104 protein-coding genes and 3 tRNA genes (2 of these 107 running past the window's edge) are annotated in these 115343 nt (G+C 36.1%); 78 read left to right on the forward strand and 29 right to left on the reverse strand.

The genetic code is table 11. The annotated features are described in order from the left end of the window. A protein-coding gene (locus tag ACY0M5_RS01565; RefSeq protein ID WP_461630588.1) for a deoxyguanosinetriphosphate triphosphohydrolase crosses the window boundary here: on the reverse strand, positions 1–128 show its start. It extends 1219 nt beyond the left edge of the window; the window shows 128 of its 1347 coding nt (coding positions 1–128); its start codon is at positions 126–128; its stop codon lies beyond the left edge, outside the window. A gap of 417 nt (positions 129–545) precedes the next feature. On the opposite strand from ACY0M5_RS01565, the gene ACY0M5_RS01570 reads away from it, so the two are divergent. The 9 genes from ACY0M5_RS01570 (at position 546) to ACY0M5_RS01610 (ending at position 10245) form a co-directional block, all read left to right on the forward strand. Further along, positions 546–1262 carry an ABC transporter ATP-binding protein gene (locus ACY0M5_RS01570; protein ID WP_461630589.1) on the forward strand — a complete coding sequence of 239 codons (717 nt, stop codon included), beginning with the start codon at positions 546–548 and terminating at the stop codon, positions 1260–1262. Between the two features lie 36 nt (positions 1263–1298). Further along, positions 1299–2552: an ABC transporter permease gene (locus tag ACY0M5_RS01575; RefSeq protein ID WP_101310261.1), complete on the forward strand. Its 1254-nt coding sequence runs from the start codon at positions 1299–1301 to the stop codon at positions 2550–2552. 27 nt (positions 2553–2579) lie between these two features. Next, positions 2580–3830 carry an ABC transporter permease gene (locus ACY0M5_RS01580; protein WP_124993552.1) on the forward strand — a complete coding sequence of 417 codons (1251 nt, stop codon included), beginning with the start codon at positions 2580–2582 and terminating at the stop codon, positions 3828–3830. A gap of 34 nt (positions 3831–3864) precedes the next feature. After that, positions 3865–4983 carry an efflux RND transporter periplasmic adaptor subunit gene (locus tag ACY0M5_RS01585; protein ID WP_124993553.1) on the forward strand — a complete coding sequence of 373 codons (1119 nt, stop codon included), beginning with the start codon at positions 3865–3867 and terminating at the stop codon, positions 4981–4983. 108 nt (positions 4984–5091) lie between these two features. Continuing rightward, a complete protein-coding gene (locus tag ACY0M5_RS01590) occupies positions 5092–6453 on the forward strand; it encodes a TolC family protein (protein WP_124993554.1) in 1362 nt (453 codons plus the stop codon). Between the two features lie 228 nt (positions 6454–6681). After that, complete coding sequence (gene tsaB, locus ACY0M5_RS01595; RefSeq protein ID WP_124993555.1) at positions 6682–7395, forward strand: tRNA (adenosine(37)-N6)-threonylcarbamoyltransferase complex dimerization subunit type 1 TsaB; 714 nt, start codon at positions 6682–6684, stop codon at positions 7393–7395. Positions 7396–7413: 18 nt separating this feature from the next. Beyond that, positions 7414–8181, forward strand: a complete 768-nt coding sequence (locus ACY0M5_RS01600) for a DUF3108 domain-containing protein (RefSeq protein ID WP_156195464.1) — start codon at positions 7414–7416, stop codon at positions 8179–8181. 145 nt (positions 8182–8326) lie between these two features. Continuing rightward, on the forward strand, positions 8327–8896 hold the full coding sequence (gene efp / locus ACY0M5_RS01605; RefSeq protein ID WP_101310267.1) for an elongation factor P: 570 nt from the start codon (positions 8327–8329) through the stop codon (positions 8894–8896). 119 nt (positions 8897–9015) lie between these two features. Then, positions 9016–10245 (forward strand): PP2C family protein-serine/threonine phosphatase, encoded by a 1230-nt coding sequence (locus tag ACY0M5_RS01610; protein WP_461630590.1) that lies wholly within the window; start codon positions 9016–9018, stop codon positions 10243–10245. A gap of 47 nt (positions 10246–10292) precedes the next feature. On the opposite strand, the gene ACY0M5_RS01615 is transcribed toward ACY0M5_RS01610, so the two are convergent. From ACY0M5_RS01615 to ACY0M5_RS01630, 4 genes are all read right to left on the reverse strand, one after another. Next, on the reverse strand, positions 10293–10739 hold the full coding sequence (locus ACY0M5_RS01615; RefSeq protein ID WP_124993558.1) for a DUF4625 domain-containing protein: 447 nt from the start codon (positions 10737–10739) through the stop codon (positions 10293–10295). A 61-nt stretch (positions 10740–10800) separates the two neighbouring features. Then, entirely contained in the window at positions 10801–12093 is a 1293-nt protein-coding gene (gene tyrS / locus ACY0M5_RS01620; protein ID WP_124993559.1) for a tyrosine--tRNA ligase, read from the reverse strand. 99 nt (positions 12094–12192) lie between these two features. Further along, positions 12193–13221, reverse strand: coding sequence for a DUF3667 domain-containing protein (locus tag ACY0M5_RS01625; RefSeq protein ID WP_461630591.1), 1029 nt, complete (start codon positions 13219–13221; stop codon positions 12193–12195). After that, a complete protein-coding gene (locus ACY0M5_RS01630; protein ID WP_197092701.1) occupies positions 13221–13763 on the reverse strand; it encodes a CvpA family protein in 543 nt (180 codons plus the stop codon). Before ACY0M5_RS01630 ends, ACY0M5_RS01625 begins: the two co-directional genes overlap by 1 nt. 134 nt (positions 13764–13897) lie before the next feature. On the opposite strand from ACY0M5_RS01630, the gene ACY0M5_RS01635 reads away from it, so the two are divergent. From ACY0M5_RS01635 to ACY0M5_RS01650, 4 genes are all read left to right on the forward strand, one after another. Further along, positions 13898–15409, forward strand: coding sequence for a GH3 auxin-responsive promoter family protein (locus tag ACY0M5_RS01635; RefSeq protein ID WP_461630592.1), 1512 nt, complete (start codon positions 13898–13900; stop codon positions 15407–15409). Positions 15410–15415: 6 nt separating this feature from the next. Further along, positions 15416–16186 (forward strand): hypothetical protein, encoded by a 771-nt coding sequence (locus ACY0M5_RS01640; RefSeq protein WP_461630593.1) that lies wholly within the window; start codon positions 15416–15418, stop codon positions 16184–16186. 98 nt (positions 16187–16284) lie between these two features. Further along, on the forward strand, positions 16285–16899 hold the full coding sequence (locus ACY0M5_RS01645; RefSeq protein WP_320020100.1) for a deoxynucleoside kinase: 615 nt from the start codon (positions 16285–16287) through the stop codon (positions 16897–16899). A gap of 95 nt (positions 16900–16994) precedes the next feature. Continuing rightward, positions 16995–17609 (forward strand): deoxynucleoside kinase, encoded by a 615-nt coding sequence (locus ACY0M5_RS01650; protein WP_124993565.1) that lies wholly within the window; start codon positions 16995–16997, stop codon positions 17607–17609. On the opposite strand, the gene ACY0M5_RS01655 is transcribed toward ACY0M5_RS01650, so the two are convergent. Together ACY0M5_RS01655 and kbl are read right to left on the reverse strand one after the other, a co-directional pair. Beyond that, positions 17606–18235, reverse strand: a complete 630-nt coding sequence (locus ACY0M5_RS01655; protein WP_461630594.1) for an OmpW family outer membrane protein — start codon at positions 18233–18235, stop codon at positions 17606–17608. The genes ACY0M5_RS01650 and ACY0M5_RS01655 overlap by 4 nt on opposite strands. Positions 18236–18321: 86 nt before the next feature. Continuing rightward, complete coding sequence (gene kbl, locus ACY0M5_RS01660; RefSeq protein ID WP_124993567.1) at positions 18322–19512, reverse strand: glycine C-acetyltransferase; 1191 nt, start codon at positions 19510–19512, stop codon at positions 18322–18324. 371 nt (positions 19513–19883) lie between these two features. Here kbl and ACY0M5_RS01665 point away from each other — a divergent pair. From ACY0M5_RS01665 to ACY0M5_RS01695, 7 genes are all read left to right on the forward strand, one after another. Then, a tRNA-Asn gene (locus ACY0M5_RS01665) sits at positions 19884–19957 on the forward strand. Positions 19958–20004: 47 nt separating this feature from the next. Then, positions 20005–20078: transfer RNA gene (locus ACY0M5_RS01670), tRNA-Asn, on the forward strand. A gap of 47 nt (positions 20079–20125) precedes the next feature. After that, positions 20126–20199: transfer RNA gene (locus tag ACY0M5_RS01675), tRNA-Asn, on the forward strand. Between the two features lie 96 nt (positions 20200–20295). Continuing rightward, complete coding sequence (locus ACY0M5_RS01680) at positions 20296–20598, forward strand: GIY-YIG nuclease family protein (RefSeq protein WP_101310279.1); 303 nt, start codon at positions 20296–20298, stop codon at positions 20596–20598. A 140-nt stretch (positions 20599–20738) separates the two neighbouring features. Next, positions 20739–21482, forward strand: coding sequence for a phosphatase PAP2 family protein (locus ACY0M5_RS01685; RefSeq protein WP_461630595.1), 744 nt, complete (start codon positions 20739–20741; stop codon positions 21480–21482). A gap of 34 nt (positions 21483–21516) precedes the next feature. Further along, positions 21517–22950, forward strand: a complete 1434-nt coding sequence (locus tag ACY0M5_RS01690; protein ID WP_461630596.1) for an MFS transporter — start codon at positions 21517–21519, stop codon at positions 22948–22950. Positions 22951–23196: 246 nt separating this feature from the next. Beyond that, positions 23197–24942: an endonuclease gene (locus tag ACY0M5_RS01695; RefSeq protein WP_461630597.1), complete on the forward strand. Its 1746-nt coding sequence runs from the start codon at positions 23197–23199 to the stop codon at positions 24940–24942. A 285-nt stretch (positions 24943–25227) separates the two neighbouring features. On the opposite strand, the gene ACY0M5_RS01700 is transcribed toward ACY0M5_RS01695, so the two are convergent. The 3 genes from ACY0M5_RS01700 to ACY0M5_RS01710 form a co-directional block, all read right to left on the reverse strand. Continuing rightward, positions 25228–25578, reverse strand: a complete 351-nt coding sequence (locus ACY0M5_RS01700; protein WP_461631700.1) for a DUF4469 domain-containing protein — start codon at positions 25576–25578, stop codon at positions 25228–25230. 125 nt (positions 25579–25703) lie between these two features. Then, positions 25704–27104: a hypothetical protein gene (locus tag ACY0M5_RS01705; RefSeq protein WP_461630598.1), complete on the reverse strand. Its 1401-nt coding sequence runs from the start codon at positions 27102–27104 to the stop codon at positions 25704–25706. Between the two features lie 33 nt (positions 27105–27137). Further along, the gene (locus tag ACY0M5_RS01710; RefSeq protein WP_461630599.1) at positions 27138–29690 is read right to left on the reverse strand and encodes a TonB-dependent receptor; all 2553 of its coding nucleotides are present in this window, start codon (positions 29688–29690) and stop codon (positions 27138–27140) included. A 756-nt stretch (positions 29691–30446) separates the two neighbouring features. Here ACY0M5_RS01710 and typA point away from each other — a divergent pair. Then, entirely contained in the window at positions 30447–32243 is a 1797-nt protein-coding gene (gene typA, locus ACY0M5_RS01715; protein ID WP_461630600.1) for a translational GTPase TypA, read from the forward strand. 113 nt (positions 32244–32356) lie between these two features. On the opposite strand, the gene ACY0M5_RS01720 is transcribed toward typA, so the two are convergent. Then, positions 32357–32584, reverse strand: a complete 228-nt coding sequence (locus ACY0M5_RS01720; protein WP_461630601.1) for a ferredoxin — start codon at positions 32582–32584, stop codon at positions 32357–32359. A 216-nt stretch (positions 32585–32800) separates the two neighbouring features. On the opposite strand from ACY0M5_RS01720, the gene ACY0M5_RS01725 reads away from it, so the two are divergent. The 6 genes from ACY0M5_RS01725 (at position 32801) to ACY0M5_RS01750 (ending at position 37408) form a co-directional block, all read left to right on the forward strand. Further along, a complete protein-coding gene (locus ACY0M5_RS01725) occupies positions 32801–33214 on the forward strand; it encodes a hypothetical protein (RefSeq protein WP_461630602.1) in 414 nt (137 codons plus the stop codon). Positions 33215–33226: 12 nt separating this feature from the next. Then, on the forward strand, positions 33227–33550 hold the full coding sequence (locus tag ACY0M5_RS01730) for a PadR family transcriptional regulator (RefSeq protein WP_101310290.1): 324 nt from the start codon (positions 33227–33229) through the stop codon (positions 33548–33550). Between the two features lie 20 nt (positions 33551–33570). Continuing rightward, complete coding sequence (locus ACY0M5_RS01735; RefSeq protein ID WP_461630603.1) at positions 33571–35166, forward strand: PspC domain-containing protein; 1596 nt, start codon at positions 33571–33573, stop codon at positions 35164–35166. Between the two features lie 78 nt (positions 35167–35244). Next, on the forward strand, positions 35245–35748 hold the full coding sequence (locus ACY0M5_RS01740) for a DUF4252 domain-containing protein (RefSeq protein ID WP_461630604.1): 504 nt from the start codon (positions 35245–35247) through the stop codon (positions 35746–35748). Positions 35749–35844: 96 nt separating this feature from the next. Further along, positions 35845–36042: a PspC domain-containing protein gene (locus tag ACY0M5_RS01745; RefSeq protein ID WP_124993579.1), complete on the forward strand. Its 198-nt coding sequence runs from the start codon at positions 35845–35847 to the stop codon at positions 36040–36042. Between the two features lie 223 nt (positions 36043–36265). Beyond that, positions 36266–37408 carry a hypothetical protein gene (locus ACY0M5_RS01750; protein ID WP_461630605.1) on the forward strand — a complete coding sequence of 381 codons (1143 nt, stop codon included), beginning with the start codon at positions 36266–36268 and terminating at the stop codon, positions 37406–37408. Here the strand turns inward: ACY0M5_RS01750 and ACY0M5_RS01755 are convergent. Beyond that, positions 37405–37929, reverse strand: a complete 525-nt coding sequence (locus ACY0M5_RS01755) for a DNA-3-methyladenine glycosylase (protein ID WP_124993581.1) — start codon at positions 37927–37929, stop codon at positions 37405–37407. The genes ACY0M5_RS01750 and ACY0M5_RS01755 overlap by 4 nt on opposite strands. A gap of 404 nt (positions 37930–38333) precedes the next feature. Between ACY0M5_RS01755 and rplM the strand changes: the two genes are divergently transcribed. The 6 genes from rplM (at position 38334) to frr (ending at position 42520) form a co-directional block, all read left to right on the forward strand. Then, positions 38334–38789, forward strand: a complete 456-nt coding sequence (gene rplM / locus ACY0M5_RS01760) for a 50S ribosomal protein L13 (protein ID WP_124993582.1) — start codon at positions 38334–38336, stop codon at positions 38787–38789. Positions 38790–38795: 6 nt separating this feature from the next. Next, positions 38796–39182 (forward strand): 30S ribosomal protein S9, encoded by a 387-nt coding sequence (gene rpsI / locus ACY0M5_RS01765; protein WP_101261689.1) that lies wholly within the window; start codon positions 38796–38798, stop codon positions 39180–39182. A gap of 101 nt (positions 39183–39283) precedes the next feature. Continuing rightward, positions 39284–40162 carry a 30S ribosomal protein S2 gene (gene rpsB / locus ACY0M5_RS01770; protein WP_461630606.1) on the forward strand — a complete coding sequence of 293 codons (879 nt, stop codon included), beginning with the start codon at positions 39284–39286 and terminating at the stop codon, positions 40160–40162. 26 nt (positions 40163–40188) lie between these two features. After that, on the forward strand, positions 40189–41013 hold the full coding sequence (gene tsf / locus ACY0M5_RS01775; protein ID WP_124993584.1) for a translation elongation factor Ts: 825 nt from the start codon (positions 40189–40191) through the stop codon (positions 41011–41013). A gap of 99 nt (positions 41014–41112) precedes the next feature. Continuing rightward, a complete protein-coding gene (gene pyrH / locus ACY0M5_RS01780; RefSeq protein WP_156195422.1) occupies positions 41113–41823 on the forward strand; it encodes a UMP kinase in 711 nt (236 codons plus the stop codon). Positions 41824–41956: 133 nt separating this feature from the next. Beyond that, positions 41957–42520 (forward strand): ribosome recycling factor, encoded by a 564-nt coding sequence (gene frr, locus ACY0M5_RS01785; protein ID WP_124993586.1) that lies wholly within the window; start codon positions 41957–41959, stop codon positions 42518–42520. 44 nt (positions 42521–42564) lie between these two features. Here frr and ACY0M5_RS01790 read toward each other — a convergent pair whose 3' ends face one another. Together ACY0M5_RS01790 and ACY0M5_RS01795 are read right to left on the reverse strand one after the other, a co-directional pair. Beyond that, positions 42565–43353, reverse strand: coding sequence for a BtpA/SgcQ family protein (locus ACY0M5_RS01790; RefSeq protein WP_461630607.1), 789 nt, complete (start codon positions 43351–43353; stop codon positions 42565–42567). 53 nt (positions 43354–43406) lie between these two features. Continuing rightward, positions 43407–44291, reverse strand: coding sequence for an OmpA family protein (locus ACY0M5_RS01795; protein WP_461630608.1), 885 nt, complete (start codon positions 44289–44291; stop codon positions 43407–43409). Between the two features lie 351 nt (positions 44292–44642). On the opposite strand from ACY0M5_RS01795, the gene dxs reads away from it, so the two are divergent. Continuing rightward, positions 44643–46556 (forward strand): 1-deoxy-D-xylulose-5-phosphate synthase, encoded by a 1914-nt coding sequence (gene dxs, locus ACY0M5_RS01800; protein ID WP_461630609.1) that lies wholly within the window; start codon positions 44643–44645, stop codon positions 46554–46556. Here the strand turns inward: dxs and ACY0M5_RS01805 are convergent. Next, positions 46553–46819: a hypothetical protein gene (locus ACY0M5_RS01805; RefSeq protein WP_124993590.1), complete on the reverse strand. Its 267-nt coding sequence runs from the start codon at positions 46817–46819 to the stop codon at positions 46553–46555. The two genes, dxs and ACY0M5_RS01805, sit on opposite strands and share 4 nt — an antisense overlap. A gap of 344 nt (positions 46820–47163) precedes the next feature. On the opposite strand from ACY0M5_RS01805, the gene ACY0M5_RS01810 reads away from it, so the two are divergent. Continuing rightward, a complete protein-coding gene (locus ACY0M5_RS01810; protein WP_461630610.1) occupies positions 47164–48816 on the forward strand; it encodes a SulP family inorganic anion transporter in 1653 nt (550 codons plus the stop codon). Between the two features lie 132 nt (positions 48817–48948). Here the strand turns inward: ACY0M5_RS01810 and ACY0M5_RS01815 are convergent, their stop codons facing one another. Next, positions 48949–50145: a C1 family peptidase gene (locus ACY0M5_RS01815; protein WP_461630611.1), complete on the reverse strand. Its 1197-nt coding sequence runs from the start codon at positions 50143–50145 to the stop codon at positions 48949–48951. 178 nt (positions 50146–50323) lie between these two features. Between ACY0M5_RS01815 and ACY0M5_RS01820 the strand changes: the two genes are divergently transcribed. The 25 genes from ACY0M5_RS01820 to ACY0M5_RS01940 all read left to right on the forward strand — a co-directional run bounded on the left by ACY0M5_RS01820 (position 50324) and on the right by ACY0M5_RS01940 (position 83187). Beyond that, a complete protein-coding gene (locus tag ACY0M5_RS01820) occupies positions 50324–51964 on the forward strand; it encodes a dipeptidyl-peptidase 3 family protein (protein ID WP_461630612.1) in 1641 nt (546 codons plus the stop codon). 260 nt (positions 51965–52224) lie between these two features. Beyond that, positions 52225–52665: an RrF2 family transcriptional regulator gene (locus ACY0M5_RS01825; protein WP_461630613.1), complete on the forward strand. Its 441-nt coding sequence runs from the start codon at positions 52225–52227 to the stop codon at positions 52663–52665. A gap of 136 nt (positions 52666–52801) precedes the next feature. After that, a complete protein-coding gene (locus ACY0M5_RS01830) occupies positions 52802–55546 on the forward strand; it encodes a sensor histidine kinase (protein WP_461630614.1) in 2745 nt (914 codons plus the stop codon). Positions 55547–55556: 10 nt separating this feature from the next. Then, on the forward strand, positions 55557–56201 hold the full coding sequence (locus ACY0M5_RS01835; protein WP_461630615.1) for a response regulator: 645 nt from the start codon (positions 55557–55559) through the stop codon (positions 56199–56201). An 88-nt stretch (positions 56202–56289) separates the two neighbouring features. Beyond that, the gene (locus tag ACY0M5_RS01840) at positions 56290–58818 is read left to right on the forward strand and encodes a sensor histidine kinase (RefSeq protein WP_461630616.1); all 2529 of its coding nucleotides are present in this window, start codon (positions 56290–56292) and stop codon (positions 58816–58818) included. 10 nt (positions 58819–58828) lie between these two features. Beyond that, positions 58829–59470, forward strand: coding sequence for a response regulator transcription factor (locus ACY0M5_RS01845; protein ID WP_461630617.1), 642 nt, complete (start codon positions 58829–58831; stop codon positions 59468–59470). Positions 59471–59703: 233 nt separating this feature from the next. After that, complete coding sequence (locus ACY0M5_RS01850) at positions 59704–61146, forward strand: carbon starvation CstA family protein (protein WP_461630618.1); 1443 nt, start codon at positions 59704–59706, stop codon at positions 61144–61146. Positions 61147–61172: 26 nt separating this feature from the next. After that, the gene (locus ACY0M5_RS01855) at positions 61173–62408 is read left to right on the forward strand and encodes a hypothetical protein (protein WP_461630619.1); all 1236 of its coding nucleotides are present in this window, start codon (positions 61173–61175) and stop codon (positions 62406–62408) included. A 96-nt stretch (positions 62409–62504) separates the two neighbouring features. Next, positions 62505–62825 (forward strand): hypothetical protein, encoded by a 321-nt coding sequence (locus ACY0M5_RS01860; RefSeq protein ID WP_461630620.1) that lies wholly within the window; start codon positions 62505–62507, stop codon positions 62823–62825. A gap of 117 nt (positions 62826–62942) precedes the next feature. After that, complete coding sequence (locus tag ACY0M5_RS01865) at positions 62943–65420, forward strand: helix-turn-helix domain-containing protein (protein ID WP_461630621.1); 2478 nt, start codon at positions 62943–62945, stop codon at positions 65418–65420. 730 nt (positions 65421–66150) lie between these two features. After that, on the forward strand, positions 66151–66345 hold the full coding sequence (locus tag ACY0M5_RS01870; RefSeq protein WP_101310318.1) for a DUF1289 domain-containing protein: 195 nt from the start codon (positions 66151–66153) through the stop codon (positions 66343–66345). Positions 66346–66535: 190 nt separating this feature from the next. Then, positions 66536–66820: a hypothetical protein gene (locus tag ACY0M5_RS01875; protein ID WP_461630622.1), complete on the forward strand. Its 285-nt coding sequence runs from the start codon at positions 66536–66538 to the stop codon at positions 66818–66820. Between the two features lie 853 nt (positions 66821–67673). Then, positions 67674–68255, forward strand: a complete 582-nt coding sequence (locus ACY0M5_RS01880) for a hypothetical protein (RefSeq protein WP_461630623.1) — start codon at positions 67674–67676, stop codon at positions 68253–68255. 206 nt (positions 68256–68461) lie between these two features. Next, positions 68462–69115, forward strand: coding sequence for a hypothetical protein (locus ACY0M5_RS01885; protein WP_461630624.1), 654 nt, complete (start codon positions 68462–68464; stop codon positions 69113–69115). 337 nt (positions 69116–69452) lie between these two features. Further along, positions 69453–70460, forward strand: a complete 1008-nt coding sequence (locus ACY0M5_RS01890) for a hypothetical protein (RefSeq protein ID WP_461630625.1) — start codon at positions 69453–69455, stop codon at positions 70458–70460. Positions 70461–70630: 170 nt separating this feature from the next. Then, entirely contained in the window at positions 70631–72451 is a 1821-nt protein-coding gene (locus ACY0M5_RS01895) for a helix-turn-helix domain-containing protein (protein WP_461630626.1), read from the forward strand. Between the two features lie 88 nt (positions 72452–72539). Beyond that, a complete protein-coding gene (locus ACY0M5_RS01900) occupies positions 72540–73532 on the forward strand; it encodes an NAD(P)-dependent alcohol dehydrogenase (RefSeq protein ID WP_461630627.1) in 993 nt (330 codons plus the stop codon). Positions 73533–73581: 49 nt separating this feature from the next. After that, positions 73582–74220, forward strand: a complete 639-nt coding sequence (locus ACY0M5_RS01905) for a DUF4386 domain-containing protein (protein ID WP_461631701.1) — start codon at positions 73582–73584, stop codon at positions 74218–74220. Between the two features lie 12 nt (positions 74221–74232). Further along, positions 74233–75780: a serine hydrolase gene (locus ACY0M5_RS01910; protein ID WP_461630628.1), complete on the forward strand. Its 1548-nt coding sequence runs from the start codon at positions 74233–74235 to the stop codon at positions 75778–75780. Positions 75781–75812: 32 nt separating this feature from the next. After that, complete coding sequence (locus ACY0M5_RS01915; RefSeq protein WP_461630629.1) at positions 75813–76739, forward strand: DUF6624 domain-containing protein; 927 nt, start codon at positions 75813–75815, stop codon at positions 76737–76739. Positions 76740–76935: 196 nt separating this feature from the next. Continuing rightward, positions 76936–77136 (forward strand): hypothetical protein, encoded by a 201-nt coding sequence (locus ACY0M5_RS01920; RefSeq protein WP_461630630.1) that lies wholly within the window; start codon positions 76936–76938, stop codon positions 77134–77136. A 35-nt stretch (positions 77137–77171) separates the two neighbouring features. After that, the gene (locus ACY0M5_RS01925; protein WP_124994556.1) at positions 77172–78062 is read left to right on the forward strand and encodes a hypothetical protein; all 891 of its coding nucleotides are present in this window, start codon (positions 77172–77174) and stop codon (positions 78060–78062) included. 334 nt (positions 78063–78396) lie between these two features. Continuing rightward, positions 78397–80643, forward strand: coding sequence for a CocE/NonD family hydrolase (locus ACY0M5_RS01930; protein ID WP_461630631.1), 2247 nt, complete (start codon positions 78397–78399; stop codon positions 80641–80643). 63 nt (positions 80644–80706) lie between these two features. Continuing rightward, on the forward strand, positions 80707–81291 hold the full coding sequence (locus ACY0M5_RS01935) for a hypothetical protein (protein ID WP_461630632.1): 585 nt from the start codon (positions 80707–80709) through the stop codon (positions 81289–81291). A gap of 33 nt (positions 81292–81324) precedes the next feature. Then, positions 81325–83187: a serine hydrolase gene (locus ACY0M5_RS01940; RefSeq protein WP_461630633.1), complete on the forward strand. Its 1863-nt coding sequence runs from the start codon at positions 81325–81327 to the stop codon at positions 83185–83187. 339 nt (positions 83188–83526) lie between these two features. On the opposite strand, the gene ACY0M5_RS01945 is transcribed toward ACY0M5_RS01940, so the two are convergent. Continuing rightward, positions 83527–83829 (reverse strand): group II intron maturase-specific domain-containing protein, encoded by a 303-nt coding sequence (locus ACY0M5_RS01945; RefSeq protein ID WP_461630634.1) that lies wholly within the window; start codon positions 83827–83829, stop codon positions 83527–83529. A 150-nt stretch (positions 83830–83979) separates the two neighbouring features. On the opposite strand from ACY0M5_RS01945, the gene ACY0M5_RS01950 reads away from it, so the two are divergent. Then, on the forward strand, positions 83980–84303 hold the full coding sequence (locus tag ACY0M5_RS01950) for a hypothetical protein (RefSeq protein ID WP_461630635.1): 324 nt from the start codon (positions 83980–83982) through the stop codon (positions 84301–84303). On the opposite strand, the gene lhgO is transcribed toward ACY0M5_RS01950, so the two are convergent. Then, complete coding sequence (lhgO, locus tag ACY0M5_RS01955) at positions 84284–85483, reverse strand: L-2-hydroxyglutarate oxidase (RefSeq protein ID WP_461630636.1); 1200 nt, start codon at positions 85481–85483, stop codon at positions 84284–84286. The genes ACY0M5_RS01950 and lhgO overlap by 20 nt on opposite strands. A gap of 436 nt (positions 85484–85919) precedes the next feature. On the opposite strand from lhgO, the gene ACY0M5_RS01960 reads away from it, so the two are divergent. Beyond that, the gene (locus tag ACY0M5_RS01960; protein ID WP_461630637.1) at positions 85920–87188 is read left to right on the forward strand and encodes a retropepsin-like aspartic protease; all 1269 of its coding nucleotides are present in this window, start codon (positions 85920–85922) and stop codon (positions 87186–87188) included. A 394-nt stretch (positions 87189–87582) separates the two neighbouring features. After that, positions 87583–88290, forward strand: coding sequence for a DUF5715 family protein (locus ACY0M5_RS01965; protein ID WP_461630638.1), 708 nt, complete (start codon positions 87583–87585; stop codon positions 88288–88290). A gap of 59 nt (positions 88291–88349) precedes the next feature. On the opposite strand, the gene hemN is transcribed toward ACY0M5_RS01965, so the two are convergent. Further along, positions 88350–89714: an oxygen-independent coproporphyrinogen III oxidase gene (gene hemN / locus ACY0M5_RS01970; RefSeq protein ID WP_461630639.1), complete on the reverse strand. Its 1365-nt coding sequence runs from the start codon at positions 89712–89714 to the stop codon at positions 88350–88352. Positions 89715–89938: 224 nt separating this feature from the next. Between hemN and ACY0M5_RS01975 the strand changes: the two genes are divergently transcribed. The 3 genes from ACY0M5_RS01975 to ACY0M5_RS01985 all read left to right on the forward strand — a co-directional run bounded on the left by ACY0M5_RS01975 (position 89939) and on the right by ACY0M5_RS01985 (position 94792). Continuing rightward, positions 89939–90661 (forward strand): DUF169 domain-containing protein, encoded by a 723-nt coding sequence (locus ACY0M5_RS01975; RefSeq protein WP_461630640.1) that lies wholly within the window; start codon positions 89939–89941, stop codon positions 90659–90661. Positions 90662–90777: 116 nt separating this feature from the next. Next, complete coding sequence (buk, locus tag ACY0M5_RS01980; RefSeq protein WP_124994547.1) at positions 90778–91851, forward strand: butyrate kinase; 1074 nt, start codon at positions 90778–90780, stop codon at positions 91849–91851. A gap of 160 nt (positions 91852–92011) precedes the next feature. Then, positions 92012–94792 carry a PAS domain-containing sensor histidine kinase gene (locus ACY0M5_RS01985; protein ID WP_461630641.1) on the forward strand — a complete coding sequence of 927 codons (2781 nt, stop codon included), beginning with the start codon at positions 92012–92014 and terminating at the stop codon, positions 94790–94792. On the opposite strand, the gene ACY0M5_RS01990 is transcribed toward ACY0M5_RS01985, so the two are convergent. From ACY0M5_RS01990 to ACY0M5_RS02000, 3 genes are all read right to left on the reverse strand, one after another. Next, positions 94789–95541, reverse strand: a complete 753-nt coding sequence (locus ACY0M5_RS01990) for a lysophospholipid acyltransferase family protein (RefSeq protein ID WP_461630642.1) — start codon at positions 95539–95541, stop codon at positions 94789–94791. The two genes, ACY0M5_RS01985 and ACY0M5_RS01990, sit on opposite strands and share 4 nt — an antisense overlap. A 617-nt stretch (positions 95542–96158) precedes the next feature. Continuing rightward, positions 96159–97148 carry a tryptophan--tRNA ligase gene (gene trpS, locus ACY0M5_RS01995; protein ID WP_461630643.1) on the reverse strand — a complete coding sequence of 330 codons (990 nt, stop codon included), beginning with the start codon at positions 97146–97148 and terminating at the stop codon, positions 96159–96161. A 155-nt stretch (positions 97149–97303) separates the two neighbouring features. Beyond that, positions 97304–97750 carry a YqaA family protein gene (locus ACY0M5_RS02000; protein ID WP_124994543.1) on the reverse strand — a complete coding sequence of 149 codons (447 nt, stop codon included), beginning with the start codon at positions 97748–97750 and terminating at the stop codon, positions 97304–97306. Between the two features lie 166 nt (positions 97751–97916). Between ACY0M5_RS02000 and rbfA the strand changes: the two genes are divergently transcribed. The 4 genes from rbfA to ACY0M5_RS02020 all read left to right on the forward strand — a co-directional run bounded on the left by rbfA (position 97917) and on the right by ACY0M5_RS02020 (position 100946). Then, positions 97917–98252 carry a 30S ribosome-binding factor RbfA gene (rbfA, locus tag ACY0M5_RS02005; RefSeq protein ID WP_124994542.1) on the forward strand — a complete coding sequence of 112 codons (336 nt, stop codon included), beginning with the start codon at positions 97917–97919 and terminating at the stop codon, positions 98250–98252. Between the two features lie 121 nt (positions 98253–98373). Further along, positions 98374–99516, forward strand: coding sequence for an ABC transporter permease (locus ACY0M5_RS02010; protein WP_461630644.1), 1143 nt, complete (start codon positions 98374–98376; stop codon positions 99514–99516). A 98-nt stretch (positions 99517–99614) separates the two neighbouring features. Next, positions 99615–100289 carry a hypothetical protein gene (locus ACY0M5_RS02015; RefSeq protein ID WP_461630645.1) on the forward strand — a complete coding sequence of 225 codons (675 nt, stop codon included), beginning with the start codon at positions 99615–99617 and terminating at the stop codon, positions 100287–100289. Positions 100290–100298: 9 nt separating this feature from the next. Then, positions 100299–100946, forward strand: coding sequence for a hypothetical protein (locus ACY0M5_RS02020; protein WP_461630646.1), 648 nt, complete (start codon positions 100299–100301; stop codon positions 100944–100946). Between the two features lie 26 nt (positions 100947–100972). Here the strand turns inward: ACY0M5_RS02020 and dusB are convergent, their stop codons facing one another. Next, positions 100973–101968, reverse strand: a complete 996-nt coding sequence (dusB, locus tag ACY0M5_RS02025; protein WP_124994538.1) for a tRNA dihydrouridine synthase DusB — start codon at positions 101966–101968, stop codon at positions 100973–100975. A 183-nt stretch (positions 101969–102151) separates the two neighbouring features. Between dusB and ACY0M5_RS02030 the strand changes: the two genes are divergently transcribed. After that, on the forward strand, positions 102152–103078 hold the full coding sequence (locus ACY0M5_RS02030) for a lysostaphin resistance A-like protein (protein WP_461630647.1): 927 nt from the start codon (positions 102152–102154) through the stop codon (positions 103076–103078). Here the strand turns inward: ACY0M5_RS02030 and ACY0M5_RS02035 are convergent. Beyond that, on the reverse strand, positions 103037–103801 hold the full coding sequence (locus ACY0M5_RS02035; RefSeq protein WP_461630648.1) for a hypothetical protein: 765 nt from the start codon (positions 103799–103801) through the stop codon (positions 103037–103039). The genes ACY0M5_RS02030 and ACY0M5_RS02035 overlap by 42 nt on opposite strands. Positions 103802–104022: 221 nt before the next feature. Between ACY0M5_RS02035 and ACY0M5_RS02040 the strand changes: the two genes are divergently transcribed. Then, a complete protein-coding gene (locus ACY0M5_RS02040; protein WP_461630649.1) occupies positions 104023–104829 on the forward strand; it encodes an energy transducer TonB in 807 nt (268 codons plus the stop codon). Positions 104830–104868: 39 nt separating this feature from the next. Continuing rightward, the gene (locus ACY0M5_RS02045) at positions 104869–106338 is read left to right on the forward strand and encodes a hypothetical protein (RefSeq protein WP_461630650.1); all 1470 of its coding nucleotides are present in this window, start codon (positions 104869–104871) and stop codon (positions 106336–106338) included. A gap of 216 nt (positions 106339–106554) precedes the next feature. On the opposite strand, the gene ACY0M5_RS02050 is transcribed toward ACY0M5_RS02045, so the two are convergent. Further along, complete coding sequence (locus ACY0M5_RS02050; protein WP_461630651.1) at positions 106555–106806, reverse strand: hypothetical protein; 252 nt, start codon at positions 106804–106806, stop codon at positions 106555–106557. A 103-nt stretch (positions 106807–106909) separates the two neighbouring features. Between ACY0M5_RS02050 and ACY0M5_RS02055 the strand changes: the two genes are divergently transcribed. The 4 genes from ACY0M5_RS02055 to ACY0M5_RS02070 all read left to right on the forward strand — a co-directional run bounded on the left by ACY0M5_RS02055 (position 106910) and on the right by ACY0M5_RS02070 (position 110386). Next, complete coding sequence (locus ACY0M5_RS02055) at positions 106910–107650, forward strand: DUF6261 family protein (protein ID WP_461630652.1); 741 nt, start codon at positions 106910–106912, stop codon at positions 107648–107650. Between the two features lie 220 nt (positions 107651–107870). After that, positions 107871–108434 carry a uracil-DNA glycosylase gene (locus ACY0M5_RS02060; RefSeq protein WP_156194882.1) on the forward strand — a complete coding sequence of 188 codons (564 nt, stop codon included), beginning with the start codon at positions 107871–107873 and terminating at the stop codon, positions 108432–108434. A gap of 347 nt (positions 108435–108781) precedes the next feature. After that, on the forward strand, positions 108782–109897 hold the full coding sequence (locus ACY0M5_RS02065; RefSeq protein ID WP_124994530.1) for a hypothetical protein: 1116 nt from the start codon (positions 108782–108784) through the stop codon (positions 109895–109897). A 72-nt stretch (positions 109898–109969) separates the two neighbouring features. Then, positions 109970–110386 (forward strand): septal ring lytic transglycosylase RlpA family protein, encoded by a 417-nt coding sequence (locus ACY0M5_RS02070; RefSeq protein ID WP_461630653.1) that lies wholly within the window; start codon positions 109970–109972, stop codon positions 110384–110386. Between the two features lie 33 nt (positions 110387–110419). Here ACY0M5_RS02070 and ACY0M5_RS02075 read toward each other — a convergent pair whose 3' ends face one another. The 4 genes from ACY0M5_RS02075 to ACY0M5_RS02090 are packed head-to-tail and all read right to left on the reverse strand — an operon-like array spanning position 110420 to position 114261. Beyond that, positions 110420–111181 carry a succinate dehydrogenase/fumarate reductase iron-sulfur subunit gene (locus tag ACY0M5_RS02075; protein ID WP_101309702.1) on the reverse strand — a complete coding sequence of 254 codons (762 nt, stop codon included), beginning with the start codon at positions 111179–111181 and terminating at the stop codon, positions 110420–110422. Between the two features lie 54 nt (positions 111182–111235). After that, on the reverse strand, positions 111236–111592 hold the full coding sequence (locus ACY0M5_RS02080; protein ID WP_156194879.1) for a four helix bundle protein: 357 nt from the start codon (positions 111590–111592) through the stop codon (positions 111236–111238). A 49-nt stretch (positions 111593–111641) separates the two neighbouring features. After that, positions 111642–113582, reverse strand: a complete 1941-nt coding sequence (locus tag ACY0M5_RS02085; RefSeq protein WP_461630654.1) for a fumarate reductase/succinate dehydrogenase flavoprotein subunit — start codon at positions 113580–113582, stop codon at positions 111642–111644. Positions 113583–113604: 22 nt separating this feature from the next. After that, entirely contained in the window at positions 113605–114261 is a 657-nt protein-coding gene (locus ACY0M5_RS02090) for a succinate dehydrogenase cytochrome b subunit (protein WP_124993436.1), read from the reverse strand. Between the two features lie 447 nt (positions 114262–114708). On the opposite strand from ACY0M5_RS02090, the gene ACY0M5_RS02095 reads away from it, so the two are divergent. Then, positions 114709–115343: the 5' portion of an alpha/beta fold hydrolase gene (locus tag ACY0M5_RS02095; protein ID WP_124993435.1), read on the forward strand. The gene runs 157 nt beyond the window's last position; the window shows 635 of its 792 coding nt (coding positions 1–635); its start codon is at positions 114709–114711; the stop codon falls past the right edge of the window.

The raw sequence follows: 115343 nt of genomic DNA on the forward strand, positions 1-115343 counted from the left end.
AAAGGGGATGAAAATATTAATCGATCATAATCGCGCTGAAACTGAGATCTGATATCTTTCTGCTGAACAGAAGAAAATTGGTCTTCCTGACCAAACCTTTTTGCTGATAGTAAGCTATTCCACTTCATTTTTTCAATTTATAGAACCTAAAATTACACTAATATTTGGCTTTGCTCTTATCCCTTGGTATTTATTCACATTTATTAAGACAACTCACACTAAATTACTCACATAATACCAAAATTACCGTACATTATCGTACACTCAATGTAATATAAGTGGACACAAAACACAAATCTCCACAAACCATTTTACATGTAAAAATCTAAATATCAGCACAATTAACCCTATGGCACACCAATTGATAAACTAACAATAATTTGGGGTGAATATTTTCTTTGGTTATTTTATCGATTAAAACAAGACATTATCAGTTATAAATGCTGGTTTGTCGATAGGTAAACATGTTTGTCTAATTTTGTTTGCAATAAAATGTAATAACATTAATATTGTATACAGATTTATTTTTAATACCAACAGCTATTATGATTCGATTACAAAACATTCACAAATCGTATATTACCGGTACTAATAAACTTCACGTTTTAAAGGGGATTGATTTGCATATAAAAGAAGGCGAATTAGTTTCAATAATGGGATCGTCCGGGTCAGGTAAATCTACGCTTCTTAATATACTTGGTCTTTTAGACAATCATGATGAAGGAGTATACATTTTGAATAATCAAGAAATAAAATCCATGAGCGAAACAAAAGCTGCTAAGCTTCGAAACAATCTACTCGGTTTTGTATTCCAGTCCTTTAATCTGATCTCTTTTAAAAATGCCATGGAAAATGTGGCACTTCCATTGTATTACCAGAAGGTTGCCAGAAAAAAGAGGAATAAAACAGCTTTGGAATATCTGGATAAAATGGGACTAAAAGATTGGGCTGAACACATGCCAAATGAGCTTTCAGGTGGTCAGAAGCAAAGAGTTGCAATAGCCCGGTCAATAATCACACAACCAAAAATTATTTTAGCAGATGAACCAACTGGTGCATTAGATTCTGCAACCTCCGTTGAAGTGATGAATCTTTTAAAAGAAATTAATCAATCCGGAATCACAGTTATTATCGTAACACACGAAAATGATATCGCCCATATGACAGATCGGATTATTAATCTAAAAGATGGTAGAATCGAATCCATTATTGAGAATAATAAAATCAATAGTAAGGAAACTATCAGAATTCCTCAGGAATAACCAAACTATCTAAACCTAAACGCCTAGAATAAAGCTATGTTCGACAGAGATAAATGGCAAGAAATATTTAGTACCATTAGTAAAAATAAAACCAGAACCGTTCTGACCGGTTTTTCGGTAGCAACAGGAATTTTCATGTTGATTTTTCTTTTGGGTGCAGGACGAGGTCTTAGAAATGGAATGACTTCAGTTTTTGCACAAGATGCAACCAACAGCATGCAAATATATGGTGGCAGAACAACCAAAGCATACAAAGGAACTCCCGAAGGAAAACGAATTCAAATGGTTAATGAAGACTATCTTGGGTTTAAAAAATCAATTGAAAAATTGGATGTAATTTCTGCAATGTCTTACATTCCCGGAGCTGAAATAATATCCTATAAAAACAATTACGGAAATTTTAATGTGTCTCCTGTTCATGAAACTTATAAAGAGATTAAAAATTTCGAAATACTTGAAGGACGATTTTTAAATGAAAAGGATATTAAGGAAAACCGAAAAGTTGTTGCCATTCAGGATGTTGTTAAGGAGGTTCTCTTCCCTAAAGAAACGGCAATCAATAAATTAATTAATATCAACAACATCAAATTTAAGGTAGTTGGTGTTTTTAATCAGCCAAGTTTCGATGATAATTCCAGAGAAATTTACATCCCGATTACTGTTGCTCAAAATATTTTTAACAACAACGATCACCTTCAAAGAATATCTTTTACACTAAACGATATTTCTGTAGATGAGAGTAAAAAAGTTGAGCAATTTATTACTTACCAAATGGCTAAACGACATGAATTTAGTCCAGAAGATAAGAATGCTCTTTGGATACAGAACAACATCGAAAATTCTCAGCAATTTGCGGGTCTTTTTAGCGCAATTGAAATGTTTGTATGGATTATTGGAATTTTCACTATTGCATTAGGAGTAATTGGTGTTTTTAATATTATGATGATTGTTGTTAAGGAAAGAACCAAGGAAATCGGAATTCGAAAAGCAATTGGAGCCTCTCCAAGCTCCGTAGTTGGACTGATATTAATGGAGGCAATATTTATAACAGCAGCCTCGGGATATGTCGGACTAATTGCCGGGGTAGGCTTACTCGAAGTAATCACCAAATTTGATCTTATCAACAAAATATACCCACCTGCAGCAATTTACTTTTTAAATCCACAAGTTGATTTAGGAATAGCTATAGGTGCAACCATTGTTTTGGTTGTAACCGGTGCTCTTGCGGGTTTTTTCCCGGCAAGAAAAGCCGCTTCAATCAGACCCATTGAAGCTTTAAGAGACGAATAATAAACCAGACTAATAAACGATCAGCTAATGTTCGATTTGGATAAATGGCAGGAAATTACTGCCGCACTAAAAAAGAATAAACTACGGACCATACTTACCGGTCTCGGGGTAATGTTTGGAATCTTAATTCTGGTAACCTTACTGGGTATTGGAAGAGGTTTTCAAAATAATATACAATCCTCATTAGGTAATTTCGCAACAAATTCAACAGTTTTTTGGGTAGAAAAAACTACCAAAGCTTATAAAGGTTTGCCACGAAACAGATCGTATCAGTTTACCAATGATGATTTGGAAGTACTTAAAAGATCGATACCTGAGCTACAGGATATTGCCCCTGATATAAATGGATGGAGCGGAAATGCCACCAACAATACATTTCGGGAAGATAAAAAAGGAAATTTCAGAATCAAAGGGACTTCACCTGAAATGAACAATGTAAACCCGGTTGAAGTTACTGCCGGTCGTTTTATCAATCAGAATGATTTAAAAGAATTTCGAAAGGTAATTACGATTGGACCAAGAGTTCAGGAACTAATGTTCGAAAAAGATGAAGATCCAATTGGTCAGTACCTTAAAGTAAATGGAATTTATTTTAGAATTATTGGTACAATTAAACCATTAAGTCGAAATATGGGAATGCGCGATGACGTTCTTCAAATGCCATTTACCACCCTGCAGCAATTGTATAACCAAGGAGACAAATTCCGTGTATTCTTAGCAACGGCTAAGGTTGGAGAATCTGTTGCCGACTTGGAAGACAAAATATTTGAGATTCTGGCCAGAAGGCATTCCATTCATCCTGATGACAGACAAGCCATTGGTAATTTTAATATTGCTAAGATGTTCAACAAAATATTCGGCCTTTTTAACAGCATTGGATTCTTATTTTGGGTGATAGGCTTTGGAGTTCTTCTAACCGGTATTATTGGAGTTAGCAATATTATGCATGTAGTTGTAAAAGAAAGAACAAAAGAATTAGGAATTAAACGTGCCATTGGTGCACGTCCTCGTGAAGTTGTTGGTCAAATCATAAATGAAGCCGTTTTCCTCACCACCTTTGCGGGATTCTGGGGACTGGTTTTAGGTGTTTTAATTGTTGAAGGAATCGGTAAAATGACAGAAGGTGATCCTAACCCGCAGATTTTAAATCCTTATGTTGATATAAATGTTGCATTTATAGCACTCGGTGTTTTGGTTTTATTTGGTGTTTTGGCTGGGTTGCTTCCAGCACAAAGAGCCATCAGAATTAAACCCGTAGATGCATTGAGATACGAATAAAAAAATAATTCATAATCCGAAAATAATACTAGTCATGAAAAAAGTTTTTAGAATTGTATTGGTTGTATTTTTTATCTTCCTTTTTGTAGGAACCATTGTATTCCTATATCAAAAGTCGCAGGATAAACCTGTGGTTTACAACACAAAATCACCTGAAATAACAGATATTATTAAAAAGACGGTTGCAACCGGATCTGTTGTACCAAGGAAAGAAATCGCAATTAAACCTCAGGGAGTTTCCGGAATTATTGAAACTTTATATGTTGAGGCCGGGGATATGCTTAAAAAAGGTGATCCTATTGCTAAAATAAAGATCATTCCTGATATGATTAATTTGAATAGTGCTGAATCGAGAGTAAAAATTGCACAAATTAATTACGAGGATAAAGAAATTAACTATCAGCGGGATAAAGCTTTGTTTGAAAAGAAAGTAATATCAGAATCTGATTTCCAAAAAACACAATTGTCTTTCCGAAATTCTAAGGAAGAGTTACAATCAGCAAAAGATAATCTGCAGTTGATTAAAGAAGGTGTAACCAAAAGTTCTGCAAAAGCTACCAATACCATTATTCGTTCAACAATTGAAGGAATGATACTTGATATTCCGGTAAAAGAAGGAAATTCAGTAATTCAAAGCAATACTTTTAATGATGGAACCACAGTTGCTATTGTTGCTGACATGGGCGAAATGATTTTCCAAGGTAAAGTTGATGAAACAGAAGTTGGAAAAATTGTTCAGGGAATGAACCTTGAATTAACAATTGGTGCAATTGAAGATGTGAAGTTTGACGCTCATCTGGAATACATATCTCCAAAAGGTGTGGAAGAGAATGGTGCCATTCAATTCGAAATAAAAGCCTCTGTTAAGCTTAAAAAAGACTTCTTTATTCGCTCGGGATACAGTGCTAATGCTGAAATTGTACTTGATAAAAGAGAAAAAGTATTGGCTGTAAACGAAAGTCTTTTAGAGTTTAAAAATGATTCAACTTTTGTAGAGGTAGAAACTTCTGAGCAAAAGTTCGAAAAGAGATTTATTAAAACTGGTCTTTCGGATGGTATCAACATTGAAGTTTTAGAAGGCATTACAAAAGACGATAAGCTTAAAGGAGAAAAAAGGAAAAAAATTGAAGAAATAAAAGAGAAGAAAGACTAGGAAAAATTTCCATTGCGGTGGAAAGATTAAATAAGCATCTTTAATTTGTCATTATTAAATTAATGACGGAAGAACTAGTTTTGTCGGATCAAAAAAATACATACACACATGAAAAAAATATTATTACTTGTCCTTGCTTTTGCCTTTTCCTTTTCTGGTATTTATGCTCAGGAATTATGGAATCTGGAAAAATGCATAACACATGCAAAGGAACATAACATCAACCTTAAGTTACAAAAACTGGATGCTGACGTTCAGGCAAACAATACCAGACAATCAAAATTGGATCTTTTACCAGACTTAAATGGTAATACAGGATACAACTTTAACTATGGACGTTCGCTAAGCGCTGACAATACCTATGTAAACGAAAACAGTCAAACTGGTTCTCTTGGCCTTTCCTCCAGAGTTACTCTATTCAGTGGTTTTCAAAAATGGAATTCAGTTAAACAAAACGAATTGGATCTTAAAGCAAATTTGCAGGATGTTGAAAAAGCAAAAGAAGATTTAGCACTAAATATCACATCTTACTATTTGGATATTTTATTTAAAAAAGAACTTCTTCAAGTTGCCCAGGAACAACTAAAAGTTACTGAGCTTCAGATTAAAAGAACAGAAGTTTTGGTAGAAGCAGGAACTTTACCAAAAGGAACTTTGATGGAACAAAAAGCTCAGGCTGCACGCGAAGATCTTGCTGTAGTTAACGCACAAAATTCTCTTGATATCGCTTTGCTCGATTTGGCTCAGTTATTGGACTTAGAAGACACGAAAAATTTTGATATCCAGACACCTGAACTACCTGTTTTAAATGCAACCAAATCAATGGTTGATCCTGAATCAGTTTTTATTAATGCATTAACCTTCCGTCCGGAAATGAAAGCGGCACAATACCGTTTGGAAAGCTCTGAGAAAGGTTTGATTATTGCTAAAGGTCAACGTACTCCAACTTTATCAATGTCAGGATCATGGAATTCGGGTTATCGCAGAAATCAACCTGAATATGGATTCGCCACAGACGGAAGCCCTATTATTATCAGAAAAGAAATGAAATTGAACGATCAATTAAGATTGTTTGAATCTAAAAGCTTTGGTTTCAATTTAAGCATTCCAATTTTTAACGGAGGTAGTGTTAATCGAAACATTAGCAACGCAAAAGTAAATATCGACCGTTCTAAATTGAATATGGAGAACTCTAAAAACGCACTGAGAAAGGATATTCAACAAGCACATGCCAATGCAAAGGCTGCCATGAAAAAGTTTTTCTCTAGTGAAACAGCAGTTTCTTCAACCGAAGAAGCCTTCCGTTATACTGAAGAGAAATTCAACTTAGGTTTGGTAAATTCAGTTGATTACAATCAGGAAAAAAACAATCTTTTCAAATCTAAATCGGATTTACTGCAAGCGAAATACGAATACATATTCCGCACCAAAATTCTTGATTTCTATAATGGAATCGAAATAAATTTATAATCAAGTTTCAAATTCAAAAAAACTCTCAGCCCATTTTGGGTTGAGAGTTTTTTTTATCAAGTAAGTGTTTCCTTCTAGTTATTTGTCTTAGTAATAGAACTGTTTTAAAACCATATCATTTCCCCATTTTAATAAATTTGGATAGTGCATTGGTCATATTATTTGAACTGTTATCGTTCACAATTAGTATTTTATCCTTTATTTTGCATTGATTTTAAATTTTATCAAATGGCATTACTATTACATATAGAAACATCAACAGCGGTTTGTTCTGTTGCATTAGGGAAAGATGGTGATTTACTGGCTCTTAAAGAAACGAAAGAAGGAATGAAACACGCAACTCACCTAACCGTTTTTATTCAAAACATTTTAAAGGAGAATAATTTAACTCCAACCGATTTAGACGGTGTTGTTATTAGTATGGGCCCTGGATCGTATACTGGCTTACGTATTGGTGTATCAACAGCCAAAGGGATTTGTTACGGAGCTAACCTGCCTCTAATCTCAATAAATACTTTGCAGGCAATGACAAAGCCATTACTTGAGAATAAAGAAATTACGTCTCTATTGACTAATCCTGAAAAAGCCTATTACTGTCCGATGATTGATGCAAGAAGAATGGAAGTTTACACTGCCTTTTTCAATTGCAAAAATGAATTGGCCGGAGATATTTCTGCTGATATTATTGATGAAAACTCCTACTCGAAAGAACTTTCGGAAAGAGAAATTATTTTCTTTGGTGATGGCTCTTCAAAGTGCAAAGAAGTAATCAAAAGTAAAAATGGCATCTTTCTTGATAATGTAACACCATCGGCAGTAGGAATGATAGAACTGGCTGAAATAAAATTTCAGAATCAGGAATTTGAAGATGTAGCTTATTTTGAACCCTTTTATCTGAAAGATTTTGTTGCAACTACTCCTAAAAAGAATATCTTTAATTAAGAATCAACAATAATCCATATGTATAAATTATCTCTTAGCATTCTTCTAATTTTTCTAAGCCATACACTTTTACTGGCCGATTCACCTATTAAGAATACCGAAAAGGGGGAAAATCTAAGATATGTTATACATTATGGAATTATTCGAGGAGGAAAAGCAAGCCTAAAAATCAGACGTGAAAAAATAGATGGCAAAGATCTGTATCATGCAACTCTAACTGGGAAAACCATCGGATTATTCAATTCGCTGTATAAAGTAAAAGATACATACGAGAGTTTTATTAATACAGAAACCCTGTTGCCGGTAAAAGCAATTAGAGATATTCGCGAAGGAAATTACAAAAGATATACTGAAATTGTTTTTAACCGGGAAAAGAATGAAGTGAACTCAACACGTTCCGGAATTCATAAAGTACCAGCAGGAACACATGATATTTTATCGGCTTTTTACTTTGCAAGAGCCAATCATTTCAATTCAAATTTAAAAGTTGGAGAAGTAGTCAAGATTCAAACTCACTTCTCTGATGAATTGTTTCTTCTTCAATTCCGATTCATGGGATATGAAACAATTAACAGCAAAATTGGAGATGTGAACTGTTATAAGTTCATACCAATTGTTGCAACAGGCAGAGCATTTAAAGATGAAGATGATATGACTATCTGGATATCTGCTGATGCAAACCGGATTCCGGTCCGCGTACAATTCGATCTTTTTATTGGTTCATTGCGTTGCGATTTGATGAATTTTTCAGATTTCTCCTATGACTCACTATTGGATAACGACTAATTTTTTGCCATTTCCAAGGTATCTATTTCAAACAAAGCCTTATAATATTTCAGAATATTAATTGTTTACCCTATTTTTGCAAAACTCAAAAGAAAACGAAACTTTTCTTTTCTTAGAAATGATTATTAAAATTTAATATTATATCATGGCATCTACTACAGATTTTAAAAATGGAATGTGTATCCACTATAAAGGAGATTTATATACCATTGTTCAATTCCAACACGTAAAACCAGGTAAAGGTCCTGCCTTTGTTAGAACAAAACTTAAAAATGTTAAAACAGGTAAAGTTATTGACAATACTTTTAACTCTGGTGTGAAAATTGACATAGCCCGTATTGAAAGACGCCCTCATCAATTCCTTTATAAAGATGATATGGGATATAATTTGATGCATACAGAAACATACGAACAAATTGTTTTACCTGAAGAATTGTTTAACGCAGCTGACCTTTTAAAAGAAGGTGAAATGGTTGAGGCGGTTTTCCACGCCGACACAGAAACGCCATTGTATGTTGATCTTCCTGCTCATGTTGTTATGGAAGTTACTTACACAGAACCTGGTTTAAGAGGCGATAGTTCATCGACCTCATCGCTAAAAGCAGCAACTGTAGAAAGTGGTGCTACCATAATGGTACCTTTATTTATCAACACAGGCGATTTAATTAAAATTGACACGCGCGATCACTCTTATTCAGAGCGTGTAAAAGCATAATTCCTATAAACTCATCATCAAAAAAGGATTCTTTATGGAATCCTTTTTTTTTTTCATATTTCCGATTGGCTGATGATTTGATATTTATTAAATTAGCATGGAACATAAACCCCCCTATCGTGATCAAGCAACAATCTGTTAACAGCAAATTTAAGCTAAACCTAATCCTTAAAATTACTCAGGCAATTAATGAAAACTTATCAATTGATGAGCTTTTGCAGCAGTATAAGAATATTTTATTTAATGATCTTAAGATTGGGAAAATTGCGGTTTATATATTTAGTTCTCACTGGGAAAAATTATTGATATCCGGTATTTCAAAAGAATGCATTGATAAGATCAAAATTGGAAAACACTTAAGCAGTATTTCTGAAATCACATATATCTCGCGTGATTTACCCGAAGTACTCTGGTCTTTTGATTTTATTATTCCGGTTATCCACAAAAATTCGGTTCTTGCATACATCCTAATTGGTGATATTGATGAAGAAATGGAAGGGATGAGCCCGGCAATCAAACACCTTAGCTTTATACAAACCATTTCCAATATTATTATTGTGGCAATGGAGAACAAACGCCTGTACAAACAATTATTGATTCAGGAAGCTTTTAAGAAGGAAATGGAATTGGCTTCAAAAATCCAAAGCCTTCTAATACCCAATCAAAGCTCTTTACCTCAAAATCAATATATTTCTACCTGCGGATATTATCAGCCACACTTTGAAATTGGCGGCGATTATTATGATTTTATCAACTTTAACGATCAGGAATTGGGATTTTGCATTGGCGATGTTTCAGGAAAAGGAATCCCGGCAGCCCTAATCATGTCTAATTTTCAAGCTACATTGCGGGCGCTTTTCCGGCCTGAAACACCGCTGGATGAACTCATGATTCAATTGAACCAAAAAGTATGCGACAACTCAAGCAGTGAGAAATTCCTGACCTTTTTTGTTGGGATTTACAATTACACCACAAGAAAATTAAAATATGTGAATGCCAGTCATCACCCTCCTCTTCTTTATAATTTTGAAAATGGAGAAACTACCTCACTAAAAAAAGGATGTATTGGTTTGGGTATGCTTAATGAAATTCCAGCCATATCAATTGGAGAAATTACAATTAATGAGCATTCAAAGCTGCTTTGCTATACCGATGGATTAATAGAACTGGAAAGAGATGATCAAATGGAAGTAGGCGTTCAGTTCCTAACCAAAACGTTCGCAACACAAAAAAATATTTCAGATACCTTTGCAGATCTGATACATCACATTGACATCGGAAAAAAGAATAAGGCCGTAATAGATGATATCTCATTGTTCGGCATTGAATTCAAAACAACACAAATGTAAAAAGGACCGGCATTAGCCGGTCCTTTTTACATTTAAATAAGATTTCCTTATTGTATTTCGAAAGCGATATCTTTTGAGACTGATTTTCCAGCAGTATCTTTAACTGTTACAGAAAACTTATAAGCTCCAGGCTTAGCATTATCAGGAGTTGCTATATTAAAACTAATTACTTTTGATACTCCGGAAATAGCAGGTACTGCATTGCCAGCAGCATCAGTATCTGAAAGGCTATTAAAACTAAACTCTTCAACAGTTTTTGCAGACTTAACTCCAGTATACGATACAGTTACAGTATAAGATGCTAATGCAACATTATCCGTGGCAGTAAAGTTGACACTTAAATTTGAACCTGCTGTAACTACTGTGCTTGTTGTTGGGCTAGCAATTGTAACTGTAGGATCAACAGTATCTTCTTTGTCATCACCACCACTACTGCCACAACTCATCATACCTATTGAGAAAAGAACGATAAGGGCATACTTTAAGAATTTCATATAATCTGATTTTAGTTTGTGATTTAGTTTTATCTAATAAAAATAGTTGATAGCTAGCAAACTAGCAAGCAACTACAAGGAAATAATTCTTTTTACCTTTTTGAACCAAAAAATATTTATCTGCAATTAAATGTTCTTTTGTAATTAACATCTCCGGATTATCAACTTTTTCCTTATTAATACTGATTGCATTGCCTTTAAAAAGTCTTCTTAATTCTCCTTTCGATGGAAATACATCTGTTTTAACAGCCAATAATTCCAAAACATCAATGCCATTGTCAAATTCAGACTTACTAACAGAAAATTGAGGTACTCCTTCAAAAACTGATAAGAATGTCTCTTCATCCAATTTTTTCAAAACATCAGCTGTGGCTTTTCCAAATAAAATTTGAGATGCTTCAACTGCTGTATTGTAATCTTCTTCGGAGTGAATCATGATAGTTACCTCTTTAGCCAACCTCTGTTGCAATTTTCTCATATGAGGAGCTTCCTGATGTTCTTCTATCAGAGCAAAAATTTCTTCTTTCGGAAGAAGTGTGAATATTTTAAGGTATTTCGCGGCATCTTCATCAGAGGTATTCAACCAAAACTGGTAGAATTTATAAGGCGAAGTACGTTTAGGATCTAACCAAATATTTCCTGATTCTGTTTTTCCGAACTTTCCACCATCTGCTTTAGTAATCAGCGGACAAGTTATCGCAAAAGCAGTACCACTTTCTTTTCGGCGAATTAATTCTGTTCCGGTAGTAATGTTTCCCCACTGATCGGAACCACCCATTTGCAATTTGCAGTTCTTAGTTCGGTAAAGTTCCAAAAAGTCGGTTCCCTGCACTAATTGGTAAGTAAATTCGGTAAAAGACATTCCTGCTTTAGAATCAGCACTTAATCTTTTCTTTACAGAATCCTTACTCATCATATAGTTCACAGTAAGGTGTTTGCCAATATCACGAATAAAATCAAGAAAGGTAAAGTCCTTCATCCAATCGTAATTGTTCACCATTTCGGCAGCATTTGCGGCATCTGAATCAAAATCCATGAACTTGGAAAGCTGCGCACGCAAACATTCCTGATTGTGACGAAGAGTTTTTTCATCCAGTAGATTTCTTTCCTGAGATTTCCCTGAAGGATCTCCGATCATGCCGGTTGCTCCACCTACCAATACAATTGGCTTGTGCCCTGATACCTGAAAATGTTTTAACATCATTACACCAACAAGGTGTCCGATGTGCAGTGAATCTGCCGTAGGATCAATTCCTACATAAGCTGATGTTAGTTCTTTTGCAAGTTGTTCTTCTATTCCAGGCATCATATCGTGAATCATGCCCCGCCACTGGAGTTCCTCTATAAAATTCATTTGTTCTGTATTTAATTTCCTGATAGGAATCTAATTATCAATTTTCTATTTGAATGGCAAAGATAAGAATTTTACCATTTTATTATGCTGTAATTTTTTCTATTCAACAACCAGTGAAATCAAGCTGTATAAAATCCCCGATATCAGTAAAATATTATAGATAAAAGAAAGCATAAAGAATTTCACAATTGTTTTTATCCATGATTGCCGATAATAAAATTTCAAGGCCAGAAAAAGCTGTACGGGAATCAATAAATAAAGATAAAAAGCAAACGACTGAAAAAACTCTAACTTAGTCATTATCAACAGCTCACTAACAATCACAATCACAAAAATAAAAGAATGGAAATTAAGTGATATTAATAAATGTTCTAACAAATAATGCTTCCTTCGGATGTAAAACAGTGCCAAAAACAAAGCAAATACCGGAAGTATAATCAGCAAGGTTTGTGATAATTTTTTATAGACATTATCCATCATCAAGGTCGGATTTAACTTCCACATGTCAATCACACGTTTTATATCAGAATTTCCGAACTTGTTATTCTTCCCTCCCTTTCCGCCAAAAGTAATTGATTGCGCCGTTTGTGCAGTATCCTGACTAATATTTAAGTTAAACAATCCTTTTTTTAGTTCTGAATTGGTCAAAGAATCTGACTCCAAGCTATCTATCTGGTTTTTATTTTCATCAACCATATCCTCGAAATAGGATAACACATCAACATCTTTTCCTTCCCCTGTTGTAAAAGTAAAGTTTTTTTCTGCCTGGGTTTCGGGCATGTGGTTGTGGGAAAGCAGTAAAAATGCAAAAAAAGTAAGAAATAGATACAGTCGAAAAGGTGGCGTATATCTGGCTCTTTTTCCTTTCATAAATTCTTTGGTAAGATAACCCGGACGAACAAATAGCGGGACTATCGTATGAAGAAATTTATTATCAAGCGATAGAGCATCACCAAGCGATTCGGACAAAACACTAAAAAAAGGTCTGTGAAAATCTTTTACCGACTGACCACAATTGGAACAAAAACTTCCATTAACCGAATGTTCACAATTAGCACAAAACCCCTCAAAATGAAAAACTTTCCTTTTGGGAAGTTTTTGGATGTATTTCTTAATTATTTCTTTCATTAGACTTCAAGAGGGAGTTCTTTTTTCACTTTTTCCTTAATCTTTTCTTTCGTATCACTAAAATCTGAATTAAACAATTCAAACATCTTTTCCGAAACAGTTGTCATTGGACTATATAAGTAGCTTTCATCCTTTTTTTCATCTGAAATAAATTCAAATTTCCGATCTAAATAATCAACAAAATAGACAATAATACCGATTATAATAATCCCCTTCATTAAACCAAATACCATTCCCAAAATTCGGTTAAACATCCCTAAAGCAACAGCTTCAACAAGTGAATTGAGAAGCTTGCCAATGATATGAACAATAATTACAATGACAATAAATGTGATTCCAAATGAAATGTATCCCATATATTCGGAGTCGTAATTAAAACGATCCCTTATGAATTGCGCCGTAAAATCGGAGAAATGAATGGCACCATAGATCCCTAATACTAAAGCAATCAAGGTAGCAATCTCAAAGATGAAACCATTCTTAAAACCTTTAACCATTACCCAAAGCAATGGAATACCTATCAATATATCGATAATATTCATTTGTAATGCGTTTCTAATTTGACAATGATCACCAAATATAAGTAAAAACCAACATAACCTGAGCATAATATTTAGATAAGAAACAAGACCTCAATTAAAATTTCTTTATATTTAAATCAGTAAACTATTCAAATATGGCTTTAATAAACTCTCTTGTTAGTTGGCTGAATACGAAAAGACTCTCTCAGATCGATTTTTTTAAAAATCATCCGATTGAAACTCAGAAAGAAACCCTTACGCAATTAATCGAACAAGCTTCGAATACTGAATGGGGAAAAAAGTATGACTTTAAAAGTATTCGCACACTTTCTGAATTTAAAGATAGATTGCCGGTTCAAACCTATGAAGATATTGAACCTTACATTAACAGACTTAGGAATGGTGAGCAAAATATTTTTTGGCCTTCCGAAATAAAATGGTTTGCCAAATCGTCAGGCACCACCAATTCGAAAAGCAAATTTATTCCGGTGAGTAAAGAAGCTTTGGAAGACTGTCACTTTCGAGGAGGAAAAGACATTTTAGCCATCTATACTTCTCTGTTCCCCGAAACTGGGATTTTTAGAGGGAAAGGATTAACACTTGGTGGAAGTCATCAGATTAACAACATCAAAAATGATTCTTACTATGGCGATTTGTCGGCTATTCTAATTCAAAATTTACCTTTTTGGGCTGATTTTATAAGAACACCTGATACGTCTATTGTATTGATGGATGAATGGGAAGAAAAACTGAATAAAATGACAGAAGCAACACTGAATGAGAATGTAACCAGTTTATCTGGTGTGCCTTCCTGGTTTCTGGTTCTGTTAAAACATATTTTAAATGCTTCAGGCAAAAACAACATTCACGAAATATGGCCTAATCTTGAACTTTTTGTTCACGGCGGTGTTAGTTTCGACCCTTACCGTGAACAATTTAAAGAATTATTGCCATCGCAGAATATGAACTATCTGGAGACTTATAATGCCTCCGAAGGTTTTTTCGGAATTCAGGACAATCCTTTGGATGATTCACTTCTTTTAATGTTGGATTACGGAATTTATTATGAATTTATTCCTGTCGGATGTTTGGCCAATGATCATCCAAAAGCCATCAGTTTAGAAGAGGTAAAACTTCATACAAACTACGCAATCGTTATTACAACCAATGGAGGATTGTGGCGTTATCAAATTGGAGACACCATCCGATTTACGTCAAAAGCCCCGTTTAAATTTAAGATTTCGGGCAGAACCAAACTATTCATCAATGCCTTTGGTGAGGAATTAATTATTGACAATGCCGAAAAGGCAATTCAAACAGCGTGTGCCAAAACCAATTCAATCATTAAAGAGTATACAGCTGCTCCTGTGTTTATGGCATCGAATCAAAAAGGGGCTCACCAATGGTTAATTGAATTTGAAAAAGCACCCGGCAACATTGACGAATTCAATTTCATATTAGACAATGCCCTAATGAGTGCAAACTCTGATTATGAGGCAAAAAGATACAAAAACATTACTCTTGAGAAACCACACATTACCATCGCTAAACCTGGTTTATTTTATCAGTGGCTGAAAGAAAAAGGGAAACTGGGCGGTCAGAATAAAGTGCCCCGACTTTCAAATAATCGTGATTTAATTGAGGAACTACTACAAAAAAACAACTAATTACTTATGCTGCAATTCCTTCTTTGGATATCTCTTTTGTTTCCATCTCAAAATAATGTTCAGATCAATCAGGTTCACGATTTTATTTCAGTTGATCACCTAGGCAATATATTTGTCGTGAATAAGTCCGAATTAATGGAATTCAATTCGAAGGGAGAGAAATTGGCCGTTTTTTCGAATTCCATGCTGGGTTCTATCTGTCATATTGATGTCTCGAACCCACTTCGAATACTAATTTTTTACAATGATTTTAATCAAATATTATTTCTGGACCGTAATCTGGCAGAAATTGGTGGCGAAATTGATTTATTTGAATTTTCGGATAACGAAACCGAATTGGTTTGCACTTCTGCAAATGGTGGGTTTTGGATTTATAATTCAAATGACAATCAGGCAATTCATATTTCGGACATTGGCAAAATAATAAATCAAAGCAGCTTACTGAACTCCTTTTTTCAGGATTGTATTCCTGATAAAATGCTGGAATACAACAACGATTTGTACCTCCTTTATCCGGAAATGGGAATTCTGAATCTGGATCGGAACGGCCAATTCAAGAAAAAAATTTCACTGCCGGGCATCAAAAACTTCCAAATATCCAAAAACACACTTCTATACACAACTGAATCAGGAATTTATTCCTTTCAGCCAATGTCCAAAGAAGACAAATTAATTTTCAATTTAAAAGATTCAAAAGATGCTCAACTTACCATCCAAAACAACAATTTGTATGTCTCCAATAAAAAGTCAATATCAATTAAAGCACTAACACTCTGATTAAAAATAACCTGCAATTTGTTGGTGTTTTTTCCAATTGAATTCCTGAAAAATATTCTTAATTTTAGTTGCCTTTTTCACACAAAGTAAACATAAATATGCACATTGCTGTTGCCGGAAATATTGGAGCTGGTAAAACTACACTAGCCGGATTATTAGCTAAACACTACGGATGGGAAGCTCATTTCGAAGATGTTGATGAAAATCCATATTTAAATGATTTTTACGATGATATGAAGCGATGGTCGTTCGCTCTTCAGATTCATTTTTTAAATAGTCGTTTCAATCAGGTTTTGGCCTTACGCAAATCCGGGAAAGACATCATTCAGGACAGAACCATCTACGAGGATGCCTATATTTTTGCTCCCAATCTGGAATCGATGAGTTTAATGCCTAGAAGAGATTTTGACAACTATCTGTCTCTTTTCAATATCATGAGTTCATTAATTCAGCCACCGGATCTGCTTATTTATTTACGCGCAAGCATTCCAACGCTGGTAAGTCATATTCAGGAGCGTGGACGTAATTATGAGGAAACCATTCGTTTAGATTATCTGAAGCGTTTAAATGAACGCTATGAAGCATGGATATCGGGCTATGCAAATGGTAAACTGCTGATTATTGATGTGGATAACATTAATTTCCTGAAAAACCCTAAAGACTTAAGTGAAGTAATCAACAAAATTGATGCTCAGCTAAACGGACTCTTTTAAAAAGAAGCTGTGAATTGATGATTACAGGTTAAGACTGTCCGGCTTGTAAATCCAATTCCGAATTTATAATTCAAAACTGATAATTCTTTCAAATTATGCATATCGCAATAGCTGGAAACATTGGCTCTGGTAAAACTACCCTTACCGAACTGCTTGCAAAACAATATGGATGGGAGGCTCATTACGAGGACGTTGACGAGAACCCCTATTTAAATGATTTTTACGACGACATGAAACGATGGTCGTTCAATCTTCAAATTTACTTTCTAAAAAGTCGGTTCAACCAAATTATGGAAATCCGTAAGGCGGGAAAAAATGTAATTCAGGATCGTACCATTTATGAAGATGCCATGATTTTTGCTCCGAATTTATTTGATATGGGTTTGATGTCGCAACGCGATTTTAAAAATTACAACAACCTGTTCGAATTAATGGGATCAATGGTTCAAGCTCCCGATTTGCTAATCTATTTGCGATCGTCTGTTCCTACATTGGTCAATCAAATTCAGAAAAGAGGCCGCAATTACGAAGAAACCATCCGTCTGGATTACTTAAAAAACCTGAATGCCAGATACGAAACATGGATTCAGAATTACAATCGTGGCAAACTATTGATTGTAGATGCCGACAATATTGATTTTCTGGATAATCCTGAAGATTTAAACAATATTATGGATAAGGTAGAGGCTCAAATTCACGGATTGTTTTAAAAACGGTAAAACAATCCGATTGATAATTCAGGAAGAGAGATCTTATCTAGACCAGAATATGCAGTTATTGAATCTGAGAGATTAGGAATATAAATATATCGCAAATTCATATCAAAGCTCCATTCATCGGAAAGATGATACAAAAAGCCAATGTTTGGAGCTAATCCTACTTTATTATCAGTCATATCAACTTTTATATTTTCCATTCCAGCTGATATAGCTGTAAAATCAACTTTATTTCTATAGTAGAAATAGCCAAAGGCTAGAGAAGCATAAGGTCTAAAATCACGATCCCAACTATCGAAATAGTAAGACGCTCTTAACAGAGCTGAACCAATATTATAATCTACGTTGTAACTTCCACGATGATCTGCATTCCAAAAATCATCTTGTCCTAAAATACTATAGCCAAGCTCAACACCAACTCCTATCTTCTTATTAAGCATCATTTGTCCAGTTAATCTAATCGAAGGTCCTCCTTTCGCCTGATCTCCTAAATCTCCAAAAGGATGCTGGTAACCAACAGAAGCACCAACTAAAAACTTTTCATCTTTATAATACTGAGCTTTTCCTACAGAACAAATACAGATTGCCAACAGGAAAAATATAGTAGATTTAAACCTCATCGATTCTATTTTTTAAATTTATCAGCCACTAAAATACAAAAAAATGGGAACCAAATTGGCTCCCATTTCCTTATCTTAAATTGAATTTACTCAATTACTTTTAATTCTTTTCCAATTTTAATGAAAGCAGCCAAAGCTTTATCCAAATGCTCTTTTGTGTGCGCAGCAGAAAGTTGAATTCTTATTCTTGCTTGTCCTTTCGCTACAACCGGATAATAAAATCCGATCACATAAATACCTTCTTCCAATAATTTAGCTGCAAATTGTTGTGATAGTACTGCATCGTACAACATCAAAGCATTAATAGCCGACTCGGATGGTTTTACATCAAAACCTGCGGCCAATAATCTTTCTCTGAAATATTTAGAATTTGAAATTACCTTATCGCGTAATTCTGTAGATTCGGTCAACATTTCGAACACCGCTAATGAAGCTCCTACAATTACTGGAGAAAGCGAGTTTGAGAATAAATACGGACGGGATCTTTGACGCAACATATCGATAATTTCTGCTTTACCAGTTGTAAATCCGCCTAAAGCTCCACCCAATGCTTTTCCTAACGTACTTGTGATAATATCAACACGATCCATACAATTATGGTATTCGTGAGTTCCCCGGCCGGTATCACCAATAAAACCGGAAGCATGACTATCATCAACCATAACTAATGCATTGTACTTATCAGCCAAATCACAAATTTCATTCAGTTTCGCAATATCTCCATCCATTGAGAAAACTCCGTCGGTAACAATTATACGAAAACGCTGTGCCTGAGAGATCTTTAACTGGGCCTCCAAGTCTTCCATATCAGCATGTTTGTAACGATATCTGGCCGCTTTACACAAACGAACCCCGTCAATAATCGAAGCATGATTCAACTCATCAGAAATAATCGCATCTTCCTTGTCGAATAATGGTTCAAAAACGCCGCCGTTTGCATCAAAAGCTGCTGCGTACAATATAGTATCTTCAGTTCCGAAGAAAGTCGCAATCTTTTCTTCCAATTCTTTATGAATATCGGTTGTACCACAAATAAAACGAACAGACGACATTCCATATCCATGCGACTTTAAAGCTTTTGAAGCTCCCTCCATAACCCGAGGATTGGAAGACAAACCCAGATAGTTATTCGCACAAAAATTTAATACTGTTTTACCAGTATTTACTTTAATTTCTGCACCTTGTGGAGTTGTTATAACTCTTTCGTTTTTATACAAGCCGGCATCTTTAATAGACTGAATTTCCTCTGCCAAATAATCTTTGAATTTTCCGTACATGAGTGTTTGTTGTTTATATGTGTTAGGTGTTTAATATGTTTCTAAATTCCAAGCCAAAATTACAATAAAATTTCGCTTCTGAGTTTTTCAAAAACTGTTTTTTTGTTGTTGATTATTATCAAATTCCGTTTTTAAACAAATAATTTTCCTTTCGGACCAACTCATCCTGCAAAACTCAATCCTTGAAAAACAATCATATAGCCATTACGTACAGATAGCAACAAGTCAAATTCAGATTAAAAAATCATTTTTTTGAAAAAATATTCCGGCAGATGTTGTATTATTGAACAAATCCTATTAGTTTTGCATCGCAATTTTCCTCCAGAATGTACGTCATTCGTGCAACTCAGAAGAAAATTTGGAAGTTATACTCCTTCTTAGCTCAGTTGGTTAGAGCATCTGACTGTTAATCAGAGGGTCCTAGGTTCAAGTCCTAGAGAGGGAGCAAAAAAAAGCAAGCTAAATGCTTTCAAAACAATTTTAGCAGAGTATTCCTTCTTAGCTCAGTTGGTTAGAGCATCTGACTGTTAATCAGAGGGTCCTAGGTTCAAGTCCTAGAGAGGGAGCAAAAAAAAGCAAGCTAAATGCTTTCAAAACAATTTTAGCAGAGTATTCCTTCTTAGCTCAGTTGGTTAGAGCATCTGACTGTTAATCAGAGGGTCCTAGGTTCAAGTCCTAGAGAGGGAGCCGAAAGCCATCCATTGCGGGTGGCTTTTTTCGTATCCTTAATTTTTCTTCCCTGCAAAAGTGACTCCAGATCCAAAATTTCCTTAATTTAGTTATATGTTTTTCATATATATTTTATACTCTCCTTCATCAGACAAATACTATCTAGGATATACCGAAGATGTTTCCAAGCGGATTTTCATGCATAACAACCCCATACGAACAAGTTACACTTCTAAACACAGACCATGGATTCTTAAAAAAGCATTTAAAGTTGGTAACAACAAAACTCTTGCTTTAAAAATTGAACGAAAAATTAAGAAAATGAAAAGCCGAAAATATCTTGAACAATTACTGGATCCACAGATAGGCGAACAAATGTTTGGTGATCTTTTAATATCATCAACACCTGACTGTTAATCAGTCCCGACGAGTCGGGATAGGTTCAAGTCCTAGAGAGGGAGCAGAAAGCCATCCATTGCGGGTGGCTTTTTCTTTTTTTAGGTACTCCGATCCAAAATTTTCATCTATTTTTGTTGGAATTGAAAAAATTCTACGCTTTGAAACACTATTCATTACCCATATGTCTTTTTTTGATCCTGCTTTTAAGTATCCCAACTCATGGATATGCTCAGGTAAAAATTGATACAACAGTTACATTTCCTAAAACCCGGCTAAATCCTGGATTAGGCAAAAGGGTTTTTAATAAAGAAAATCTATTGGTGTTTGGTGGATTATTAGGCACTTCATTTCTACTCGACGAATGGTCGAACAAACGCCTGAAATTAAATCAAAATTCCTTTTTAGATTCCTACACCAATATCTTTAATGAATTTGGTGAGAAAAAATACATTGCTCCTGCCACATTTGCGACCTGGATTATTGGCACAGCAATTAAGGATGAAAGGCTTTCAACTACTGCGCTCAACTCAGGAAAAGCTTTAATCACTGCCGCAATCTTAACCGAAGGCACAAAAATAATAGCCGGTCGCTCCAGACCATCCTTAAACAGAGGAAATATGCATTTTAATGCTTTTGGAGGAACCAGCAACGAAACAAAATCATTCCCTTCCGGACACGCTTTTGTATCCTGGGCAGTATTCACTCCTTTTGCCGAAGAATACAGCAAGTGGATCTACGTGATTCCAGCCTCTGTGAGCTTTGCAAGAATGTACCGAAACAAACATTGGTTTTCCGATGTTGTTTTAGGAGGAGGAATTGGCTATTTTGCAGGCCTTTATTTTCACAAAAGAAAAAACCAATCTGTCATTTTCGATGGAAATGGAATTGTAATCAAATTTTAACCAAACAAATTCATACAACCCAAAACCCAATATTATGAGCTTAACAAGTGTCTTTAAAAAATTCCCGAAAACCTTTTGGGTTGCAAACTCCATAGAACTATTCGAAAGATGGGCATGGTATGGTTTTTTCATGCTTTTTGCAAATTACCTTACCGGATCTTCAGATGCCGGAGGTCTTGAATTTACTCAAGTCCAAAAGGGTATGATCATGGGAATCGGTACTGGAATCCTATACTTCCTCCCAATATTAACAGGATCGATTGCAGACAAATACGGATATAAAAAAGTATTATTCTTAGCATTTATCATCTACACTTCTGCTTTTATTCTGTTGCCAATGTTCGATACTTTTACCGGAGTTTTTATCATGTATCTTTATTTGGCATTAGGAGCAGCACTTTTTAAACCTATCATATCGGCAACAATCGCTAAAACTACCACCGATGAGACTGCCTCAATCGGATTTGGTATTTTCTACATGATGGTGAATATTGGCGCTTTCTTTGGCCCAATGGTTACACTACTATTCAAGAATTCCTCATACAACCTGGTCTTTTACATCTCCGCAGGTATTGTGGCACTCAACTTTATATTGCTGCTATTCTATAAAGAACCCAATCGTAAACCTAATAACGATACTTTGGGTGTTTCAATCGCTAATGTTTTTAAAAACATAGGTCTGGTAGTGGTCGATTTAAAATTTATGCTTTTTTTACTGATTATTGCAGGTTTCTGGACGATGTACAATCAATTATTTTTTACTCTTCCTGTTTTTATTGCTCAATGGGTTGATACATCAGTTGTTTTTAATTTCTTTCATAATACAATACCTTTCTTCAGTGAAAATTACGGTACTCATAACGGACAAATGGAAGCGGAGTTCATTACAAATTTTGATGCCCTATTCATCATCATTTTTCAACTCATTGTATCAACCATTGTTATGAAATGGCAACCACTTAAAACAATGATGACTGGATTTTTGGTTTGTGCAATTGGAATGTCACTTACTCTTTTCACCCAAAATGTACTATTTACTTTTGCCGCAATCTACATCTTTGCAATTGGTGAAATGGCCGGATCTCCAAAAATTACCGAATACATCGGACGAATTGCTCCTGCTGATAAAAAAGCTCTTTACATGGGGTATTCATTCATTCCAGTATTCCTTGGAAATGTATTTGCCGGTTTTATTTCAGGTAACGTTTATCAGGATATGTCAGACAAAACCTTATTTGTAAAGCAAGAAGTAGCTAAAAGAGGTCTTGAAATTTCTGAAAGTCTCTCACAAAACGAATATTTCAATCGTGCGGCAGAATCAATGAGCATGACCCCAAACGAATTAACAAACTATTTGTGGTCTTCATATAATCCATCGAAAATATGGTATGTGATTTTAGCGATTGGCCTTTTCGCAGTTCTGGCTCTCTATTTTTACGATAGATTGCTACTGAACAAGAAAGCATAACAGATCACAATTAAAGTCATCATATTGCTGATTACAAAACAGCGAATCCCACTCCGGTGGGATTTTTTTTGTCTTCTTCATCAAAACTATTGAGATTGGCAAGGACTTCTGCATTATATTTTTTAATTTGCAGACGAAATAAATCAACAAACAAAGTCACTTTTTGCTGATTTATTCGTACTAAAAAAAACACTCAACCATTTTTATGCTACCCAACCAAATTAATAACATGTTAAGGCATATTATATGATAAGAACTCTACACGTAAAAATTTTATTTTTCCTCTCTGTTTTTGTTGCATTTGCACTTTCGGCAACAGCTCAGACCTCTATTGAAGAATACTACCAAAATGCTGCCGGAAAAACAGGTGATGAATTGAAGACTGCATTGCATTCGATTATTAGAAATCATACCGAACTGCCTTACACAACTAAGGATGCCGGTGACCAATACAATGTTTGGGAAGCTCTTAAAATAACGGATGAAGATCCAACTAATACAGACAATATTCTTCTAATTTATACTGGAAGAAGTGAAGTGAAAACAAGACAAGATGATGGAGTAAGTAATGATCCTGATTCATGGAACAGAGAACACATCTGGGCTAAATCGCATGGCGATTTTGGAACGGAGCGTGGGGCTGGAACCGACATTCACCACCTTAGGGCCTGCGACCGAAGTGTAAATACTGATCGAAGCAATAAATTTTTTGACAATGGCGGAACGACTCATTCTGAAGCTACAGAATGCAAGTTTGACGGAGACTCCTGGGAACCCCGCGATGCAGTGAAGGGGGACATTGCCCGAATGATATTATACATGGCCGTATGTTACGAGGGTGAAAATGGTGATCCCGATCTGGAAATGACCAATGACATGACTTACAGCATGGATAATTACTCTGCTCCTTTCTTTGGTAAACTATCCACTCTATTAATTTGGAATACACAGGATCCGGTTGACGAGACCGAAAAAACAAGAAACGAAAAAGTTTATACGATTCAAGGCAATAGAAACCCGTTTATTGATTATCCCGAATGGGCTGACGAAATTTGGACCACTGCCATTGATACCGAGAGTCCTGCTATTACCGAATTTTCTCCTGTTAATGAATCTTCTGGAGTTTCTTTAACAGCAAATCTCATTATCAAATTTAATGAAGATATAAAAGAAGGAACAGGCAGTGTTACCATCAAAAGATACAATGACGAAACAACTTTTGAAACACTAACAATTCCAAGCGCCAGATTAACTTATTCAGGCAATCAGCTATTAATAAACTCCGAAGCCAAATACGAAGAAGGAGTTAGATACTATGTCGTTATTGATAACGGCGTAGTAACCGATGCTTCCTCGAATGCTTTTGATGGGATTTCAGACAAAACGATATGGAATTTTACTGCAACCTACACTCCTCCTGTAATTACCGAATTCACACCAGCTGATAAGAGTGAAAATATTCCAATAAGCACCAATTTAAAAATTACATTTGATAAAGAGGTACAAGCTGGAAATGGTTCAATTCGCATCCTTACCAATGGAAGTGAAACAGCAATTGCAGCTTCCGACGCTTTGGTAACCTATAACGGCACACAAGTTAGTATTGATTTATCAGATGATCTGGAAACAGGAACCGAATACTACATTAACATTGATAATAATGCATTTGTAAGTGCTCAGGGTATAGCTTTTGCTGGCATTAGCACCCCTACAGACTGGTCTTTCACTACCGAAAACCCTACTGGAATTGATGATTTACGTACCGATGGAATTCCATCATTCTACCCGAACCCAGCTGTGAATGAAATCCGACTGAAAAATATGAATGATGTAGAATCGATGTATATCTCGAACTTAACCGGGCGAAATATCATGGAAATAAAATCACCTGATACACGAATCTCCATTAGTAAATTGCCAAAAGGGATGTATTTTGTGACCTTTATTTCATCAGATGGCAATCGGATAACAAAGAAACTGATGAAGCGCTAAAACTTCATGTAAACAAATACAAATGGCTGTTTCCTTTTCGGATGCGGCCATTTTTGTTCTTGCGTATTCCGGTGTCAGGCAAAAGGTTTGAAACAGAGGATCACGATGCGTACACATTAGGAGCTGGTCATACCTACACATGAAGGGGGTATCATATGGACACACCAGCAGGTAGTCATGTGCATACAGGGAATACTTTCGCCACCAAAATTTACATATTGAGATCAAAAAAAATCCAGATAGAATACCATCTAACCGGATTAAAATACAGAAAATCCCATCGATTTAATCAACAATCAAAATCTGCTCAAATTGTATTTCACGAGGCTCTTTAAGCAATAGGCTGTTCGCAGAAAATTGTGTAACAATCTCCAAAGTATAATCACCAACCGCCAGCGCGGGCAACATCACCAGCAGCTGCCTAGGTTCATTGGTAATAATTTGTGCACACTTATGGTGGCTGTCATCATTCTGATTGATTAGATACACACCTACAATATCATCATCGCCTGCTATTTTTAGTCTGTTCCCCTGTATCGAGATCACATTACCCGGGGTAATGGTGCTATCTTCGGCCTTTATTAGGCTATCGATTACTTTTCCTATTACGGGTTCGGTAGTGGCGGTACCAACAATATCAACCTGTGTTTATGTCAATTCACCAATCAAAACACCTCATTTGAATACAGCTTAAACAATAGAAATAAAAAAGCCCGAATCCAATGGATTCGGGCTTTTCATATATATATAAGATTTAAATACTATAAACCTTCAATGTAAGTAAATTCAGGATTAGGTCCTGCTTTAGTACACTGGAATTTTAATGTATAGAATCCATCGGTTAAATCTTCTTTGTAAGCTTTAACATCTACCAAGTAGAAAACATCAATTCCACTAACTTGAGTAACTGCATTTGGATATTTCACAGTTAATAAAGCAGCAACACCTTCTTTCATTCTCTCCATTGTTAATGCGATAGCAGCTTCAGTACTTAAATCCGCAAACTCTGGCATAGGGAAATCAACGGTGTTTCTATTTTTCAATCTTAAATCGAAATTAGAATATTTTCCACTTGCTCCATAGTAATATTCAGAATCACTATACTTGGATGTTTTACCATGTGCAGAAATAGAATAATCAACAATCATCTGATAATCATCTGAAGTCATAGTGAAAGCAGTAGTAGGATCAAATACCCAACCATCTTTAACATTCAAATATTGACCTGTTACATCGATAGTAGACTCATATTCATTCCACACAGTACCATCAAATGTAAACTCTCTAAGCTCAGTTACAGTAACATACTTCCCATCAATTTTTCCTTTGAAAAAACGATATTGCGTAGCAATTTTATCACCTTCTACAGCATATGCAAACTTAATATTCATGAATTTTGGAAGATACACTGCAGGATCATCCGATGCTGAGAAATTATCATGACTTCCTGGCGCTCCCATCGAATCATAATCATCAGCAGTTAGCTCATACAAAGTAACCCCCTCAGGAAGCTCTGGAGCATCTTTCTCAGCCCAAACTGATCCATCAAAAATCCAAACTTCTGTAATCGTTGTTGTTGTCCCTGAATCATAATATTTATAACTAATTGCTTGTTCATCGTCCTCAACTGCATCCGGATATTTTACCAATAAGAAATCTGGTAAGTAATCAGCGGGATCAATTGAAGAGGAAAAATTATTGTATTTTCCTGGCTCATCATCGCCCGTACCCATAGAATCATAATCAGCTGTAGATAAGTAATAATCATCCATTTCAGCAATTCCATCAATATAATCAGCGTAATCTCTCAAATAATATAAACTACCTTGATAGTACTTGTAAGTTACCTTAGCTGAAGAATTCAACTCCAAAGTTGCATATTCTGATTCCAAAAACAGAGGAATATAATTTGCAGCAGGAAGATATTTACTAAAATTCTTATACTTCCCAATAGATTCTGCATCATCCTTTTCATCATCAGTTTTAGCAACTTCCAAAGCTAATTCTCCAAGTGTCACGTAATCTGCATCTGCAAATGTGAATTCAATATCTTGCTTATAAGGCTCTCTTAAATTATCTAATTCATCATACGTATCTTCCATTGGATCACAAGAAGTGAATATCAATGCAAGAAATGATACCATATATAATATTTTTTTCATTTGTCTTAATTTTTAGATTTAAACAACTTAATCTTAGAACTTAATTTTCAAACCAGTTGACCAGTTTCTACCAAATCCATAATAAACTAATGCATCACTAGACATATGCTCTGTACCATCCTGCGCTTTAGAAATATATTCAGTATCTAATACGTTATTTACATTACCATAAATAGATGCATTTAAACCAGCAATTTTAAATCTGTAGTTAAATCCAAGATCCACAAGACCAACTTCTGGCATCTTGTACGAATCACCAATAAAGCTAGCGTTATTTCTTTTTGTAGCATCAAAATCAGCATAGTGATTTCCATAATACAAATAGTCAGCACTAACTCTTAACTTAGGTAAAACTTCATAGCTAACAGAAAGAGCTCCACTAAATTGTGCTGAGTTACCAACGTGTACATCCTTAAGATAAGCATTGAACTCATCAGTTACCTCACGAGTTTCTTCATCAATAATCTTAGCATTTACATCATCAGTATATGTCCAATCTCCAATAGAAAGCATACCTTTTACAGTTAATTTCTTAGAAGGCTTGTATTCTGCTTCCACCTCTATACCTTGGTGTAGCTGATTCAATCCAGAAATATTAGCAACCTCGTCACCATAAGATTTTACTAAACCACGATCTTTCCAATCTGTTCTGTAAAGAGTAACAGCAGCATTAAAGTTTGGTGCGTTATACTTATATCCTAATTCAGCAGTAATAATTTTTTCATACTTCACATCATCATTAACTGTGTTACCATAGTTAATAAATACATTAGTGAAATAAGGGGTTCTTTGAACGTAACCACCATTAGCAAAAACAGTATGGATAGAGTTAATTTTATAACTAATTCCACCTTTTACGTTCCAAGGAAAGAAATGCTCCCAGTCAGTTTCCTGATTTCCCGGTGCATATTGGAAATAATCAACACGCTTGTATGATTTTCTTGATACTGCAACTGATACAAAACCAGTAAAATTATCACCTACGTATTCTGACTGACCAAACAATCCAGTGTACAATACTTTACCATCATTGTAGTAAGAATACTTATCGCCTTTCTTCAACTTTGCATTTTCATCACGATTCATATTCGTATCGTCCAAAAAGAATGCACCGCCTAATAAATCATCAACTTCTCTATAGTGTTCTCCCACATAGTAACGAGCATCGATACCTCCGGTAAAAGTGAATTCTTTATATTGGCGAGTCAAGTTAGACAATAAGCCATACCAAGAGTGATTATTTACAGAATTCCCAATAATTGCCTGAGAACCTTCTGTTACATAAGTTGCATTTGCGGCTGCAACAGCATCATAGTCTAATAAACCGTCTGCTGTTCTCATGATATCATCCTTATCTAAACCAGTCTTATTATCAACTCCTAACCACGAATCTTTATTTCCTGATACACGACGACCACCACCTGTACCTACAGAAGCATAAAGAGATGTAGTCAAAGAAGTTTTCTCATCCATTTTCCAATAGTGATTCAACTGTGCTTGAGGTTTGTGGTAATAGTTGTAACCATATCCACCACCGTAAATTTTTCCTTCACGTATACCATAATCAGAATTGAATTTAAACTCATCTTTGTGATTACGATACTGCTCGATTGTATGCTTATTTCCTCTTTGATTGTGCCATTGAGGAGCTCCAGTAATCATAAATGACATTGTGTGTTTGTCATTAATCTTTTTCGAAACATTTGCGTAGTATGACCAAGCATCAAAATCAGTACCTTTTACGTACCCATTACCATAAGTATGAGAACCTAACAAAGTAACAGCCCATCCATTATCCATCATACCTGTTGATACTGAAAACAATTGTTTTCTATATCCATCGTTCGCAACAGAAGATTTAACAACACCACCTTTTTTAGCATCAGTAGATCTCGTTAGGATATTAATTGTTCCCCCAACAGAAGACAAGCCTAATTTAGATGCACCTAGACCTCTTTGAACCTGCATTGTTCTAGAAACATCAGAAAGACCAGCCCAGTTAGACCAATACACTTTACCAGATTCCATATCGTTAACAGGGATACCATTAATTAATACTCCAACATTATTCGAGTCAAATCCACGAACATAAACAGAAGCATCACCAAATCCTCCACCTTCTTTCGAAGTATAAATTGAAGGAGTAGATTTTAAAATTTCAGGATATTCCTGAGCTCCTAATTTATTTTCAATTAGTTCTGCACTAATCGTTGATACAGAAATAGGAGTTTGGCGATCAGTAACAACTGAAGCCATAATGCTTACTTCCTTTAAACCAATAGCATCAGATTCCAACTTAATAGTTCCTAAATCCTGAGCACCTTTTAAGGTAATTTCTTTGTCAAGAAATCCCACGAAACTTACAACAAGCTTTGTAGCTCCTTTTGGCAATTCAAAAGCAAACGAGCCATCAAAACCTGAAACGGTACCGGAAGTTGTTCCGGCAACAACAATAGAAGCACCCGGCAAACTTTCGTTGGTACTACCATCTACGACTACACCTTTTACAGTGGTTTGAGCAATAGCTGCAATGGACAACATCATAATTGCTGCCATTGTCAAAATACTTCTCATAGCATTTTTCATAAAACAATTTGTTAGGTTAGTAATTGTGTGGCAATGTCGCCACAAAATCATCTCACATTTCCTGGAGAAAAGGATTACAAAAATGGTTGCTTTTTAACTATTTAACAAAAATTCGACGGACTAATAATAACCGTTCGTCTTCCTCTTTTAGCTCTTCATCGAAAAAGTTCATTTCAAACCTGAAACAGGGACAGTTTTTCAACAATCACAAAAAAAAAGAACAAAAGTTTTAACCAAATAGGTCTGTCAAAAAATGGATACGGAAGATAATATTTTTCTTTCGAAATCCATAATCGCAAAATTAACCAAAAACTTAGTTTAAAACTTATTTTAACATCTCAATAAAAAAGTTATTATTTACAATTTAGAATATATAAGGACTGTAAAGTTTTTACTCTGATGCCATAACTTGCTACTTATTTCAATTCTAAATTAGATAATCACTAAATATCGTTGACATCACAAAGAAACAATTTCATCAGCAACGATTTGTTAATTTAACATTAAATTAAAGGAAAGAATTAAATTAATATCTAAAACAAAATTAAATCTACATGAAAAGAATATTTTCAAAAATAAAGCGTACTTTTGCAGCCGCATTTTGAGCGGCGCAATCGATTCACTCACAACAATTTCAACGAATGTGATGATTAGATGAATGTTCAATTTGACTAGTACAATAAAAAGAAAGAGAACACAATATCCCATTTCATTAGCTTTTAGAGGATATTTTTTCTCAAATTAATAAAATACAAGATGAGGAAATTGAGAAACATTGCGATTATCGCCCACGTTGACCATGGAAAAACCACTTTGGTTGACAAAATGATAATGCATAGTAACATTTTTAGAAAAAATGAGAACCCAGGTGATTTAATCCTTGATAATAACGACCTGGAAAGAGAGAGAGGAATCACCATCTTGTCGAAGAACGTTTCTCTTGAATACAATGGTGTAAAGATTAATATCATAGACACTCCCGGTCACTCGGATTTTGGTGGAGAAGTTGAGCGTGTTTTGAATATGGCTGATGGGGTATTACTGCTTGTAGATGCTTTTGAAGGAACTATGCCTCAAACTCGTTTTGTACTGCAAAAAGCTTTAGCTTTAGGTCTTAAACCTGTTGTGGTTGTTAACAAAGTTGACAAACCAAACTGCAGACCGGAAGAAGTTCAGGAGCAGGTTTTCGAATTGATGTTTAATTTAGAGGCTACTGAAGAGCAATTGGATTTCCCAACCATCTACGGCTCGGCCAAACAAGGTTGGATGTCGAAAGACTGGCAAAAGCCGACGACCGATATTACAGCAATTTTAGATGCGGTAATCGAGTTCATCCCTGAGCCAAAAACCATTAACGGTACGCCGCAAATGCTTATCACATCTCTTGACTACTCAGCTTATGTTGGACGTATCGCCGTAGGGCGAGTTCACCGGGGAGAGATTCGTGAAGGAATGGATGTTTGTTTGGTTAAACCTGATGGAAGCATCAAAAAACAACGAATTAAAGAACTACATATCTTTACGGGACTGGGCAAAGAAAGAGTTCAATCTGTTGCTTCCGGAGAAATATGCGCATTAGTAGGTATTGAAGGTTTTGATATTGGAGATTCTATTTGCAGCGTTGAAAACCCGGAACCTCTAAAACCAATCGCCATTGATGAACCTACAATGAGTATGTTATTTACGATCAACAATTCTCCTTTTTATGGAAAAGATGGTAAATTCGTTACTTCCCGTCACTTAATTGACCGACTAAATAAAGAACTGGAAAAGAATTTAGCTCTTAGAGTTGAAAAAACTGATTCTGCAGATTCATATATTGTATTCGGACGTGGTGTTCTTCATTTGTCTGTACTAATCGAAACCATGCGTCGTGAAGGATACGAAATTCAAGTTGGACAACCACAGGTTATCATCAAAGAAATTGGTGGTGAAAAATGTGAGCCAGTTGAGTTCCTATTCATCGATCTTCCGGAAGATGTTTCAGGAAAAGCAATTGAGATCGTAACTCAACGTAAAGGAGAAATGCTGACTATGGAACGTAAGGCGGATCGTATTCACCTTGAATTCCATATCCCATCAAGAGGTATTATTGGTTTAAGAAATCAGATGTTGACTGCTACTGCCGGCGAAGCTGTAATATCTCATCGTTTTCTTGAATACCAACCGCACAAAGGCCCAATTCCAGGCCGTGTTAACGGATCGTTAATTGCTATGGAAACCGGATTAACTTTTGCTTATGCTTTAAATAAACTACAAGACCGAGGTACATTTTTCGTTGCCCCAACGGTTGAAATTTATGAAGGTCAGGTAATTGGAGAAAACAATCGTGCCGGCGACTTGGTTATTAACGTAACTAAAACAAAAAAACTAACCAACATGCGTACTTCAGGTACTGATGATAAGGTGAGATTATCACCTCCGATCACTCACTCTCTTGAAGAAGCATTGGAATACATCCAAGGTGACGAGTATGTTGAGGTTACTCCTAACTCAATCCGTTTAAGAAAAATACTTCTTAAAGAAACCGATCGTAAAAGATCAGGCAAATAATTTTTTAATTTCAACTGAAATTTAAAAACGCAATATTTTAAAAGAGCGATTTCCTTGTTGTGAAATCGCTCTTTTTACATTCTAAAATACCAGGTTTTCCCCTGCTAATTCCATTAATTGGTTTCCACCCGAATACATTTGCCTGGACAAATATCGGCTGCTTTCCTATTTTTCTGAACCTCATCATTAAAAATTTCTAATTCGTAACAATCTCTCTTCCTTATCGAGCCAATCAGGTCACATCTGCCATCTTCAGTACACATCTCCCAAAATTCAGGTGCTACTCCCACACAATAAGCACAACCTATACACCTATCTCTAAAATGCTTTATTCTTGTCATTTTTTTAATAACACCCCTGCTTAATATTGATTTTTTTATAATCTTCAAATATAAGATAATTTTAAATTAAACTTAAATTGCTGTTTTACAGACATTTAAATATTTAATTGAAATATTTTTAGTACTATGCTTTGCATATTACCTTTTTTTGTACGTATATTTGTATAACAAGCTTACGTGCTTGCAACAGTAGTATATGATATAAATACAATCACCATGAACAAGAGAAACAATACACTATGCAAACTCAGCCTGATTCTAATTGTTCTATTTTCGTGGACAACAGAATCCAATGCTCAATTTGTTTCTACTGCGAAACAATCGAAAATACTATCTCCTATTGTGAAAATTATATCTGATGCAATTTTAGGATGTGAATCAAAAATCGACAGAGAAAAAAGCTATTTCAACTCAAGCCTTTTCTTTTTTGAAGAAAATATACAAGTATGTAAAGATATTTTAGCCGGCAATAATGACAACACTGATACTGTAAATATTTCATCTCAAACGAGGGAACAGATCCTAATTGAAAAAGATACTGTTCTAACAAAGGAGGAAACTAAGGTAGTTGAGAAGAAAAAACACAAAAGCATCTGGAACAATCCGGGAAATACAAAATCAAGAATTTAATTTATTCCAACCATGAAGATCGAAAATACTAAAGCCCAAATGCGAAAAGGAGTGCTGGAATATTGTATTCTATCCATTTTATCAAGAAATGATGCTTACGCTTCAGATATAATCAAGGAGCTAAAAGAGGCAAAAATGATTGTTGTGGAAGGAACATTATATCCACTTCTAACCCGATTAAAAAACGACGGACTGCTAAGCTACCGTTGGGAGGAATCAACTCAAGGTCCACCTCGGAAATACTATACGATTGCCGAACTTGGAAGTGGATTTCTTAAAGAATTGGATCAATCCTGGCAAGATTTAGTTGATGCTGTAAATACAATTAAAAAGTAAGACCCCTAAACCGACATACAATGAAAAAGACATTAACAATTAATATAAGCGGAAGCATTTTCCATATCGACGAGGATGCTTTTGAAAAACTACAGGCTTACTTACGCACCATCAATTCTCACTATGGTCCGAGCGAAGAAGGCCGGGAAATCATGTCTGATATTGAAGCTCGAATTTCAGAAATTTTTCATGAAAAACTGAGTACAAAAGATCAGGTAGTAAATGTTGATATGATCGAAGAAACCATATCGATTATGGGGAAACCTGAAGAAATATTTGCTATTGACGAGGAAAGTATTGAAGACGAGTCGACTCAGGAAACTGACACAAAACAAACTTCCGAAAAGAAAAAGCGCAGATTATTCCGCGATCCTGACCATAGAGTTTTGGGTGGTGTCGCAAGTGGTTTAGCTGCTTACTTTGGAATTGATGTAGTTGTAATCCGTCTCCTTTTTGCACTTTTCTTTTTCTTGGGATATGGATTTTCATTTCTTCTTTACGTGATTTTATGGATTGCTGTTCCTAAAGCAATCACCACAACCCAAAAATTGGAAATGAAGGGGAAAAAAGTCAATATTTCGAATATCGAAGAAACCATTAAAGATGAATACAAGGAAGTTAAAGAAAGCTTCGAGAAAATAAGAGATAAAAACGGACCACAAGTTCGGGATGGTTTCGACAGAGTTATTGATTTTCTGGGCACAGCGCTTCGACTCATCCTTAAAGTGATTATTATTTTGCTTGGTATTGGATTCGTATTTGCAGGATTTGTTACCCTTATCAGCTTTATTGGTTCAATGATTTTTGTGAATAGCTTTTTTGGTCCATTTTCTGATTTCCATTTTCCCGGCACTGTACTCCCACACATGTTTCTTGACGGAAGCAGTATCACTCTATTCACAATTGGCGTAATTGTGGTGATTGGAATCCCATTACTCCTTCTGATTTTTGCAGGATTAAAACTCTTGTTTAATTTCAAAACCAACAATAAAATAATAGGATTCTCAGCACTTGCATTTTGGATACTGGGAATTATCCTTTTGGTTAGTCTAAGTTTTTCTCAAATAAAGGGATACATGCAAAGCAGCACCCGTTATTCAGAAAACATTGAAATACAGCCTACCCAAACAGATACACTATATTTAAAATCAACTGACAATATCGATTTTAACTGGCATGATGGACACATCGGTCTGGACAATATAAAAATAATAGTTAAAGATGATAAAGAAATTATAGTTGGAGAACCTACTCTTGATATTGAAAAGAGCAACAGTGGCAAGTTTGAAATTAAATTGAAAAAGAAATCACGTGGAAGATCCAATGAACAGGCAAACGAAAATGCTGAAAACATTGAATACAAATGGAAACAAACTGATTCCCTAATTGTCTTCAATCAATTTTTCACACTACCTACAGATAGTAAATGGAGAAATCAAAAACTACACATCACAATTAAGGTGCCCGAAGGAAAAGTGATTTATCTGGACAAGTCGATGCGAAAAATCATTCACGACATTGATAATGTAGATAATACATGGGACTACGACATGCTTGATAAGATGTGGATCATGAAAAAAGAAGGCCTAAGCAAATTAAAATATCACGACAAATAAACCCATGCTTTACACCGGCTCCTTTTTCAACACACGCTTTTGCCGGTGTAAACGTGGTAAACTAAAAAATAAAATATCATGAAGAAATTAGTAGTAATAATTGCCGCAATAGTATTTCCAATCCTGATGCAAGCTCAAACCAAAGGTGAGCAAATACATGCTAAATATTCAAATTTAGATGGTTTTAGCAGTTTTAGTTTTGCCGGTAGCTTCCTAAAAAACCTCGACTTTGATGTTGATGAAGACGAATTGGAGAAAAATATCACCGGAGAATGTGAAAACATCAAATTCCTAACGTTTAAACATGTAAACGGAGACGAAACCAAATTCAAAAAGATTGTCTCTTCAAAATTATCAAAAGGAGATTCTTATAAGGAAGTATTAACTGACAGAGATGATAAAAATTCTGATGATGTTCATTTCTTCGCAAAAGGGAACGGAAAAAAATTCAGTGAATTCCATGTCTTACACCATAATGAAAACAGAACTTCATTAGTTTCCTTTTTTGGTGATTTTCGTGTTGACGAATTAAAAACTTTGTCCCACTTCACTTTTGACGATGAAGACGAAGATCAGGAATAACAACATTAAAAACTTAGGAAATATGAAACGTCCATGATTAAATAATTATTTACTCAAGGTAAGTTCCACCTGACAAAAACTTAAAATTATAGACAGATGAAACGCTTAATAAGATCAAAGGAGAAAAAAATAGCTGGTGTTTGCGGAGGTATTTCTCAATACATAAATCCGGAACTCGACCCAATAATTATAAGAACTGCGTGGCTGATATTAACTTTATTCAATCCACTAATGCTTCTTGCATACTTTATACTGGCATTGGTTTTGCCTGATTCTTCATACGAAACAGCATAAAACAGTACATAAAAATATAGTCTGATTTGAATGCAATATTTATCCCAAATTTGGTTCTAAAGGTATTTAGTCTTTTTCACCGAAACACAACCAAAGCATTCATTAAATTAGGGTTTCTCTTCAATCAGAGAAACCCTTTTTCTAAATAAAAAATAATTATTTACCCCTTTCTTTTAAAATATTTCTTCAGATAATTGTACATTGGCTACCGTAAAATCAAAATATGGCTAGACTCTTTACACAGGTATTCATCATATTATTATGGCTGTTGACAAGTCAATATTCATTATTGGCCCAAGATTTTAATACGCCTTTTTTACATTACAAAGAATTTCAAAAAGCAGACAGTAATAAATTATTTTTACGATTTGAAAATCTTAATTTTGTGAAAAACAATGAGTACTCAGGTACTTTCGCAAATGGGACAACCTGGATCGGCTACTCAGCAACACCAAAATTGGTTTATTATCCATCTTCTAAAATTCGAATTGAAGCTGGAGTGCGGTTTCAGCAATATTCAGGACGAACAAACTTTAATGAAACACAAGCAATATTCTCTGTAAACTATCAAGCCTCAAGTAAAGTCAATTTAATTTTAGGAGGCTTAAACCAAAACAACAACCATATGCTTTCAGAGCCCATGTTCGAGCCGGAAAAGTTTTTTACGGATAAAGCAGAAAGTGGAATTCAACTTTTGTATCATACAAAACGATTAAAACTTGACACATGGATTAATTGGGAACAATTCATATTAAAAGGGGATCCCTTTCAGGAAAAATTCACTTTCGGGATTTCAAGCAGCTACCAATTGAATAATACATCCTCCCAAAACAGATTGTCCATTCCTATTCAAATTCTTTTCACACACAGAGGTGGTGAAATTGACTCTTCCGACGAATCCGTTCAAACCATTGGTAACTTTTCATCCGGCCTTGATTTTTTAAGAAAAGTTGAAAATTCCAGATTTACTTCATGGTATATCAGAGCTTTAGCTTATTACGTCAGCGACAACTCCTCTGTTAGAGAATTCCTTTTTAATAAAGGACATGCTTTTTACCCGCAGATTGGCATTAACACGAAACATTCTCAATTTAGACTAGGATATTGGTATGCATATCATTTCATTGCCTCAAGAGGTTCAGAATTATTTCAATCAATATCCTATAGCAAACCCGGTTCATATCAAAACAGAAGAGAACTGGTTACCTTTAAGTATTTCTATGAGCGGAAGATAAGTAAAGGCATCCATTTGGGAGGAAAAATTGATTTATATTATAATCCAGTCAATTCAAATGCGAATTACGCCACAGCAATCTATCTAAGAATCAATGGAGATTTCTTTCTGAAAAAAATTAGCTGGAATTAAAGCTTTGCTTTCTCAATCTTATAACGATACAACTTGTTTTTCCAAATATCACCCGCATATTCCACATTAATTCTGGGATGAAGGGTATAATTGCATAACATGCCATCATCTTCCACCCAAATTCGATTCGAGTTCTCCAGATTCTCTCCATAAAAACTCTTATTCAACTTCAATTGCTGTCCGATTTTACCAGGACCATCAATTCCTTCAACACCACGAATTAATATTGCCTGAGCTTGATTCTTTTTCCCGGTTACAATATTCAGCATCCAATACATCCCGTAAATTAGATAAACATAGACACAACCACCGCAAGAATACATAACCTCTGTTCTTTTAGTACGCCCTTTTGATGCGTGAGAGGCCAAATCCACCTCCCCCACGTACATTTCAATTTCTGTTATTCTAAACCGCTCTTCTTTCATTGTATCAAATTTTCTCACAATAATTTTTCCGACCAGATGATGGGCAACAATATGGATATCCTTCAGAAAAAAATCTCTTTTTAATCGAACACTCATTCGTTTCAATATTTTTAATTGCCAAATGTAAAACTCCTTAGTTCCTGCATATCAAATCTTCCAATTGCAATTCTTTCCAAAAAAATACTAAAAAGAGACTTCAAAAATAAATTTATTTCATACTTTTGCAGAGAAATTGTAACGATGGGCTTACTTACTATGACTCCCTACCCCAACAACTTGATTCTACTACCCTTAGCAAGTAAAGGATTCATTATTGGGAAATATATCAATTTGATTTTTTGACAGACTTAACTCCTCCACATTACCCGATTATCCACATCAGGTTAAGTTCTTCATCAATAAATCGTTAAAAAAATTGGTGTATTTATAGGATTCTTGTACTTTTGCAAGCCAAATTGGAATAATTGTATTAAAAGTATTATTTATTAAAAGTTTTTAACGTGGATACATTAAGTTACAAAACAGTTTCTGCAAACAAAGCAACTGCTACTAAAGAGTGGATTGTTATTGATGCAGCAGATCAGGTGTTAGGTAGACTTAGCTCTAAAGTAGCAAAGCTGATTAGAGGTAAATACAAACCTAATTACACTCCTCATGTTGACTGTGGAGACAACGTGATTATTATCAATGCTGAGAAAGTACGTATGACTGGAAATAAAATGACAGACAGAAAGTATTTTTCTTACACCGGACACCCAGGTGGACAAAGAATTAAAACTCCAGCTGATCTTTTGGCGAAACACCCAGAAAGATTAATTGAGAAGGCTGTTAAAGGTATGCTTCCAAAAAATCGTTTAGGAAGAACTCTTTACACAAACCTATATGTAGTTGTAGGTCCTGAGCACAAACACGAAGCTCAGCAGCCAAAAAAATTAGATTTAAACACAATTAAATAAGTAGGTATGGAAGTTATTAATGCTATTGGACGTAGAAAAGCAGCTGTTGCCCGTGTATACGTAAGCGAAGGTAAAGGTCAGATTACCATCAACAAAAAAGAGCTTAAAGAGTACTTTACTACCGGAACTCTACAGTATATCGTAAAGCAACCTTTAAACCTTTTAGAGGTAGCTGAAAAATACGACATCAAAGTAAATCTTGATGGTGGTGGAGTTACAGGTCAAGCAGAAGCTCTTCGTTTGGCAATCTCCAGAGCACTTGTTAAAATTGATGCAGAATCAAAATCAGCACTAAGAACTGCAGGTTTCATGACTCGCGATCCTCGTGAGGTTGAACGTAAAAAACCAGGTCAACCTAAAGCGCGTAAGAAATTTCAATTTAGCAAGCGTTAAAATTTTTGTGGCAAGTTTAGTATCTAAATTGGTAAGACTTCGATTTTCGAACTACTTAGCAATTGCCATAAAATGAATGTAAACGATTAAAAAAAACAAAAATGTCAAATACAACATTTGAAGAATTATTAGAAGCAGGTTGCCACTTTGGTCACTTGACTAGAAAATGGAATCCAAAAATGGCTCCTTATATTTTCATGGAGCGCAATGGAATTCACATTATCGACTTGCACAAAACAGCTGTAAAGCTGGATGATGCCGCCGCAGCATTGAAACAAATCGCTAAATCAGGAAGAAAAATTCTTTTTGTTGCTACTAAAAAGCAAGCAAAATCAATCGTTTCTGAAAAAGTAGCAGCCGTAAATATGCCATATGTAACTGAGCGTTGGCCAGGTGGTATGTTAACTAACTTCCCTACTATCAGAAAGGCTGTTAAGAAAATGTCTACCATTGACAAAATGGAAGGTGACGGAACTCTTAACCACCTGTCTAAAAGAGAAAGACTACAAGTATCTCGTCAAAGAGCTAAGTTGGAAAAAAACTTAGGTAGTATTGTTGATCTGACCAGATTACCGGCAGCTCTATTTGTAGTTGATGTAATGAAAGAATATATCGCTGTTAAAGAAGCAAACCGTTTGGGTATTCCTGTTTTCGCAATGGTTGATACAAACTCAAGCCCAGATGGTATTGATTTCGTAGTTCCTTGTAATGATGACGCTTCCAGCTCTGTTTCTATCATTCTTGACATTGTAACCGCTTCTATTAAAGAAGGTTTATCGGAAAGAAAAGTAGAAAAAGATAGTGAATCAACTGAAAAGAAAGCTTCTAAGCCTAAAAAAGCTAAGAAAGCAGATGCTCCTGCTAAAGAAGCACCAGTTGCTGAAGTTGCACCAGCTGTAGAAGTTGCACCAGAAGCTCCAGTTGCAGAAACGACTCCAGAAGCTCCGGCTACTGAAGAAGAAAAGAATGATAAGGAATAATTAACTAACAAAAAATTAGATATATCATGTCTATTAAAGCAGCAGACGTAGCCAAATTGCGTAAAGCAACTGGCGCAGGAATGATGGATTGTAAAAATGCTCTTACTGAAGCTGAAGGGGATTTTGACGCAGCGGTAAGCATTATTCGTAAAAAAGGAATGGCGATTGCTAATAAACGTGCCGACAGAGAAGCAACTGAAGGTGTTGTATTAGCAAAAGTTTCTGAAGATAAAAAAAGTGGTGTAATGATCACTCTAAACTGTGAAACTGACTTCGTTGCGAAGAATGATAGTTTCGTAGAATTTGCAACTAAAATTCTTGATTTAGCTTTGGCAAACATGCCTGCAGATCTTGAAGCTTTGAAAGCTTTAGAGCTTGAAGGAAGAAAAGTTGAAGAACACGTTACTGAGCAAACCGGTGTTATCGGTGAGAAAATCGATTTGAGTTTCTTTGGTAAAATGGAAGCAGAATATTCTGTTGCCTATATTCATGCAGGAAACAAATTATCTACTATGATTGGTTTTAACAAATCAATGGATGAGCAAATGGCCCGAGACGTTGCTATGCAAGCTGCAGCTATGGCTCCAATTAGTATTGATAAGGATGATGTTGCTGCTGATGTAGTTGCAAAAGAACTTGAAATCGCAAAAGAAAAAGCTCGTTTAGAAGGAAAACCTGAGGCTATGCTTGATAAAATTGCACAAGGCCGATTGGTTAAATTCTTTAAAGAATCAACATTATTGAACCAGGACTTTGTTAAAAACAACAAGCAAACTGTTAAGCAGTATCTTGCTGAATCTGACAAAGATTTAACTGTGACGAAAATGATGCGTTTCACATTAAATGCTTAATACAATTATTATTACATATAAAAAGAGTTCCTTTCCGGAACTCTTTTTTTTTATCTTATCGTAGAATTTTCTCAACTTTGGGTATAAAAATCTGAAAGAATGGTTAAATACAAACGTATACTGCTAAAATTAAGCGGCGAATCATTAATGGGTGATCAACAATATGGAATTGATTCACAACGATTAAGTGACTATGCCGAACAAATTAAAGAAATAACTGATCTAGGTGTTCAAGTTGGAATCGTAATTGGCGGCGGTAATATTTTTCGCGGGCTAAGCGGTGCAGCTAAAGGTTTCGACCGTGTAAAAGGCGATTCGATGGGAATGCTGGCTACAGTAATTAACAGCCTTGCTCTTAACTCCGCATTGGAAGCCATTCAATGCAAATCAAGGGTTTTAACAGCCATTCGAATGGAACCAATTGGTGAATTCTATTCAAAGCAAAAAGCGGTAGACTACCTTTCAGAAGGTTGTGTTACGATCTTCTCTGCCGGAACAGGTAATCCATATTTCACAACAGATACTGGCTCTTCGCTTCGAGGAATTGAAATAGAAGCTGACGTAATGCTTAAAGGAACCCGCGTTGACGGCATTTATACTGCTGATCCTGAAAAAGACAGTAGTGCTACAAAATTTGAAACCATTACCTTCGATGAAATCTACCACAAAGATTTGAGAGTTATGGATTTAACTGCAACAACAATGTGTAAAGAAAACAATTTACCAATAATTGTTTTTGATATGGATACAAAAGGAAATTTAAAGCAAGTGATTGAAGGTGAAAATATTGGAACATTAGTTCACAATTAACAGTCAAAAGCTCTTTGCTACTGATACATTTTAGTTTTAGTAAAAAAGGACTATCTTTATTTCATCATAGATTTTTGCTATTTTTGTAAGCACTATACATTGATCAATAAAAACATATAAAAATCTTTCTCCGATGAATGAAGAAGTTCAAATGTATCTGGATGATACGCAGGAAAGGATGGAAGCGGCTGTTGACCATCTTGAAAAAGAATTAGTGAAAATTCGTGCTGGAAGAGCAAATCCAAGCATGTTGAATGGTGTAATGGTGGATTACTACGGAAGCTTGACTCCTCTTGCTCAGGTTGCCAACCTAAGTGTACCTGATCCTAGAACAATTGCTATTCAGCCTTGGGAAAAACCAATGATTGTACAAATCGAAAAAGCGATTATGAATTCAAATTTGGGATTTAATCCGGATAATAACGGAGAATTAATCAGAATTCATATTCCTCCTTTGACCGAAGAACGCAGAAACGACTTGGTAAAACAGGCTAAAGCTGAATGTGAACACGCCAAAGTTAGCGTCCGAAATGCCAGAAGAGATACCAATGTTGAATTAAAAAAACTGGTGAAAGATGGTTTGTCGGAAGATATTGAAAAAGATGCAGAAGCTTTTGTTCAAAAGCTTACCGACACATTCAGCAAGAAAATTGATGACTTGCTGGTTGAAAAAGAGAAAGATATCATGACCATATAATAATTGAAAAAAGCTGCCCCAAAAGGCAGCTTTTTTTACAATTATTAGTTTCTTAATTTCTTAACTATCTGCATAAATATTTTCAATCGCTCATCAGAAATGTCATTCTCCCAATATCCATCTTCCTTAAAATGCGAACCGACAATAAAAGCAGAAGCATAATCCCAATACTCCGAAAGATTCTCAGCAGTAATACCTGATCCAATTAATACAGGAATATGAATTTTATCCTTCAGGCTTTTTAATTCGTGCAAATAAACAGTTTTCCCTGTTGAAGAGCCTGTAATAATAACTCCATCACTTAAGAAAAATTCGGCAGCCTCCGCTGTTTCTGCAATATCAACATCCGCAGTAATGGCATGTGAGCTGTGCTTCTTTTTAATATCAGTGAAAACGAAAACATCTTCTGCCCCAACTGCTTTTCGGTAACGCATCAGCTCCCCGGCACAAGAATCAATATACCCCTCGTCGGCAACATGTCCAAATACAAAACCTTCGGCACGGATAAATTGAAAATTAGCCGCTTTTGCCACTGCCAGAGCTTCTTTATTCGCTCCTGCCAATATTTGAATTCCTAAAGGTAATTTTACCGCATCACGCACTGCTTTTGCAACAACCGCCATAGCTGCTGTTATTTCCGGCCCCACCGAACCTTTTAGGTAAGGAACGTCGTGCATATTCTCAATCATGACTGCATCCAAACCGGCTGTTTCATACTGCCTGGCTTCTTTTACAGCAAGTTCACAAATCTTTGCCAAGGAATATTTATTCTTCGGCGTTCCAGGCAATGCCTGAACATGTACCATTCCGATGATCGACTTATTAAGCTTCATATTTTAAGGATTTGAGATATCAAAATTAAGATATGAGATCATTAAAACACTATTTAGTTACTTTCAAGAATCTTAAACAACTCATCCAATTTTGGGGTGAGAATGATCTCAGTTCTACGATTTTTACTACGACCTTCGGCGGTTGCATTAGTACCAATCGGCACGTATTTACTACGACCCGCAACGGTAAGTCTTTCAGCATCAATTCCAGCATTTAAAATCAGTATCCTAACAATCGATGTTGCTCTTTTCACACTTAAATCCCAATTGTCTTTTAGTTCACCACTGCCCTTGTAAGGAACATTGTCGGTATGACCTTCAATCATTACATTAATATCTTTGTTTTGGGACAATACACCTGCCAAATGCCCTAATGCTTCCACTCCTCTTTGATCCACCTGATAACTTCCCGATTTAAAAAGGAGTTTTTCATCCATAGAGACATAAACCTTTCCATTTTTAGTAGTGATAGACAAACCATTGCCTTCAAATCCGGTAAGGGCATTCATTACCTTTTGTTTTAAAGCCTTTACGGCCTCATCTTTTCTATTTAAAGCCGATTCCAACTCCTGCAATCGCTTATCTCTCCGGTTCAATTCAGCCTGTAAAGTATCAAGGGTTCGTTTGCGGGCATCCATTTCTTTTTCCAATGAAAGAACCTCGTCTTCGCGCAATCTCAATTCATTTTGAGCTTTTTTAATCTGACCTAATAAAGCTTTGGTTTCTTTCGCATTTCCGGCCTGCATTCCTGCCAATTGATTTAGTAAATCCTGATTACTCTTTTCAATTCTACTTAATCGTTCCCGTGCAGACTGAAGACGCCTTGATATCAGCAATGTATCGGCAAGAATATTTTTATATTTTCCATCTAAAACCTCAAGTTTTCCACTCAATTCATTATTCAATTCGCTTAGCGTGAGATTTTTTTCCTTTTCCATCTCCAATTCGTCCTGGCAGTTTTGCTGCTTAGATTGGAGTTCTTGAAATTGTCTTGTAGGAACACAAGAAAAGCATAGAAAAACTGATGCTAAAATAAATACCAGCTGACTCGTTTTTTTGAACATGTTTAAATTGTACTTTTGTTAGTAATGAAACTTGCAATTACACAAGCAAATATAAGAATCTGACATGGTATCGTCATCACCAGACAGAAGAATACTTTAGTTTTTATTATTATCTTCGTCAATATTTTTCTTCCAGAATAATCTGTTTATCCACTATCAGTTGAAAAAAATGATTGGGAAACAAATTCTTATTTCTGTTAAACGATTAAAAAGGGGATTTCGTACATGGCTAAGTCTGAAAAAGAATTTTTAGATAAAATCAATTTTCCATCCGATCTGAAAAAGGTATCTGAAGACGACCTTATTCAGGTTTGCGAAGAATTGCGCCAGGAAATTATTGAAGAAGTTTCGTGTAATCCAGGGCATTTTGGTGCCAGTTTGGGTGTGGTAGAACTTACCGTTGCACTTCACTACGTACTAAATACTCCCTACGACAACCTGATTTGGGATGTGGGTCATCAGGCATACGGACATAAAATTCTTACCGGAAGAAAAGATGTTTTTCATACGAACAGAAAATACAAAGGAATAAGTGGTTTCCCTAACAGGAACGAAAGTGAATACGATACTTTTACTGTTGGACACTCCTCTACTTCGATTTCTGCCGCATTAGGAATGGCTACTGCTGCCCATTTAAACGGAGAGACCGATCGAAAAACAGTTGCTGTAATTGGTGATGGATCGATGACTGCCGGTTTGGCTTTTGAGGGATTAAACAATGCGGCCAACAATAATGCTGATTTACTGGTTATCCTAAACGATAACAATATGGCTATCGATCCTAATGTTGGAGGCTTAAACAACTATTTGCTGGATATCACCACTTCTCAAACCTATAATAAAGTAAAGAATGATGTTTGGCGGTTTCTTGGGAAATTAAACCGGTTAAATCCAAATACTCAAAAATTATTTCAGAAAGTAGAACAAGGAATCAAAACCATTCTGCTAAAACAAAGTAATATTTTTGAGGCTTTTAACTTTAGATATTTTGGACCTGTTGATGGTCATGATGTGAATCACTTGGTGAAAATTTTGAGTGATTTACAAAAAATTCCCGGACCAAAACTTTTGCACGTTATTACAAAAAAAGGAAAAGGGTTTAAACTGGCAGAGCAGAATCAGACTTACTGGCATGCCCCAGGAATGTTCGACAAGGTAACAGGTGAAATTTTACAACCTGAATCAACGAGTCCGCAAGCACCAAAATTTCAAGAAATTTTTGGCAATACTTTGGTTGAACTGGCCGAAATGAATAATAAAATTGTTGGAATTACACCAGCAATGCCAACGGGCAGTTCATTAAATATTATGATGGAAAAAATGCCCGATCGTGCATTTGATGTTGGGATTGCAGAACAGCACGCCGTTACTTTCTCGGGAGGATTGGCTGCAAAAGGAAAATTACCATTCTGTGCCATTTACTCATCATTTATGCAAAGAGCTTACGATCAGGTGATTCATGATGTAGCTCTGCAAAATGTAAATGTTGTTTTCTGTCTGGATCGCGGTGGTATTGTTGGTGCCGATGGTGCAACTCATCACGGCGTTTACGATCTTGCATTTTTCAGATGCATTCCAAATATGACAATTGCTTCTCCTCTTGATGCTATTGAGTTGAGAAATTTAATGTTTACTGCCCAACAAGAAAATATGGGTCCTTTTTCTATTCGTTACCCCCGCGGTAAAGGTCGTATTCTTGACTGGCAAAAACCTTTCGAGATTCTTCCTGTTGGCAAAGGCCAAAAGCTTAAAGACGGAAAAGATCTTGCAATTTTATCGATTGGTGCCATTGGTGTGGAAGCTGTGGATGCCATTGAAGAACTGGAAAAAGACGGCTACTCGATTGCCCATTACGACATGAGATATCTGAAACCTATTGATACCGGATTATTGCATGAGGTTCTTGGAAAGCACAATCAAATTATCACTCTTGAAGATGGGTGTATTATTGGCGGATTAGGTTCTGCAGTCATCGAGTTTGCGAATGATAATCATTATCAGGTAAGGGTAAAACGATTGGGTGTACCCGATAAGTGGGTAGAACAAGGTACTCAGCAGGAATTGTATCGTGAATGTGGATACGACAAATTGGGAATCATAGAATCAGCAACCGAAATTTTAGCCGAAACTGAGGGTTAATGATTATCTCTATATCCATCAGAATAAGGATCAAGCCCTTCGAAATCTCCTGTAAAAGAATCAATTCGGGCCTGAAGTTCCTGATTCATTTTAATTAGATAGATTGTGTCTTCGGTACGCAACTCCACAACATTTATTTTATCACCATTTGGTTTGGTAATACTGATCAAGTCATCTTCATAAATTCCATCGGGAAAGGTTTTTATCAGACGTTGAATCAACTCAATACCAATACTTTTAAAGTCCTTAATTACTCTTTTCATCACACACTGATTAATAATCGCTATCAATCTTTTTTCACATTCCCCTAAAACTGTTCAGGGCAGATAAGAGTTTCAAACAGAATCATTCCTTCTTTTATTACTGATCTCAATTTAAGGAATTTAAGAGAATGAAAAAAAATATTCTCCGGAAGTAAGTCTATTTATATTTCCAATTTAATGGTACAAAATTGAAAATGAGAACGAAATCAAGCTTCCCGAAACATCTTAGGCAGCACATAAATCGTTTTCGCTCAAATAAAAGAGAATTCTATACCTCAATACCAGCATTCCTAAATATTAAAAGCCTAGTTTTGCCGACTTATTCAAAATTTTGATGATAACATATGGTAGATTTTTTTAGAAAGAAAGCAGCAAATTCAAAAGATGATATATTATCCGGATTAACCGTAGCTCTTGCGTTGGTACCAGAAGCGGTTGCCTTTGCCTTTGTGGCTGGTGTTGATCCTTTAGTTGGACTTTACGCTGCCTTTATGGTTGGTTTAATTACTTCTGTTTTTGGTGGTCGCCCGGGAATGATATCCGGAGCTACCGGAGCCATGGCTGTTGTTTTGGTCAGCCTTGTAAAGGAAGGAAATGATCTGGGAATGACAATGGCTAATCCTGTTCAGGATATGGGTTTGAACTATTTGTTCGCAACAATAATTCTGGCAGGTGTTCTTCAATTTTTAGCCGGTGTTTTCAAGTTTGGTAAATTCGTCAGACTCATTCCCCACCCTGTTATGATGGGGTTTGTAAATGGTTTGGCAATTGTTATTTTCATATCGCAGCTTGGGATGTTTCCACAGGTAATTAATTGGGATGCCATTTCTTTCTCAGACTACACCCTACATATAAACCGTGAAACTTTTTGGGCAGCAGATAAAGTTCTATATACGATGGTTGGTTTGGTAATTCTCACCATGAGTATCATGTATCTTCTTCCTAAAATTACAAGTAAAATACCTGCAGCTCTTGTTGCAATTTTAACTGTATCGGCCATTGTAATATTTGGGAATCTTGATGTCAGTACTGTTGGATCATTTATTAGAGATGGCGGCGGTACTGGTCTTAAAGGTGGTTTGCCTTCTTTCCAGAGTCAATTGTTTGTAATGGTTCCTTTCAACTGGACTACCGTTGCATTTATTCTTCCTTATGCGGTAATTTTAGCTGCCATTGGTCTTATTGAGTCGCTAATGACTTTGAATTTACTGGATGAAATTACCAACAGCCGTGGAAACGGAAACCGCGAATGTATGGCTCAGGGAGCTGCAAATATCGTTACCGGATTTTTCGGTGGAATGGGTGGATGTGCCATGATTGGTCAATCGCTGATTAATGTAAAATCGGGCGGACGAGGAAGACTATCGGGTATTATTGCTGCATCTACCTTATTGGTATTTATTCTTTTTGCCTCTCCTTATATCGAAATGGTGCCAATCGCTGCACTTGTGGGAGTAATGTTTATGGTGGTTATCGGAACATTTGCCTGGTCAACCTTTAATGTATTACTTAAAATACCAAAAGCCGATGCCTTTGTATTGGTTCTTGTATCCGGCCTAACCGTTATCTTCGATCTTGCCATTGCAGTACTGGTTGGTGTTATCGTAAGTGCTCTTGCTTTTTCCTGGGAAAATGCCCGTAGAATCCGTGCAAGAAGATCGTTTCGGGAAGATGGTACTAAAATATATGAAATCTGGGGACCTCTGTTTTTTGGTTCCATAACCACTTTCAATAACAAATTTGATGTCGAAAATGATCCTGAATCGGTAGAAATTGATTTTATCGAATCGCGTGTAGCCGACCATTCGGGAATTGAAGCAATCAGCAATTTGGTTCAGAAGTATGAAAATGCCGGAAAAACCATTAAATTGAAACACTTAAGTGAAGACTGTATTACTTTACTGCAACGTGCCGATGATCACTTTAGAACTGTTATTTTGAGAGATATTGATGATCCGAGATACTATGTAGTGACCGATAAAGCGAAAATTGGATAAGCTCAAAAGATATTTGTGATGGAAATTCGTTTCCATTGCTTTTTTTTCACCTCCTTCCCACGTGGGAGGAGGTGTTTTGTATAAAAAAGGGCTTGAATTTTCATCCAAGCCCACTTCATTAGTATTTGGATTTTATTTCAATCCCAGTTTCTTGGCAATCTCGGCAGGAATCGCATCTTTATGCAATAGCAAACCAACGGTTTTGTACTGTACAAATGCCTTCGATGCATAAAAATATCCATCGTAAGGATTGTTGTCGGTTCCCCACGAGTTTTTGATCAGGTAATACCTGTTGCCATTTTGATCTTTCGCAGTACCCACCATGTGCATCAAATGATCTTCAGTCGATTCGTAATTATCAAACGCAGTTTGACGCATTTCCTGTGTTATTTCTTTTTCTTTCACAGGATATTCTGTTCCGTATGCCGCTTTCTGATCCTTGCTCATTTTCTCCCATTTCGAAATTTCCGCATTATCCATGCTTTTTTCTTCGGTTTCGGGAACTACAGCCACACCTTTACGATATGCAAATCCATCTTCACTAACATCGCTTCCCCAGGCAAGACTGTATCCATTCTCAATGGCATTATCAACAACCTGCATCATTTCATCCATTGGTAAATTGTACACCTTACCCAACGACCAGTTATCCGGTCCTTCGAAAATAAAGCTTTCGTAAAACGGATGATGTGTATAGGAAGTAATTGTTACGTAATCGTCCATATTAAGGCCTTGTTCCTCTGCGAAAGACTTTGGTGTGTATTCTTTAGTATTGTATGTAAAAGTCTCTGGAATCTCCCCCAAATAAGCATCTAAAATTCCATCAAAACCTTTCATCCAAACCGGAGTAATTTTTTTGTTCTTGTTTTTCACCACAGCATCAACATAGGCTTTCAAAACCTCATCCATTTCGCCGTGCACCGGCATTGTTTCACCAAATGTATTTCCTGAGTAAGCCGATTGCGGAATCAGACCATATTTCTTCACCACATTTAAAGCATCCCAGCCTTCAGCTCCGGCAGAAAAACTTTTCATCCCGTGAAAACGGACATAATCCTTGGCACGTAAATGATAGTTACGGTTCACAATAAACATCTCCGAAAGATCCAATCCTCCTTTTCCCAACCGAATAATTTCCGATTCCAAAAATGAAATGCTTGCAAAAGACCAACAAGTTCCGGATCGGTACTGATTTTTCACCGGCGTTGCTTTCAATTGCTTTTCGATAGTAAACTGATAACTTTTCTTTTCCTCTTCCTTTTTTTTAGCAGAAGATGTTTGAAACAGGCCAAATACAAGAATGGCCGCAATTAAATATTTATTCTTCATTTTTATAATTGTTAGCTTGTTTAAGTTAATTATTATCAGGTAAATCTTGATAAAACAATTCTTTGCTGTATTTTTGATTATTAACAAAAAGATCATGCAATGTAAAAATAATTCAACAATTTTATTGTTGGAAAAATCAAAACCAAACAACATTTTCTAACTTAAATATCACACAAAAATGAAAAAAATCGCTTCAATTACACTGTTGCTGGCTATGAGTATAGGCTTTGTAGCTTGTAATGAGAAACCAGCCAAAAAAACTGAGGTTTCTCCAATACAAAAATTAGTAGATCAGTACGCTGAATTTGAACTTACAACAGACATCAGTAAACTGACCAAAAACGAAAAACAGATGCTTCCTATTTTAATGGAAGTTGCTGATATTATGGAAGAGTTATTCTGGAAAGATGCAATTGGAGACAAAGCGGAATTTTTAGGAGCACTTACTGATCCTGCTGCTGTTGCTTATTCAAAAATAAATTACGGACCTTGGGATCGTCTGAACGACAACCTGCCTTTTATAGACGGATTTGGGGCAAAACCTAAAGGTGCTAACTTCTATCCAGGCGACATGACTCAAGAAGAATTTGATGCCATTCCGGACGAAATGAAAACCGATTGGTATACAAAAATTGAACGTGACGAGAACGGAGAACTGAAAGTGGTTCCTTATCATGTTGTTTACAAAGAACAAATTAAAAAAGCTGCTGATTTGTTACTAAAAGCCTCAGAATTAGCTGAAGATGCTGGTCTGAAAAAATATCTTGAGCTACGTTCTACGGCTCTTCTTACTGATGATTATCTGGCTTCTGATTTGGCTTGGATGGATATGAAAACCAACACGCTTGATTTCGTAGTTGGTCCTATCGAAACATACGAAGATGCTCTTTACGGATACAAAGCTTCTCATTCGGGTCAGATTTTGGTAAAAGACAAAGTTTGGAGCAAAAAATTATCAAAATTTGCTTCATTACTGCCACGCCTGCAGGAAGGTCTTCCTGTTCCTGCCAAATACAAAGCAGAAAAAGCGAACGCTAATGCAGATATGAATGTTTACGATGTGATTTACTATGCCGGCGATTGCAACGCGGGCAGCAAGAACATTGCTATTAACCTGCCAAACGATCCTCGTGTTCACGCTCAAAAAGGATCAAGAAAATTGCAGTTAAAAAATGCAATGAAGGCTAAATTCGATAAGATTTTAGTTCCTATTTCTGATTTACTGATGGACGAAAGTCAACGCAATAACGTAACTTTTGATGCTTTCTTCGAGAATGTAATGTTTCACGAAGTAGCTCACGGTTTGGGTATTAAATACACTTTAAAAGATCATGAAAGCGTTCGCAAAGCATTGAAGGATACTTATACTTCTATTGAAGAAGGAAAAGCAGATATTCTTGGTTTGTACATGATTACACAAATGGCTGAATGGGGCGAACTCGATGCTGACAAGCTGATGGATAACTATGTTACTTTTATGGCAGGTATTTTCCGTTCGGTACGTTTTGGTGCTGCCAGTGCTCACGGAAAAGCAAATATGATTCGTTTCTATTTCTTCGAAGAGCAAGGTGCCTTTACAAGAAATGCAGAAACAGGAACTTACAAAGTTGATTTCGGGAAAATGAAAGCTGCTATGAATGAATTGGGAAAACAAATTCTAATTGTTCAGGGTGATGGTGACTATGAAGCGGCAAAACAAATGATTGCCGACAGAGGTTTTATTCGTGAAGATCTTCAGAAAGATTTAGATCGTATTAACAGTGCCGGTATTCCAAAAGATGTTGTATTTAAACAGGGAATGAACGTATTGGGATTGTAAATAAATTAGTATCAGCAGTTAGCGCTGAGACTATTTCGAGCTGAAAATAGAAAAATGAGGCAGAATCAAAATTGATTCTGCCTCATTTGTTCCCGCTCAAAACACCTTATGTAATCCCACTCCCCTTATTTCTTCACTTTTGTAATTGTTAAAATATTAATCTAATTTAGCGATTAAAAGACCTATTTGTCTTTTTTCTGGATTTTAATTTCTGTTATAATAAGTCAAAATTAAATAAGTACTAGCAATTCATAATATTTATGCTCTCAAAAACTGCCGAATATGCAATTCGTGCACTGGTTTATGTCCAGTTGCAAAACTGGGAAGAAAAACGTCCGGGATTTAAGGAAATAGCCAAAAATATAGAATCACCAGAACATTTCACTGCAAAAATATTGCAGGTACTAACACGCTTCGATCTAATAAAAAGCTTGAAAGGAAGAAATGGCGGGTTTTTCTTTGATAAAGAGCATGAAGATCTTCAACTCTATAAAATTATTACAGCAATTGATGGAGAAAAATCTTTTATCAGCTGTAGTTTTGGCTTTAAGAATTGCGATCATAAAAACAAATGCCCTTTGCATGATGATTTTTCAGAATTAAGAAAAAATTATACTGTTCTTGTAAAAAAACGAACCATACAAAGTCTTGCAAAAAAAATCCTAAGCGGAGAAGCTGTTCTAACACAGAACATTAAATAGATATATTTCAGGCAATAAATCTGAAAATCCGAAACCATAAAGGTGCCCAAATTGGGTATTTTACAACATAGCATATCATATTTAGCCTTTGTATCTTACCCTTCCTTTGAAACTGACCCGATATAACCATTTTATGATGGAGAAGTATAAACTGAATATGAGTAATAGAAGTAACATTCGTTGGAAGACTCTCCTTCTGATTTTTTTCGTTTTCCTTTTTGCATTTCAGGCTTCTGCAAGAAAACAAAAAGTACTTGTTTTGCATTCTTACCATCAGGGATTGAATTGGACCGATAATGTAAGTGCCGGAATACAGTCTGTTTTGGGCCATGAAGACAATGTTGAGCTGATGTTTGAATACATGGACACAAAACGGAATTCAAACCCAGAATATCTGAAAGAATTCGCGAATCTTTATGGCCTCAAGCATCTAAAAAATAAATTTGATGCCATCATTGTTTCTGACAACAATGCCTTGGATTTTGTAAGAGATTATTATACCGATTTCTTTAAAAACACACCAATAATTTTCTGTTCTATTAATCAATTCTCCGATCAGCTGGTGAAAGGGATCGAACACATTTCAGGTGTTACCGAAGAAATTGACTCCAGAAAAACAATTGAAGTTGCCTTGCGCTTGCATCCAAAAGCAACAAAATTAGTTGTGATTAACGACAATCAGACTCAGTCGGCAATCTTAAACAGAAATAACATTAAATCTTTTTGGCCCGACTTACATACCGATGTTGAACTTGTTTTTTTGGAGAATTTACTCATTGATGAACTGGTTGATCAGATTAAACACCTTGACCCCAACAGCATTATTTACCTCCTGAATTTTAGCCGCGATAAAGAAGGCAATTTTATCTCCTATCAGGAAAATATTGAAATTATACGAGAGGCAACAAAACTACCAATCTATAGCAGTTGGGAATTCTATTTTAACGAGGGTATTGTTGGAGGAATGCTCACAAGCGGATATAAAGAAGGGGAATTAGCAGCTAAAATTGCTCTTCAGGTATTGCAAGGGAAAGAGATCAATAAAATTCCAATTGTACAATCAGGATACAACAATTTCAAATTCGATTTTGAACAAATGAAACATTTTGGAATTCTCCCTAAACAACTTCCAAAAGGCAGTATCATCAGCAATCAACCACCTCCTATTGTTCCCCAGTACCAAACATCACTATTTGTAATAATTATATTCGGCTTAATCATTGCAATCATTTTAAGATACTCGAAATTGAAAAGGGAGCAAAATGAGAAAAAACTGATTCAGCAAAATGAAGAATTGGACCGAAGAGTAGCCGACAGAACAAAAGAGGTTGTGTTTGCGAACGAAAAACTGGAGCTGCAAACCGAACAAATTATCAAACAAAATCAGGAGCTGGAGGATCACCGTCACAATCTTTTGGAACTTGTTAAAGTGCGAACCGAAAATTTAGAAGAAGCAAATCTGGAACTTAAAAGCAGCCGGGACAGGCTTCTTCGAATGTTGGATGCAAATTCGGATGGTGTTTGGGAGCATAATTTCGCAAACGATCAAACCTACATTAGTAAGATCATCTGGGATAAACTGGGCTATAAATCTGTCACCATTTCAAACACCAAAGATCTTCTCTGCAAAATTATTCATCCGGAGGATTTAATCATCATCAAACAAAAACACCGGCAAAACAAATTGGGCTATAGTGCATTGTTTATTGTCGAATTCAGAATTTTCACAACCACTAAAGACTGGATGTGGTTCAAAGCAAAAGGACAAATTCTTGATTATGACCAAAATGGAAAACCTTTAAACATTGTTGGCACACTTATTAATATCACCCAACGAAAAGAAGCCGAAGAAACAATAAAAAGCGAAGAACGAAAGTTGAGAGTATCGGAAAAAAGATGGCGTTCCTTAATTGAGCAGGCATCAGATGGAATATTAATTTACAATACTGACGGCAATATTCTGGATGCCAACTCAGCAGCATGCAATTGGCTGGGCTATTCTGCTGATGAAATTCTGACACTGAATTACAGCGAAATAGATTCCAGACACAGCAGTTCGGAACTTCATTCTTATTGGAGAAAATTAAATGCTTCCTACCCTTCTCTTTCTTTTGAGTCGATGCAAAAAAGAAAAGACGGATCAAGCTTTCCTGTTGAAATTCACCTTAGCCTGATAGAATTGCAGGACAGTAAACTCATTTTGTCTTTGGTAAATGATATTAGTGAACGCCAGAAAACCGAGCGCAAAATTCTAAATGCAGTAATTAACACAGAAGAAAGTGAACGAAAACGGTTCGCTACCGATTTGCATGATTCTATTGGTCCTCTTCTTTCCAGCATCAACTTGTATCTGTCATCCATAAATAAATTTGAATCGGAAGCAGAGAAAAAGAACATTATAAAAGCTTCTGTTGAAGCGGTAAATGAAGCGTTGGTAAGCATCAAAGAAATTTCGAACAACCTGAGCCCGCATATTTTGAACGATTTCGGATTGGAAAAAGCCATTCGTTCTTTCACCAACAAAATCAATTTATCGCAGGCCATCAGCATTAGTTTTTATGCTGAAAATATGAAAGAGCGAATCAACCATCAGGTTGAAGTCGTTATTTTTAGGGTAGTAAGCGAATTAATTAACAATACAATTAAACACGCTAAGGCAACAAATATTGAAATAAACTTGTCAAGAGAAGAAAATTTAGTTTCTCTTATCTATATTGACGACGGAATTGGTTTTGATGCCAAGGAGATTAATGCCGGAACATCAACGGGAATGGGATTGTATAATGTATTTAGCAGGATTAAGTCGTTAAATGGTTCGCACAAAATAAAAAGCCACCCAAAACGTGGCGGCATGATGGCAGTAGTAGAAATTAATCTGTAAATTAAAAAGCATGAGTGAGTACAGGGTAATGATTGTAGACGACCACAAAATGTTTAGAAGTGGGTTGCGGTTTCTTTTAAATAGCGTTCCTAACATCAACATCGTAGGGGAAGCTTCGAACGGAAAAGAATTTCTCGAAATGGCAGATACTATTCCGATCGATATTGCCTTAATGGACATTAACATGCCTGAAATGAATGGAATTGAAGCCACCCGAAAAGCTCTCGAGAAATTTCCTGACATGAAAATAATTGTTCTGTCCATGCATGGAGAAGAGGAATATTACGATCAGATGTTAGATGCCGGGGTTAAAGGTTTTCTGCTTAAAAACTCCGATGCGGATGAATTGATAGCAGCACTTGAGGCAGTAATGGCCGGAAAAAGTTACTTCTCTCAAGAACTTTTAGTTGATATTCTTGATCAGAAAAGACTGCATAAATTAAGAACTGAAACCGTAAAATTATCCCAACGGGAATTGGAAGTTTTAAAACTAATTTGTGATGGCTACAGCAATGCTGAAATTGCAGAGGAATTATTTATCAGCCAAAGAACGGTTGACCGCCACCGGTCTAATTTACTAAGCAAAACGGCTTGTAAAAATTCAACTTCCTTGGTAATGTACGCAGTAAAAAACAGAATTATTGAAATTGAGTAAGGTACAGACTGTCTTGTTATTCTACTTATTAATTTGCATTTTGTACTTAATCGAAGACAAATATTTTATTGCAGAATAACCAATTAGAATGAAATTACACCTCAAAATATACAAGTGCATTTTCTTAGTTCTGGCTATCTTACTGGCTCTCTCGTTGGATGTTTCAGCCCGAAGACAAAAAGTACTGATTCTCCATTCCTACCATCAAGGGTTGAATTGGACAGACAACATCACAAAAGGAATTCTATCTGTTCTGAATCAACACGAAAATATCGAAATTCAGTTTGAGTACATGGATACCAAACGAAGGTATGATGAAGAATACCTTGATGAGTTTGTAAAATTATACCGCCTAAAACATCAGGAAATCCCCTACTCTGCAGTTATTGCTTCAGACAATAACGCTCTTTACTTTACCCGCGACTATCAAAAAGAATTTTTTAAGGACATTCCCATCATTTTCTGTTCGATCGATCAATTTGACAACAGTCTGATTGAAGGAATGACTAATGTTACAGGAGTCACCGAATACATCGATTTTAAGCAAACTATTGAGCAGGCTCTTAAACTGCATCCAAAAGCCAAAAATTTAGTTGTAATCAACGATAATATCACCACATCGGCTGTGATCAACCGAAATCACATCATCTCATTTTGGCCCGAATTAAAAACAGATGTCAAACTAGTATTTCTGGAGAATCTTTCCATTAAAGATTTGGTAGAGAAGGTGAAAAATCTTGATGACTCCAATATTATTCTCCTTATTAATTTTAGCCGGGATAAGGAGGGGAACTATATTTCTTATCAGGAAAACATAGAAATAATCCGTGAAGCCACCCAGCTGCCCATTTATAGCTCATGGGAATTTTATTTTAATGAAGGAATTGTTGGCGGTATGCTGACAAGTGGTTTTAAACAAGGGAAATTGGCCGCTGAACTGGCTGTTAAAATTATCGATGGTGTTGATGTAAATTCGATTCCAATTGTAACTGAAGGATACAATAGTTTTCAATTCGATTTCAATCAAATGAAACGGTTCGGGATTGAGGCAAAACAGCTTCCAAAAAGCAGTTTAATCATTAATCAGCCTCCCTCATTTTTATCGAAACACAAATTTAGCCTCATCATTCTAATTACATTTATCATTCTGTTACTGCTTATTATTACCTATGCAAAAATTAAACGGCAACGAAACGAAAGTCGGTTACTAGCCAAAAATAAAGAGTTGAAAAGCAGCAGAAACAGGCTATTGAGAATGCTTGATGCCAATTCTGATGGTGTTTGGGAACACAATTTCACGATGAAAACGACCTACATCAGCAAGAATATATGGGAAAAACTAGGCTATAATTCTGATTTGATTCAAAACACGCCCGAATTTGTCGAAAGACTAATTCACCCGGATGATTTAAAAATATTTCTTTCGGAAAGGAAAAAACTGGAAAGTGGCCAAAGTGATCTTTTTGTTGTGGAATTTCGGATTCAGGCAAAGAACAAAACCTGGATGTGGCTGAAGGCGAAAGCAAAAATTATGAATTTCGAATCGCAAAAGCAAGCCATTAATCTGGTTGGAACTTTAATTGATATCACACAAAGAAAGGAAGCCGAAAAAAAAATTAAAGCTTCGGAAAAGAGATGGAGATCTTTAATAGAACAAGCCGCCGATGAAATAATCATCCTTAATTTCGATGGACAAATTATGGATGTTAATCTGGCGGCAACTACCATGCTGGGGTATACACGCGATGAAATTATTGGTTCCAATGTGACTCTTTTAGATCACAAATTCGAATTGGATCAGTTGCATTCCTACTGGCAAAAGCTAAATCCTAAAAACCCATCTTTAAAACTGGAATCGGTTCAGCAAAGAAAAGATAAAACAACTTTCCCGGTTGAGATTCACTTCAGCTTAATTGATTTGCCAGACAGCAGATTAATCTTGGCAGTAATTAGTGACATCAGCGTTAGACAAGAAACAGAACGCAAAGTATTAAACGCCGTTATTGAAACAGAGGAGAACGAGAGAAAGAGATTTGCTACCGATCTTCACGATTCTATTGGTCCATTGCTGTCCAGTATTAACTTGTATCTTTCCGCCCTTGCAAAATCAAAATTAAGCGATCGAAATGAGAAAATAATTACGGCTTCCCGGGAAATAGTAAACGAAACCCTGGTCAATATCAAAGAAATATCAAACAATTTAAGCCCCCATGTTTTAAACGATTTTGGACTGGTAAATGCCATTCACTCGTTTATCAACCAAATAAACTTATCCAAATCAATCAACATTACATTGGATTCGAAAAATTTGGAAGGCAGATTAAACCAGCAGGTGGAAGTGGTGATATACAGAGTTGTTACAGAACTAATCAACAATACCATCAAACATGCCGGGGCCAGTAACATTCAAATTACACTTTCAAAAGAGAATAATTCTCTAAATCTTATTTATATTGACGATGGGAAAGGTTTCAATCCACAAGAGATTAGTATCGAAACATCAGGAATGGGCTTGTACAATATTCTAAGCCGAATTCGCTCCTTAAATGGAACACACAATATCCAAAGTACGCCTGAAACCGGTGGTATGATGGCAGTTGTTACCGTAAACCTTTAAAACTTCGGATATGGAAGAACAAAAAATTATCATTGTTGATGATCACAAAATATTTAGGAAAGGCCTGCGTTTTCTTCTGGAAGATATGGAAGGCATTAATGTTATTGCTGAAGCCGAAGATGGTAAGGAGTTTTTGAATTTATTGGAAATTAGTACTCCCGATATTGTTTTATTGGACATTAACATGCCAAAAATGAATGGTATTGAGGCTGCAATTGAAGCCATGAGATTTCATCCAAAGCTCAAAATAATTGTACTTTCTATGCATGGGGAAGAACAGTATTACGACAAAATGGTGGAAGCCGGGGTGAAAGGTTTTCTATTAAAAAATTCAGATGTTGATGAACTGTCTGCAGCTCTGCAAACTGTCGTTTTAGGCGGATCTTACTTTTCGCAGGAACTGCTTGTTGGAATTCTAAACAAACGCAAAGAACAAAAAAAACCCTCAGAAATTGTCAATTTCACTGATCGTGAACTTGAAGTACTGCAATTAATCTGTAAAGGCTTCAACAACAATAAAATTGCCGACACGCTGTTTATAAGTATCCGAACCGTCGAACGTCATCGGGCAAACCTGCTAAGCAAAACAAATTGCACCAACTCAATTGCAATGGTAATGTTTGCAGTTAAACACAACATTATCGAAATATAATCTGAAAAAGAGGCACTTATCACGCTTTAATTGTACCTGTTCCAAATAAGAGGCTAATTCCTTATCCACAAGCAGTATACAAGCCAAATATACGTAATAATACTCACAGGCATGTGAGCGTATTTTTCATTGATTTGCGCAAAACTACCCTTTTGCAGTGCAAACGATTCCACTTGTTTTGTATCAATAAATTATCTAATCGATAAATCATTATTCATTCAAAACAATTTACTATGATAACCTTTTTTATATGTATTGTGGCTTTGATTTTGGGTTACGTTGTGTACGGAAAATTTGTTGAAAACAAATTTGGTGCCGACCCGGAAAAAACAACCCCTGCCATTGCGCAGGAAGATGGTGTTGACTTTGTACCAATGGGTTGGAAGAAAATTTTTCTAATACAGTTTTTAAATATTGCAGGATTAGGTCCTATCTTTGGAGCTATTGCAGGTGCTCTTTGGGGACCTGTTGCATTCATTTGGATAGTATTTGGATGTATTTTTGCCGGAGCAGTTCACGATTACTTCTCAGGAATGCTGTCCGTACGTCATGGTGGTGCAAGTATTCCCGAAGTAGTAGGAAAATACTTAGGACCAGCCTTCAAAAATTTCATGAGAGTGTTCTCTGTAATTCTATTGGTGCTGGTTGGAGTGGTATTTATTAAAGGCCCTGCAAGTATCTTAAATGGATTAACAGGATTCAATATTTCCATTTTAATTGGCGCTATTTTCTTGTATTATCTAATCGCAACACTAGTACCCATCGACAAACTAATTGGAAAAGTATATCCATTTTTTGGCCTTTGCTTACTAATTATGGCCTTTGGAATCGCTGGAGCTCTTATTTTTGGAGGATTCCATATTCCTGAACTAATTCCTGCCAATATTGGTAATTTACATTCAAGTCCTGATAAATATCCAACCTACCCCTTACTGTTTATCACCATTGCATGCGGAGCAATTTCGGGTTTTCATGCAACACAGTCTCCCTTAATGGCTCGTTGTATAACTAATGAAAAACAAGGAAGAAAGATATTTTACGGTACTATGATTGCCGAAGGTGTTGTTGCTATGATTTGGGCTGCTGCCGCTATGACCTTTTTTGGTGGCGTTAGAGAACTGGGAGAAACAATGGCACAACAAGGACACAATGCGGCATGGGTAGTAAACGAAATCTGCAATAGTCTGCTGGGAAAAATTGGTGGATTTCTTGCCATTTTTGGAGTTGTAGCTGCACCAATAACCTCTGGTGATACAGCATTTAGAAGCGCTCGCCTAACAATCGCCGATTCTCTTAATTTCTCTCAAAAATCAATCACAAAACGTTTAATTGTTACCATTCCTCTTTTTGTTGTTGGATTTTTATTGACACAAGTAAATTTTGCAATCATCTGGAGATATTTCGGTTGGGCCAACCAAACTTTAGCAACAGTTGTTCTTTGGACTGCGGCAATGTATATGGTTACCAAGGCAAGAAGTCACTGGTTTATTTCTTTGCCGGCAACCTTTATGACTGCAGTTGTGGTGACCTATATCTTAATTGCTCCTGAAGGATTTAGTTTATCGCAGGAAATCGCTTATCCTCTTGGCATTGTAACTGCATTATCAAGCTTGGCGGTTTTCCTTTATGTAGCTTATAAAAAAGCTTCTCCAAAACTTACACTGCAAGAGCAGTAATCACCAACTTCCAAATCAAAACTAAAATGAAAACAATAAAAACATTATTCCTCTCAGTCCTTGTTTTATCGGGGATTGCAACGAAAGCACAAGAAAAACCAGTTGTTAGTATACACGGGTTTGTGGCCGCCGAAAGCTATTTCGATACCAGAAAAACGGTGAATGCGCGCGAAGGAGCAATTCTTTTATTCCCTGCTGCAAAATCTTTAGACACAGAAGGCAATGATCTAAACGACCGCTCCGAATTTATGATGACATCCATTCAGTCGAGATTAAATGTTACCCTTACCGGATTCGAAGCTTTCGGAGCAAAAGGTACTGCTGTGGTAGAAGGAGACTTTGTGGGAACGACTAACGATCAAACAGGTTTGCTGCGTTTGCGTCATGCCTTTATCAAATTAGATTGGGAAAAAGATCAGTTGTTAGCTGGTAAATACTGGCACCCGATTTTTATTGAATCAGCATTCCCAAGAGTATTGCATTGGGGTGCAGGCATTCCTGTTGGAGTTTTAAATCGTGCACCACAATTACGATATACCCGAAAACTCAAAAACAGTAAGTTGAGTCTGGCTTTGCTTTCTCAAATGGATTTTAAAAGTAAAGGGCCTGAAGGCAATAGTGTGAAATACGCACAACAATCGGCCATTCCTGAATTCAATGCCCGATTCGAGACTCAACTTTCAAAGGTTATTTCAACGGGGATTACTGTTGGTTACAAAACCTTAATGCCCCTAACAGTAAATTCTCTTGGCCTTAAAACCGATGAGAAAATCGGAAGCAGCTATACAAATTTGTGGTTGAGTATTACCGGAAAAAAATTCAAATGGAACATTCAAAACATTTATGGCCAAAACATGTGTGATTTCTTTATGCTTGGTGGATATGGGGTTAAGAATGTTAAAACCAACGGCGATTACGAATACACCAATATCAAAACCTGGAATCTGGTTTCTGATGTCTTCACAACAGCTGGAAATGTTAGATATGGTTTGAACGCCGGTTACAGCAAAAACCTGGGTGCCGACGATGAGCTGGCCAAAAACAATGGCAGTTTTGTTGGTTTGTACAGCCTTGGATCCAATATCGATTACCTGTATCAGATAGCTCCAAGAATTGAGTTTTTAGCTGGTAAAATGAAAATTGGCGGCGAAATTATTTATACTGCGGCGGCTTATGGAACTACTCAGATTGACGGAACCGTTGCCAACTCAGAGATAGAAAGCAGTACCCGTTTCTTATTGCATTTTAACTATGCTTTTTAGTTCTTTTGCCTTTTAGGCGAATGGGAAAAAAATAATTATTTAAATACAGATCCGGATTTTTTACAATCCGGATTTGTTCTTTAAAATCCTGATACAATGAATGAATTCAAGATCTTTTCTGAAGCTCTAAAACTTAAAGCTCCCTGGTTGGTAAAGGATATTAAATTTATTGAAGCCACTCTTTCAGAAAAAGTGCTTCACATCGATTTGGAATATTTTTTCAAGGAACATTACCTTCATCAGGATGGTTCCAAATATCCAATCACTGAATACCTGAAAGTAACACACCGGTATTACAATTTCCTGAACTGCACTTGTTATCTGCACATTAGTCTGCCATGCTTTTTGAATTCCCGGCATGAAAAAGAACAGGCTCCTCTTCCTGTAAATAAAAAAACTTTGCTTTCGGGATATTAGCTTTTGGGCTAAACAGCCAATTACATATCCTTACTCCAATTAATCTTACATAAATTTCCATCCGTATCCCATTAACATTTCGTATTTTTAGTTTCTCAAAAAACAGATGTTTACAAAATGGAAAGTAATTCGCAACTGGATCTGGCTCACAAGTTTGTACGATTCACAAACACCACAATTTTTTTAACGGGTAAAGCCGGTACCGGAAAAACTACCTTTTTGCGCCAGCTAAAAGAGGAACTGCCCAAACGAATGGTAGTTGTTGCCCCCACCGGTGTGGCGGCCATTAATGCTGGTGGTGTAACCATTCATTCCTTTTTTCAGCTGCCTTTTGGCCCCATAATGCCAGGGCAAATCTTAAACGAAGATAAAAACCCCAAAACCGAATCCAATTCTCCCATCCGGAAATACCGAAAAGAAAAAATCGATATTATAAAATCTCTCGACCTGCTGATTATTGATGAAATTAGTATGGTTCGCGCCGATTTACTGGATGGTATAGATGAAGTGCTTCGCAAATTTAAAAACAGAAACCTGCCTTTTGGTGGTGTTCAGGTACTGATGATTGGCGATTTGCAGCAATTGCCTCCTGTGGTGAAAAATGAAGAATGGAGTTTGCTTCGGAATCATTACGAAACCCCTTTCTTTTTTAGCAGTCGTGCATTTCTGCAATCGCAGCACATAAGTATCGAACTTACACATGTTTACCGCCAAAAAGACGAAAGCTTCATTAAAATTCTGAATGAAATCAGGAACAACCAACTCTCGCAGGAATCCTATACCGAATTGGAAAAAAGATATTTGCCCGATTTTAAACCAACCGATAAGGATGGTTACATCACTTTAACAACACACAATGCCCGGGCTCAGAAGATAAATGAAGAAAAACTAAAGCAATTAAAGGGAAAATCGCAGCAATTTAAGGCGAACATTACAGGCATCTTTCCCGAATACTCCTTTCCTACCGAAGAGCAGCTGCAATTAAAAACAGGGGCACAGGTGATGTTTGTAAAAAACGACAGCTCGCCTGAGAAGCTCTATTTTAACGGCAAAATAGGGACGGTTACCGGTTTTGGCGATGATGTAATTCATGTAAAATGCGAGACAGACAATTTCGAAATTGATGTGTATCCTGAAGACTGGCACAACATCAATTACAGCATCAACCCGGAAAGCAAAGAAATTGAAGAAACAATTTCGGGCGGTTTTTCGCAGTTCCCATTGAAACTGGCCTGGGCAATTACCATTCATAAAAGTCAGGGATTGACTTTCGAAAGAGCAGTAATTGATGCCAATGCGGCTTTTGCTCACGGACAGGTTTACGTAGCCTTGAGCCGATGCAAGTCGCTGGAAGGATTGGTTCTTAAATCAACGCTAAGTAAATCGGGAATCATCTGCGACAACGCCGTATCTAAATTCACTCAAAATATTGAAGCCAATCCTCCGGGGGAAGAAAATCTGGAGAATTCCATTCGTAAATATCAGTTTCAGCTTCTCGAAGAACTGTTTTCTTTTCATGATATCTACCGAATCTGCAATTACTGCAACAAGCATTTGCAGGAAAACAGAAACAGTATTCAGGGCAATTTAGCTGATAAAATGAATGCTGCCTTTCCATTTCTTGGACCTGAAATTCTGGTGGTTGGCGAAAAATTTATTCCATCGGTAAAACGATATTGTGCCGATAATCAGAACTTGCATGAAAACAAAGAGGCGCAGGAAAGGATCAGCAAAGCTTCGGCCTATTTCGTGGGGAAACTGGAGGAACACCTGCAACCCATTCTGAAAGATTTTAGTTTCGATACCGATAATCAAAATATAAAGAAAGTAATTGAGGGTCATTTAAAACAGTTGAATGAAAAGCTAAGCGTTAAACTTGTTAGTTTAAAATCGTGTTTGAAAAAATTCGATACTGCCAATTACCAAACTGTGCGCGCCAAAGCTCATTTCGAGAAACAAAGTTTTCGTTTAAAGAGTCCTAAAGAGGTGGTTGATGAAAACGTAAAACATCCCAATTTATTCCGGACACTAAAAAAATGGAGGAAGAATCTGGCCGATAAAATAAATGCTCCGGTTTATTACATCGCCTCGCAGCAAAGTCTGGTTGATATTGCCAACAATCTGCCCTACACAACCGATCAATTAAAAGCTGTGAAAGGCTTTGGAAAGAAAAAAATTGAACACTACGGCGCAGATGTAATCAAAATGGTTACGGAATATCGCCAGGGGCAAAATCTGGGTCTGTTGAATTTCACATCGGCCGAACCAAAAAAAATAATAAAACCCGGTAACAAACAAGATACGAAAGAGATAAGTCTGGAATTGTATAAAGATGGCCGGACAGTGCGTGAAATTTCCGCATTCAGAGATCTTACCGTTACAACAATAGATAAACATCTGGCGCATTACGTAGGTCTGGGAATGCTGCCTCTCGATAAATTTGTGGAGAAAAAAAAGATCAAAAAAATTAAAAAACAGCTTGAAAAAGAGGGTGTTGAAAGCCTGAATGAATGCAAACAAGAACTTGGTTCAGATTACTCTTACTCTGAAATACGATATGTTCAGGCCTATTTAAAAAATGCAAATGCAAAATAAATTGATAACTTTTTAAGTTTCATTAACTTTAATTCAATCCTTTTAGCATTTCTATGCCCTACATTTGTAGTGTACAAAACAGAAAATGTTTTTTCATATAGATTAGATTTAGGTTAGAGAAAATCCCGGACTTCGCGGTTCGGGATTTTTCTGTTATACCAATTTATAAGGAAGAAGCTTGCAAAATCTTCTTCTAATTTTAGCTTCTTTTTTTTTAAAGGGCACTGAATGCCTGAAAAATGAAAATGCAAAATAAACCAATAACATTTTAAGCTTCATTAACTTTAATTCAATCCTTTTAGCATTTCCATACCCTATATTTGTAATGTAGAAACAGATAAGTTTTTTTTTCATAGATTAGATTTAGGTTAGTAATTAGGGTTAGAGAAAATCCCGGACTTAGCAGTTCGGGATTTTTCATTTGATAAGATTTAATCTAAAATTTCACAAACTCCCAACAAGTAAAATCATCTGCAGAGATCATAAAAAATCACAATCATCTGCGTCTCCATTTTGAAAAACAGATAACTTTATCTTTATTTGTATTCAATTTAAATAGCATGTGCGATTTTTACTTTCTTTTTGGATGAATCGCATTCCAAATTTATATTTCCTGCTGTTTTAAATAGCTTTTAGCCAAGGGCTATTAGCTAAAAACTTCTAATTTTTGGTATGGAAGTTTATTAAACAAGTAATAGTTATTAAATAACAATAAATTGATTTAACGAATATGGAAGATATACAATCACCATGCATTAGCATTTGCCGGCAAGACAGCAACGGCGTATGCTTTGGATGCAGAAGAACAACAGAAGAAATAGGCAACTGGTCGCTGTACACCAACCAAGAAAAAGAAGAGGTAATTAAAAAAGCTGCCGACCGTCGAAATGCTCCCGACACAGCTACAGGAACTTTTTTTAGATAAAAACATTACAACCAAAATTGGAATAACAATTCAACAAACAAGAAAAATATCGGAAATATCCCGGGCAGAAGCCTGGGATTTTTTTACAAACACCCCATAAAAGCAATAAAAGACGCTGGATTTAACAAATCTGATATTTTCAGAAAACCACAGCTGGTTTCAAGTAAAACCACAGCTGTATTCTGAAAGCGTGAAGAAAGATTTGGCTTCGCCCAGTAAATTGAAGAAAGAGAGCATCACAGAAATCAACGATAACTTAGTGAGCTATATGAATACCATGGCAAAGGTAGATCCAACTACCTACGAAGCTACCGCCAAAACCATGGCCGAATTAATCGATAAAAACAATGAGTTGGTAAAACGCCGCAAAAAACAAAGGTGGCAGACGGCGAATTGGTTTAAAGCTAAGGCTAAGGGTTTCACACTATGTGAAGCCCTTTGTTTTTTAATGATACCCTTGCAAGCAAGAGATTGAAGAAGTAAGATGATGCTAAAGCCAAACACTAAGAATATTTTAATTCCAGTTGGCTAAAGCCGAACTGCAATAGATAAAAAACACAAAGCATTTACTGATGTAAATAGAAAACCAGACTGTTTATCGCTCTTATTTTTTAGGCAATAGAAAATATAAATGATTGAGAAAGTGAAATGAAACTAATGCAAAACATCTATTGCAGTTGCTTTTAAGCAACTGATAACATGAAGTGAATAGATAGGCTTTAGCCACATAAAATAAATAACATCGATTAGTAGTTGATTTTATAATAGCAAGATGCTAAAACAGCACAACGCAAATAGAAAAAATGGCTCTCCCTTGGCCCTTTTCCAAAATAGAAAAGCTTTTTTTGTGCAATTACTCACATCCCTAAAAGTTGGCAGGTTTGACGGCTTGAATCTTTATTTCGATTTAGTACTTTAGACCAAATTGACTATAGTTTGAGCTATAAAGCCAAATGGTATAAGCTCGCGAATCTGTTTTTGGTTTGAATACTGAAGAACAATCAGTTTAATTTTTATTCAACACATAATTATTTCGAAACAGCACAAAAGTATTGATTATAATTTGCTAAGTTTGGGATTGTAAAATTGAAAAAGGTGCACAATACACCCCAATACGGCATGTATTGTGCACCTTTTTATCTGATATAGCAGAAATAAGTGCACCTATGGTGCACAATTTAAGAAGTTAGCACAAATACTGAATAAAGGAGAAAATGAGCACTTTTAAAAAATATATCATCATAATACTTCTAAACTTTATTTTCATTGAAAGTTATTGTCAGATGAGCTTGTCAACTCATTCTCCGATTAATATCAAATCTATTACGTTGGATACAATAGAAGTAGGAAAGAAGTCTATAAGCATTAATGTTTTATGGTTAAATGACACTATAAGAGTAAGTGTTTTAAATCAAGAAAGAATAGACACTCTTTCTGACAATATCAATCACGCGGGCTATTTTGCTTCAAAAGGTTATTTTCTCTCAAATGAAACAGCCATACAAAATTGCTATTCATATGCACTGGAAAAGTATTTTGAAAACAGTAAGACATATAGTCAAAATATTTTTAGAAAAACAACAAATACAGATAGAGTATCATTAGAAAAAATTTTGAATAATTCTTTTACAAAAATTACTGAATTTAGCACAAAACCCAGAAAAAATCTAAAAATAACTATTCCGAATGATGTAATACTTGCTTTTGTCAACGATTTTGGCTGGACTATTCACACTGTATATTACCGTGATGAAATATTTTATACAAAAAATGGGATGTTTAAACCTGATATATTTAAATCATTAAATAAGTTTATAAAGAAGAATTACTGGGATACAAAAGAAATTATTGTCTATAAAATTGATGAAAATAAAATAAAAAATACTTGTGCTAACACTTTGTATAAGTAATGGCAGGTAAAGTGCTAAATATCAAGACTTGTAGCCTACTCAAACTGCGTAGCGGTTTGACAGGAAACTACCACGCAATCTGCCACTACTCATCATACAATTTACCGTTAGGTGCAAGCATAAAAAATAGAATAACCGTAAATTTCAGATATATGATTAAAAAGATATTTTTTCCCACGATAACAATTGGATTAATTGCTTTTCTTATGACATCGTGTTCTAGTGAAAAGAATGACACTTCAATTGTTTTGAGTAAAAACTTAATTGAATTAATTGCTGGAGCTAAAGATACTGTTGCAATTTTATCAGTCAACGGTGAATATACTGTGGCAACAGACAATGAAAATGTTGCATCTGCAATCATCGAAGGGAAAAACATAATCATCACCACTTCCGAAATGGGAAAAGCAATCCTAACTATAAAAGACAAGTTTAATGACTTTTCCAAAATCACTGTTTCAGCAACAGGACCGAGAATTGGAGGATGGCAGGAATACTTCCCAATTGGTATTGAATTCATTTTTGTAGAGTCCGCAAATAAAGATATCTCAGAACTAATAAAGACCGAACTAGTAACAAATGCAGAAAAAAGAGTGAATTCAAAATATAATTTTAGCTATCCAGATGGTTTTTCTTATCAGTCTCAGGACGGATCGGCTACTGAAAATGGCAACTATAAAGTAAAAGATTTAATTCTTAAGCTAAGTTATGGTGGTAGAAATGAATCATATGAAATTGTAGGCGGAGGAAATATGATGACATTAAAGCAAGATTTAACGACCTACTATATGAAACAATATCCAAATGCTGAAATAACAAAAGTGGAAGAATATCGAAGATTAAAATACATAACCTACTGAAATGCCAGCACCTAGTCGAGTAAGCTAGGGGAATTTGACTTCGTCGATTTTCAATTCACCCCTAACTTCTCACAAAACCATTTGTATATTTAACATTTTCAATGACCTTTCGGTGGGTGTGGTCATGCTCATGCAGGGCTCACACATCATGTATAAAACATTGGGGGCTAAGTGGTTAATTGGAGCTTTCTACCCCGCATCAGCTTTTGTGTCGGCAGACAGTGACGAAGCCCGCAATCCCCAACGATTTCATACATGTGCTCGTTGTATGTAATGCTGATTAAACCTTAAGTTGTTTTTGAACTCTAAAACTAAACAACTAATTTAAACACGAAACATGTGTAAATACAACTTAACTTTTCTTATAATATTATTTTTATTTTCTTGTAATTCAGATGATAATAACTCTATTCTTGAAAATTCAAATATTACTGCAGAAATTACAAAGCCTAAAGGACTTTATACTAGTTCTTTTGGAAATAAAACTGCTTTAGATAATAACCAAGTTAATGGTTCGTTAATTCGAGTAAAATGGAGCGAAATAGAACCAACTAAAGGGATTTATGACTTTTCAAGCATAGAGCAATTTCGTGAAATTATTAAAGGGCGAAATTTAAAGTGGAGTCTTGGTATTCTGGCTGGTGGAGATAGTCCTTTATGGTTGACAGAATCTATTAGAGCTGATTATTTTGAAATAATGGGAATCAATAATACAGTAAAACGAATCCCTAAAATTTGGGACACTAGAGTTAATGAAAGACTAACACTACTTGCGGAAGCACTTTCGAATGAATATAATGAAGATGAAGATTTGGTTTTAGTATATGTTCCACAAATGACGGCAAATGGTATAGAAGGTCATTTTAATGGTGTAACAACAGATGAACTTTTAGATGCTGGACTAACTTCAGATAATTGGGTTAATGGTGTAAAAGAAACAGCCAGAATATTTGCAGATGCTTTTACAAAAAAGGCAATAGCTGTTGAAGTCCACGACATAATGGAAGATACCTCAATTCCTAATCGAATAATGACAGACTTGTGGAATGAGCCTTCTTTAAATCATAGAGTTGGTGCTGCAATGTGGTGGATTTCTGGAAAAAACATATATCAGCCTAATTTAGTAAATGCTTTAATTGATTTCCCCGGAGATATTTATTCACAAGCAATCGGGAGATCAGACCAACCTTCAAGATTTGAAAATAACGACTACACAACTATTTTTGAACAAGCACAAACAATAGGTATTAGATATATGGAGCTTTGGGAATATGAATTTGTCAACAATACTTTCCCAAAGGAATTTGAGAGTTTCAATGATTATGCAAATACTAATTTTGAGTAAATACATTACACACAGTCGAGTAAGCTAGGGGAATTTCACCCCTAACTTCTCACAGAACCATTTGTATATTTAACATTTTCAATGACCTTTCGGTGGGTGTGGTCATGCTCATGCAGGGGCACACACACGCGGTAAAAAACATATATGTCTCCTACTAAAATATTGAGTCTATGAAGGAAACAAACCTAAAAGATAAAACCATAGCAGTACTTCCATTTATAAATATTAGTGCAAACGTTGAGAATGAATATTTTTGTGATGGAATTACTGAAGAAATTATCAATGCACTAGCCAAAATCGAACAATTAAAAGTCATTTCCCGAACATCTTCATTCTATTTTAAGAACAAAGAGTATACGCTAAAGCAAATTGCAGATCAACTAAATGCTGAAGTCATTCTTGAGGGAAGCGTTCGTATTGCAGGTAATAAAGTGAGAATAACGGCTCAGTTGATTCTGGCTGCAAATGATTTTCATTTTTGGTCGGAATCATGGAACAGAAAGCTGGAAAATATCCTGGAAATTCAGGATGAAATCAGCCTTATAATTGCGGACAAGCTCCGGGAGGAGCTGGGACATCTGGAAATTAAAGAACATTTAATAGAAAGTAAAACCGTTAACCTGGATGCTTACAATTATTATTTGAAGGCAAGATATCATTTCAATAAGTGGAACCCCGTGGATGTAAAGACTTCTATTGAGATGTTTAATCGGGCCATTGAATTTGATCCAGATTATACAGACGCCTATGTCGGACTTGCTGATGCATACAGCTTTATGGCCACAACTCAATTTATGCAACCTGAAAAAGCATGGAAAAAGACAGTTGAATACACCTACAAAGCCTATGAATTGAATCAACAAAATGCTGGTGTACATTATCTATTGGCCAATCTTTCGTTTTTTACTGACTGTAATTTTGCGGATGCACAAAAGCATATATTGAAATCCTTACAACTAAGACCAAGTTACCCTGAAGCACAGCAATTTATAGCCTTTCTCTACCTTCTTTCCGGTGAAATAAAAAAGGCAGAACATCATTTGCAATTTGCATTAGGTATAGATCCTTTAAATCAGGAAACACTTTTTTATAAAGCTTATTATCATTATCGAACCAGAGAATTTGAAAAGGCAATGATAATTTTTCAGGAATTATTGCAGAAAAATCCCAAAAATATTCCTGCTTTTGTAGTTCATTCCTATTGCATGATCTTTCAAAAAAGGTATGATGAATTGCTACAAAAAATTGAAGATATACCCAAAGACATATTAATTCCGCATGAACAACTGGGAATAGTTTGTCTAACCAATATTTTAAAAGGTGACAAAACGAATGCTAAAGTTCAATTAAAAAAGTTAGAGAAAGAAGCTGAAAATCCAGCAGCATTCCAGGCTCATTCATATCTGTTTCTGGCTTATGCAAATCTTCAAATGTTTGATAAAGCATTTGACTTATTGGAACGTTCGTTAAAAATGAAATCTTCGGTATTGCTTTTAAGTTATTCCGATCCGCTTGTAAATGGTTTGGTAGACGATAAACGGTATGTACGTTATCACAAAAAATTGTACGGACACCTACCTCTCCCAAAAGTAGTAACGAAAAAAAAGCCCTTACTCAATAAAAAAACGGCAACTGAATTTGCCAATAAAGTGGTTGATTTTACACAAACTGAAAAACCATATTTAAACCCATCTGTTTCCTTGCGGGATTTAGCCAATCAAGTTGAGATTCACCCAAATCAACTTTCGTGGTTGTTGAATGAATATGTTGGGAAAAAGTTCAACGAATTTATAAACTATTACCGTTTGGAACATTTTAAAGAACTGGCAAAAAATCCTGAAAACGCACATATTTCCATTATCGGACTTGCTTATGAAAGCGGTTTCAATTCGAAAACCGTTTTTAATACCTTCTTCAAAAAAGAGTTAGGAATAACGCCTTTAGAGTATCTGAAAAACTTAGATCAAGAAAAAAACAGTTCGCATTTATAAATCCGAATTCATTTTTAGTTTTTCAGAACTTCTTAACCATTGCTTGCGCGTAGATTTGCTTTAGAAAATTTTTTTTGGAGTAAAAATTATGGAAGCAGATACAATGAAAGCAATTATAGCTGAGGGATACGGTAATCATGATGTATTAAAATTAAAAAATATTGCAATTCCAAAACCAACAGAAAACAAAGTTCTGGTAAAAGTTCATGCATGTTCAGCTACCAGAGCTGATGTTATGATGCTCTCTGGGAAACCCTATTTTAGCCGTTTGTTTTTAGGAATCAGAAAACCAAAATATTCTATTCCGGGAACCGGATTTGCAGGAGAGGTAGTTGAAGTAGGTTCAAGTGTTCTAAAGTTCACTATAGGAGATGCTGTCTTTGGTGAGACTACATTAGGGTTTAGTACAAATGCCGAATATGTAACTGTTCCGGAAGATGGTGTAATTCTTCATAAACCAGAGAATTTATCTTATACCGATGCAGCTCCATTTTGTGATGGCCACCTGACCTCCATTAATTTCCTTAAAGAAATAGGGAATGTTAAACCCGGACAAAAAGTTCTGATTAACGGAGCTTCTGGAAGTCTGGGAATAGCAGCTGTTCAACTGGCAAAATATTTTGGAGCTGAAGTAACAACTGTTTGCAGCACTGCAAATGTGAGGCTGGTAAAATCCTTAGGAGCCGACCATACCATCGATTATACAAACAATGATTTTACAAAATCAGAAAATCGATACGACATAATTTATGATACCATTGGATGTAGTTCGTTCGGGAAATCTAAACGCATATTAACGAATAAAGGAGTTTACATCTCACCGGTACTAAAATCTTCATTACTTCTACAAATGATTCGTACTTCAATACTTGGCAGCAGAAAAGCAAAATTTGGCGCATCAGGCTTAAAATCAAAGGACGAACTTCGTGCATTGCTTTTAGAATTGTTGGAGATTTTTAAATCCGGAAAACTTAAAACAGTTATTGATCGTCAGTTTCCTCTTGAGAAGGTAGCTCATGCTCATCAGTATATTGCAACAGGGCATAAAAAAGGAAATGTTGTAATTATTGTTGAATCATAAATACAGGCGACATGAATAAAAAAGAAAAAAAGCAGGATTAATTGCTGGCATTTCTCTTATTATAATGGCAATAGCATCAGGATTCTCATATGGATTTGTTTACACTAGCCTGATGGCAAAAACGCCATTGGAAACCGCTCAAAATCTGGCTGACAATAGTGAATTGTTGTTAGCCGGAATAGCAGGATGGATCGTAATTATTAGTACCGATTTAATTGTAGCCTTCTCACTTTGTACATTTTTTATATCTACTAATCGAAAAATATCGATGATAACTGCTGGTATACGTTTGATTTATACCGTATTTTTGATTTTGGCAGTGTATCAACTGGCAGCTATTCGTTTCATTGAACAACCAACTGTTTTTGCAAATGATATTACCGAATTATTGGGGTTTTTTGAACAAATATGGTCATTTGGACTTATTCTTTTTGGTCTGCACTTGATGGGTTTAGGTTATTTGTCGATAAAGTCGGTGCATGTCCCCAAATTCATAGGCTACTTACTATACCTTGGAGGTGTCATTTATAGCGAAATCAATATTGTAAAGAATAGCTCATTATTGGATGTGCAAACGGTTCAAATTTTAGAAAATGAATTAGCCTTACCAATGGCTCTGGGTGAGATGTTATTGGCTGTTTGGCTGATATATATGCATTTGAAAAATGCAAAGCCGGCCATAAATTAAAATTGTATTATCATGAAGAAAACACTCAAAATTATACTAATCATACCACTGGCTTTGCTTTTACTTGTACTAATTGTGCTTTCTGCAAAATATTCTCCGGTATATATTTATCGATTGCTAACCATGAATGTGGCTGATGTATATGATTATCAAAATTTTGAAAACCGCAAAATTAAAGGATCTGGAAATACATTTGAATTTGAAAAGAATCTGGATGAATCTTATGTAGAATCATTATTTTCCGATAGGGTTTTGCAGTCAAAGTTCAATAGCATTGATGAATGGGCTAAAAAATCCAAAACTACTGCATTGATATTTATCCGAAAGGATACCATTCTGTATGAAAAATATTTCAATGGTTTTGCACGAGAATCTTATTTTCATTCGCAGTCAATGGCCAAATCTTTTATCTCATTTTTGATAGGTGCCGCCATAAATGATGGACTGATTTCAGGCTTGGACGATTCCATGACTAAATATATACCTGAGTTAAAAGACAGAGATCCCAGATTTGAAAAAATATCCATTCGTAACCTGCTCGAAATGCGCTCTGGTTTGAAATATTATGAAGGCTATTTTCCAGGAACTCATATACATCTGCCTTGGCACGACGAAGCTGTTGGATATTATCACCCAAAGGTCAGAAAATTATTACTGGAAAAAATTGACATTGCTAAAGAACCAGGTAAAACATTTCAGTACTGCAATTATAACACAAGTTATTTGGGATTAATTATTGAACGAGCCACAGGCAAAACTGTTTCGGAATATCTACAGGAAAAGCTTTGGACTAAAATGATGAAATACAGTGCACTTTTCTCTATTGACAGTAAAGAATCCGGATTTGAATACATGCCTAGTCGTTTGATTGCAAGAGCCATAGACTATGCACGCTTTGGACGTTTATACCTTAAAGGTGGTAACTGGAATGGTGAGCAAATTATATCACAGAACTGGGTAAATAAATCAACAAAGGAAAATGCCAGTATTCCACGTAATATTTATCCCGTGTGGTTGGGTGGTGAAAATTGCAATCACACCTATTACAGTTATCAGTGGTGGGGGCATACGGAATGCGATTCTACATTTCAGTTTTTTGCCAATGGAAACCTCGGACAAGCTATTTATGTGATTCCTGATAAAGAAATCATTATTGTACATTGTGGAAACTCAAACGAACTATTCAGCGCTTATGATTTGTGGCATGTAGCAGATTGTATAAAATTTAATGATTTTCATAAGAAAGTCAACCAGAAAGGAGTAACCGAAGCAATTAGTGAGTACTATGAAGTAAGAAATGACTCAATTCATCCGTTTAGTGAGCGCTTCTTAATGGATAAAGGATATGCCTATCTGAACGGAGGAAAAATAGACGATGCAAAGAAATTATTTGAACTGAACCTTAAAACTCACCCTGGATCGTGGAATGCATACAACAATCTAGCTGAGGCTTTCTCCTTAGCTGATGAAGTGGATTCTGCAATTGTGTATTACAAAAAATCTTTACAACTAAAACCTCAAAATAATTGGGCAACAGAGAAACTTAAAGTATTAGATTAATTATAGTTTATAAATTTTAAAATCAATCAATTATGAAAAAAACAATCACATTTTGTTTAATTCTTGTCCTTTTCCAGACAAGCTACGGACAAGACCATATAACTAAAGGAGACAGCCTAAAAAACATAGGGCTTCTTATGCCTGCAATAATGGAATACGGAGGAGCAATGATGCAGAATCCTACTGCTGAAATATCATATAAATTAGCTTCAACATCCGCACTTTTGTGGACTTCTCATATGAGAGATACTGCTTTCTATTTTCTTAATCATGCACTCCAGGATGATTCAACATTAGAGGCACTATACAATCCTGAGTTCTTAAGTTTAACTGATGACCCAAGGTGGGAGAAGATTAACGATGCTCAAATTAGAAAATATGAAGCTAAAAATGGTGCTATAAGAAATGAAGCATTTGCCAGGGCACTTTTCCGAATGATTATTAAAGATCAGGGATTGATGTATGCTGGAAATATCGAAAGAAGAAAATATATGCAAAACGGCGGTTATTTTAGCACACCTGCTATTTTTCCTGTACTTGCCATGGAGGAAAAGAACAAGAAAGAAAATGAGGAGATGTTGCCAAATCTTATTGATAAATATGGATGGCCGACTGCATCAGAGGTTACTGAATATGCAGCTGCCGGGGCTGCTTTGATTATCAACCATTCCTCTTACGAAGTTCGTAAAAAATATTTCCCAATGCTTGAAGAAGCCTTTAAAAAGGGTGAGGCACAACCTTTGCGGTACGCTAAAATGCGGGATAGGTTGTTGGTGGAAGAAGGAAAAGAGCAAATCTATGGAACCCAACTAAAATTTGAAGAAAATACGCGTGTGCCTCAGCCAATTGAAGATCCTGAACATGTAGATATACGAAGAGCGGAAATTGGACTTGAGCCTTTAAGTGTATACCTGAAAGAAAGATTTGATATCGATTGGCAGCTGACTCTGGAAAAATAGGAGTAGTATAAGAAACCCGACAAATACATTGTATAGTTTTAATTAAGAATAATAATGAAAATTAATAAAGAGAAATTTTTACGTGAGTTTATTTTAGAAGTATGGAATATGCAAGGCTTTAACAAAGTCGAAAAGGTCTGTCCACAACGAATATCCCATTCATGTTGACTATGCTGATCCATGGGAGGGCAAAACGTTGAATAATGCTGAATTTAAAGAACGACTGAAATATTCATTTGATAGTTATGCTGAATTACTAATGATAAATGGTGATTTAGAAGCTTCCGTTAAGAACTATCAAAAAGCGGTTGATATTGCCATTGGAAATGAAGATAGGGATCTCGAATTATTTCAGAAAGATTTAGAAATAGTAAAACAGAAGTTGAAACATAAATAATATTCAAAACAATTAAGCTTTCTAAAATTTTAAAAATGAATTTCAAACAAACATCAATTTTGCTGATACTATTGTTAACCAGTAGCTTTTTCATTTCTTGTACACAAAATGATCCGATCGCAGAAGAGGATACCTGTGTTGGAGATAATTATACTATAACTCTTGGCAGATACATTAAGAAAATGAACCGGACTCCAGTGAATAATCAATCTGCAGTTCGTACCTCTGAATTTACATACAATGAATTCAATCTTTTGGCAACGGAAAGAGAATTTACATCTGCATATGATGAAGAGTACATTTTCGAATATCAATGCAATAATAATGTAAGTGAAATGTATAGAGATTTCTATACCTATAATTCAGCCGGAGAAATAATTTCTTTTGAAGCCGAGGGCGGTTCTCATTCTTATGTTTTAACGCACAATGGACAAACCATTTTGGCAAAAGGAAAATTTATGTCTGCCAATCAAGAAATTACTTTAGAGCTAAATGCGGCAAATTTGATTAGCAAACTATCTAGAGTCGATTCTTATTCTACCTTCGATTATGACTCGGACGGCAATTTAACCAATGCTAAAGACTATGATTCAAATGATTCATTATTGAATGCATATGAGATAAAATATGATCAAAATCCAAATCCTTTCTATGGTCAATTAAAATCAGCTTACCTTGTCCGTTTTATAGACTTTTTTAGTGATTCGGCAGCTCTAGGAATGAGTAACCTAAGTGCTTCTGGTGATGATTTTAGGTTTCCATATCTAAAAAACAATATTATTAGTATAGAGGAAAAAACAAGTCCTGCACCCTATAAATTTCTTCTTGAGAATGTATTTACATATGATACTCTAAATTATCCAACTAAAATTAAAGCCATTGCGAATGGCGCATACAATAGTGATACAGAATACAAATACTATTAGAACTAAATATTAAATGGAAATAAGAAAACATTAAATGGAATATTCTTTAGTAACTTTTGACTTTGACGGATACGAAGGAGTTATTTATGAGCTTAGAAAATAAGAAACAAGAAAACCCGGACCGCTAACACCAATGAAAATTTCTATGATAGTTGTGCATTTCTTCCATCAAAATATGAAATCAGACTTTTTGGTTCGTAATTATAATCCCGAATATTTATGCAGAAGATTGTTGTTACTTTTGCTTCAACAATAAACAGAATTTATTAAAGGAAGTAAAACCGGAATTAATATCCTTTACTACACGGGAATCAGTGTATAATAATTACAACAAATGAAAAATTTACTGATATTATTGATTTTAGTAAACCTTAGCATAACACTTAAAGGTCAGTCAATAAAATTTGAAAAAGCAGCGTTCTCCGACACCGTATCTTTGACAAAGGCAATGCAAAATCTGGCAACAGATTATTTAAAGCAAAGTAAAATCAGAGGCCTGAAAATCGAATCAAACGACCTTTTCTTAATAGAAATTCTGGCGGGTCAGTATGAGCGCGCCATCCAAACTATTCAATCGACCAGAAAAGATGTTTCCGTTCAAAACGGTCACCCCGACAAGCTTCCTTATGAGCTATTTGCTATGGCAAAAATTGAGGAGTCAGCGAAGCAAATCCCTTTTGAAACCACTTACCGAAAGGTATTGTCTGATTATTTGCAGAACTGTAGTGATCAGCAGCTCTCTTCGGTCAATATTGTATTGACAACTTATGATCAGGTTGCTCAATTTACGAACCGATTTAAGGAAAACTATGACAAAGCTTCAGCACCAGGGATCACTCAGGAGGAAGCTTTAACGCTGTTGCGATCCTATTTCCTTTACCAGGTGTTTCATCATACCGAGCCTATTGTCTTCGGGGAGATAAAAAGGGAACAAAAAAGAAGATATCATATCGAACAAAAAGTGATCGTTTCCCCCATAGATAGCGCTGAAATTTCGCTTACAGTGGTTCGCAAAAGAGGAACCGGCCCACTTCCTGCCATCCTGACTTTTACCATTTATGCGGATTCATCCAATATTAATCAAGCCTTAATACCTGCATCTAAAGGTTATGTTGGGGTTTTAGCTACTTCCAGAGGTAAGGGCCTGAGTAATGAAGCTATTGAACCTTACAAGCATGAACACAATGATGTGTATGCAGCGATTGATTGGATTAGTAAACAGCCCTGGAATAATAGGAAAGTTGGAATGTTCGGAGGTAGTTACAATGGTTTTGCTCAGTGGGCATCGATGAAAGATAGCGTACATCCGGCATTAAAAACAATTGTGCCTTGTGTTTCGGCTGCTCCGGGAATTGATGTACCGATGGAGAATAATATCTTCTACAACTTTTCCTATAAGTGGATCTCCTATGTCACAGAAAACAACTATTTGTACAATACCGATTATCAAAGGTGGAATAATCTTCAAAACACATGGTTTAAATCTGGTGCACCTTATAACAAAATGGATTCCATTGATGGAACACCCAATCCTTTATTTCACGAGTGGATCAGCCACCCCAGCTATGACAGTTACTGGCAAAGCATGATTCCCTATAAAGATGAATTTGCGCATATTGATATCCCAATTCTAAGTATCACTGGTTATTATGATGACGGACAAAGGGGTGCCATGTATTACTTTAATCAGCATTTAAAATACAATCCCAACGCAGAGCACTATTTATTGATAGGACCCTACGATCATTGGGGAGCACAATCAACTCCCAGTGCCAATCTGCGAGGTTATCAGCTCGATAAAGCTGCGCAGATAGATATCCAGAATCAATTGATCTTCGACTGGTTCGATTGCATTCTCAAAGGGAAGGGAAAGCCTGAAATCTTGAAAGACAAAGTAAATTTTCAGGTAATGGGTATGAATAAATGGATGCATAAGCCGTCGGTTTCAGCAATGAGTAATGAAACCTGTACTTTTTATTTAGGCGGCTATAAATCAAACGGTCATTACACTTTGCTTAGCAAGAAACCAAAAAAAGAATATCTAAAACTTGAAGTTGATTTCGCTGACAGAACAAAAATGAATAATGCGTACTATTATCCCTGGCCGGTTATAAAAGATAGTATCCTTTTAAATGATGGTCTTGTTTTTATCAGTGAACCGTTCCAAAAAGGAAAAATCATCAATGGATCTTTTTCAGGTAATTTAGAAATTTCAGCCAATAAAAAGGATTTTGACTACTCGGTTAATTTGTATGAGTTAACACCAGAAGGCAGGTATTTTCAACTGAGTTATTATATCGGTAGGGCCAGTTATTCAAAAAGTAGGGAAGCAAGGGTGCTTCTAACTCTCAATAAAGAGACAACAATCACATTTGACAACACAAGAATTGTCAGTAAAGAAATATCAAAAGGAAGTCGACTTATTGTTATTTTCAATGGTAATAAAAATCCTGACGCTCAAATTAATTACGGAACAGGCAAGGATGTCAGCACAGAATCGATTGAAGACGCCAATGATCCCTTGCTTTTAAAGATTAGTTCCAACAGCAAAATAAATATTCCCATTTATAATGAAGATTAAAACCGGCAAGTAGAGCATTATCATAAGTTTCAACGAATGTTAACATCAATTAAAATTACTGCCATGATAAAAAAAGTAATATTTCAAATAACAGCATTGCTATTGTTGCTTGTTAGCTGTTCACCTTCAACAACAAACAAACCAAGTTTAAATGATTATCAAAGTGGAGAAAAATGGGTCTGGAATTGGAAACGTACTGTAGAAGGTGAGGTACGTGCGCAAGGAGAAGATTTACAGGAAGTGGTCGACTATAATGGAGTTTTAGGATTGTGGAATGGTGTTGATACCGTCCGGATTTCGACTACTTTAGACCAAAAACAGAGCAACACTCCCTTTCGTAGCTGGCCTTTATTCGTAGGAAAGAAATGGAAATATGAATCAGAATGGGAAAATGATGAAGGTACCAAAGGAAAAACGAGTCAGGATGTTGAAGTTGTTTCCTTTGAAGAATTAAATGTTGAAGCAGGAAATTTCATGGCTTACAAAATAGAATACAAGGGAATGGTAACTAATTCAAGAGGTTATAAAGGGGAGATGTCGGATATGTGGTGGTATTCCCCTGAATTAAAAACATATATAAAGCATGTAAATAATGATGGTTATGGTGTTTATGTCAATGAATTAATTCATTACTCAAAAGCCCGTTAGAAAAAACTATGCACAATTAAATCCTTTTTAATTATGAATAAACTGAATTCAATTTACCTACAAATATGGTTAACCTTTATTTCAATAAATGCTTTTACTCAAAACAAATCGACTGACGCAGACATACTGAAACCTTTTATAGCTGAGAGTGAAATTATTATTGATGGAAAATTAAATGAAACTATTTGGCAAAAAACAATATCCATAAATGAATTATTTGATGAAAATGGTAAATATGAAAATACAGAAGTTCTTTTTACTTATGATTCAGATAATCTGTATGTTGCTTCCAGGTGTCACATAAACGACACTTCTAAATTAAACAAAGAGCATTTGGATAAGGACAACGGATTAATGTTGACCAATGACTGGGTTGCATTTTGTGTTGATACTTATGATGATGGAATCAATGCATATGCATTTCTTGTAGATGCTGCCGGCAATGAATTGGATGGTGCTTTAAACCCGCCAACAAGGGATTTGTCATTTTCTTTTTCCTCAAAATGGACTTCTGCAGTTGAAGTAAATCAAGATGCATATACTGTTGAAATGAAAATTCCACTTGAGAATCTGCCCATAAGGTGGAACAAGGATAGTGTGACAATGGCCATACAATTTATCAGAAACGATAAGCAAAACAACCAAATGGTTCAATGGCCGCCGACCAAGAATATAGGAAAGTATAAAACCATAGTTCTACATGGAATAAACCAAACACATCCTCAAAATTTGTCAGGAGTAAATATTTCAGACAGATTAACTTATAAAAAATCAAAAATTGATGTTAACACCTTGTTGGGAAGATGCCAGGGCGGGGATGCCTCAGTAATGGACTATTTAATATTCAAGAAGAGGGATATTAGTGGGGCTGAGCATCCGCGGATGCTACATTACAACATGCAAACAGAAAGGGTTAAGAGAATATTTGAAAACACCTCGTATTTCAAAAAATTAAATACAAATATAAACTTCGAAACCATGTTAGAAAGGTCCCAGACTACAGCATTTATTGTATTGCGAAATGACACCGTTATATTCGAAGACTATTTTAATGGTTTTAATAAAGATTCCATATTCACATCATTTTCGGTGGCCAAATCGTTTGTTAGTACACTGGTAGGGTTGGCTATTTCAGATGGATATATAAAAAGCGAAGATGATAAAATAACAGAATATCTGCCTGAATTGATGAAAAAAGATACCCTTTTTTCAAGAATCACTATAAAAGATTTGTTAAGTATGAGTTCAGGACTTGCTTATTCACATGATGGTTTTCCTTCTGATGATGAGTTTACCTATGTAGCTCCTGATTTAAGGAAAACCACTCTTGATCATGTCCGCATCTCGGAGCAACCAGGAAAACATTGGCTTTACAATAATTATAACCCTTTATTACTGGGTATGATTTTGGAACGAACTACTGGCAAGTCAGTTGCTAAATATGCAGAAAGAAAATTATGGAAAAAAATGGGAGGAAGTAATGCAAGTTGGAGCCTTGACGAACATGGTTTTGAGAAAATGGAAAGTGGAATAAACTGCAATGCTTATGATTATGCACGATTTGGGTTGCTTTTGCTTAATAAGGGAAAATACAAGGGTATACAAGTAATACCTGAAAGCTGGGTGCAAAAAGCAACGCAACCACAAGAAAAACCAAAGGGATATTACGATTATCTTTTAGAAAATAATACATATTACCACTATCTCTGGTGGGGAAAATTTCGTGAAGGACAGGAAAATGCCAATGATTTTTTTGGCATGGGAAACAAGGGTGAATATGTTTATATCTGTCCACAAAAGAAGCTTATTATAATAAGACTGGGATTTGAATATGGTTTTACTCCCGGATCAATGTCGTGGCCAGATATGTTTTATGAATTTGCTACACAGTTTTAGTGAATATCAAATTCGTGAATAATTATTAGAATATAAACAATGCAGTTATAACCATTAACACATTGACTTGTTGACACTTATATTTGTTGCCAATAAGAAATAACAATTTATCATTTTCAAAGACGACCTGATTAATTGACACGCCCAGATTTTCGATAGAATAACCGTAATGAAGCAATTAGGGTTTATTTAAAAATAACTATATAAAATACGTTTGGTAGTCGAGTAAGCTAGGGGAATTTCACCCCTAACTTCTCACAGAACCGTATCCCGAAAAAAATCGGGACAGGCAATAAATCTCTCAATTCATACGGCTCTTATTATGCAGTCAATTCAATTTTAGGTTAACTGATAGCCTAATGTCCAATGATAAAATAGATTGGGATAACAATTACAGATACGCCTTAACCATCTCACAGCTTTCACCTTGCTACGCTTAAAGCCTTTGTATTTGTTCAATATCCACTTTATCAGACGATGATGTAGGTAATAAAACACGGGTTTCATGCACCGTCGATGAATTCTTCCATAATAATTTAACCAGCCACGTATTTTAGGATTGAGCAATATTGCCAAATCTTGAATTGTGTGCTGACTTTTATTGTGAAATTTTAAATCGCGCAGAACACCGGTAAGTCTCACTTTTGATTCTCAACTCATGATACAATCAAATTGAAGAAAGCTTCCGCCCCGTTTCAATTTCATATGTATGGGATGAAAACCGCTGTATTTGAATCTTAATTGAGCTATTTTATAAGTTTTTAGACTGACTGACCTTGGTCAGAATTTTTATTGAAACAAAATGAAATAGAGTTTATTGATATTACCTGCTGGTATTTTTGCAAAAAAAGACCGGAAAAGCTCATGCGTGGCAGAGCCTACACTTACCTGAAACAATTGGTCGGCGAAATCCGCACTTACGGTAAATACGCCTTCTGGAACAACGAAGAGAAACAAAAGAGGTATTTGAGTGAGTACGGAAGACGAAAACACACAAAAAATAATGAAACCGAAACATCTGTTGTTCAAGGAATAAAGATTTTTCGCCAAGCTCACAATGATCCTAAAATTTTACTCTTTGGACAGCCTCATTTTTTTACGCCAGTTTTTCACTGATGATGTAACGTGCAAAGGCAAAGCTGCAGGTGAAAGCGGGCGAAACCGCATTCAGGATGTGCAGTGAATGTTCATCGCCTTCGAGCAGAAAATCCATCTCCAGTTTCAGGGTTTCGGTGTTCAGCAGTTGAGCCCTGATGCCTGGAGCCAGCCATTCGTTGAAAGCATTTGCCTTGCAGCTGTGCGTGAGATCTTTGGCCAGACCAACAAAATGCTTTCGGTTGTATTTTCTGATTTCGTGGATGGCCAGTTTTCTGAAATTGAACGAATTGAACAGGAACAATTTGGCTTCGTAGTAAAGTATTTGCAGGAATTCTCCCCATTTGAAACCTTCGAAACCGCTGTAGTTTTCCCTCCAAAAGGCAGGAATGGAAGTTGGGCCCAGATTCACCCGGTTGTGTACGGTAAGGGTGTAGTGTACGCCCAAAAAGGGATTCAGTAGATTTGGTACCGGATAGATGTGAGTTTGGCAGGGCAAATCGTTTCCGTTGTATTGCAGATAAATTCCCTTAAAGGGGAGAATCACCCGGTGTTTTGAAAAGCCAAAATCGCGGGCAATTTTATCGGCATACAAACCCGCTGCGTTGATGAGTCGTTTCGTTTGGTAGGCCGAACGATTGGTAAGTATCAAATCGCCTTTTCGCCTCAGGTACCGCACAGCAAAATGAATGCGCACCCCTTTCTTCTGCAACACCTCGCTCAGCTTTTCGCACACCAAAACCGGATCAACGCTCGCGGTGGTGGGCGAGTAGAGCGCTTGTTTGTGCGTTTTTGCATTGGGCTCGATGCGTGCAAGTTCATCGGTACCGATCAAGCTGACCTCCACACCATTTCTTTTTCCGCGCCGCTCCAACTCGTGCAAACCTTTCAGTTCAGCCTCATTTGCCGCAACCACAACCTTTCCGCAGCGTTTCACCGCAATCTCATGCTCACTGCAAAATTCCTTCATCAGGCGATTGCCCTCCACACACAGGCGGGCTTTCAGGGAATCGGAAGAGTAGTAGAACCCGGCATGCAACACCCCGCTGTTGCGACCACTTGCATGACAGGCCACCCGGTCCTCCTTCTCGATAAGGACAATGTGTTTTTCGGGAAAGCGGTTTGTTAGCTCGTAAGCCAGGCTTAAACCAACGATTCCGGCACCAATGATCAGGTAATCGCAAACAATGGGCTCCTTCATGACAAGTTTTTTTTCGATTCGCGAATGATTCCATCAAGTTAAGTCAATCCTGACAATTCGAGAAACAATTTTTGCAAAGAAAATCAACAGAAGCAGCCCATGGAGTATTTTCCCGGTGAATTGAAGCTAAGTCCGGGTTAAAAACTTCCGATAACTAATGCTTCCGGGAGTCACCCCAGTGCATAAGGGACTTGCTCCCTCCAGGCTTTCTTTTACAAAACTTAACATTATAAAAGAACTTTTACTAAATTTATCATTCAAGGCACAAACAAATTGCAAATTGCATTGCGGAGTTCGTGCGGTGCGTTGTCTCCGCTCCTTTCCCGACCGTCATCTCCTGCCGGATACTGATGCTCTTCGAATTCCGCAACAACAACAAACAATTTATCGTTTGGCAGCAATACCGATGATACAGAAACTTAAATAGAATGAGGAAATGAAACAATTAAAAGAAATCTTAATCCTTTTATGGATTTTATTGAGCTTAAATGCTTGTGTTAGAAATAATGAAACTGTATTTAATGAGATTTATGAATTAACTGAGCAAAATAATTTTTTCAAAGCCAAAAAACAGTTTGAATTAAACAAAAATGCTTTGTCAAAGCCTTATCAAAAATTTATAGTAGCAGTTTTAGACAACGCTTTTAACAAACTTGGTGCATCAGAACAAACTATTGAGGATTTAATAAAAAATGAGAATTCTATTCCAGATTCACTTCAATTTAAATTGTATGAAACAAAGTACGACAATGCCTTGAAACTATATAATTATAAGGAAGCAAAAAATACGATTCTAACCATATTGAATGATTATAAAAAGTATTTAGACAATGAGCAAACAGACGACTATGAAAATAGTCTTAAAATATGGACTGCATTAGAAAACGCTCCCGCACAAAAAGTTGATGTTAAAAAAATGACAAACATTAAAATGGAGAAAGATATTGCAGGCTTGAATACGTTAAAAATGTTTGCTGATAACGATTCTCTTAATTTTATTTTTGATACAGGAGCTAATTTATCAACCACATCTCTGTCGGTTGCAAAACAGCTAAATATGAAGATAATTCCTGTTGATATAAAAGTCGGGACAATCACAGGAGATAAAGTTTTGGCAAAGCTAGCCGTATGTAACAAGTTAACAATGGGGAATATTGCCCTATTTAATGTAATTTTTCTGGTTTTACCGGATGAAGCACTTTCTTTCCCCCAAATTAATTATCAGATATATGGTATATTAGGTTTTCCTGTGATTGAAGCACTGAAGGAAATCCGGATAACCCAAAACGGCAACTTTATCGTTCCACTTGTAGAGTCTACCTCTTCGGAAAGTTCTAATATGGCAATGAATGGATTAACTCCATTAATCTATATCAACGACAAACATTTTACTTTTGATACGGGTGCTGACCAAACCATTTTATATGAAATATTTTATACGGAGAATCAAAAGGAAATAGATGAAAAATATCAAGCTGAAAAAATCAGTTTTGGAGGTGCAGGCGGAAGAAAGGAATTTGACGGGTACAATATTGATTACATCTTAAATATTGGAGGAGAGCAAGTAAAACTTGAGAATATAAATTTGTTAAAAGAAAAAATAAAAGAAAGTGAGACTGTTTATGGAAATATTGGACAGGACTTAATTCAAAAATTCGACACAATGATTATTAATTTTGACAAGATGTTTATCAGATTTGAATAAGTACTGCTGCCAACCAAGCAGCAAGCCACCAGGTTATTAGCCTAGCGGAAAATCTCTCACACCAACCAGCGTAAGAGTCACGTACTGAGCGGTTCGTTAAGTTATGGGAATAAAGAATCACGTCTGTTAGGCGTGATTTGTTTGTGAATACCGAGCATCGATTCATAAGCACGTTTCTGTAATCTTTCAAGAGTAATTGTAGTTCCCGAAATGGAACTATCCACAACAAGCGCTATTCCTGCAAACTGTCCTTATCCCTAAACATTAAAAATTAAACACATAAACCTTCATTAAAAAAATAGTCGGCTTATAGTACTCATAAAGCAAAATAAAGGACTGTACGTAAATTAAATAAAGTTTGTTTTTTTTAGCTTTGTGAGCGTAAAACCAAGAGATGACTAAAAGAAAATTAAAACCTAAAGTTCGTAAAGTGTTGCTACTTGCTGTGCTGGCAACAGGCATTATATTGTTACTATTTATTGCCAAAAGCTTACGCCCTAAAGGTAAAACAGAAGCTCAGGTATCTGTTCCCGTGCTAACAAAAGATGAAAGCAGAGCCTTGCGCCGCTATAACAATACTTATCATCTTGATCTGGCTCAGGAAAAGGGATTGGAAAAACCTTTAGTTTCGAAAGCCGAATACAAAGAAAACCCTGACGATTTTGGGGATCGCTATGATCTCGAAAAAATAAGCGATAACGAATTCTATGAAATACCGCATTTAACTAATTCACTGCCTTACCTGCAGGAGCCGGCAGTAGAATTTTTAGACTTGCTTGGCGAAAGGTTTTGCGACTATCTGGAAGAATTGGGAATGAGAAAGTATCGGTTTTCAGTTACCTCCATATTACGAACTCTGGCAGATCAAAAATCGCTGCGTAGAAGCAATGTAAACGCTACGCCAAATAAATCATCGCATTATTACGGCCGAACCTTTGATATTTCACAAACGCGTTTTTTTGAGAAAGGGAATAGTAAACCCGTTTATTCCTACCGTCTTCGAAATGTATTACTGCGCGTATTAATTAAAATGCAGGATGAAGGCAAATGTTACGTTCTTTTGGAAGGTCAAACAAAGTGCATTCATATCACGGTAAAGTAAACCCATAAAAAATCCGGTAATCAATTTCAATTACCGGATTTTTCTATTTTTTTTCTGCCTTAAATTGACTTCGAAAACATGTTGTCTCCACCACTTTTGGCAGCACGCAGTTTGTTATCGAAGAGCTTGGCAATATTTCTTAGGAAGATCATACCCAAATCGGTTACCACCAATTTTTCATCATCAACAATAATAATTCCCTCATCGGCTAATACCTGCAGTTCTTCATTAATGCTTGCCGGCAAATAAGCTTTTAAATCATCGGTAAAAAGCAATTCGCGCCGACAGGTAATATCCAATATTGCACACTTTACAATCACATCCTCATCGCTTAGGAAGTAGCCTTTTTCCAAATCAAGTTCATTCTTCATTGAAGCCTCTTCGTAAGCCTTAATCAGCTTTACATTTTGTGCGTAAGCATATTTAGCATCTGATATGGAAGAAGCTCCCAAACCAATCAGCAATTCGGTGTGCGAAGTATTGTATCCCATAAAATTACGGTGCAGCCGCCTGGCTTCGCGGGCAATGAACAATTCGTCGTGAGGCAATGAAAAATGATCCATTCCCACATCACTGTAGCCCAGTTCAGCCAGTTTCTCATTTCCCAAATCGTACAAAGCACGTTTTCCTGCACTATCCGGAATATCGGCATCGGTAAAAATGCGCTGACCTTTTGTTTTCCAAGGCACATGAGCATATGAATAGTAAGCAATCCGATCTGGTTTCAGCTCCGCTACCTTCTCAAAAGTATCGCTCACCGATGTCAATTTCTGCTTAGGAAGTCCATAAATTAAATCAAAGTTTACCGAATGATATCCTATCTCGCGTGCAGCTAAAGTTACTTCCTTAACAGTTTCGAAACTTTGCGGACGGTTAATTACCCGTTGTACCTCGGGATCGAAATCCTGAACCCCAAAGCTCACTCTTCGAAATCCAACATCATACAAAGCCTGTAAATGCTCACGGGTGGTATTATTCGGATGCCCCTCAAAGCTAAATTCATGCTCGGGATGCAGTTTTGCATTCTTTTTCAGGCCAATGATTAACTTTTTCAGATTTTCAGGATTGAAAAAAGTTGGCGTTCCACCACCCAAATGAAGCTCCCGAATAATTGGCTGCTCCTGAAAAGTATTCAGATAAATTTGCCATTCCTTCAATAAAGCATCTATGTATTGATCTTCTACCCCGTGATTACGGGTAATCACTTTTGTACAGGCACAATAAGTACAAAGCTTTTCACAGTAAGGCAAATGAATGTAAATACTAATTCCTTTCGAAGCATTCGATTCATCAAAAGTCCTTTTTACAACTTTTAGCCAATCTCCCGCTTCCGGGCGCTGATCTCCCCAAAAAGGAACAGTAGGGTAACTTGTGTACCGAGGCACCGGCACATTATATTTTTCAATTAATAATTCTCTGTCCATAACTAAACCATCTTTCGGATTAATACCATACAAATATATCTTTTTTTATAAGATAACGCTCCCGAAGGCCTTTACAAATGCATGAAAGCTTTGTAATTATGCGAGTTGATCGATTTTTATCGTGTTTCGGATAATGACGTATTTATCCTTAAAAATCTATTCATTTCAGTTGCCGGTCCATCAAACAAGTCTGATATTTGTATAAGAACCAATCTGCTAAAGCTATGAAAAAAGAACTTCAAGAAGAATTTACTGCAAAATGGGCGAAATATTTCGGAAGCGAAACCGAATTGCCTATCTGCTTTTGGTACAGCAATGAAAAGGTTCAGGATCAGGAAATAGTTGCCAAATCGTGGAACTGTATCATTGCCCTTCTGCACAAAGTTCGAAAAGGAACTGCGGCCAGTTTTTCTGCCGATTCATTTGGGTGTATGGGTGGAAAATGCTATTCCGGTTTTGCCGGTCGTCCTGCCGGATTAAATATGTTTCTTTCCACTGGTAAAGAGAAATATCTGAAGACTCCTGAAATCGCTCAACAGGCCATTGATCAGTTTCCGGTATTCGCTGCAACGGCAAAATACATTACATTTAAACGCTGGGATCTGCTCAATGAAAAGGATGAACCCGATGTAGTGATTTTCTTTGCTGCTCCTGATGTTCTTTCCGGCTTGTTCACATTAGCCAACTTCGATCAAACAGATCCTTTTACGAACATTGCACCATTTTCATCGGGTTGCGGTTCAATTATCTCCTACCCTTATCTGGAAAGCAAAAAGGAGAATCCGAAGGCTATTTTAGGGATGTTTGATGTTTCGGCCCGACCTTATGTTCCCGAAAACACATTGAGTTATGCAGTCCCAATGAAAAAATTCAAAAATATGATACAGAATATGGACGAAAGTTTTTTGACTACTGAGGATTGGTTGAACGTAAAAAAACGAATTTAATGCAAAAAAAACTTATTGACCACGATTTAAATCCCGAAAAATACTTTGCATGATTTCATGATTGAGTTTCTTTTCGTACTTTCAGAATCATATCTTAAACTCAACTCTCCTACTCTATGAATCCAAAGGAAATTGTCATCGTAATCAACCCAGGGTCAACATCTACTAAAATCGCATTATACAACAGATCAGAGCTTATTAATGAACATATCATCCGCCATTCGCAAAAGGAGCTCGATCAATTTCATAAAGTTACCGATCAGTTTGAATACCGCTACCAAATGGTAGAAGCCGGATTGGATAAAATGTTATCAGAAAAGGATGTAATTGTGGTTGGCATCGTAGGCCGGGGTGGCATTGTAAAACCTCTTGAAGGGGGAACTTACACAATCAGCAACAGCTTCCTTGAAGACGCAAGAACAGGTAGCTTTGGCGATCATGCCTCGAATCTGGGAAGTATGCTTGCCGATAAACTGGCTAAACATTTTAATCTCGATGAGAGTTTTACTGTTGATCCTGTTTCTGCCGGCAACATCTGGGAAAAAGCACGTATATCAGGTGTGCCGGGCATTGAACGAAACCGAAGAGGGCATCCTTTAAATATGAAAATGACTGCCCGGAAAATTGCAAAACAACAAAATATACCTTTCGAAGAGGCCAAATATGTTATTGCTCATTTGGGAGGCGGAATTTCCATTGCCGCAGTTGACGGTGGCAAAATTGCAGATGTAAACGATGCTTTGATGGGAATGGGACCTTTCTCGCCTAACCGGGCCGGAGCTTTGCCCACACGTGGTGTAATGGATTTATGTTACTCGATGCCTCGAAAAGAGGTTGAAACGCTGCTAAGTAAAAATAGCGGACTTAAAGCCTACTTAGGTGTTGATGATTTACGTGATGTTTTCAAACTAATTGATGAAGGGAATGAAAAAGCACAGCTGATTTACGATGCTTTTGTCTATCAAATTGCCAAAGAGATTGGTGCTTACCATGTTGCTCTAAAATGCAAGGCGAATGGAATTATCATAACTGGTGGAATAGCCTATTCGGAGCGCTTTATTTCTGATTTAAAAGAATATGTTTCAGACCTTACTGATTTCTTTGTTTATCCGGGCGAAAACGAAATGGAAGCTCTGGCAGAAGGTGCTTTTCGGGTAATTGACGGAATTGAATCAGCCTTGAAATATTAATACTGCAATATTGCTTTACCTAATAGGGTTCTTTTATGTATGATCAGTTCTGGAAACAAAGAATTCAATTGCATTCAATCCAATTAAATAACCTGAAATAAAGCGACATAGCCTGTTATTTTTTGTATCTTAGTAAGCTTTCAACCAAAATGATTGTGCAATGACCATCCCCAACCAAAAGCACGCCAATTTATACCGATCCTTAGTCCTTAATTCAGGAGACGCAATGTATTTGTTCAATCTTGATGGGAAGTTGGTTGAGGTGAACAAACAGGCTTGTGCTAATTTGGGATACACAAGAGAAGAGCTTCTTGCTCTATCTTTATTTGACGTTGATACTGAGTACAAAACCAAAGAAAAACTTCTCGAATTTTTCTCAATTCTGAATCGTGAAAAAAATTACAAACAAACTACCTATCACAAACGAAAAGATGGTTCAACATTTCCTGTTGAAGTTAGTATCTCTTTATTAGATGAAAACGGTAACAAACTTATACTTGGTATTTCACGCAACATATCTGAACAGGTTGAGGTGAAACAAAATCTTTTCACCTACATTGATACACTCGAGAAAATACACCAGATTACTCTAATTTCAAAAGACATTGAAAAAATGATTTCCGATGTACTTAATGTGGTACAGGAAGTGTTTAAAGCAGACCGAACTTTTTTTATTTCTTCTGACAATACAAAGGATCAATTTCATTTTCCACCTGTTGAAATTATTAAACCCGGTGTAGCATGTATTTCAATATTTGACGAAAACGAGATAGCAAACAATTACCGGCAAGAACTTTTTGAAAAAAGAAAATATCCCGGCGATAACACTTCCGTTTCAACCTACTCTGAACCAGAAGAAAACAAATCTTATATTGAGGAGCTTCATATTAAATCGGAAATGATTACTGCCATAACAATTTCAAATAACACTAATTATTTAATGGGAGTTCATCAGTGTACAAAAATACGGGAGTGGACTCAACTTGAAAAAAAATTATTTATTGAAATCAGCAGAAGATTAGGGGATACAATAAATCGCTTGCATTATTATCACCACTTAAAGCAAAGTGAGAAAAAATACAAAACCCTTTTCGAAAATGCGCCTCTTTCCTATCACTCTTTAAACAGCGATGGCAATATAGTTGATGTTAATAATACCTGGTTGAAGTTTTTAGGCTACAAAAAGAAAGATGTAATTGACAAGAACTACGGTGATTTCCTTCATCCTGATTGGAAACATGTTTTTGATACAAATTTTCCAAAATTTAAGGTTTGTGGTTATGTGAATGATGTTCATTTTAAAATCAGACATCAAAAAGGGCACTACAAATACATCTCGCTGCAGGGTTGCACAGGTTGCCACCCTGATGGGACATTTAAAAAAACATATTGTGTATTTCAAGACATTACTTCGAGAAAAAAAGCGGAGGATGAACTAAAAGAGAGTGAAGAAAGATACAGACTGTTAATGGAACAATCTCCATTTACTGTGGAAATATATGATTTAAATGGATTACAGATTTCTGTTAACAAAGCGTACGAAGAACTTTGGCAAATACCCAAAGAAATAACTTTATTCAAATTTAATATTCTTAAAAGTCCACAGGTTCGCTCATCGGGCATGTTAAACTATATCAAGCGTGCTTATACCGGAGAAACACTAGATATTCCTGATTATCAGTTTACATCAGAAATTGAAGCCGGTTCTATTTATAAAAGCCAAAGTCGATGGCTGAGAACCCGTGTGTATCCTATAAAAAATGAATTTGAGAAAGTCACCCACATTGTATTGGCTCACCGGGACATAACCGATCAAAAGGAAGCACAAAAAGCATTAAGAAAGAGTGAAGGTCAATTTAAAACTTTTGTTCAGCGGGTTCCAATACCTCTTAGTCTTGTGAACATCACAAGCGGTAAAATTAAATATCTGAACGATCGTTTTTTAAATACTTTCGGCTATACTCTGAATGATATTCCTCACCTGGATGATTGGTCGCAATTGGCATATCCTGATCCTAAATACAGGAAATGGGTAATGGACAACTGGGAAAAAGCCATTGACTATGGAATAAAATATAAAACTGACATTACACCGGATATATACGATATAACCTGTAAGGATGGAAGTATAAAGAAAATTTTAATATCCGGAATTGTATTGGGTGATGACTTCCTTGCAAACTTTATCGATTTAACTGCACAAAAAAACATTGAAAATGAGCTGATTGCTGCTAAAGAAAAAGCAGAAGAAAGTGAAAAATTGAAAACAGCGTTTTTAGCCAATATGAGTCATGAGATCCGGACTCCAATGAATGGCATCCTTGGGTTTGCCGATTTGTTAAGCACACCAAAATTAAGTGGCGAAAAACGCGAAAAATACATTAAAATAATATCGCAGAGCGGGGAACGAATGCTCGCAACAATCAATGCCATTATTGAAATTTCGAAAATTGAAACCAATCAAATCGTTAAATGCATTTCGCAAGTAAATGTAACCGAATTGCTCCAAAATCAACTTCTTTTTTTCTTACCCGATGCAAACAAGAGAAAAATTACGCTAAGAGTCAAATCATTACTGCCGGTCGATGAATCTTTCATATTCACTGATTACACAATGTTGACCTCTATTCTTACCAACTTAATTAATAATGCCCTAAAATATACTAATTCAGGCTCAATTACATTTGGCTGCACAAAAAAGGCCGATTTACTGGAATTCTTTGTAAAGGATACCGGAATTGGAATACCACAAAATGTACAAAAAAGCATCTTTGAACGATTCACTCGGGTAGATCTGGAAAACACCAAAGCAATTGAAGGTTCTGGTCTTGGCTTATCGATAACCAAAGCCTATGTAGAATTACTCGGAGGTGAGATATGGATGGAATCGGAAAAAGGTGTTGGCTCCCAATTCTTTTTTACCATTCCTATTAAAGGTTAAATACCATATTTCTCTTGCAAAGGCTTATTAATTACATTCCGCAGCTTTTCCGATAATGCTTCCGCATCCTGTTTGGTTAATCCTGTAGTTGGAATTAACGGATGAATAATTACCTCGGCAATACCAGGACTCGCATTGCCTTTAAACATAGTTCCCCGCTGCAATCTTTTCCAATTGGTAGTTTGAGTAATTGGCAATATCGGAATCCCCGTTTGTATGGCAATGGACACAGCTCCAGGTTTAAATTCTCCCAAATTAGGAGCATTTTGAGGAATGGTTCCTTCAGGCAAAATTACCAATGGATAGCCCTCTGCAATTACATCCATCATTTTCTTAAAACTTTTTAGCGCTCCCAAACGATTGTGTCTGTCTACCAAAATATTCATCCCTGAGGTATAAAAAATGTGAAACAAAGGCCATTTTTCAATCTCTTTTTTACCTGTAAACACAAAGTGCTGATCGAAAATAATATACAATGTTGCCGGATCGATAAAAGAGCTGTGATTGGAGCAGATTAGAAATGGCTGACCGGTAATTATATTCTCTCTTCCCTTCACCCGAAGAAATATTCCTGATCCGTAAAGCCATACCTTTGCATACACTTTTATCACCTTAAAAGCCTTTGGGAAACGTTCTTTTTTGGATAACAAATACTTAAATACCGGATAAAAAAGCAATAATGTTATTACGAAATAAAGAAAGAAATATAGTTTGTATAAGAACCTGATTGGAAATATCAATATATTCATTTTTAAAATCTAATATTTGATTGTAATTACATACATTTTTAGGCTATAACCACTTGATTGTATCTGTTAACCCAAAAATTATACCTACTGTTTAATGAAGCAAAATTAAGATTTATTATCTTGAATCAGCAAATCAAGATAAAATTCTAATCAATCCCTTTCATTTTTTGTTCATTCTCATTAATTAAACGATAAATTTTCGACGATATTTTAATTGCAAAACTTACCTCCTGTTTATAATTCAAACTCTGCAGTTTTATCCCTCAGAATCCAATTTCAAAGTATGTCCGTTTTTAGAAGGCGAACAAACAATATAAAATTTTAAGTATGTGCAAACGCATCACAAGTTACCTCTACGTTAAACAGTAATCCGGCAAAGATAATTACTTGCAGAATATTCGCATTGCAGTATAAAATTAATTTAAACTTTAACCGGAAATTCTTGATTTAACCATAGAATTCGGGAAAAGTACTTGCCCCTCAACCTATTTTCTTTTGCGAAGCAATTCATAAATTAAGAAGTAAAAACGAAAAGTCCGCCCCAATATGAAACGCCCTGTAAAAGAAATGCCACTCCGTACGGAATGGCATTTTTTATATCTGTATAATCGTACTTTTTAGAATTTACGAAAACCAATTAACCTGCGAACCTCTTCAAGAGTTTTAGCTGCGCTTTCGCGGGCTTTTTCGGCTCCTTGCTGAGTTACTTTCCTTAGGTAAGCATCATCCTGATAGATATCAAGAAAACGCTCTCTGATTGGCGCTGTAAAATTAATGATATCTTCGGCCAACTGCTTTTTGAGATCACCGTAACGAACCTCACAGTTGTTGTATTTATCGTTGAAGAAATCGTAAGTATCTTTGGTCGAAACCACGTCCATTAGAGTAAATAAATTTTGAATTGCTTCCGGTTTTTCCTGATTCATAGTTGTTGGACCACTATCCGAAACTGCTTTCATTACCTTTTTACGAATCTCTTTTGGATCTTCGACCAAGCCGATTGCATTTCCTTCCGATTTACCCATTTTCCCGGATCCATCCAATCCCGGAATTTTCACAAATTCTCCGGTGAACGAATAAGGCTGAGGAATTGGGAAGGTTTCTTCCCCGTATGTGTTATTGAATCTTTTTGCAAATTTACGGGCCATCTCTAGATTCTGCTCCTGATCTTTCCCCACCGGTACTCTTTGCGCTTTGTGAATTAAAATATCCGCCGCCATTAAAACCGGGTAGGTTAACAAACCGGCATTCACATTCTCAGGGCTTTTACGTGCTTTATCTTTAAAAGAAGTGGTTCGTTCCAGTTCTCCCAGATATGCATTCATGTTCATCAGCAAATACAGCTCAGGAATTTCAGGAATATCACTCTGCACGTAAATCGTTGCTTTTTCAGGATCGATTCCGCAAGCTAAATATTCAGCCAATACGCTTCTAACATTTGAGTGAAGATCAGCAGGAGTCGGATGTGTAGTCAAGGAATGCCAGTCAGCTATAAAGAAAAAACAATTGTTATTGTTCTGCATTTGAACAAAATTCTTTATCGCTCCGAAATAGTTCCCCAGGTGTAAATTTCCTGTAGATCGAATTCCACTAACTACTGTATTCATGATCTGATTTTATTAATAGCCCAAGCATTGAGCCGTTTATATTTAAAAAAATTATCCAGCAAAATTATGAAACGAATCGAACAAAAAAAATATTGAAGGCCTGAAAATATTGGTAATCTGCTAATATGAAGAAGATTTGTTCTTATTTGTCTTGCTTAGGCATTAATTATTTGCAGTGTAATCCACGCCCACACAATATACCGGCACAATTTCCCGGCAGCCATAAAAAGGGCAACCCAAACAGGCTTACTTCTCAATAAGCCCAATCCCAAAGGAATAATATCTCCAACAAAAGGCAGGAAAGCAAAAAAGGCCAGTGCGCTTCCTTTATTCTGAAGAAACAGTTTTGTTTTTTCGGCCTTCGCCTGATTTATGCGAAGAAATTTTTCGATCCATTCCCACTTTCCCAAATAACCCAAATAGTAGGTTAACACTCCTCCCAGCCAATTCCCAAGACTGGCAACAGCAATGGTTACAGATATATCGTAACCAGAATAAACAAAAAGGCTTAAAATTGCTTCGGAACTAAACGGCAATATAGTAGCTGCCAAAAAACTTGCCACAAACAATCCCCAATATCCATATTCAAACAAATCTGCCATAAGGCGCAAAGGTAGCTATTCAATTATAAATTAAGAATGACGAATTAATAATAGAGGAAAGTGCACTAATTTAATTCCATCCACATTTTACTATTCAAGACTTTTACTACTTTCCCACTCTTCCAGACTTTTATTCTATCTTTGTAAAAAAATTAGAACATTATTTATGGAAACTACAAGACAAAGCAAAGTTTCAAGATTGCTGCTAAAGGATTTAAGTGAGATATTTCAGATGGAGTCGAGAAATCTTTTTGGTGGTAAAATGATTTCGGTTACTACTGTTCGTATTAGTCCGGATTTAGGACTTGCAAAAGTATATCTTAGCATTTTCCCTTCCAGTGAAACTGAAGAGACGATGAAATTAATTAAGATGAACACAAAGAATGTTCGCAGAATTCTTGGAAATAAGGTTGGGAAACAACTTAGAATAGTTCCTGAATTGGCATTTTTTGTTGATGATTCGTTAGATTATATCGAAAACATCAACAACTTGCTTTCATAATGCAGCTCACAAACAGCAGTACTTCTCTTAAGTCAATGTAAATTACTTGAACCTTCCCTTCCATATTGCCAAACGTTATCTGTTTTCGAAAAAAAAACAGAATGTAATCAATGTCATTTCGATGATATCGGTTATTGGTGTTGCAATTGGAACTATGGCTCTGGTAATTGTTCTTTCTGTATTCAATGGTTTTGATGGATTGATCCGTGACCTTTTTGGCAGCTTCGATCCTGATTTAAAAATTCTTCCAAGTACAGGCAAAACCTTTGTTCCTGATTCTACTTTCCAGCAAATCAGGAAAATGGAAAATGTGGTTTTCTACTCCGAAGTGCTGGAAGAAAATGCCCTTCTTAAATACGGAAACAAACAACGCCCTGCAATCATAAAAGGTGTAGATGAGGAGTTTATCTTAATGACCGGCATCGACACCATGATGGTTGAGGGAAATTTTTTGCTGAATAGTGGAAAGCATCAGTTTGCTGTACTTGGCTACGGTGTTGCCCGGGATCTTGGTGTGGGGCTCACTTTTACCAACTACATTAAGTTTTATGTACCCAAACGCAATGCAAAATTGGGATTGAACCCAATGAATGCATTTTCGACTGAATATCTGTATCCTTCAGGATATTTTTCCATTCAACAAGATTTTGACTCTCAATATGTATTGGTTCCTCTGGATTTTGCCAGAAAATTATTCGACTACACCAATGAGGTGAGTGGTATTGAACTCTCCATTAAAAATCAGGATGAAGTAGAAAATGCAAAGGAACAAATTCAAGTTCTTTTAGGTGACGATTTTGTAGTAAAAAACCGATTCGAACTGCACGATGTTTTATTTAAAATGATGCAATCGGAAAAAATGGCCATTTTCTTTATTTTAGCTTTTATTCTTGTCATTGCATCCTTTAATGTAATTGGTTCGTTAACCATGCTTATTTTGGATAAAAAAAATGACATTGCTACACTAAGAAGCATGGGTGCTGAAGAAAAAACAATCCAAAAAATATTTCTGCTTGAAGGTTGGCTTATCTCTCTGTTAGGTGCAGCTATTGGCGTAGGATTAGGTCTTGCTATCTGCTTTTTACAGATAAAATTTGGTTTGATTACCCTATCTGGAAACGGAGCTTTTATAATGGATTCCTATCCCGTTGATGTTCATTTTACCGATATTTTTATCATCTTTACAACTGTTGTTTCAATAGGATATGCCGCATCACGCTATCCGGTTCGCTACATCACCAAACGTTTCCTGCAATTCAATTAATTTGGATTGTCAGGATACCAAACTACCTGCTATACCGTTTTAAATTTCTGAATGGACAAATTGTCCATTTCAAGAAGAACTTTTTAATAATTATTGAAATGAAAAAAATTATTGTTGTTTGCTTTTTGGCATTTGGGTTCTCCTTACTTGCTAACGCGCAGGAAACTGCTCTTACTTCGAAAGGAAAAGTTGTGATTCTTTATGAAAACGGCACATGGAAATATGCTGATGTAAGTGTTTCAGGAGAAAACCCAGCTCAGCAAACCGGAAATACAGTACAAGCTGCAATTGAAGAAACAAGAATTTCAAATGAACCTCTTGTACTAAAAGAAGCCGATGTTGAGAAAATCACTTTTATTGAAGGCCCAAGTGCAAAACTTCTAAAGTATTTTAAGAATAAAAACATTGTCCGATGCGATTTTACTCTTCGCTCTAAGGATGGAAAAGCTACTCTTCAAACTGATTGGAAAATTATGACCGGCGAAGCGTATTCGTACTTTGGCTATATTAAAAAAGAAACCAAACTAAGTCTGGAATTACTTGGAGGACAAATTGTTGATTTGGTTTACATGAATGAATTTGAGCCAAAGGAATTTAGTCAATATGGATTTTCTACCTATTCTGCTCAACTGGATTTAACCAAAGATCAGCTTAAATTGCTTCAAAACAAAATTGTAATGAAAGCGACAATGAACTGGAGCCGCAGAGCTGAAGAATATAAGGTTGTGAATCCTTCTTATTTCATTAAAGCAATCCCACAAATCACTGAATAATTCAATTGTATGAAAAATATTTTAATTCTGTCCATTCTGCTCTTAGGCACAATCAGCCAGATAAATGCGCAGCTAAAATTAAGAACTCCGGAAGGAAAAGTCGTTCTTTTGTTTGATAACGGCACCTGGAAATACGAGGAAATTAAAAAGGTAGAAGAACCTGTTGTTCCAATAAAATCTGCTGAAGAAATTGCCAAGCCTTTAGTAATTATTGATGCTGAATTGGAGTCTCAGACTGTTATTAAAGGCATTAGCGAAAAATTAAATAAATTCTCGGATATCAATAATCAGGTCAAAGCTGATTTTCAAATCATCTCTAAAGAGGGAAAAGTAATACTAAAAACCAATTGGAAAATTATGGATGCTGAAGGGTTTCGATTTTTTGGATTCATCACCAAAAAATCGAAAATGCTGTTTAGCCTTTCGAACGGAGAGAGTATTGAACTACAGTATGCTGAAGATTTTGAACCGAAAGAATATCCTAAGTACAAATTCACCACCTTCACGGCGGAACTTGAATTGAATGAAGATCAGATCCGGAAATTACAGAATGCATATCTCGAAAAAGTGGAGATGTACTGGAGCAGGCGAACTGAAAGTTATGAAATTTTCAATCCTGACTATTTCGTAAAAGAACTTCCCAAAATAATCAAATAACAAAAAAGACGCTGAAGCGTCTTTTTTTATTCATCATCTATTTGGAGATTGCCCCATTCCATCGAAATCCGATCCAATATCGGCATTAAATCGGCATAATGATTGGCTCTAAGCATATCAATCCGGGTTTGCTTAAAATTCACCAAACCTTTAAACATGCCAGCCATATGTCTTCTCATGTGCAAAATACCGCGCTTTTCATCAATCCACTCAATGGCAGCATCAATTTGTTCTTTTAGCATTTCCACCTGTTGCGATACTGTTGCAGGAGGCAACAATTCACCTGTATTAAAATAGTGCTTTATATCTCTGAAAATCCATGGCTTACCTACCGAAGCACGACCAATCATGATTGCATCAACTCCGTACTTATCGAAAGCTTCCTTTGCTTTTACAGGATTTGTAATATCACCGTTTCCAATAATTGGAATGTGCATGCGCTGATTATTTTTCACATCTCCAATCAAAGTCCAGTCTGCTTCCCCTTTGTACATTTGGCACCGGGTTCTGCCGTGAATGGTTAAACCTTGAATACCCACATCCTGCAATTGTTCTGCCAACTCAACAATGATCTTTGAATCTTCATCCCAACCCAAACGGGTTTTTACCGTTACCGGTATATTTACCGCCTTAACAACTGCTTCGGTAATTTTCAGCATCTGCGGTACATTTCTCATCATGCCCGAACCAGCTCCTTTAGTGGCCACTTTACGCACCGGGCAGCCAAAATTCAAATCTAAAAATTCCGGATTGGCAGCTTCAACAATTTTAGCAGCCTCAGCCATTGGATCAACATCTTTACCATAAATTTGAATGGCAACAGGGCGCTCCTCGTCCAAAATGGTCAATTTTTTCATGGTACGGTTTACCGAACGAATCAATGCATCCGCCGAAATAAATTCAGTATACATCAAATCCGCACCATAACGCTTGCACAAAACCCTAAAAGGCGGATTGGTAACATCCTCCATTGGTGCCAACAATACCGGCCGTTCTCCTAAATCCAGATTTCCTATCTTCACTTTCTTTTCTTTTTTATCAGGCTGCAAAGATAATAGAAAGTCTTAATAGTCGTGAAAGGTCGAAAGTCGAAAAGCCAAATAGTCCGGCAAGCAACAAAATGAATTTCTTAAATGCGCTTTGTCTGTCTGTAAATCTTGATACTATTTGCTACTTTTGTTCATCAAACTAAAAACAGAAACTCTATGCTAAAAGGATCGTTGAGCCATTACTCCCCGCTTTCGCAATTAATGATGAGTCTACTTGTAGTAGTTGGTTCTTTTATGTTGTGCATGTTTGCCGGCAGTGTACTGGCCTATCTTATTTTTGATGTCAATATCTTCACCGACGCGACAAGCCTGGATATAAATGGTGCTTCTGTGAACATTTCTGTTCTTAAATTTTATCAGTCGATCTACTCTACAGGTATGTTCATTATTCCACCTTTTATCATCGCATGGTTACTGAATAACAAAGTGCTGTCCTATCTTTTTTTAGACCGAAAGTCTTCGTCTTCTCAATACCTGTTAGCAACACTAACAATTATTGCGGCCTTGCCGGCGATCAATCTACTTGCAGATATCAACTCTCATTTGCAGCTGCCTGAATTTCTTTCGGGAGTTGAAGAATGGATGAGACATAGCGAAGATCAGGCCGAAATCATCACCAAGAAATTTTTGGTGATGGAAACACCTTTTGATCTGCTTGTAAATTTGATTTTAATTGCGGTAATTCCTGCCTTGGGAGAAGAACTTTTGTTTCGGGGAGTTATTCAGCGAATCTTCTCTAACATGACTAAAAACGTGCATTGGGGAATCATTATAACAGCTTTTCTTTTCGCAGCTCTGCACATGCAATTCTTTGGTTTGATACCGAGAATGGCAATGGGAATTCTGTTTGGCTATCTACTGGTATGGACAAAAAGTTTATGGGTTCCTATTTTAGCACATTTGATCAATAACGGAATGGCTGTTTGCGTGTCTTATTTCATCAATAAAGGGAAATTACCCGAAGACATTGAAAAATTTGGTGGCAATGATGCAAGCATCTGGATTAGTGGATTTATCTCAATGATAATCCTTACACTGTTGCTATTCAGCCTTCATAGATCGAGAGAAAGGCAAAGTGAGTGAGACTTCTTCAGCTTGTTTTATTTGTTTCAATTTCTCTTTTTCACCTTTACGCCAAACATAAACAATTCCATATTCCGATGATTTCTCCCTTTTCTTTTCATCCGGCAAATCAGCAAATTTAGCTTCCACCTCGTTCCAAAGAGAAAGAATCAAACTATCAGCCTCATCGCGATATTCTGCCACTTTTTCCGAAAACCGATGTGTATTATTCTGTAATGTTTTTTGATTGTTAAATGCCTGTTTAAAGTTCTCACAATTTACTCTTACCAATGCAATCGAAGGACTGTAAATTGGATTCCCTCCCATTCTCATTCGCTCTTGTTCTCCTTTTATCAATTTCTCTCCCCACTCAATTACTTTTACATCCTGTAATAAGGACGGAGCTGCTTTCGAACTGGTTTTTAATCCGTAAAATTCCCGAATCTCAGGTTTCATTTCACCTCTGATAATTGTGAAATTCAAAACCTGAATAAAATGAGAAACATACAATCGCGCTTTACGCAGCTTCTCGTTGTATTCTTTACTTCTGATGGATTGCTGACTAAGTGCCTGACGCTGATTTCTAATTGCCAATTCGTAATGAGGCAAAAACGTCTCTATTTTCTGCAAAAGCAGAAAAGAAAAAGCCAGTTCAAAACGATTTATTCTGTAACTAATATCAAGGGCAGATTTTAAAGCACGTACACGTGCAGAATCAGTATTTGGTAGTCTTCTGTAAGGCATCTAAGTCAATATTTAACAATTAGTGTGGCAATGGTTAGTACGAAGATACAAAAAATAAGGATATCAAATTTGGCATTCGCATACAGACACTTTCATTTTTTACCAAATCCTATTTAACTGATATCAACCTTCGTTTAAATAGGGTTACTTTCCTTAAATAATCTGAAATATGTAAATAAATATTATATTCGTACCCTATTATTAATAGGAAATACAAATTCATGAAGAACATCCTTACCATTCTTATACTGTTTATCGGAGCTCAGTGCGCACTTGCACAACAGGATACTACTGTTTACTTTAAAAAACATCAGCCGGTACCAACTATTGAAGAAGCCGACTTTCAGGTAATCGTTAAGAAAAAAAATGAGAAAAGCTCAACTATGAGCGAGTTAATCTTACTAAATGGAGACTGGAAACTAGTCGTTAATCGTACCATTAAAGTAAAAGATAAGAACTCCTATATCGTGAAATACGAAAATAAATCGTTTAGGCGAAACTTTACGAAAATACCCGGAGGATATCAAGTTGAAGATTATAACTACAAAAGAAAACTCTGGCGGAAAGGAATTGCAACCAACTTATTCCCCTTACTAAAGCACGGACAATGGATGACTTATACCGATGGAATTCTTACTGGCATCGATTCTTATCAACTGGGAGTTTTAACTAAATCATATATTACTGATGGAGAAAAACATTTTTGGCCAAGCAACTCTTATGCTAATGCAGATACTTTAGCTCAAAATAAAGATCATCCATCTGACTTACCAACCGACCTGGCAGAATTTGTAGAGTATCCGAAAACTTGCTCTAAAAAGGGAATTGGCGGTTGTGTTCTGATCCTTTTTGCTGTCTCGGAACAGGGAGATCCTTCCGACATCCATATTTTCAGAGGTGTTGAGCCAAATTTAAACCAAGCTGCGGCCAAAGCTGTACAAAAATGCAAAGGCTGGAAACCAGCCATAAAAAATGGAAAGCCAGTAAAAGTATACATGATCGCTCCGATTAATTTTAAGTTGAAATAACAGATAAAACTATTGCTTAGCCAACAAGAAAACAGTCCAATGAAAACATACGCCATTCTCTTCCTTCTATTGCTATTAACCGTCAACTCCTACTCTCAGGATATTTTAATGGAACAGGACATTTGCCTGCGCTCCTACCTTTCCGACAGAAGAGATGTATATCCTGTTTTAGATGATTTGTCGGGTAAAATAGCCTTATTCTTAATTGACAACGATACGATAAATGCTCTGACTTACAGCAAAAATTATGAACCTTTAAATTCCTGTAAGTGCCCAAGACCAAACGGAAAGTTTAAAATTTTAATCGGAAATACAGTTGTCCAAAATGAGTGCAATCTGTTTTTCACCAACAAGAGGAAAACGGAGTTTCTGGTTAAAACCATTGATTTAAATAACAATACAAGTAAGGAATACAAAATCCCTCTCAAGCTCAATCGCGAAGAATATCTTGAATCTGTTTCTTACAAAAACAAACTCTATATTTTGAGTCGTATCTATTACTCTTCCATTTACAAATTACGTGTGTTTGAGGGATGCGAACCTGCTGTTTGTATTGAGCATGATTTTACAAAAATTCTTTCGGCAAATTCAAAACCCGATCGAATTGCCGATGATCTTTACGATACTCCCAGTGCAACAACCACTACCAACATTAAAAGAATTGAATGCAGCAATCCAAATTCACTGGATATTACATCCGAAGAAAACAAACTCTACTGCTACGATGATAAAATAGTATTGAGCTTTGACGGAGAGAAGGACAAAACGACCCTAATTACCATTGACCTTAACAATTACACCTATACATCAAAAAACTTTAAGCAGGGAGAACTTGAAAAAACAAATAGGCTGGCAACTTTATCGAATTCTTACATCCATGGTAATAAGCTTTATCAACTAATAGTAAATAAAACCGGATTGTGTTTTACGGTTCACAGCCTTAAAACGGACAGCTTACTTAAAACATACAGCGTAAAAAGCGAAGAGGAAATCTATTTCAGAAACTCTGCTTTACTTCAAAAAATTGACGGAAATGGATTTAGCACTTCCGAAAGGGAATTAGACAAAACAAAACAGGTTTTGAGAAAGCTGCTTACGGGATATTTAGGCATTAGTGTATACGAAACCGGTAACAATCTGGAAGTGTTATTGGGCGGAATTAAGGAATCTCCTTCAACGGGAAGTTTGATCGCCATGGGACTCGTTGGAGCTGTTGCGGTTCCTTTGGTATCCGGCGGAGCATATTATGCCGTCCCAAATTATACTATGAATTCTTACTCATCCTATGCAAATAGTCGTTCGGTTTATTTCAAATGCCTTTTTGACAAACAAAATTTGGAACATGTGACCGGCAATTCAAGCCCAAATCCTTTTGACAAAATAAAAGAATTCGTCGGCACAATTAAAACGCCTCAATCAACTCAAACTATATTCAAGGTAAACGATTACTTCGTTTTAGGTTATTACTCTTCCAATGAAAAAAAGTATTATCTCCGTAGATTTGAGTAAACAATTAAATCCAAATCTTTTTAAATTACAAAAGCTGGTTAAAATAGGTAAGCAACGGCATTTTTAACGGATAAATAGTTCCTTAATAATACGAGCACTCCCCCATTTTGGCACATCCTAAATTCAGAAAAGACGGGTTCTCAATAAAATTGGCCATTCTGATTTATGAATTGCAGAATAGAAGAATAAAATTGAATATTCGGGTATCAGAAAAGCTTATCGGATGAAACAAATTGGCCATTCTGATGCCAGAATGATGAATTCTTTGGTGCAAATTGCTATTTCTACAAACAGAACGTGAAATTTAACAGATCGCTTACTTAATCGGGTATCCGAATGCCTAATATTGATTACCGGCTGCCAAATTCCAATATCAGAGTGCGCAATTCGGATAAACCTGCAAATAGTATCAACACAAAGTAGTTTAAAAAAGCCGGCATCGCGCATTATCTTGAATAACGAGCACATACCGAATCGTAATTTATCATCATAAATAAATATATTTCATCTGTTTTGATAATTTTATGTAATTTAGTTTTTTCGTTGTCAAAAATTAATCGTTTCCCCACTTATGAAAATAAATTCTAACTCCTCTACAAAACATTGTGCCGAAATTGGTAACAAGCTTATCTCTTTATTTCAAAAATATACAATAAAAGAGGATCACTATTACACGGATATTTTTAAAAAACTTTTGCTTATAACCAATGAGTTGATTGACTCGATTAACCGGGGTGGTGTGCACAATGACAGGAAGGAGAAAGATGCAATACGCGACGCAGATGTACGTGCCGTGTTTTATGAAGTAATGGCCAGATGCAACCGAAGACCAGATGAAAATCAAAAAAAAGCTTTGCGGATAAAAAAGATATTGGATCGGTTTGGAATAGAGATTACTGAGTACACCTATATCAACGAAAGTGCGAACATTAACGCTATGTTAGTCGATTTAACGGCTCCTGAATTAGCCGAAGAAAGAGCTTCGATACCCGATTTAGACAAATTACTTGCGAACCTGCAAAGCTCTCAGTCCGATTTTGAATTGTCTAACCTGGAATTTATTGAAAATACGGTTGATCGGAAAAAAACAAAATCGGCAACAGCTCTTGCCAAAGATCTGAGAGATTTAATCAACAATGAACTTTCTGTTTATCTTCAATCAATGGCAAAGGCAAAACCAAGCCAGTACAAAGAATTTGCCGGATTGCTGACTACAATTATAGAGGACAATAACAAATCAGTAGCAGATCATTTGGCTGCAGTAAAGCGCAAAAAGGAACAGATACAGGCTCAAACAATACAAAAAGAATAAAATTATCATCCTGCTTTCATCGTATTTTTATACCCATTTAATTTCAAAACAGACTTTAATTAAAATGAATTAATTTTAAGCTGTACCGAGGCAAAAAAGTAAAGCACAGCCATGTTACGATGCATCTTTTTTAACGAAGATATAGCTGAAAAGAAACTTTTTATAAGGCATGTTTTGATGTTAATTTGTATCGGAATCTAACCTCTTAAAACAAATACATATGCTTGAATGGAAAGAATTAATTCAGGAATGTAATAATTGCACCAAATGTAAGCTCTGCAAAACGAGAAACAAAGTAGTAATTGGTACAGGCAACCGAAATGCCCGGCTAATGTTCATTGGCGAAGGACCCGGACAACAGGAAGATGAGACAGGTGTCCCCTTTGTTGGAAAAGCCGGACAACTCTTTGATAAAATATTACAAGCAATAGATCTAAAAAGAGAAGATGTTTATATTGCCAACATTGTTAAATGCCGACCACCCAACAACCGGGATCCGGAAGAAAATGAGAAAAAAACATGTCTCCCTTACCTGCGAAATCAAGTACGGCTTATTCGTCCGAAAATAGTCGTTTGCTTAGGGAGAATTGCAGCTCAGGAAATCATTGATTCATCCTTCAGAATTACACGTGAAAGAGGAGTCTGGTTCGAGCGAAAAGGCTTCTTGATTACCGCTGTTTATCATCCTTCGGCTCTTCTTAGAGATCCCTCGAAAAAACAAGTCACCTGGAAAGATTTTAAAGAAATAAAGCGCAGATACGATCTACTTGCCCCCATAAAATAAATCCCATTATTCACAATGTTGATTTCACGGTCAAAACTTACTGAATCAAAAAATCTGCTGTTGGATTCCTGACTTTCTTGTGTAGACTTATTCTACACAACTGTCTCCAATTCTCCACAAAATGAATTTAAATTTTTCTTTAAAATAATTTTACCCCATCCGAAACAAAGAATTTTATCACTTAATCTTCAATGTATTACATTTCATATTTTAAAAGAAACAAACCAAATAAAGTGAATTGGTATCCTATTTGCATAAGTAAGTAACGTTAATTTAAAATGATTCTTTAAATCAATCTAAGTTGGTTTTATATTGATTTCAAAAACTTATAATTTAAATTTTTAGATATGAAACGAAACATTATTGCCGTTGGTGCATTATTATTTTTTTCTGCAGTTCTTTTTAGCTGTTCAGACAATTCAGATAATAATCCGGAGAAGGGTCTTTCTTTAGAGCAGTCCTTAAAAGAAAAGACTGTTAGTTTAACTACTGCAGTTGATGAAATTACCAGCTCGAAAGGATTTGATATCATTACAATGAACGATCCGGAAACTGTTGCCGGTACAACAAAACAAGGAGACGATACCAGATTTTCTGCAAATATCACTCTTGATGATGTAAAAGGTGTTTACGAATACAGTGCAGCTATACCTGCTGCAACTACCGAAACAAAAATGGGTTACAACTCAAAGTTTGAAAAAACAGGTGACAGTGAAAATTTCATTGTTAAATTGCCTAAAGAAAAAGCTGGAAATCCTTGGAAGCTGTATATGACAGAAGATGGTGACAGCGTATTGGTAAATGATTTTGTGATCACTACAACTCAGTACAACTATTCATTTTCTGCAGGAGAAGGATTTAGCTTTGATTATCTTTTAAATTCAGCTATTGAGGTGGATAGCGTTCCTGCCGGTGAATTATTCGTTGATTGGTCTATAAACAACAACCTAAACTTTGAGTACGAATCTAAATTTTCATTTATTGATGATTACTCTGTAGGTATTAAATTCTCACACGGAGATACTGTTTCTTATGCTTACAACCTTAAAAACGGGGAAGATGTTCTTTTTAAAGAAGAAATGCAATTCACAAAAGGAGATAGTACAAACAGCAGAGCCTACGAATACAAACTGGCAATCGGAATTATCGAGATTGTTAAGAATTCAACCAGCGATTCGTACATGGTATACCGCGATGGTGTTTTAGAGGAAGGTGCTGTTATTGAAGTAATCAACAACAGTGGCGAGTCAACCGAAGCTGACGCTGTATTCTGTAGAAAAGGCCGTGATTTAAAAATTACTTTTGCTGATGATTCAGTTGTTGTTCTTTCGGAACTATTAGGACAAGATACCCGCGATAAAATGGCTGAGATTTTCAGCTCGATGTACGACATGTATTTCGTGAATCACGTGGTTAATAAAGTAGCTCACGAAGCATATTATATGAATCAGGCAGGCAGCTAACAGCTGTTCATAAAAAATTGAAATCCGGTCGTTTGGCCGGATTTTTTGTATTAACGCAAAAAGCTTTTAAATATGATGTTTCGTTTGTCTATGATAATTTGCTTCACCCTGCTGCAATTCAATTTGCATGCTCAAAAAACGAATACAGCGGTTCAAATTGGAAAAGCCAGTTTCTATGCCGACAGATTTGAAGGAAAACGAACTGCTTGCGGAGAAAGATATCATCACAAAAACTATACTGCAGCTCACAGAAGCCTTCCTTTTGGCACTTTGGTAAAAGTGGTTAATCTGGACAATAAAAAGGCTGTAATCGTTCGTATTAACGATCGTGGGCCATATGCAAAGGGGAGAATAATAGATCTATCCAAATCGGCAGCAAAGAAAATTGGCAATCTTAACCAAGGAGTTTTTTTGGTAAGCGTTCGAGTCTGTAAAAAAGACAGGAAAACCATTCGCAAAAAGAGAAGAAAAAAAGAGCGTCACCCTTAGGTAACGCTCTCGATATTTGGATTACAGTCTAAATTAATCCTTAATTTTTGCTGTTAAGAACTCACGGTTCAAACGAGCGATGTTTGCGATTGAAATTCCCTTAGGACATTCTACCTCACAAGCTCCGGTATTGGTACAGTTACCAAATCCCATCTCATCCATTTTTGCAACCATGCTTTTTGCACGACGAGCTGCTTCAACGCGGCCTTGAGGAAGTTTTGCAAGGTGAGATACCTTAGCAGAAACGAACAACATTGCCGATGAGTTTTTACAGGTTGCAACACAAGCACCACAACCAATACAAGCAGCAGCATCCATTGCTTCCTCAGCATCATCCTGAGAAATTAGAATTGCATTCCCATCAGGTACACCTCCAGTATTAACTGAAATGTATCCACCCGACTGAAGAATTTTCTCGAATGCAGTACGGTCTACAATTAAATCTTTGATTACCGGAAATGCTCCGGCTCTCCAAGGCTCAATTGTAATGGTTGCGCCATCTTCGAATTTACGCATGTGCAACTGACAAGTAGTAATGTCATCGTCTGGTCCGTGAGCACGTCCATCAATGAACAAGCTGCACATTCCACAAATTCCTTCTCTACAATCGTGATCGAAAGCAATCGGCTCAGTTCCACCATTAACCAACTCTTCATTCAGGATGTCAAGCATCTCTAAAAAAGAAGTTCCGGTTGAAATATCATTAATTTTGTAAGTCTCAAACTTACCTTGGGCTTTAGCATTCTTCTGACGCCAAACCTTTATCGTTAATTCTTTTAATATCTTGTCTGCCATTTGATTTAGATTTGAGATATTAGATTTGAGATATTAGATTTATGAGTTATCTGATTAATTTTTATTCAACTTTTGTTTCAGAGAATATATCATCTTCTGAATTTCCTGATTAAGCTCCTGAACAGGAATCAAATCCTTTTCTGATAAATAAGATAGATCTACACATAAAATGAGTAAAGTTTCCAATTCAAAAGAACTTCCATTTGCAATATCAAGAAATCTACAAAAATCAATATTGGTTTTTCTTCCACTTCCCTCAGCTATATTAGCAGGAATGGAAACAGCTGCGCGATTTATTTGTGAAATCAAGCCAAATTTTTCTTCATCCGGCACCATCGAAGTTAATTGATAAACCACTTTTACCAATTCTCTTGCTTTTTGCCAAACTATGAAATCTTTAAACTTATGCATTATTGAACCATTTCAGATTTTCTCATTTCTCATATCTCACATCTCATATCTATTTATATGAGCGTTGAGTTAATTTCACATTCTCGAATACTAATTCTTCCTTATGCAAGATTGGATCTTTACCTTCGCCTTGGTATTCCCAAGCCGAAACATATGCAAAGTTCTCATCATTACGTTTAGCTTCACCATCTTCAGTAGTTGATTCCTCACGATAGTGACCTCCACAAGATTCTTTACGATCCAAAGCATCGCGAGCCATCAATTCACCTAAATCGATGAAATCTTCTACACGACCGGCTTTTTCCAATTCAATGTTCATTGCATTGTAATCGCCTGTAATACGTAAATCTTTGTAGAAATCTTCACGAAGTTTCTGAATTTCCTTAATCGCTAATTTCAGACCGTCCTCGTTACGAGCCATTCCAACATATTCCCACATGATGTTCCCCAAACGCTTGTGGAAAGAATCTACTGACTTGCTTCCTTTGATATTGTACAAACGAGTCATACGATCGGTAACCGCCTTTTCTTTCTTAACAAACTCCTGATGATTTACATCGATACGTGGAACCTGAATTTCATCAGCTAAGTAATCTCCAATGGTGTATGGCAATACGAAATATCCGTCAGCCAAACCTTGCATTAAAGCAGAAGCTCCTAAACGGTTGGCTCCGTGATCAGAGAAATTAGCCTCACCAATTGCATAAAGACCCGGGATGTTAGTCATCAAGTTGTAATCAACCCAAACACCACCCATAGTGTAGTGAATAGCAGGGTAAATCTGCATTGGTAATTCATAAGGATTCTGATCAGTAATCTTCTCATACATCTGAAACAAGTTACCATAACGAGCTTCGATAACATCCTTACCTAATCTTTCGATAGAATATTTAAAATCAAGATAAACTGCTTTACCTGTTTCGTTTACACCGAAACCTTCATCACATCTTTCTTTTGCTGCACGCGATGCAACATCACGGGGAACCAAGTTACCATATGATGGATATCTTCTTTCCAGGTAGAAGTCACGATCTTCCTCAGCAATATCGTTAGCTGTAATCTGACCTTTTTGCAACTTAATTGCATCTTCCTTTTTCTTTGGAGTCCAAACACGACCATCATTACGCAAAGATTCCGACATCAATGTCAGTTTTGATTGCTGTTCGCCGTGAATTGGAATACAAGTTGGGTGAATCTGTACATAACAAGGATTCGCGAAACAAGCACCATTTTTGTAAGCTTGCCATGCAGCACCACCGTTACATCCCATAGCATTTGTTGACAAGAAAAATACGTTACCGTATCCACCTGTTGCAATTACTACAGCATGCGCACCGTGACGTTCGATTTCACCGGTAACCAAGTTACGGGTAATGATACCACGAGCTTTTCCATCGATAATTACAATATCCAATAACTCGTTGCGTTCGTGCATCTCAATTTTTCCTTGTCCGATCATACGATTCATAGAAGCGTAACAACCCAACAACAGCTGCTGTCCGGTTTGACCACGGGCATAGAAAGTACGACTTACCAATACACCACCGAATGAACGGTTAGATAATGTTCCGCCATATTCGCGTGCAAAAGGTACCCCCTGAGCAACACACTGATCGATGATATCACCACTTACCTCAGCCAAACGATGAACGTTTGCCTCACGTGCACGGTAGTCACCACCTTTAATTGTATCGTAAAATAAACGATGAACTGAATCGTTATCGTTCTGATAATTCTTTGCAGCGTTAATACCACCCTGAGCAGCAATAGAGTGAGCTCTACGACCTGAATCCTGATAGCAAAATGCTTTTACATTGTATCCCATCTCTGCCATAGAAGCGGCAGCAGATCCACCGGCTAAACCAGTTCCTACAACGATAATATCTAATTTTCTCTTATTCGCAGGACTAACCACCTTGATGGCAGCTTTGTGGCTTGACCACTTTTCAGCTAATGGTCCGGCTGGAATTTTTGAGTTTAATACTGTCATAACCGTTTTTTATTATTAGCAATTAAGCAAAAAAGTGTAAATACAAAGGAATAATTGTGAATCCAACAGCAACAAAAATTGCGTAGATATAACCAACTTTTTCCAATCTTGATCTCCATAGCTTATTGCTTAAACCAACCGACTGGAAAGCTGACCAAAATCCGTGAGCCAGATGCATTCCCAACAAAATAGCACCTACAACATAAAGTCCGGTATAAACCATTCCCAAAGAGCCATTTGTAAATAGATTTTTCACCAACTGATAATCATCATGAACATTCCCTTCGATCTGAATAGGAATAAAGAAATGCATTAAGTGCATTGCGATGAAAACCAAAACAAGACCACCCAAAACAAACATGTTTCGAGAAGACCAGGTACTGCTCTCTCCCAAATTTTGAGAAGCATACTTCTGTGGACGAGCCTTCATGTTTTGAATGGTTAATATCATCGCATAAATAATATGGATAATAAAACCACCGAACAATACCGGCTGTAAACCAAAACGAATAACCGGCATAGCCATAAAATGTGCTCCGGCATTAAACAACTCTCCTGTGCTGTCAAACATTAAAAAGGAGTTCAATATCAGGTGTACTAAAATAAATAGCACAAGAAAAAGACCTGATAAACTCATTACCAACTTCTTCCCAATAGATGAACTTAAAAAACTGCTCATAAGTTTAAAGATTTAATTAGACTGTTTTTTTGTAAGCTTTACTATATTAATTTGCAAATGTAAATGCTCCAGATTGATGAAACGATATTTAGGAACATGTGTAAATTATTTAGACTGATTCTACAACAAATTGATTTCTTGGGTTCATTATAAATTTTGAGATTTGAATCTATATATAATTCTAATTTAAAACCAATTACAGAATTAATTCGTTAATTATTTTGCGCTAAAGTTCGCAAGTTATCAAATATTTGTATGTTATAGAACAAGGTTTTGAGATATTGTTTTAATTTAGAATCCAGAATTTGTTCAGATGCTTAAATTTTAGATTGTAAAAAACACCTAATTTACAGTATCATTGAAAAAAATTAAGACTAAAATTGTCTCATCTGCAAAAACACACTTTAATAAAAAAACTAATCTATTTAATAGGTATAGAGTAACAACATGGATCAATTTTTACAACTTAAAAACTACAACCTTCGATACCGCGACAAAGGAAAAGGAAACACAGTACTGTTACTGCATGGATATTTGGAATCACTGGAAACATTCGAAAGTTTTGCCAATGATCTGTCCAGATTAGCACGCGTAATTACAATTGATTTACCTGGACATGGATTATCTGATTTAAAGATAAAATCGTGCAGTGTGGAAGATATGGCAGAAGCTGTAAATGACTTGGCACTGCATCTTCAACTCAAAAAAATCAATATCATTGGCCATTCAATGGGTGGTTATGTGGCTCTGGCTTTCGCTGATAAATACAAAGAGAAACTTGAGAGTTTCTGCTTATTCCATTCCTCGCCAAATGCTGATACCGAAGAGAAAAAGAAAAATAGAAAACGGGAAATAGAATTGGTAATTCAAGGCAAAAAGGAGCAAATTTGTAAAACCAGCATTCCAAACACGTTCTCAAATAAGAATTTGGATAAATTTGCTCATGAAATAGAGCGTGTTACACAAATTGCCTGCAAAACTCCCGATCATGGAATTATTGCTGCCTTAGAAGCCATGATGAACCGACCAGACCGTAATCATATTCTAAAGGCTCTCGATATGCCAAAGGTGAGTATGATGGG

Source organism: Labilibaculum euxinicum (assembly GCF_963678175.1).
GTDB classification, from domain to species: Bacteria; Bacteroidota; Bacteroidia; order Bacteroidales; family Marinifilaceae; genus Labilibaculum; species Labilibaculum euxinus.

Coding starts and splice junctions, on each gene's coding strand:
- efp (WP_101310267.1), top strand. CDS start 8,327: ATGGCATCTACTACAGATTTTAAAAATGGAATGTGTATCCACTATAAA.
- ACY0M5_RS01960 (WP_461630637.1), top strand. CDS start 85,920: ATGAAACAATTAAAAGAAATCTTAATCCTTTTATGGATTTTATTGAGC.
- pyrH (WP_156195422.1), top strand. CDS start 41,113: ATGGTTAAATACAAACGTATACTGCTAAAATTAAGCGGCGAATCATTA.
- dxs (WP_461630609.1), top strand. CDS start 44,643: ATGGCTAAGTCTGAAAAAGAATTTTTAGATAAAATCAATTTTCCATCC.
- kbl (WP_124993567.1), bottom strand. CDS start 19,512: ATGTACGGAAAATTCAAAGATTATTTGGCAGAGGAAATTCAGTCTATT.
- ACY0M5_RS01630 (WP_197092701.1), bottom strand. CDS start 13,763: ATGAATATTATCGATATATTGATAGGTATTCCATTGCTTTGGGTAATG.
- typA (WP_461630600.1), top strand. CDS start 30,447: ATGAGGAAATTGAGAAACATTGCGATTATCGCCCACGTTGACCATGGA.
- ACY0M5_RS01930 (WP_461630631.1), top strand. CDS start 78,397: ATGAAAAATTTACTGATATTATTGATTTTAGTAAACCTTAGCATAACA.
- rpsI (WP_101261689.1), top strand. CDS start 38,796: ATGGAAGTTATTAATGCTATTGGACGTAGAAAAGCAGCTGTTGCCCGT.
- ACY0M5_RS01580 (WP_124993552.1), top strand. CDS start 2,580: ATGTTCGATTTGGATAAATGGCAGGAAATTACTGCCGCACTAAAAAAG.
- trpS (WP_461630643.1), bottom strand. CDS start 97,148: ATGAATACAGTAGTTAGTGGAATTCGATCTACAGGAAATTTACACCTG.
- ACY0M5_RS02090 (WP_124993436.1), bottom strand. CDS start 114,261: ATGAGCAGTTTTTTAAGTTCATCTATTGGGAAGAAGTTGGTAATGAGT.
- ACY0M5_RS01755 (WP_124993581.1), bottom strand. CDS start 37,929: ATGAGTGTTCGATTAAAAAGAGATTTTTTTCTGAAGGATATCCATATT.
- tsf (WP_124993584.1), top strand. CDS start 40,189: ATGTCTATTAAAGCAGCAGACGTAGCCAAATTGCGTAAAGCAACTGGC.
- ACY0M5_RS01695 (WP_461630597.1), top strand. CDS start 23,197: ATGATAAGAACTCTACACGTAAAAATTTTATTTTTCCTCTCTGTTTTT.
- ACY0M5_RS01590 (WP_124993554.1), top strand. CDS start 5,092: ATGAAAAAAATATTATTACTTGTCCTTGCTTTTGCCTTTTCCTTTTCT.
- ACY0M5_RS01825 (WP_461630613.1), top strand. CDS start 52,225: ATGCTCTCAAAAACTGCCGAATATGCAATTCGTGCACTGGTTTATGTC.
- ACY0M5_RS01570 (WP_461630589.1), top strand. CDS start 546: ATGATTCGATTACAAAACATTCACAAATCGTATATTACCGGTACTAAT.
- ACY0M5_RS01900 (WP_461630627.1), top strand. CDS start 72,540: ATGGAAGCAGATACAATGAAAGCAATTATAGCTGAGGGATACGGTAAT.
- ACY0M5_RS02030 (WP_461630647.1), top strand. CDS start 102,152: ATGCTAAAAGGATCGTTGAGCCATTACTCCCCGCTTTCGCAATTAATG.
- tyrS (WP_124993559.1), bottom strand. CDS start 12,093: ATGAATTTTATAGAGGAACTCCAGTGGCGGGGCATGATTCACGATATG.
- ACY0M5_RS01935 (WP_461630632.1), top strand. CDS start 80,707: ATGATAAAAAAAGTAATATTTCAAATAACAGCATTGCTATTGTTGCTT.
- ACY0M5_RS01650 (WP_124993565.1), top strand. CDS start 16,995: ATGCATATCGCAATAGCTGGAAACATTGGCTCTGGTAAAACTACCCTT.
- ACY0M5_RS01815 (WP_461630611.1), bottom strand. CDS start 50,145: ATGAAGAATAAATATTTAATTGCGGCCATTCTTGTATTTGGCCTGTTT.
- ACY0M5_RS01745 (WP_124993579.1), top strand. CDS start 35,845: ATGAAACGCTTAATAAGATCAAAGGAGAAAAAAATAGCTGGTGTTTGC.
- ACY0M5_RS01640 (WP_461630593.1), top strand. CDS start 15,416: ATGCTGCAATTCCTTCTTTGGATATCTCTTTTGTTTCCATCTCAAAAT.
- ACY0M5_RS02070 (WP_461630653.1), top strand. CDS start 109,970: ATGATGTTTCGTTTGTCTATGATAATTTGCTTCACCCTGCTGCAATTC.
- ACY0M5_RS01790 (WP_461630607.1), bottom strand. CDS start 43,353: ATGAAGCTTAATAAGTCGATCATCGGAATGGTACATGTTCAGGCATTG.
- ACY0M5_RS01645 (WP_320020100.1), top strand. CDS start 16,285: ATGCACATTGCTGTTGCCGGAAATATTGGAGCTGGTAAAACTACACTA.
- buk (WP_124994547.1), top strand. CDS start 90,778: ATGAATCCAAAGGAAATTGTCATCGTAATCAACCCAGGGTCAACATCT.
- ACY0M5_RS01600 (WP_156195464.1), top strand. CDS start 7,414: ATGTATAAATTATCTCTTAGCATTCTTCTAATTTTTCTAAGCCATACA.
- ACY0M5_RS02010 (WP_461630644.1), top strand. CDS start 98,374: ATGATATCGGTTATTGGTGTTGCAATTGGAACTATGGCTCTGGTAATT.
- ACY0M5_RS01690 (WP_461630596.1), top strand. CDS start 21,517: ATGAGCTTAACAAGTGTCTTTAAAAAATTCCCGAAAACCTTTTGGGTT.
- rbfA (WP_124994542.1), top strand. CDS start 97,917: ATGGAAACTACAAGACAAAGCAAAGTTTCAAGATTGCTGCTAAAGGAT.
- ACY0M5_RS01940 (WP_461630633.1), top strand. CDS start 81,325: ATGAATAAACTGAATTCAATTTACCTACAAATATGGTTAACCTTTATT.
- ACY0M5_RS01655 (WP_461630594.1), bottom strand. CDS start 18,235: ATGAGGTTTAAATCTACTATATTTTTCCTGTTGGCAATCTGTATTTGT.
- ACY0M5_RS02075 (WP_101309702.1), bottom strand. CDS start 111,181: ATGGCAGACAAGATATTAAAAGAATTAACGATAAAGGTTTGGCGTCAG.
- ACY0M5_RS01860 (WP_461630620.1), top strand. CDS start 62,505: ATGAATGAATTCAAGATCTTTTCTGAAGCTCTAAAACTTAAAGCTCCC.
- ACY0M5_RS01805 (WP_124993590.1), bottom strand. CDS start 46,819: ATGAAAAGAGTAATTAAGGACTTTAAAAGTATTGGTATTGAGTTGATT.
- ACY0M5_RS02045 (WP_461630650.1), top strand. CDS start 104,869: ATGAAAACATACGCCATTCTCTTCCTTCTATTGCTATTAACCGTCAAC.
- ACY0M5_RS01720 (WP_461630601.1), bottom strand. CDS start 32,584: ATGACAAGAATAAAGCATTTTAGAGATAGGTGTATAGGTTGTGCTTAT.
- ACY0M5_RS01635 (WP_461630592.1), top strand. CDS start 13,898: ATGGCTTTAATAAACTCTCTTGTTAGTTGGCTGAATACGAAAAGACTC.
- ACY0M5_RS02000 (WP_124994543.1), bottom strand. CDS start 97,750: ATGGCAGATTTGTTTGAATATGGATATTGGGGATTGTTTGTGGCAAGT.
- ACY0M5_RS01975 (WP_461630640.1), top strand. CDS start 89,939: ATGAAAAAAGAACTTCAAGAAGAATTTACTGCAAAATGGGCGAAATAT.
- ACY0M5_RS01735 (WP_461630603.1), top strand. CDS start 33,571: ATGAAAAAGACATTAACAATTAATATAAGCGGAAGCATTTTCCATATC.
- ACY0M5_RS02015 (WP_461630645.1), top strand. CDS start 99,615: ATGAAAAAAATTATTGTTGTTTGCTTTTTGGCATTTGGGTTCTCCTTA.
- ACY0M5_RS01915 (WP_461630629.1), top strand. CDS start 75,813: ATGAAAAAAACAATCACATTTTGTTTAATTCTTGTCCTTTTCCAGACA.
- ACY0M5_RS01740 (WP_461630604.1), top strand. CDS start 35,245: ATGAAGAAATTAGTAGTAATAATTGCCGCAATAGTATTTCCAATCCTG.
- ACY0M5_RS01895 (WP_461630626.1), top strand. CDS start 70,631: ATGAAGGAAACAAACCTAAAAGATAAAACCATAGCAGTACTTCCATTT.
- ACY0M5_RS01585 (WP_124993553.1), top strand. CDS start 3,865: ATGAAAAAAGTTTTTAGAATTGTATTGGTTGTATTTTTTATCTTCCTT.
- hemN (WP_461630639.1), bottom strand. CDS start 89,714: ATGGACAGAGAATTATTAATTGAAAAATATAATGTGCCGGTGCCTCGG.
- ACY0M5_RS01925 (WP_124994556.1), top strand. CDS start 77,172: ATGAATTTCAAACAAACATCAATTTTGCTGATACTATTGTTAACCAGT.
- ACY0M5_RS01725 (WP_461630602.1), top strand. CDS start 32,801: ATGAACAAGAGAAACAATACACTATGCAAACTCAGCCTGATTCTAATT.
- frr (WP_124993586.1), top strand. CDS start 41,957: ATGAATGAAGAAGTTCAAATGTATCTGGATGATACGCAGGAAAGGATG.
- ACY0M5_RS01990 (WP_461630642.1), bottom strand. CDS start 95,541: ATGAATATATTGATATTTCCAATCAGGTTCTTATACAAACTATATTTC.
- ACY0M5_RS01835 (WP_461630615.1), top strand. CDS start 55,557: ATGAGTGAGTACAGGGTAATGATTGTAGACGACCACAAAATGTTTAGA.
- ACY0M5_RS01870 (WP_101310318.1), top strand. CDS start 66,151: ATGGAAGATATACAATCACCATGCATTAGCATTTGCCGGCAAGACAGC.
- ACY0M5_RS01865 (WP_461630621.1), top strand. CDS start 62,943: ATGGAAAGTAATTCGCAACTGGATCTGGCTCACAAGTTTGTACGATTC.
- ACY0M5_RS01820 (WP_461630612.1), top strand. CDS start 50,324: ATGAAAAAAATCGCTTCAATTACACTGTTGCTGGCTATGAGTATAGGC.
- ACY0M5_RS02065 (WP_124994530.1), top strand. CDS start 108,782: ATGAAACGAAACATTATTGCCGTTGGTGCATTATTATTTTTTTCTGCA.
- ACY0M5_RS01575 (WP_101310261.1), top strand. CDS start 1,299: ATGTTCGACAGAGATAAATGGCAAGAAATATTTAGTACCATTAGTAAA.
- ACY0M5_RS01680 (WP_101310279.1), top strand. CDS start 20,296: ATGTTTTTCATATATATTTTATACTCTCCTTCATCAGACAAATACTAT.
- tsaB (WP_124993555.1), top strand. CDS start 6,682: ATGGCATTACTATTACATATAGAAACATCAACAGCGGTTTGTTCTGTT.
- ACY0M5_RS01840 (WP_461630616.1), top strand. CDS start 56,290: ATGAAATTACACCTCAAAATATACAAGTGCATTTTCTTAGTTCTGGCT.
- ACY0M5_RS01795 (WP_461630608.1), bottom strand. CDS start 44,291: ATGGAAAAGGAAAAAAATCTCACGCTAAGCGAATTGAATAATGAATTG.
- ACY0M5_RS01890 (WP_461630625.1), top strand. CDS start 69,453: ATGTGTAAATACAACTTAACTTTTCTTATAATATTATTTTTATTTTCT.
- ACY0M5_RS02085 (WP_461630654.1), bottom strand. CDS start 113,582: ATGACAGTATTAAACTCAAAAATTCCAGCCGGACCATTAGCTGAAAAG.
- ACY0M5_RS01710 (WP_461630599.1), bottom strand. CDS start 29,690: ATGAAAAATGCTATGAGAAGTATTTTGACAATGGCAGCAATTATGATG.
- ACY0M5_RS02055 (WP_461630652.1), top strand. CDS start 106,910: ATGAAAATAAATTCTAACTCCTCTACAAAACATTGTGCCGAAATTGGT.
- ACY0M5_RS01615 (WP_124993558.1), bottom strand. CDS start 10,739: ATGAAATTCTTAAAGTATGCCCTTATCGTTCTTTTCTCAATAGGTATG.
- ACY0M5_RS01810 (WP_461630610.1), top strand. CDS start 47,164: ATGGTAGATTTTTTTAGAAAGAAAGCAGCAAATTCAAAAGATGATATA.
- ACY0M5_RS01730 (WP_101310290.1), top strand. CDS start 33,227: ATGAAGATCGAAAATACTAAAGCCCAAATGCGAAAAGGAGTGCTGGAA.
- ACY0M5_RS01910 (WP_461630628.1), top strand. CDS start 74,233: ATGAAGAAAACACTCAAAATTATACTAATCATACCACTGGCTTTGCTT.
- ACY0M5_RS02050 (WP_461630651.1), bottom strand. CDS start 106,806: ATGTGCTCGTTATTCAAGATAATGCGCGATGCCGGCTTTTTTAAACTA.
- lhgO (WP_461630636.1), bottom strand. CDS start 85,483: ATGAAGGAGCCCATTGTTTGCGATTACCTGATCATTGGTGCCGGAATC.
- ACY0M5_RS01705 (WP_461630598.1), bottom strand. CDS start 27,104: ATGAAAAAAATATTATATATGGTATCATTTCTTGCATTGATATTCACT.
- ACY0M5_RS01985 (WP_461630641.1), top strand. CDS start 92,012: ATGACCATCCCCAACCAAAAGCACGCCAATTTATACCGATCCTTAGTC.
- ACY0M5_RS02035 (WP_461630648.1), bottom strand. CDS start 103,801: ATGCCTTACAGAAGACTACCAAATACTGATTCTGCACGTGTACGTGCT.
- ACY0M5_RS02020 (WP_461630646.1), top strand. CDS start 100,299: ATGAAAAATATTTTAATTCTGTCCATTCTGCTCTTAGGCACAATCAGC.
- ACY0M5_RS01850 (WP_461630618.1), top strand. CDS start 59,704: ATGATAACCTTTTTTATATGTATTGTGGCTTTGATTTTGGGTTACGTT.
- ACY0M5_RS01855 (WP_461630619.1), top strand. CDS start 61,173: ATGAAAACAATAAAAACATTATTCCTCTCAGTCCTTGTTTTATCGGGG.
- ACY0M5_RS02080 (WP_156194879.1), bottom strand. CDS start 111,592: ATGCATAAGTTTAAAGATTTCATAGTTTGGCAAAAAGCAAGAGAATTG.
- ACY0M5_RS01965 (WP_461630638.1), top strand. CDS start 87,583: ATGACTAAAAGAAAATTAAAACCTAAAGTTCGTAAAGTGTTGCTACTT.
- ACY0M5_RS02060 (WP_156194882.1), top strand. CDS start 107,871: ATGCTTGAATGGAAAGAATTAATTCAGGAATGTAATAATTGCACCAAA.
- ACY0M5_RS01625 (WP_461630591.1), bottom strand. CDS start 13,221: ATGAAAGAAATAATTAAGAAATACATCCAAAAACTTCCCAAAAGGAAA.
- ACY0M5_RS01830 (WP_461630614.1), top strand. CDS start 52,802: ATGGAGAAGTATAAACTGAATATGAGTAATAGAAGTAACATTCGTTGG.
- ACY0M5_RS01885 (WP_461630624.1), top strand. CDS start 68,462: ATGACATCGTGTTCTAGTGAAAAGAATGACACTTCAATTGTTTTGAGT.
- ACY0M5_RS02040 (WP_461630649.1), top strand. CDS start 104,023: ATGAAGAACATCCTTACCATTCTTATACTGTTTATCGGAGCTCAGTGC.
- rpsB (WP_461630606.1), top strand. CDS start 39,284: ATGTCAAATACAACATTTGAAGAATTATTAGAAGCAGGTTGCCACTTT.
- ACY0M5_RS01750 (WP_461630605.1), top strand. CDS start 36,266: ATGGCTAGACTCTTTACACAGGTATTCATCATATTATTATGGCTGTTG.
- ACY0M5_RS01845 (WP_461630617.1), top strand. CDS start 58,829: ATGGAAGAACAAAAAATTATCATTGTTGATGATCACAAAATATTTAGG.